We start from the raw sequence: 105782 nt of genomic DNA, 5'->3' as shown, positions 1-105782 counted from the left end.
CACCACCTGCCGGAACAGCACCCATAACTCGTCCGGCACCAACCGCTCAACCAGATCCGTCATGCACGGTTCAACGAACGATCACGCCATAAGAAACGACGTCTAAGGACCGGCTCTGGACGGGGCGGTGACGAGCCGTGAGACTGGCGGGGTCCGGCACCCGGTGCCCCGGCTCTTCAGGACGGTGACCCATGGATGAGGAAGTCCCCCGCGTCGAACTCACCCCCACGGCCGCGGAGCTGGTGCGACGGCTGCACGCCGAGCACGGTCCGCTGATGTTCCACCAGTCCGGCGGCTGCTGCGACGGCAGCGCGCCCATGTGCTACCCGGACGGCGAGTTCCGCACCGGCGACTCGGACGTGCTGCTGGCGGAGCTGGCGGTGGACGGGGTGGCCGAGCCGGTCACCTTCTGGATGTCCCGGAGTCAGTACCAGGCGTGGAGCCACACCCGGTTGATCGTGGACGTCGTCCCCGGACGGGGTAGCGGCTTCTCACTGGAGGCACCCGAGGGGGTGCGTTTTCTCACTCGTTCTCGCGTAGTCGAGGCCTAGTCGGCCCGGCGGTCGCCGCGCTCTGGTCCACTGCCCCGTAGAACCCGTACGGAACCTCTACGGAACCCGAACGGGAAAACCCGTGCGGCAGGGACAGTTGACGAGACATCAGGGGGCACGGTGACCAGACGTCGCAGGCGTTCGGCAGCGGGCAGAGTGGTTCTCACGGTGGTCACGGCTTTCGGTGTGCTGGCCGGTGCGGCCCTGGCGGGGGCGGCACCGGCCGGCGCCGTCGCGGCCGGCAAGCGGATCGCACCGGGCGTCACCTACCGGCAGTTCGACGTCGAAGCGGGCGCGGGCAAGGCTCACGCCCATCTGCTCACGGTCGACCTCGCCAATCCACACGTCCGCGTGGGCCTGTTGTACCCGGGCGTGGTGGCGGCCCGGGCCACGGTCTCCCGGCTGGCGGACTCGGCCGGGGCGGTCGCGGGGGTCAACGGTGACTTCTTCAACATCACCGAGACCCAGCACCCGGGCGTGGAGGCCACCGGCGCGAGCGTCGGACCGGCGATCGCGGACGGGCAGGTGCTCAAGGCCGCGGTGCCGACCGGGCAGCGGTTCGGACCCGCGCTGCCGCCGGGGACGAACACCCGGGACGTCTTCGGCGTGGGCACCGACCGGCGGGCCCGGCTGGACCGCCTCTCCCTCGTCGGCAGCGTCGTCACCCCGGAGGGCACCTTCCCGCTGAAGGGCCTCAACCAGTACGCGCTCGCCGAGAACTCCGTCGGCGCCTTCACCTCGCGCTGGGGCAGTGCCTCCCGGATGCGTGCGGTGTGCGGCAGCGACACCCAGCGGTCGGCGCCGTGCAGCGGCGACACCTACGAGGTGCGCATCGTGGGCGGCCGGGTGGTCTCCGCCTCCGACACCCCGGGCAGCGGCACGATCCCGGCGGACGCCACGGTCCTCGTGGGCCGCGAGGAGGGCGCCCAGCGGCTGCGCAAGCTCTCGGTGGGGGACGCGGTGACCGTGCAGCACAGCATGGTGGCGGCCTCGTCCGGGGTGCCGTACGCGTTCGCGATCGGGGGCTTCCCCGTCCTGCGGGGCGGCGAGGCGCTGTCCGGCCTGGACGACGTCACCTCGGCGGTGCGTACGGTCGTGGGCTTCAAGGGCGGCGGACACCAGCTGCTGATCCTGGCGCTGGACGGTGCCACCGAGTACCGGTCCGGGATGACGGTCGCGGAGGAGGCCGACACCATGCGCTCGTTGGGCGCCTCCGACGCGTTCAACCTCGACGGCGGCGGTTCGACGGAGTTGGTCACCCGTGACGACGGCGCGAGCGCCGTGACGGTCCGCAACCATCCGAGCAGTGGCGCCGAACGGCCCGTCGCGAACGGGATCGGCGTCTTCTCGGCCCCCTGATTCAGGGCCGCAGGCTGCTCACCAGCTCGGCGGTCGTGGTGAGCCCACTGCTGATGGTGGGCGCCATGCTCGTGCCGGCCAGGAAGAAGCCGAGCAGCATGCAGACCAGGGCGTGGGACATCTTCAAGGCGCCGTTGCGCACGAAGATCACGGCAATGATCAGTAGCAGCAGCACCACAGAGATGGAAATGGCCATCGCGAACCTCCTCCGCCACGCCCCTTGAGCGGCGTTCGGCCGCAAGTGTGGCGTAGCGGAGGGTTTGTTCGGGTGGCTGACGTGTCCCCCAAACGTGTGGTGTCACGCGGTGGTGCGGGCGCCGGAGATGACGACGGTGACCGGTCCGAGGTGGACGCGGCCGTGGGCGTACCGAAGGGAACATGCGTGCACCCGCCACACAAGGGAGGGCACCACGCGGGGAGTTGGCGCGCTGTCCACATGCGCGGTGCCCGTGCGCGGTGCCCGTGCGCGGAAGAGCCCGCCCCGGGTGGGGCGGGCTTCCCGCGGAAGTGCCTCAGGGGGCCTGCAGGTCGATCAGTCCGGCCAGCGCCTCGCGGTGCGCACCGGCCGTCCCGTAGGCGATCGAGTCGGCCTTGGCCCGCTTGAGGTACAGATGGATCGGATGCTCCCAGGTCATGCCGAGCCCGCCGTGCAGTTGCAGCGCCTCCTCGGCGGCGTGGACGGCGACGGGGGCGGCGTACGCCTGCGCGACGGCGACCGCGATCTCCGTGTCCTCGCCGGAGGCGAGCGCGTCCGCGGCGGCGCGGGCCGCGGCGCGGAGGTTGACGACCTCCAGCCAGAGCTGGGCGAGTCGGTGCTTGAGCGCCTGGAAGCCGCCGACCGGCCGGTTGAACTGCTTGCGCTCCTTCAGATAGCGGACCGTCTCGGTCAGGGCCCAGTCGGCCACGCCGAGTTGCTCGGAGGCGAGCAGTCCGGCGCCCGCCCTCAGGGCCCGTCGTACGGCGGGTTCCGCGTCGCCGACACGGCGGCCGGGAACGCCGTCCAGCCGTACCGTCGCCAGCGGCCGGGTCAGGTCCAGGGAGACCTGCGGGGTGAGCGTCACCGCGGCGGCCGGGACGGCGTACAGGCCGCCGTCGTCGGCCGGGACGAGCAGGACGTCGGCGACGCCCGCGTCGGCGATGCCGGTCAACTCGCCGCGCAGGGTGCCGTTCTCCAGCCGTACGGTCTTCCACACGGCATCCGGGGCCGTGTGCAGCCCGACGGCGAGGGCGCCGATGGTCCGGCCGGAGGCCAGCTGTCCCAGCAGTTCCTCGTCACCGGAGGCCAGCAGGGCCTCGGTGGCCACGACCGCGCTGGTGAGGTAGGGCACGGGTGCGACCGCTCGGCCCAGCTCCTCCAGGACCACGGCGACTTCGCGGGCCGACGCGCCCTGGCCGCCCTGCGCCTCGGGGACCAGCAGGCCGGCGAGGCCCATGCCGTCGGCGAGTGCCTTCCAGGCCGCGAGGTCGTGCGGGGTGTCGGACTCGGTGCGGGCGATGACGCCGGGCGCGTCGCAGTGGTCGGCGAGCAGGTCCCGTACGGCGGCCCGCAGCGCCTCTTCCTCCTCCGAGTACAGCAGGTCGGTCATCGGGCCAGGTCCTTCCATGCGACGTCCTTGTCGGTGCGCGGCTCGGCGGGCAGGCCGAGGACCCGCTCGGCGACGATGTTCAGCAGGACCTCGCTGGTCCCGCCCTCGATACTGTTGCCCTTGGAGCGCAGATAGCGGTAGCCGGCGTCGCGGCCGGTGAAGTCGACCAGTTCGGGGCGGCGCATGGTCCAGTCGTCGTACACCAGGCCCTCCTCGCCGCGGAGTTCCACTTCCAGGCCGCTGATCTCCTGGTTGAGGCGGGCGAAGGCGAGCTTCATGCCGGAGCCCTCGTAGCCGGGCTGACCGGCGACGAGCTGCTGGCGCAGGCGTTCGGCGGTGAGGCGGGAGACCTCGGCCTCGACCCACAGCTTCAGCAGGCGCTGGTGCAGCTCGTGGGTGCGCAGTTCTGGGCGTTCGCGCCAGGTCTTCGCGATCGGGCCGATCATGCCGCCCTCGCGGGGCAGGGCCATGCCGCCGATGGAGACGCGCTCGTTCATCAGCGTCGTCTGGGCGACCCGCCAGCCGTCGCCGACCGCGCCGAGGCGACGGGAGTCGGGGATGCGGACGTCGGTGAGGAAGACCTCGTTGAACTCGGCCTCGCCGGTGATCTGGCGCAGCGGCCGGACCTCGACGCCCGGGTCGGTCATGTCGCAGACGAAGTAGGTGATGCCTGCGTGCTTGGGCACGTCCGGAGCGGTGCGGGCGATGAGGATGGCCCAGCGGGCGACGTGGGCGCTGGACGTCCAGACCTTCTGCCCGTTGACGACCCAGTCCTCGCCCTCACGGACGGCCCGGGTGCCCAGCGCGGCGAGGTCGGAGCCCGCGCCGGGCTCGCTGAACAGCTGGCACCAGACTTCTTCGCCGGTCCACAGGGGCCGCAGGAAGCGCTGCTTCTGCTCGTCCGTGCCGTACTTGAGGATCGTCGGCGCGGCCATGCCGAGGCCGATCCCGATGCGCCGGGGGTCGTTGTCGGGGGCCCCGGCGGCCTCCAGCTCGGCGTCGACGACGGCCTGCAGGGAGCGCGGGGCGCCCAGACCGCCGAGGCCCTGCGGGTAGTGGACCCAGGCGAGGCCCGCGTCGAAGCGGGCGCCCAGGAAGTCCAGGCGGTCGGTGTCCGCGGGGGGATGCTCGGCCAGCAACTCCCGGGTGCGGCGGCGCAGTTCTTCGGCGTCGGTCATGCTGCTTCCTCCCTCACCACGGCGATCCGGCCGGTCGACCGGCCGTCCGCCACCTTCTGCACGGCCACGGCGGCCTCGCTCAGCGGCACCCGCTCGCTCACCAGCGGCTTGATCGCGCCCCGGGCGGCCAGCTCGGTGAGCTGCTCGTGGCACTGCAGGATCAGCTTCGGGTTCTTGGTGTTGTACAGGCCCCAGTGCAGGCCCTGGATCGAGTAGTTCTTCACCAGCGCGTGGTTGAGGGCGGGGCTCGGGATGGTGCCGCTGGCGAAGCCGACCACGACGATCCGGCCCTCGAAGGCGACGAGCTTGGCGGACTGGGCGTAGGCCTCCCCGCCGACGGGGTCGTAGATCACGTCGGCACCGCGGCCGCCGGTGGCCTCCTTCACGGCCGCGATCACGTCCTCGGCGCGGCGGTCGACGACCACGTCACAGCCCAGCTCGCGGGCCACGGCGGCCTTGTCCGCGCCGCCGACCACGCCGATGACGGTCGCGCCGGCCGCCTTGCCGAGCTGGACGGCGGCGCTGCCGACACCGCCGGCGGCGGCGTGCACGAGCAGGGTCTCCCCGGCCTCCAGGCGGGCCCGGCGGTGCAGGCCGAACCAGCCCGTCTGGTAGCCGATGTGCAGCGCGGCGGCCTCGGCGTCGTCCAGCGACTCGGGCGCGGGAAGCAGGGCGCGGGCGTCGGCGAGGGCGTACTCGGCGAAGCCGCCGTGGGGCAGCGCGGGGTTGGCGATCACGCGACGGCCGTCCTCGGTCTCGCCGCAGATCTCGACGCCGGGCGTGAACGGCAGCGGCGGACGCACCTGGTACTGGCCGCGGCACAGCAGCGCGTCCGGGAAGTTGACGTTGGCCGCGCGTACGCGCAGCAGCACCTGACCGTCACCGGGTGTGGGCCGCTCCACCTCGGCCAGGCGCATCACCTCGCTCGGCTCGCCGTTCTCGTGCACTTGCCATGCCTGCATGCGGGGCCTCCACGGGACTGCTTCGTCTGACCGGGTCCGACTGCATACTAAGCGGTCGCTTGCCATTCAGGGAACAGCCGGCCGGACTCCGGCACGCGTTGGGTGGATCACTTCCCGGACGCCGGCCGCGCCCGTACGTGCATCCTCTCTCCCTGGGGCCCGAACAGGCTGAGGAACTCCACCGGCCCCTCGCCCGTCGAGCCGAACCAGTGCGGCACGCGCGTGTCGAACTCGGCGGCCTCCCCCGCCGACAGCACCACGTCGTGCTCGCCCAGGACCAGCCGCAGCCGGCCCGAGAGCACGTACAGCCACTCGTAGCCCTCATGGGTGCGCGGATCCGGCTCCTGCCGGCGCTGCGGCTCCAGCACCTTGAAGGCCTGCAGGCCACCGGGCTGGCGGGTCAGCGGCCAGTGGGTGCGGCCGCCCCGCGTGATCGGCTTGGACCGCACCCGCGGGTCCCCCACCGGCGGCGCGCCGACCAGGTCGTCCAGCGGCACCTGGTGCGCCTGGGCGATCGGCAGCAGCAGTTCGAGGCTGGGTCTGCGCAGGCCGGACTCCAGCCGGGAGAGGGTGCTCACGGAGATGCCGGTGACCTCGGACAGCGCGGCCAGGGTCACCTCCCGCTCCTTGCGCATCCGCCGCAGCCTCGGACCCACCCCGGCGAGAACGTCGTCGGTACTCATGGCGGCATTGCAGTTTCGGCAAACCCCTTTGTCAATGCCGCAGCCGCGGGACGGGGGGCGCAGGTAGCCGCCGGACGAAAGGGGGCGAAGGTGGCCACACCGCCGGCACCGGGATCGGGGACACGGGCCGGGCCGGCACAGACTCCACGGCACAGCCGACAGACCCCCGGACGAGACAGGGCGAACGTCGCCACACCACAGGCACCCGGATCGGGGACACGGGCCGGGCCGGCACAGACTCCACGGCACAGCCGACAGACCGCCGGACGAGACAGGGCGAACGTCGCCACACCACAGGAACCGGGCCCGGGGGCACGCGCCGGGCCGGCGCGGGCTTCACGACGCAGGCCGCCGGGCGGTGCGGGGCCGGCAGCCGGTGGCGGGACCGCGGGGCGAGGTGCCGCCGTTTCCGGGGCCGGCCGTGCGGCTCACCGGCCGTACCGCCACGACGAGGCCCCCGACCCGCCGACCGGCGAGCTCGCGGCCCGCCGCCGAGTGCGCACCGGGCGCTGATGGGAACCGGCCCCCGCCCCGCGGGTACCCCCGCCGCGAGGAGACACGGTCCACGACCACGACCGCGAGGAGCCGCGCGAGCGGCCTCAGCGGATTCGCCACCGACGACGCGCCTCGCCGGGCGCACGAACCGCCACGGGGCGTGCGGACCGGTGTCGCCGTACCGGGTGTGTTCCGGCGCCCCGCGTAGCACGATGACTGCATGCTGCTGATCCGGCTCGCCCAGGTGTCCCAGGAGGTCGCCGCGACGGCGGCCCGGTCCCGCAAGACGGCGCTGCTCGCCGAGTTGTTCCGGGAGGCGGAGGCGGACGACGTGCCGATCGTCATCCCGTACCTGGCCGGACGGCTGCCCCAGGGCCGGCTCGGCGTGGGCTGGAAGGTGCTGAGCCGCCCGGTGCCGCCGGCCGCCGGGCCCACCCTCACGGTCCGCGAGGTCGACGTGCTGCTCAGCGAGCTGGGCAAGGTGTCGGGGCCGGGCTCACAGGCGGAGCGGACCCGCCTCGTCGGCGAGCTGATGGGCGCCGCCACCGAGGAGGAACAGCGTTTCCTGCTCGGTCTGCTCACCGGCGAGGTACGGCAGGGCGCGCTGGACGCGGTGGCGGTGGAGGGCCTCGCCCGGGCGACCGGTGCCGCCGCGGCGGACGTACGACGGGCGGTGATGCTCGCCGGTTCGCTGCAGACGGTCGCCCAGGCCCTGCTCGCCGAGGGGCCCGGGGCGCTGGACCGGTTCCGGCTCACCGTCGGCCGGCCCGTCCTGCCGATGCTGGCGCACAGCGCGTCCTCGGTCGCCGAGGCGGTGGAGAAGCTGGGCGCCTGCGCGGTGGAGGAGAAGCTGGACGGCATCCGGGTGCAGGTCCACCGGGACGGCGACACGGTCCGCGTGCACACCCGCACCCTGGACGACATCACCGACCGGCTGCCCGAAGTGACCTCCGCGGCCCGGGAGTTGCGGGGCGAGCGGTTCATCCTGGACGGCGAGGTGATCTCCTTCGACGCGGCCGGCCGGCCCCGGTCCTTCCAGGAGACCGCGGGCCGGGTCGGCTCCCGGACGGACGTGGCGAAGGCGGCCGGAGAGGTCCCGGTCTCCCCCGTCTTCTTCGACGCCCTCTCGGTCGACGGCACCGACCTGCTGGACCTCCCGTTCGCCGAGCGGCACGCGCAGCTGGCCCGGCTGGTGCCCGAGCCGATGCGGGTGCGCCGCACGGTCGCCTCCGGCCCGGCGGACATCGCGGAGGCGGAACGGTTCCTCGCCGACACCCTGGCCCGCGGTCACGAGGGCGTGGTGGTCAAGGCGCTCGACGCGCCCTACAGCGCGGGCCGGCGCGGAGCCGCCTGGCTGAAGGTCAAACCCGTCCACACCCTCGATCTGGTGGTGCTGGCCGCCGAGTGGGGCCACGGCCGGCGCACGGGCAAGCTCTCCAACCTCCATCTGGGCGCCCGCTCCCCCGACGGCGGCTTCGCCATGCTCGGCAAGACCTTCAAGGGCATGACCGACGCGATGCTCGCCTGGCAGACCGAGCGGCTCCAGGAGCTGGCGGTCGAGGACAACGGCTGGGTGGTGCGGGTCCGCCCCGAACTCGTCGTGGAGATCGCCTACGACGGTCTCCAGCGCTCCTCCCGCTACCCGGCCGGCGTCACCCTCCGCTTCGCCCGCGTGGTCCGCTACCGCGAGGACAAGCGCCCCGAGGAGGCCGATACGGTGCAGGCCCTGCTGGCGGCCCACCCGGAGGTCACACCGTGACGGTGCGTGCGACGAGGCGCAGCGCGGGACTGCTGTTGTTCCGGCACACCGGTGCGGGAATCGAGGTCCTGCTGGGGCACATGGGTGGTCCCTTCTGGGCGAAGAAGGAAGCGGGGGCGTGGACCGTCCCCAAGGGTGAGTACGAACCCGACGAGCCCGCGTGGGAGGCCGCCCGGCGGGAGTTCCGGGAGGAGCTGGGGCTGGCGCCGCCCGACGGGGCGGCCGTACCGCTGGGCGAGGTCGCGCAGAAGAACGGCAAGATCGTCACCGCGTGGGCCGTCGAGGCGGACCCGGACCTCACCGGCTTCCGCCCCGGCAGCTTCACCATGGAGTGGCCGCCGAGGTCCGGCCGGATGCGGGAGTTCCCGGAATTGGACCGCGTGGCGTGGTTCGGCCTGGACCGCGCCCGTGAGCTGGTCATCGCGGCGCAGACCGCGTTTCTCGACCGGCTGGCGGAGCACTCGGGCTGAAGGGGGCCTTTCGCGTTGCGCCGCGCCCTGCCGCGCGCGAAGGTCGAAGCAAGCCCGCTCCCAGGGAGGTCAGCCATGCCCATCGCGACGGTGAACCCGGCGAACGGCGAGACGCTCAAGACGTACGAGCCCATGGGCGAGGAGGAGCTGGAACGCCGGCTCCAGCTCGCCGAGGCCACGTTCCGCACCTACCGGACGACCACGTTCGCCGACCGCGCTCGCTTGCTGAACAAGGCCGCCGACCTGCTGGACGAGGACCAGCAGGAGATCGCCCGGGTCATGACCACCGAGATGGGCAAGCCGATCAAGCAGGCACGGGCGGAGGCCGCGAAGTGCGCCAAGGCCATGCGCTGGTACGCCGAACGCGCCGAGGGACTGCTGGCCGACGAGGAACCCGCCGAGTCGGACGTGCGCGATGCGGGCGCCTCCCGGGTCCGGGTGCGCTACCGCCCGTTGGGTCCCGTGCTCGCGGTGATGCCGTGGAACTTCCCGCTGTGGCAGGTGATCCGGTTCGCCGCGCCCGCGCTGATGGCGGGCAACGTGGGCCTGCTCAAGCACGCCTCCAACGTCCCCCAGACGGCCCTGTACCTGGAGGACCTGTTCCACCGGGCGGGCTTCACGGAGGGCTGTTTCCAGACGCTGCTGATCGGATCGGCGGCGGTGGACGACATCCTGCGCGACGAACGGGTGAAGGCGGCGACGCTGACCGGCAGCGAGCCCGCGGGCCGGGCGGTCGCCTCCACCGCCGGCGAGATGATCAAGAAGACGGTGCTGGAGCTGGGCGGCAGCGACCCGTACGTGGTGATGCCCTCGGCCGACCTGGACCGGGCGGCCGAGGTGGCGGTGACCGCGCGCGTGCAGAACAACGGGCAGTCCTGTATCGCAGCCAAGCGGTTCATCGTGCAGAGCGACGTCTACGACGCCTTCGCCGAGAAGTTCGTCGCGGGCATGCGGGCGCTCAAGGTCGGTGACCCGCTGGAGGAGGACACCGAGGTCGGGCCGCTCTCCAGCGAGCAGGGGCGCACCGACCTGGAAGAGCTGGTCGACGACGCGAAGCGCAGCGGCGCCGAGGTGCTGTGCGGCGCCGAGCGGCCGGACGGACCGGGCTGGTACTACCCGCCGACCGTGCTGGCCGGAATCACCCGGGAGATGCGCATCCACCGGGAGGAGGCGTTCGGGCCGGTGGCCACGCTCTACCGGGCGGCCGATGTGGACGAGGCGCTGCTCATCGCCAACGACTCACCGTTCGGGCTGAGTTCCAACGTGTGGACGCGGGACGAGAGCGAGGTGGAGCGGTTCAGCCGCGACCTGGAGGCCGGGTCCGTGTTCGTCAACGGGATGACCGCCTCCCATCCGGCGTTCCCGTTCGGCGGGCTCAAGCGGTCCGGGTACGGGCGTGAGCTGTCCGGGCACGGAATCCGCGAGTTCTGCAACATCACCACGGTTTGGCAGGGTGCGTGAGCGCTGCGCGGCTAGCATCCGGTTTGTGAACGGCGAAGTGACTCTGCCTCTGATCGTGGACGACCGTGGGGCCCTGCAGGTGGCTGCGGCCGACGTGAGTAAGCTGCTGCGGACCGTGGGCGCTCGGTGGCTGCATCTGGTCGATGGCGGGGAGCCGGGGCTGGACGAGGACACGGTGGCTGCCTTGACCATCGAGCTGGCCAAGCTCGCGGATCGCATCGACGTGGCGTGTATCGCGCACAGCAGCGGGGCGCCTTAGACCGCTGTGCCGAGCGTTGCCCAGAACATGCTCTCGTACTGCTGCAGCAGGCTTCCGTACGTGTGTGCCAGGTCCGGGTTCAGGTCACCGGTGTCCAGCGCCGCCTGGACCGCCGCCGTCGCCTGTTCGTCCAGGTCCGGAGCCGGCTCGGCGAAGAAGTCGAAGAAGGCGCGGGCCTCGTCCGGGAAGCCGTAGTGGGTGCGCAGGCCGGAGGCGATGCGGGCGCAGTAGCTGCCCCAGGCCGAGAAGTTGGCCGTGAGGGCCAGGACGACGTCCCCCGGGGAGGCGTTGAGGGCCAGCCAGGAGACGTAGGCGGGGTAGGCCTGGCAGCCGGCGAGGGGGACGTACCCCGCGGCGCGTTCCGCCGTCACGCCGCAGGCGCCGGCGAAGGCCGCGAGGTGACCGGCCGCCAGTTCCTCGCCCGTCGCCAGGGTGGTGAAGAAGACCGCGGAGGCCGGGTCGGCGCGCTGTGCGAGGTGCTGGAAGGCGCGACGGTCGGCCGGGATCACCTCCCGCTGCTCCAGGGCCAGTGCGGCCAGAGCCGCCGGGGAGGCCTCGCCGCGTTCGATCAGCGGTACCAGTGGATTGGCCGCCGGGTCGGGGGCCAGGGTTCGGATGGCCGTCCCCAGCAGCTGCCGCGCGGTAACAGCGGTCATGGATTTTCCCCTCGTCCGGCGGTGGAATTCGCCCTTCGAGCCTGACACGGGGTCCCCGATTCGGAGTAACCCAACGCGAGATAGTCGTCCTCCTGGGTGACGGTGGGTGTAGCACCCACAGAGGTGAACCACCTTCTGGCCGGTGGGCGGCGAAGGCCCTCCGGAAATCGGAAAGCAGGGACGGTTCATGGCGACTTTGTGCAGACCCTCGGTGTCGGTCCCGGAGCACGTGATCACGATGGAGGAGACGCTGGAGCTGGCGCGCTCCCGCCACGCGGACCACCCTCAACTGCCACTCGCGCTGCGCCTCATCGAGAACACGGGCGTCAAGACCCGGCACATCGTGCAGCCCATCGAGGAAACGCTGAAGCACCCGGGCTTCGAGGAGCGCAACAAGCTCTACGAGGCCGAGGCCAAGGCCCGGGTCCCCGCGGTGATCCAGCGGGCGCTGGACGACGCGGAGCTGCTCACCAGCGACATCGACGTGATCATCTACGTCTCCTGCACGGGCTTCATGATGCCCTCGCTCACGGCGTGGCTGATCAACGAGATGGACTTCGACTCCACCACCCGGCAGCTCCCCATGGCCCAGCTGGGCTGCGCGGCCGGCGGTGCGGCGATCAACCGGGCGCACGACTTCTGCTCGGCCTACCCGAACGCCAACGCGCTCATCGTGGCCTGCGAGTTCTGCTCGCTGTGCTACCAGCCCACCGACCTCGGCGTCGGCTCGCTGCTCTCCAACGGTCTGTTCGGCGACGGCATCGCCGCGGCCGTGGTCCGCGGGAACGGCGGCACGGGCGTCCGTCTGGAACGCAACGGCTCCTACCTGATCCCGAAGACGGAGGACTGGATCGCGTACGACGTCCGGGCCACCGGCTTCCACTTCCTGCTGGACAAGCGGGTGCCCACGACCATGGAGCCACTCGCCCCGGCGCTGAAGGACCTGGCAGGGCTGCACGGCTGGGACGCGTCCGACCTGGACTTCTACATCATCCACGCGGGCGGGCCCCGGATACTCGACGACCTCAGCAAGTTCCTGGAGGTCGAGCCGCACGCCTTCCGGTTCAGCCGGGCCACGCTGACCGAGTACGGCAACATCGCCAGCGCCGTCGTCCTGGACGCGCTGCGCCGGCTCTTCGACGAGGGCGGCGCCGAGGACCGGGCGCGCGGTCTGCTCGCCGGGTTCGGTCCCGGCATCACCGCCGAGATGACGGTGGGCCGCTGGGTCAACGCGGGCGGAGACGCGCGATGACCGCGCAGACCACGCTCACCGGGACACCGCCCCCCGTACGGCAGTGGCCGGCGCTCGACCTGAGCGGCGCGGACTTCGACCCGGTGCTGACCGAGCTGATGCGCGAGGGACCGGTCACCCGCGTGCAGCTGCCCAACGGCGAGGGCTGGGCCTGGCTGGTGACCCGGTACGACGACGTGCGCATGGTGGCCAACGACCCGCGCTTCAGCCGTGAGGCGGTCATGAACCAGCAGGTCACCCGGCTCGCCCCGCACTTCATCCCGGACCGCGGCGCGGTCGGCTTCCTCGACCCGCCCGACCACACCCGGCTGCGCCGCGCGGTGGCCGCCGCGTTCACCGCGAAGGGCGTGGAACGGGTGCGGGACAAGGCACGCGCCGTACTGGACGAGCTGGTCGACGAGCTGCTGCAGGACGGGCCGCCCGCCGATCTCACCACCGCGGTCCTCAGCCCGTTCCCGATCGCGGTGATCTGCGAGCTGATGGGCGTCCCACCCGGCGACCGGCACACGCTGCACACCGGGACCCAGCTCATCCTGTCCTCCTCGAACGGCAAGGAGGTCAGCGAGAGGGCCAAGCGGGAGATGAGCGCCTACTTCTCCGGTCTCATCGCTCTGCGCGAGAACAGCACGGCCGAGGACGTCACCTCGCTGCTCGGCGCCGCGGTGGGCCGGGGCGAGGTCACCCTGGAGGAGGCCGTCGGTCTCGCCGTCCTCCTCCAGATCGGCGGCGAGGCGGTGACCAACAACAGCGGGCAGATGTTCTACCTGCTGCTGACCCGCCGCGACCTGATCGAACGGCTGCGCGACGAGCCGGAGATCCGGCCTCGGGCCATCGACGAACTGCTGCGCTACATCCCGCACCGCAACGCCGTCGGTCTGTCCCGGATCGCGCTGGAGGACGTGGAGATCAGAGGGCACCGCATCCGCGCGGGCGACCCGGTCTACATCTCCTACCTGGCCGCCAACCGCGACCCGGACGTCTTCCCGGACCCGGAGACCATCGACTTCTCCCGCAGCCCGAACCCGCATGTGTCCTTCGGTTTCGGCCCGCACTACTGCCCGGGCGGCCAGCTCGCCCGGCTGGAGTCGGAGCTGCTGGTCGACACCCTGCTGGACCGGGTTCCGGGCCTGAAGCTGGCGGTACCGCCGGAGCAGGTGCCCTTCAGGAAGGGCGCGCTGATCCGGGGTCCCGAGGCCCTGCCGGTGACCTGGTGAGCCACCGATGACGCAGACCGAGGGACTGCTCGTGCCGCCGGGCCACGGCCGGGTCGTGGCGACACCGGCCCAGCGTGTGACGTTCAAGGTCACCGGCACCCACTCGCGGATCGCCTCCACCTTCGAGGTGGAGGTCCCGCCGGGCTTCGACGTGGGCGCCCATGTGCACACGCGCAGCGAGGAGTTGTTCTACGTCCTCGAAGGCGAGCTGGACGTGCTCGCCTTCGAGCCGCGCATCCGCACACCCGACAACTGGCAGAAGTGGGAGTCGAGTTCGGGCGGCCGGGTGGTCCGGGCGACGCCCGGCACGGTCATCGTCGTACCTCCGGGATGTCCGCACGCGTTCGCGAACCCCATGGACACGCCGGCGAAGATGTTCTTCCAGGCGTCTCCGCCCCCGGATCACGAACGCTACTTCGAGGAGCTGCTGGAGATCCTGGGCACCGGCGGCCCGCCGGACCATGAGGCCATCGAGGCGCTGAGGGCGAAGTACGACATCGAGCAACTCACGCCTCTCAGACACCGGTGAGTGTCCCTACCGGATCGGCATCCCGGCCAGGGTCCGCGCGATGACGAGCCGCTGGATCTCGCTCGTCCCCTCGAAGATCGTGTAGATCGCGCTGTCCCGGTGCATCCGCTCGACCGGGTACTCACGGGTGTACCCGTTGCCGCCCAGGATCTGGATCGCCTGCGCGGTCACCTTCTTCGCCGTCTCACTCGCGAACAGCTTCGACATCGACCCCTCGGCGGCGGTGAACGGCTTGCCGTTGACCGCCATCCAGGACGCCCGCCACACGAGCAGCCGGGCCGCGTCGATCTGCGTCCGCATGTCCGCGAGCTGGAAGGCCACCCCCTGGTTGTCGATGATCGGCCGCCCGAACTGCTCCCGGGTCCTGGCGTAGTCGAGGGCGACCTCGTACGCGGCCCGGGCGGTGCCGACCGCCATCGCGCCGACGGCGGGGCGGGACGCCTCGAACGTGGCCATCGCCGCGTTCTTCACCCGGTCGCCTCCGGCCGCCTTCGCCTTCTCGCGGGCCCGCGCGAGCCGCTCGTCCAGCTTCTCCTTGCCGCCGAGCAGGCAGGAGCCGGGGACGCGGACGTTGTCGAGGACGACCTCGGCGGTGTGCGAGGCGCGGATGCCGTGCTTCTTGAACTTCTGGCCCTGGGACAGGCCCGGCGTGCCCGGCGGGACGATGAAGGAGGCGTGCCCCTTGGAGCCCACTTCCGGATCGACGCTCGCGACGACGACGTGGACGTTGGCGATGCCGCCGTTGGTCGCCCAGGTCTTCGTGCCGTTGATCACCCACTCGTCCTTGGCCTCGTCGTACACGGCGCGCGTGCGCAGGGAGGCGACGTCCGAGCCGGCGTCGGGCTCGGAGGAGCAGAACGCGGCGACCTTGACATCGTTCTGGTCGCCGTACATCTGCGGGATCCAGGTGCCGATCTGTTCCTCGGTTCCGTTGGCGAGAACGCCCACGGCGGCGAGACCGGTGCCCACAATGGAGAGGGCGATGCCCGCATCGCCCCAGAAGAGCTCCTCCATGGCCATCGGGATACCGAGGCCGGTGGGGTCGAAGTACTGCTGCGCGTAGAAGTCGAGGGAGTAGATGCCGACCTTCGCGGCCTCCTGGATGACCGGCCAGGGAGTCTCCTCGCGCTCGTCCCACTCGGCGGCCGCGGGGCGGATCACGTCGGCGGCGAAGCCATGGAGCCAGTCCCGGACTTCCTTCTGTTCGTCGTTCAGCTCCATGGTGAACTCGGCCATGTCCCCTCCAGCGGCGGCAATGCGATGTTACTAGCGGTAACCCGAGTCTGTTACCGACGGGTAGGAAAAGTCAACCTGCGAGGACGTCCCGGCATCCCGTTCGATGTCAGGGGCACAGTCAGTGTTAGTTTGCGCAGGCGTCACCGAATCAGCACGGGTGGGGAGAGCACATGGACACCACACAGCGGACCGATCAGCAGCGGTCCGCCGACCGCCGCCGGCGCGAGCTGCTGGAGGCCGCCGACCGGGTGGTGCTGCGCGACGGCCCGCAGGCGTCGATGAACGCGATCGCGGCGGAGGCGGGAATCACGAAGCCGATCCTTTATCGCCACTTCGGCGACAAGGGCGGCCTTTACGCGGCTTTGGCCAAGCGGCACACGGACGCGCTGCTCGACTCACTGCGGGCGGCGCTGGACGCTCCGGCCGACCGGCGCGAGCGGGTCGAGTCCACGCTGGACACGTACCTCGCGGCGATCGAGGCCAGGCCTCAGGTCTACCGGTTCCTGATGCATCCCGCGGAGGGCAGCGCCGGGGGCGACCAGGGCTTCGACGTCGGCAAGCACAGCGCTCCGCTGCTTCGGCGGATGGGCGAGGAGCTGGCCCAGGTCATCGAGGAGCGGGTGGACCTGGGGCCGGGGAGTCAGCAGCTCGCCCGGGTGTGGGGGCACGGGATCGTCGGGATGATGCACGCGGCGGGCGACTGGTGGCTGGGGGAACGGCCTTGCTCCCGGGCCGAGTTGGTGCGGTCTCTCGCCGATCTGTTGTGGGGGCGGCTTGCGGCCGCGGGGGACAGGATGGGCGGCCCGGGGTTCTGACGGCCGCCGCTCGACTGCGGGCGCGTGGGAGCTGGTCGCGCCCACCCGGCGGAGCCGCATGTCGATACGGCTCCGCGGCCCTTCAGGCGGGACCACTCGCCCGGCGCCATGGAGCCCGCTTGATCTGCCTGGCCAGTCTCCGCTTCCGCCAGCCCGCAAGGTGGTCCGCGTACACCCGGCCCTCCAGGTGGTCGCACTCGTGCTGCAGGCACCTGGCGAAGAAGCCCGTGCCGTGCACGGTGACCGGCTCTCCGGTCACCGTGAATCCCTCGACCACCGCGTGGTCGAACCGTTCCGTGCCCGCCTCCAGCCCCGGCAGGGACAGACAGCCCTCGGGCCCCCGCAGGACCAACCCGTCCGTCTCCACCAGACGCGGATTCACGACATGTCCGAGATGACGGACATCGTCGTCGTCTGGGCAGTCGAACACGAACACCCGCAGTCCCACTCCGATCTGGTTCGCCGCCAGCCCCACCCCCTGGGCCGCGTACATCGTGGCGAACAAGTCCTCCACGAGCACCGCCAGATCGGGGCCGAAGTCGGTGACTTCCCGGCATTGCTCGCGCAGCGGTGCGTCGCCGAGCAGGGAAAGAGGCCGGACTCGCCCGTGGGCGCCCGGGATCGTGCCGTGTCGCATAGCGGCAAGGGTACGGTTCCTTCAGCTCATGCCCGCCGCACAGGTGTGGGCCGGGATTCGGGTGTGCGAATGGATCTCGATAGGCTTCAGGTCCACACCACGTTGCCGGATGGCCCCAGGCGCGGCGCGTACGCAAGGAGGATCGAGAACTGATGGCAGGCAACTCGGACCCGCTCTCGCCGCGGGCCAAGCTGGCCGTGACCGCGGGTAAGGCGGTCGCTGCGGCATCACGCGCAGCGGGGCGCGGCAGCGGGTCGGTGATCGGTGGCCGGGTCGCGCTGAAGCTCGACCCCGATCTGCTCGCACGGCTCGCCCAGAACCTGGACGTCGTCCTGGTCTCCGCCACCAACGGCAAGACGACGACCACCCGGCTGATCGCGGAGGCGCTGCGCGCCGCGGGTCCGGTCGTGTCCAACGCGCTCGGCGCCAACATGCCGGCCGGTATCACCTCCGCGCTCGCGGGCGGCTCGGACGCGAAGTTCGGTGTCATCGAGGTCGACGAGAAGTACCTGGCCGGCGTGGCGCGGGACACGGATCCCAAGTGCATCGCCCTGCTCAACCTCTCCCGCGACCAGCTCGACCGGGCCGCCGAGACCCGGATGCTCGCCGAGAACTGGCGTGAGGGTCTGGCCGGGACCAAGGCCTTCGTGGTCGCCAACTGTGACGACCCGCTGGTGGTGTGGGCCGCGTCCTCCTCGCCGAACGTGGTCTGGGTCGCGGCCGGGCAGATGTGGCAGGAGGACGCCTGGTCCTGCCCGTCGTGCGGTGGCGTGATGCAGCGCCCGGGCGACGACTGGTTCTGCGGCGAGTGCGGGTTCCGGCGGCCCACGCCGACCTGGGCGCTGTCCGGGGACCATGTACTGGACCCGCACGGGTCCGCCTGGCCGATCCACCTGCAGCTGCCGGGCCGCGCCAACAAGGCGAACGCGGCCAGCTCCGCGGCCGTCGCGGCCGTGTTCGGCGTGCCGCCCCAGGTCGCCCTGGAGCGGATGTACCAGGTGCAGGCCGTGGCCGGTCGCTACGACGTCGTCCAGTTCCAGAACCGTGATCTGCGGCTGCTGCTGGCGAAGAACCCGGCCGGCTGGCTGGAGACGTTCTCGCTGATCGACCCGCCGCCCGCGCCGGTGATCCTGTCCGTGAACGCCCGTGGGGCCGACGGCACCGACACCTCCTGGCTGTGGGACGTCGACTACACCCGGCTGACCGGCCACCCGATCTTCGTCATCGGCGACCGGAAGCTGGACCTCGCTGTCCGCCTGGAGGTCGCGAACCAGCACTTCCAGGTCTGCGAGGACCTCGACCAGGCCGTGCAGATGTGCCCGCCGGGCCGTGTCGAGGTCATCGCGAACTACACCGCGTTCCAGGACCTGCGCCGTCGCGTCGGCAACTGATCTTCGAAGGGCGATCACCTCATGAGCGACAACCAACTGCGGCTGGTGTGGATCTACCCGGACCTGCTGAGCACCTACGGCGACCAGGGCAACGCCCTCGTCGTGGAGCGCCGGGCGCGGCAGCGCGGCCTGGACGTGGCGCGGCTCGACGTGCGCAGCGACCAGCCGATCCCGACCTCCGGCGACATCTACCTGATCGGTGGCGGCGAGGACCGTCCCCAGCGGCTCGCCGCCGAGCGGCTGCGCCGCGACGGGCATCTGCAGCGTGCGGTGCAGAACGGCGCGATCGTCTTCTCCGTGTGCGCCGGCTACCAGATCCTCGGCCACGAGTTCGTGAACGACCTCGGCCAGCGCGAACCGGGCCTCGGCCTGCTCGACGTGGTCTCGGTGCGCGGCGAGGGCGAGCGCTGCGTCGGTGACGTGCTCGCCGACGTCGACCCGCAGCTCGGGCTGCCGCAGCTGACCGGTTTCGAGAACCACCAGGGCGTCACCCACGTCGGCCCGACCGCCCGCCCCTTCGCCCACGTGAAGGTCGGCAACGGCAACGGCACCGGGGACGGCACGGAGGGCGCGTACAACGGGACCGTCTTCGGTACCTACATGCACGGGCCGGTCCTCGCCCGCAACCCGCAGATCGCGGACCTGCTGCTGAAGCTGGCGCTCGACGTCAACGCGCTGCCGCCGGTCGACGACCGCTGGTACGAGGCGCTCCGCAACGAGCGCATCTCGGCCGCCCAGCAGCCCGCGTAAGCGTCGCTCCAGCGACACTTCAGCGCATCCCGGCAGGCTCGTAGTGGGCCCGCCTGACAGGCCGTCCGCTCACATGTGCGGGCGCGTCCAGCAGGCGGACGCCCGCTACGGAGCCACCCCCTCACGCCGGTAGGGTGGCCGGGAATCCGCCGGACAACGTGGTCCGGTTACCCGGCCCACGTTGAGAAGGTATTCGGGCTATGCGCATTGGTGTCCTCACGTCCGGCGGCGACTGCCCCGGCCTGAACGCCGTCATCCGGTCCGTCGTGCACCGTGCCGTCGCCGACCACGGCGACGAGGTCATCGGTTTCCGGGACGGCTGGAAGGGCCTCCTGGAGTGCGACTATCTCAAGCTCGACCTCGACGCCGTCGGCGGCATCCTGGCCCGCGGCGGCACCATCCTCGGCTCCTCCCGGGTCCGCCCGGAGCACCTGCGCGACGGCGTGGAGCGGGCCAAGGGCCATGTCCAGGAGCTCGGCCTGGACGCGATCATCCCGATCGGCGGTGAGGGCACGCTGAAGGCGGCCCGGCTGCTGTCGGACAACGGGCTGCCGATCGTGGGTGTGCCCAAGACCATCGACAACGACATCGCCGTCACGGACGTCACCTTCGGCTTCGACACGGCCGTCACCGTGGCGACCGAGGCGCTGGACCGGCTGAAGACCACCGCCGAGTCGCACCAGCGGGTGCTGATCGTGGAGGTCATGGGCCGGCACACCGGGTGGATCGCGCTGCACTCCGGCATGGCGGCCGGCGCCCACGCCATCGTCGTCCCGGAACGTCCCTTCGACATCGACGAGTTGACGGCGCGGGTCGGTGAGCGATTCGACGCGGGCAAGCGGTTCGCGATCGTGGTCGCGGCCGAAGGGGCCAAGCCGAAGGCCGGCACGATGGACTTCGACGAGGGCGGCAAGGACATCTACGGCCACGAACGCTTCGCCGGCATCGCCCGGCAGCTCTCCGTCGAGCTGGAGCACCGGCTCGGCAAGGAGGCGCGGCCGGTCATCCTCGGGCATGTCCAGCGGGGCGGCACGCCGACCGCCTACGACCGGGTGCTGGCGACCCGCTTCGGGTGGCACGCGGTGGAGGCCGTGCACCGCGGTGAGTTCGGGAGGATGACGGCGCTGCGCGGGACCGACATCGTGATGGTGTCGCTGGCGGAGGCCGTGGAGACCCTGAAGACCGTTCCCGTGGAGCGCTACGACGAGGCGGAGTGCGTTCTGTAGTTCACCCCAGAACAACCCGCCCCCGGTCACGACCGTGACCGGGGGCGGTTCTACTCTTGGGGCGGACAACTCGCACAACCCCCACGAATCAGGAGCCGCCGGATGGACCACAGCGGGCACGGCATGATGATGGATCTGCCGCCGTTCACGCTGGGACGGGGGCTCCAGTGGTCGGCGGACCCCTTCTTCCTCGTCGCCTGCCTGCTCGGGCTGGGTCTGTACGGGTGGGGCGTCGTACGGCTGCGGCGGCGCGGGGACGCGTGGCCCGTCGGCCGCACGGTCGCGTACGTCGTCGGTGTGCTCACGATCGCCCTGGTCATGTGCACCCGGCTGAACGACTACGGCATGGTCATGTTCAGCGTGCACATGGTGCAGCACATGGTCATCAGCATGCTGTCGCCGATCCTGATCCTGCTCGGCGCGCCGGTCACGCTGGCGCTGCGCGCGCTGCCCGCCGCCGGCCGGGGCCGCAGGGGTCCGCGCGAGCTGCTGCTGGCGCTGCTGCACAGCCGGTACATGCGGGTCATCACCCACCCGGTGTTCACCATCCCGCTGTTCATCGCGAGCCTGTACGCGCTGTACTTCTCGCCGCTGTTCGACCTCCTGATGGGGTCCAGGGCCGGGCACATCGCGATGATGCTGCACTTCCTCGCCGTGGGCGTGGTGTTCTTCTGGCCGATCATCGGCGTCGATCCGGGTCCGCACCGGCCCGGGCATCTGATGCGGATGCTGGAGCTGTTCGCCGGCATGCCGTTCCACGCCTTCTTCGGCATCGCCCTGATGATGGCGTCCACGCCGATGGTGGACACCTTCCGGCACCCGTCGGCCTCGCTCGGCATCGACGCGCTGTCCGACCAGAACGCCGCCGGCGGGATCGCCTGGGCGTTCAGCGAGATCCCGTCCGTGCTGGTGCTGATCGCGCTGCTGTTCCAGTGGTACGGCTCCGAGCAGCGGCAGGCCAAGCGCAAGGACCGGGCGGCGGACCGGGACGGCGACAAGGAGCTGGAGGCGTACAACGCCTACCTGGCCTCCCTGAACGCGCGCGAGGGCTGACGCGGAGCCATCCCCTCCGGGCGGGAATCAGGGCACCATGGTCATGGACGGACCAAGAGGAGGGTGTCGCGATGCCCGGTTCCACGAACGGTTCCACCAAGGCGATGGGGGTTCTCACGGTCGGCGGGCTCGTCGTCGTGACCGCCTACACGGTCGTGCTCGGCGGCAACGGCTGGCTGTGGTTCGGCTGGGTGGTGCTGGGTCTGCTGACGCTCGCCATGGTCGTCACCCAGTCGTGAGGTCCGCTGCCGAGCGGGGCTGACTACAGTGCCCGCATGACCAGCAGGACGCCCTCCTTCGACGACCTCGACCGCAAGATCATCACCGCGCTGATGGCGAACTCCCGGACCAGCTTCGCCGAGATCGGCGCGGGTATCGGGCTGTCCGCGACGGCGGTCAAGCGGCGGGTGGACCGGCTGCGCGAGACCGGCGTGATCACCGGGTTCACGGCGACGGTGAAGCCCTCGGCCCTCGGCTGGCGCACGGAGGCGTACGTCGAGGTGTACTGCGAGGGCGCGGCCCCGCCCCGGCGCCTGGCGGAGGTCGTCCGCAACCATCCGGAGATCGCGGCGGCGATGACGGTCACCGGCGGCGCCGACGCGCTGCTGCATGTGCGGGCGCGGGACGTGGAGCACTTCGAGGAGGTGCTGGAGCGGATCCGCGTCGAGCCGTTCATCCGGAAGACGATCAGCGTGATGGTGCTGTCCCATCTCCTCCCGGAAAGCCCGGAAGCGGGAGCGACCCATGCGGCGCCGGAATGACCTGAGGTATGCGCAGGAGTAGTGCGCGTACACGGCGAAGAACGCAGTGATGCTGCGCATCTACGCAGCTTTTTTTGCTTGTCGGGCGTCTGTTTCCCTTTCTACCGTGGTCACACCCCCAGTGACACAATGCAAAGCGGAGGGAACCGTCTGTGTCCGAAAGCCGTGTACAGCGCCCCCGGCGCTTTCTCGTCTGTGAACCCAGACATTTCGCCGTGCAGTACGCGATCAATCCGTGGATGCAGCCCGACCGGCCCGTCGACGTGGACCTCGCCCAGGAGCAGTGGCAGACGCTGATCCGCGCCTACCGTGCGCACGGGCACAGCGTCGAGTCGGTCGAGCCGGTGCCCGGACTGCCCGACATGGTCTTCGCCGCCAACGCGGCGTGCGTGGTCGGCGGCCGGGTCTTCGGCTCCCTGTTCCACGCACCGGAGCGGCGCCCCGAGTCGCTGCACTACGACACCTGGTTCAAGGCGGCGGGCTACGACGTGTACCGCCCCGAGTCGGTGACCGAGGGCGAGGGCGACCTGGTGTGGACGGGCCGGTACGTGCTCGCCGGCACCGGATTCCGCACCACGCGCGAGGCGCACCGCGAGGCGCAGGAGTTCCTCGGCCACCCGGTGATCGGCCTGACCCTGGTGGACCCGTACTTCTACCACCTGGACACGGCGCTGTTCGTCCTCGACGAGAACAACATCTGCTACTACCCCGAGGCTTTCTCGGCGGGCAGCCGCGAGGTGCTGCGCCGCCTGTACCCGGACGCGGTGCTCGCCACCCGGGAGGACGCGATGGCGTTCGGCCTGAACTCCGTGTCCGACGGCCGCAACGTCTTCATCGCACCCCGGGCCGAGGCACTCGCCGGCCGTCTCGCCCGCCACGGTTACGTCCCCGTCCCCGTCGACCTGTCCGAGTTCCACAAGGCAGGCGGCGGCATCAAGTGCTGCACCCAGGAGATCCGCTGATGACCGCGTCCTTCGATGCACCCGCGCGCACCCGTACGTCCGCCGACCTGATCCGTGCCGAGGAGCCCGTCCTCGCGCACAACTACCACCCGCTGCCCGTGGTGGTGGCCCGGGCCGAGGGCACCTGGGTGGAGGACGTCGAGGGCAACCGCTACCTCGACATGCTCGCCGGCTACTCGGCGCTCAACTTCGGCCACCGGCACCCGGCGCTGGTCGAGGCCGCGCACCGCCAGCTCGACCAGCTGACGCTGACCTCCCGGGCCTTCCACAACGACCGGCTCGCGGAGTTCGCGGAGCGGCTGTCCCAGCTGACCGGCCTGGACATGGTGCTGCCGATGAACACCGGTGCCGAGGCGGTGGAGAGCGGCATCAAGGTGGCCCGCAAGTGGGCGTACGACGTCAAGGGCGTCCCGGCCGACCGGGCGACGGTCGTGGTCGCGGCGGACAACTTCCACGGCCGTACGACGACCATCGTCAGCTTCTCCACCGACGAGACGGCCCGCGCCGGCTTCGGGCCGTTCACACCCGGCTTCCGGATCGTGCCGTACAACGACCTGGCCGCGCTGGAGGAGGCCGTCGACGAGACGACGGCGGCGGTGCTCATCGAGCCCGTCCAGGGCGAGGCGGGCGTGATCATCCCGGACGACGGCTATCTGGCCGGGGTGCGCGAACTGACCCGCCGCAGGGGCTGCCTGTTCATCGCGGACGAGATCCAGTCGGGCCTCGGCCGCACGGGCCGCACCCTCGCCGTCGAGCACGAGGACGTCGTCCCGGACATGCTGCTGCTCGGCAAGGCGCTCGGCGGCGGGATCGTACCGGTGTCGGCGGTGGTGGCCCGGCGCGAGGTGCTGGGGGTGCTGCACCCGGGCGAGCACGGCTCGACGTTCGGCGGCAACCCGCTCGCCGCCGCGGTCGGCACCGCCGTGGTCGAGCTGCTGGAGACCGGCGAGTTCCAGCGGCGGGCCGCCGAGCTGGGCGTGATCCTGCGGGACGGCCTGACCGAGCTGGTCGGCGAGGGCGTGGTCGGCTTCCGGGCGCGCGGGCTGTGGGCGGGCGTCGACGTCGACCCGGCGATCGGCACCGGCCGGGAGGTCAGCGAGCGTCTGATGCGGGAAGGAATCCTGGTGAAGGACACCCACGGTTCCACGATCCGGCTGGCGCCCCCGCTGACCATCACGGCGGAGGAACTGCGTTCCGCGCTGGCGGCGCTGAGGAAGGTACTGGGTTCCTGACCCCGGTGGGGGCGGAGTGGCCCGCACGCCGCCCCCACCCGCTCCCCGTCCCCCACCCGATGGCCGAAGGGTGAGGATGGGGACCTGAGGTGGTAGACCACTCTCAGCGACAGAGAGGTCGGCCGTGGGCACTCACGAGGAGCGGGACGTCGCCCGGCACCGGTTCGACGTGGCCGATGCCGCGCCCCTGCTGCTCGACGCACGGGGCGTGGTGACGAGCTGGACGCCGGACGCCCAGCGGCTGCTGGCGTACGCGGCCCCCGAGGTGGTGGGCACCCGGGCGACCGGTCTGCTGTCCACCGAGGACGCCGCGCGGGTGCCCGAGCTGGCCGAACGGTGTGTCAGGGACGGCGGCTGGGCGGGGCTGCTGACCGCACGGCGCAAGGACGGCCGGCCGGTCCGGGTGATGGTGCGGATCACCCCGGCGGTGGAACCCGGCGGTGCCCCGCACTGGCTGGTCCTCCTCTCCGACATGTCCGGGGCGCGTGGCTGGGACATGAGCCGTGCGGTACTGGAGCAGATGGTGACCGACTCGCCCGTCGGCATCGCGATCGTGGACACCGAACTGCGGTGCGTCTGGTCGAACGCGGCCCTGGAGCGGTACGGCGGCGGCTCCGCGCGGGAGCGGCTGGGGCGCCGGCTGGCGGAGATCCAGCCGGGCATCGACTCGGCGGGCATCGAGGCGCAGATGCGGCGGGTGCTGGAGACCGGCCGGCCGGTGGTCGGGTACGAGCATGTGGGCGAGGTGCGGTCCGCGCCGCACCGGGAGACGGCGCACATGATGTCGTTCACCCGCCTCGACGACGACCGGGGCCACCCGATGGGCGTGTACTACACCGTCGTCGACATCAGCGAGCGGTACCGCGCCCGGCAGCGGCTGGCCCTGCTCGACCGGGCCGGGGAGCAGATCGGCCGCACCCTGGACATCGTGCGGACCGCGCAGGAACTGGCCGACGTGGCCGTGCGGCACTTCGCCGACTTCGTCAGCGTGGATCTGCTGGAGTCCGTGCTACGGGGCGCGGAGCCCGAGCCGGGGCCACTGGGTGACACGGACCGGGTGCCGTTGCGGCGGGCCGGGCACCAGTCGGTGAACCCGGGGGTCCCGGAGGCCGTCGCCCGGATCGGCGAGGTGGCCACCTACCTCGCCGGGTCGCCCCCGGTCCGCTGCCTGAGCACGGGCCGGTCCTGGCGCGAGGAACGGCTCGACCCGCTGGCCAAGGAGTGGGCCAAGGACATCCTGGGCGGCCGGGCGGCCACCTTCCTGGAGCTGGGCCTGCACAGCGTGATGATCGTGCCGATCCGCGCGCGGGGCATCACGATGGGCGTCACCACCTTTTTCCGGCGCCGCCGCCAGGAGCCGTTCGACGAGGACGACCTGAGCCTCGCCGAGGACCTGGTGTCCCGGGCGGCGGTCTGCGTGGACAACGCCCGCCGCTACACCCGCGAGCGGGACGCGGCGCTGGTCCTGCAGCGCCGCCTGCTGCCGCACCGGCTGCCCGAGCAGGACGCGGTGGAGGTGGCCGCCTGCTACCGGCCGGCCGACGAGCTGACCGGACTGGGCGGCGACTGGTACGACCTCATCCCCCTGTCCGGGGCGCGCGTGGCCCTGGTCGTGGGAGAGGTGCCGGGACACGGGATCGACGCCGCTGCGGCCATGGGCGGACTGCGCACCGCCGTACGCACGCTCGCGGCGCTCGACCTGCCGCCGGAGGAGGTCCTCGCGCACCTCGACGACCTTGTGGCGCGGACGGCGCGGGAGGAAGGGGTGCCGCCCTCGGAGCCCGCCGGGATCCGGACGGCCGGTCCGGGATGCGTGTACGTCGTCTACGACCCCGTCGACGGGCGGTGCACGATGGCCGCCGCGGGCCATCCCGCGCCCGCCGTCGTCCGGCCCGACGGCACCGTCGGCTTCGTCGACCTCCCGCAGGGCTCGCCGCTCGGGGTGGACGGACCGCCCTTCGAAGCGGTCGAGCTGGCGCTGGCGGAGGGCAGCACGCTGGTCCTGCACACCGACGGGCTGCTGGCCCACGGGGGCGACGGGACCTGCGACGTGACCGGCGACGCCGACCGCGAACGGCTGCGACGCGCCCTGGAGCGGGCCGCCCCCTCGCTCGACCAGCACTGCCGGACCGTGGTGGACGCCCTGGTCCCGGACCGGCCGCACGACGACGTGGCCCTGCTGATGGCCCGCACCAGGCTGCTGGGCGCCGACCGGGTCGCCGACTGGGACCTGCCCGCCGACCCGGCCGTGGTCGCCGACGCCCGCAAGGAGGCCGACCGGCAGCTGGCCGAGTGGGGTCTGGAGGAACTGGCGTTCACCACGGAGCTGGTGGTGAGCGAGCTGGTCACCAACGCCATCCGGCACGCGGAGGGCCCCATCCGGCTCCGGCTGATCCGGGACCGCGCCCTGATCTGTGAGGTCTCCGACGGCGGCGCCACCGCACCCCATCTGCGCCATCCGCGCACCACGGACGAGGGCGGCCGTGGACTGCTGCTGGTCTCCCAGTTCGCCCAGGGATGGGGAACCCGTTTCGTGCCCGGCGGAAAGGTCATCTGGGCCGAGCAGTCCCTGACGGATCCGCCGTGCTGACGTGCACGGCGCACGCGTACGGCGTATGGCGGAGGACATGGGCGTGGCAGCGGTGGACGGACGGTGGCCGTGATCCGGATGACTCCGGCGCGTCGGGCATGCGCAACCTCGCCGCCTCGCTGAAGCGGGTCGCAGCCACCGGCGAGCGCGACGCCATGACCCTGCAGCGGTACGACGTCGAGAACGCCGAGCGGCCCGGGGAGTGGGAGGAGCGCTGCCGGAGGCCGAGTTGTACACCCGCGCCCGTGAACTGCGGGAGCTGAACGAACGGCTGCGCCGGGCCCACGCCCGCGAGCGCGAGGTCGCCCTCGTCCTGCAGGAGGCGATGCTCCCGGCCCGCACGCAGGTCGGCCACCGCCACACCGCCGTGCGCTACCGGCCCGCGGTCGGGCCGCCGCGGTACCGGCCGAGGCCCTGAACGTCCTCGGCCGGTGCGCGCACGTCGTGGACGGCGCCGAATCGGCCACGGTCGTCACGACCTTCACCGGCTTCGACCGCCGCACGATCCCCTACAGCAGTGCGGGACGCCTGCCGCCCGTCCTGGTCCGCTCCGACGGCCTGGTCGAGCGCCGCGGCGAGGACATCGACCGGGTCATCGTGCGGGTGTGACGGGACGCGGTCCCGGGCCGCAGGGCTCAGCTCTTGCCGAGGAGCCTGCCCATCTCCTTGATCTCGGCGTTCTGGGTGGTGACGATGGCGTCCGCCATCGCCTTGGCTGGCCCGTAGGCGCCCTTGTCCTTCTCCGTGCCGGCCATCTCGACGGCGCCCCGGTGGTGCTCGACCATCAGGGACAGGAACTTCTTGTCGAAGTCCGCGCCCTCGGCCTTCTTCAGCTCGGTCATGTCGCTGTCACTCATCATCCCGGATGATCCAGACATTCCAGACATTCCTGAGTGCCCCGAGTGGTCCATGCCGGGCATGGGGACCTGCTCGCCCCAGGACGTGAGCCAGCCGGTCATGGTGCGGATCTCGGGGTCCTGTGCCTTTTCGATGCGGGCGGCGAGGTCCTTCACCCGCGCCGAGGAGGCCCGGCCGGGGGCGAGCCGCGCCATCTCCAGGGCCTGCTGGTGGTGCGGGATCATGCCCTGCGCGAAGGCGACGTCCTGGGCGTTGTGAGCCCTCGCGGCGGCCGGCGCGCTCGGGGAGGCCGACGGGCCGTGAGCGGCGTGGCCGTCGCCGTCACCGCCGCCGCAGGCGGCGAGGACGAGGGCGGCGGTGACGGCCAGGGCGGCCAGGGCGGCACGGCGCGTCGAAGTACGGGTGGTCATGCGGGAACTCCTGTGGTTCTCAAGGGATTCGGGGCACGGGTGAGCACGACCGCGAGCGCTGCGCCGACAGGCGCGGCCGCGGCCGGCGGGGCCCTCTAGATCCGCAGGAGTTGGAGTTCGGCCAGGGAGGGTGGGGCGCGGGCGCCATCCGGTGCCGTGGCCGCGCGGGAACGCGGGCAGTGGACCGGTGCGGGAGCCGTCACGGGGTCGAGGGCGAGGGCGGGCGGCTGGGGGCCGCCGTTCACCGCGCCCGAGGCGCAGGTGGGGTCCGCGTGGTGCGGATGGTCGCCCCCGCAGTGGCCGTCGCCGCCCGGGCAGTCGTCCTGCGCCACGACGGAGACGGCGCCGGTGAAGTGTGCGGACCGGGCGGGCTCCGCCCTTCCCATGCCTCCGCCGGGCGCCAGGGCGTGCATGCCCAACAGCCCCGCCAGCACCGCGAGCACGAGCAGCCCACGCCACCGCCGCTCGGGCGGGCGCGGGACGTGCGCTGTGGTGCCGGTCATCGGGGACATCGTACGGGGACCGGTACGAACGCCCGCGCGGGGCGCGCCGCTCACGCCCGCCGGGGGCACGGGTACCGGTCCGGATGGGTAGGCCCGACGGTGGCCCAGGGGCGGGCGACGCGGTTCAGGCGGGAGCTGTGGCGACGCGGGCGGCATGAGCATGGCCGGTTGCGGTTACAGATGACCTCAGGCGCACACGGGGTGGCCTGGACGAGTGAGGGGCGAGCCGTGTTCTACCACCTGCTCAAGTACGTGCTGCTGGGCCCCCTGCTGAGACTCGTCTTCCGGCCGCGGATCGAGGGCCTGGAGAACGTGCCGGCGTCGGGTCCCGCGATCGTCGCCGGGAACCACCTGTCCTTCTCGGACCACTTCCTGATGCCGGCGATGCTCAAGCGCCGGATCACCTTCCTCGCCAAGGCGGAGTACTTCACCGGCCCCGGGCTCAAGGGCCGGCTCACCGCCTTCTTCTTCCGCAGTGCCGGACAGATCCCGGTGGACCGCTCGGGCAAGGAGGCGGGACAGGCGGCGATCCGCGAGGGTCTCGGGGTGCTGGGCAGGGGCGAGCTGCTCGGGATCTACCCGGAGGGCACCCGTTCGCACGACGGCAGGCTCTACAAGGGCAAGGTCGGCGTCGCCGTGATGGCGCTGAGGGCCGGGGTTCCGGTGGTGCCGTGCGCGATGATCGGCACGTTCGAGGCCCAGCCGCCCGGGAAGGTCATCCCGAACGTCCACCCCGTCACCATCCGCTTCGGCAAGCCCCTCGACTTCTCCCGCTACGCCGGCATGGAACGGGAGAAGGCCGTTCTGCGGGCGGTCACCGACGAGATCATGTACGCGATCCTGACCTTGTCCGGGCAGGAGTACGTCGACGAGTACGCGGCGGTCGTCAAGGCGGCCCACGCGGCCGAGAAGAAGGGGCGCAGGTTCCCGCGGCCACCGCTGGGCTGATCTCTGCCGTCGGCAGAAGGCACTCGGCCGGGGACTGCCGCGTGCCTAGGCTCGCCGTATGAAGAGGGCTGTGGTGATCGGGGCGAGCGGGCAGATCGGACGTCCGACGGTGACGGCGCTGGCGCGGGACGGCTGGCAGGTGACGGCCGCCTCACGGGGCGGCGGCCGGGACGCGGCGTGGGACGAGGGGGTGCGGGCGGTCCGGCTGGACCGCGCCGACGACGCGGCCCTGGCCGCGGTGGTCGGCGACGGCTGCGAGCTGCTGGTCGACATCGTCGCCTATGACGCCGCGCACGCACGGCAGTTGACCTCCCTGGCGGGCCGGATCGGCTCGGCCGTCGTGGTCTCCAGCGTGTCGGTCTACGACGACGGCGCGGGCCGGAACTTCGACACGCTGCACGAGCCGGGCGGCTTTCCCGCCTACCCCGTGCCGGTCCCGGAGACGCAGCCGACGGTGACACCGGGCGAGTCGTCGTACAGCACCCGCAAGGTCGCCCTGGAGCATGAACTCCTCGCAGCCGCACAGGCGTTACCGGTCACGGTGTTGCGGCCGGCCGCGGTGCACGGCCCGCGCAGCCCGCTTCCCCGTGAGCTGTACTTCGTGAAACGCAATCTGGACGGCCGGCGCCGTCGGGTGCTCTCCTACCGGGGCGTGAGCCGCTACCACCCCTCGGGCACGCGGAACATCGCCGAGCTGGTGCGGCTGGCGGCGGCCCGGCCCGGCACCCGGGTGCTCAACGCCTGTGACGGCGAGGCGCCCACGGTCGCCGAGATCGGCGCGGCGGTCGACGCGGCGATGGGCGTGGAGACGCGGACGACGCTCGTCGACGGTCTGCCCGAGGGGTGCGTCGGACAGACGCCGTGGTCGATCCCGGGCCGGGTCGTGTTCGACATGTCCGCCGCCGCACGGGAGTTGGGCTACCGGCCGGTGGTGTCGTACGCCGACAGCCTGCCGGAGACGGTCGGGTGGCTGACCGGTGTGCTGGCCGGGCGGGACTGGCGGGAGTGCTTCCCGCTGCTCGCCCGGGCGTATCCGCGGCTGTTCGACTACGCGGCGGAGGACGCCTGGTTCGCGGCATGAGCGAGGGGCGGCCGGTGCGTCCGGCCGCCCCTCGTCAGCGTGGGACCGCTGTCACGGCTTGGGCGTGGCGTGCGGGGTGCAGGTCACGTCCGCGGCATCCAGCTTGCCGTCGAGCAGGTAGGCATCGACGCGCTGGTTGATGCAGGGGTTGACCAGGCCGGTCACACCGTGGGACCCCGCGTCCTTCTCGGTGATCAGACGGGAGCCCGTGAAGCGCTTGTGCAGTTCGACGGCACCCTCGTACGGGGTGGCCGCGTCCCTCGTGGACTGCACGATCAGCACCTGCGGCAGGCCCTTGTGGGTCTTCACCTGGACCGGGGTCCGCTGCTTGGCCGGCCAGGTCGCGCAGGGCAGGTTCATCCAGGCGTTGGCCCAGGTCATGAACGGGTTGTCCTGGTTGAGCCGGGTGTTGTCCCGGTCCCACTTCCGCCAGCTGGTGGGCCACTTGGCATCGGCGCACTCGACGGCCGTGTAGACCGCGTTGCCGTTCTCGGCGCTGATGTTGCCGGCCGTGTCCGACAGGTCGGGGGCGGCGGCGTCGACCAGTGCCTTGGTGTCACCGGCGACGTACTTGCTGAACGCCGTGGCGACCGGCACCCACGAGGAGTCGTAGTACGGCGCGTTCTGGAAGAAGGAGATCAGCTCGGCCGGGCCGACGACCCCGCCGAGGGGGTTCTTCTTGGCCGTGGCGCGCAGCTGCAGCCACTGGGCCTGGACGGCGGCGCGGGTGGTGCCGAGGTGGAAGGCGGCGTCGTTCGCGGCGACCCAGTCCTCCCAGTCCTTCCAGCGGCCCTCGAAGGCGACGTCCTGGTCCAGGTTGGCCTGGTACCAGATGTTCTCGCGCGAGGGGTTGACCACGCTGTCCACGATCATGCGGCGCAGGTGGCCCGGGAAGAGGGTGCCGTACACGGCGCCGAGGTAGGTGCCGTAGGAGACGCCGAGGTAGTTGAGCTTCTTCTCGCCCAGGGCGGCGCGGATGACGTCCAGGTCGCGGGCGGTGTTCGGCGTGGTCATGTGCGGCAGCATCGCGCCGCTGCGCTCGGCGCAGCCTTCGGCGTACTCGCGGGCCAGCTTGCGCTGCGCGGTCTTGTCCGCCTCGGTGTCCGGCACCGGGTCCATCTTGGGCGCCTTGACGAACTCCTGCGGGTCGACACAGGAGATGGGGGCGGAGTGGCCGACGCCGCGCGGGTCGAAGCCCACGAAGTCGTAGGCCTTGGCGACGTTGGCCCAGACCGGGTTCTTGTTGGTGATCCGGGTCGGGAAGCGCAGCCCGGAGGCTCCGGGGCCGCCCGGGTTGTAGACGAGCGAGCCCTGGCGCTCACCCGGGGTGCCCGTGTTGCCGATGCGGTCGACGGCGAGCTTGATCTGCTTGCCGTACGGGTGGGCGTAGTCGACGGGCACCGTGACCCAGCCGCACTGGATGGGCTTGGCCAGTCCCCAGTCGGCCGGGCAGTCCTGCCAGTCGATGCCGGCCTTGGCGGCGCGGGCGGCGGCTGTCTCGGCGCCCTTGGCCTCCCGGTCCAGGTCCGGCCGTCCGGCGGCACCGGCCGCGGGCGCCGAGACGACACCGGCGATCAAGGTGGCGGTGACGAGTGCTCCGGCTGAACCGAGTGCCAGCAGACGGCTCTTCGGTCTGGTCTCCCTCACGTGGGGCCCCTCCCCCTGCATCTGCATTGCTGCGAGTGGTCAGGGGATCCTCTCGGCTGTGAGCCGCCTGAGAACAGAGGGTGTTGGTCTTCTTTACCAATCCGATAACCGGACGATCTTGTCCCGTTGAGCGGATGGGCCCGTCGTGGCCGCTCGCGCCCGCGCGGCAGAGCCGCATGTCAGCGCGGGCCCGCACCGCTCACGGGGCAGTTCGTGTGAGCCCTGCCAGTGACTCGTCCAGGAGCCGCCGGAGTTGGAGCGCGTCCGGTGCCACAGCACTGACCAGGACCGCCGGGCCCGCCAGTGGTATCAGGGCGGCGCACTCCCCCAGCACCCGCGCCTCGGCCGGATGATCGGCGAACTCGGGGCGCACCACCACGAGTTGGCCCACGGCACGGCATCCCGCCAGTACCGCCGGGCCGTCCCAGCCGCCCGGGGCGCCGGGGCCGTAGGACAGCTCCTGGTCCAGTACCGTGCGGCCCGCGACCCGGACGGTCAGCCTGCTGGTCAGACGCCCGGGCTCCTCCCCGGCCCGGCCGAGCACCTGCTCCTCGCGCAGTACCAGCCGGGCGCCGGCGGCGAGCTCGGCCCGTGTGGTGACGTACAGGTCGCTGCCGTGGGCCGAGATCAACTGCTCGGGCAGCCAGTGCAGTTCGGCGTCGTCGGCCACGTCGAGCCGGACGTCGTAGCGGGCCTCGCCATGGGCCTGGCCCGGCAGGGCGAGGGTGGCGGCGGCCGAGCCGACGTGCAGCCGGGCGCCCCGCTCCACCCGGGCGGTGAGCGCGAAGCGGTCGCCGCCGAGCGGGCCGCTCATCGCACCGACCACCATGACCCGCGTTTCCGCGCCGCTCGACCGGATGCGACGCAGGGCCAGCGGGCCCTCGCCGTCCAGCACGGGCAGCGCGGTGCCGCCGCGGCCGTCGGCGCGTGCGACGATCCGCGCGTCCGCCCGGACCCCGGTGGTGGTCATGCCGACCACGCGACGAGCCGCTCGCGCAGCCAGGCGGCCACGTCGGCCACACCGGTCTCGCCGCGCAACGACTGGAAGACCACCGGCAGTCCGGCGCGCTGTGTCCTGGCGTCAGCGGCCATCCGGGCGAGGTCGGAGCCGACGTACGGGGCGAGGTCGGTCTTGTTGACGACGAGCAGGTCGGCCGTGGTGACGCCGGGGCCGCCCTTGCGCGGGATGTCGTCGCCGCCGGCCACGTCGATCACGAAGATCTGCGCGTCCACCAGGCCCTTGGAGAAGGTGGCGGTGAGGTTGTCCCCACCGGACTCGACGAGGATCAGGTCCAGCGGGCCGACCGCGTCCTCCAGGTCCTCCACGGCTTCGAGGTTGGCGGAGATGTCGTCGCGGATCGCGGTGTGCGGGCAGGCGCCCGTCTCCACGGCCGTGATCCGCTCGGGCGGCAGCACGGCCTCCCGGAGCAGGAACTCGGCGTCCTCACGGGTGTAGATGTCGTTGGTGACGACGGCCAGCGACAGTTCGTCGCGCAGGGCCCGGCAGAGCGCGGCGACGGTGGCGGTCTTCCCGGACCCGACGGGCCCGCCGAGTCCGATGCGCAGGGCACGGCGCGAACCGTCGCGCCGGTGCGCGTCCGCGCTGACGGCGGTGGGGCCGTCGTGGGTGTGGTCGAGGTGCATGTACGGCTCCGTTGTCTGACGTGTGGGGGGTGGGGTCCGGCGGGGGGCTCAGGAGGCGAAGAGGCGTACCGGCCAGGCGGCGTGCCACTCCGCGGCCACCTCCAGCAGGGGGCCGGACGCCGCGGGCAGCGCGTCGACACCCTCGTCGAGCGCTCTGCGGGCCGCCGCGACGGCGCGGTCCGCCACGCGGTCCAGCTCCGGCGCCAGCCGGGCCAGGACACCCGTGGCGTCGAAGGGGTCCAGACTGAGCAGGCGCACGGTGGCCGTCGCCGGGCCGCTCACGCTCTCGTAGGCCGCGCAGTACGCCGCGTCCTCGGGAGCGAGGCCGGCCGACCGCGCCGCCACGCCGAGCACCACGGGCTGGTGCGCGCCTTTGGGGAACTGCACGCCCAGCGCGTCGAGTTCGGGCGACGGCCAGGCCGCCCGGGCCGCCCGCAGCAGCTGCCGGCCGAGGCGCCGGGCGGCGCTCCGCAGGGCGGGAGAGGGCGTACGGGCGTCCGCGGCCGCGTCCAGCTGCCGTGGGTCGACCCCGAGTACGGCCGCGGCGGCCAGCGCGCCGGCGACCAGCCCGGCGGTGTGCAGCCGGCCCCGGCAGAAGTCCTCCAGGCCGGCCGCGGAGGTGATCCGGCCCGCCTTGACGGCGGCCTCCGCCCCGCCGGAGTGCGCGTGCCCTCCGGCAGGGAAGCGGCCGTCGGCCAGGACGAGGAGTGCTGCCCTGGACATCAGAAGAGGAAGTAACGCTGGGCCATGGGCAGTTCGGCCGCCGGAGCCGCCTCGACCAGGTCGCCGTCGATGTGCACGGCGAAGCTGTCGGGGTCGATCCGGACATCGGGCCGGGCGTCGTTCTCGCGCATGTCGGCCTTGGTGACCGCACGCGTGGACTCGATCGCCGCGAACCGCTTGCCGAGCCCCAGCCGTTCCGGCAGCCCGTCCTCGATCGCGAGCGCCGCGACGAAGTTGACGGAGTTGGCGGCCGGTGCGCGGCCGATCGCGCCGTACATCGGGCGCGGCAGGATCGGCTGCGGGGTGGGGATGGAGGCGTTGGCGTCGCCCATCTGCGCATAGGCGATCTGACCGCCCTTCACCACGAGGAGCGGCTTGACCCCGAAGAACGCGGGCTCCCACAGCACCAGGTCGGCGAGCTTGCCGGTCTCGACGGAGCCGATCTCGGCGGCGAGGCCCTGGGCGAGCGCCGGGTTGATCGTGTACTTGGCGACATAGCGCCGTACCCGGTGGTTGTCCGCGCGGCCGTCGCCCGGCAGTGCGCCGCGCCTGCGCTTCATGACGTGGGCGGTCTGCCAGGTGCGCAGGATCACCTCGCCGACGCGGCCCATGGCCTGGGAGTCGGAGGAGATGATCGAGATCGCGCCGAGGTCGTGCAGTACGTCCTCCGCGCCGATGGTGGACGGCCGGATCCGCGACTCGGCGAAGGCCAGGTCCTCGGGGACGGCCGGGTTGAGGTGGTGGCACACCATCAGCATGTCGAGGTGTTCCTCGGCGGTGTTGACGGTGTACGGCCGGGTCGGGTTGGTGGAGCTGGGCAGCACGTTGGGCTGCGAGACCACGGTCATGATGTCCGGCGCGTGCCCGCCGCCGGCACCCTCGGTGTGGTACGAGTGGATGCCCCGGCCCGCGATCGCGGCGAGGGTGTCGCCGACGAAGCCCGCCTCGTTCAGCGTGTCCGTGTGGATGGCCACCTGGATGCCCGTGCGGTCGGCGACGGTCAGCGCCGCGTCGATGACGGCCGGGGTCGAGCCCCAGTCCTCGTGCAGCTTCAGACCGACGGCGCCGCCGCGGATCTGGGAGAGCATCGCCTCGTGCGAGACGGTGTTGCCCTTGCCGAGGAAGCCGACGTTGACCGGGTAGGCCTCCATCGCCTCCAGCATCCGGGCGAGGTGCCAGGGGCCGGGTGTGACGGTGGTGGCCTTGGAGCCCTCGGCGGGACCGGTGCCGCCGCCGACCAGGGTGGTGATGCCGGAGGCCAGCGCCTCGTCGGCGACCTGGGGGCAGATGAAGTGGACATGCGCGTCGATGGCGCCGGCGGTGAGGATCCGCCCGTTGCCCGCGATGATCTCGGTCTCGGGTCCGATGACCAGGTCCGGATGGACGCCGTCCATGGTGTCCGGGTTGCCGGCCTTGCCGAGGGCGGTGATCCGGCCGTCGCGGATGCCGACGTCGGCCTTGACGACACCCCAGTGGTCGACGACGACGGCACCGGTGATGACGGTGTCGGGGGTGCCCTCGGCGCGGGTGGCGCGGGACTGGCCCATGGACTCGCGGATGACCTTGCCGCCGCCGAACACCGCCTCGTCACCTGAGGTGCCGGGGCCGCCGGAGCGGTCCTCCTCGATCTCGATGAGCAGGTCGGTGTCGGCGAGCCGGATGCGGTCACCGGTGGTGGGACCGAACAGGTCGGCGTAGGCACCGCGCTGGATCTCAGGCATCGAGGGCACCTCCGGTCTCGCCGCGCAGCCCCGGCACGATCCGCGCGCCCGCGAGGGGCACGAGTTCGACGTCGGCGGGGATGCCGGGCTCGAAGCGCACGGCGGTGCCGGCGGCGACGTTCAGCCGCTTGCCGCGGGCCGCGGCGCGGTCGAACCGCAGGCCGGGGTTGGCCTCGGCGAAGTGGTAGTGGGAGCCGACCTGGACCGGCCGGTCGGCGGCGTTGAGAACGGTCAGACGGGTGACCTCGCGGCCGGCGTTGAAGTGGACGGGTTCGTCGGCGAACAGGATCTCTCCGGGAATCATCGCGGCCCCCGTCAGATGATCGGCTCGTGAACGGTGACGAGCTTGGTGCCGTCCGGGAAGGTGGCCTCCACCTGCACGTCGTGGATCATCTCCGGGACGCCGTCCATCACGTCGTCCCGGCTGAGCAGCTTGCGGCCGGAGGACATCAGCTCGGCGACCGTACGGCCGTCACGCGCACCCTCAAGGATGTGCGACGTGATGAGGGCGACCGCTTCCGGGTGGTTGAGCCTGAGGCCGCGGGCCCGGCGCTTCTCGGCGACGTCCGCCGCCACGTGGATGAGCAGGCGCTCTTGTTCGTGCGGTGTCAGTTGCACGTCCCACCTCACAGTCCTCGCTCCGGACCGTGCGGGGTCCGGTTGCCGCAGCCACCACGACGGGGACAGGTGTAACACACAGACAATTCCCCGGATCGTCCTCAATCCGGGCAGAAAAACCCCTGGTGGCGTGGATCGGCAGGCTAGTTCGCCGGAGTTTCGGCGACGTTAACCAGACCTTGATCCACTCATGACCGGGCGATGGGGCGTCCGATACCCGCACAGGTCAGACACGTACCCGCACAGGTCAGGACACGCCGGGTCCGCGGTGCTCGGCGGCGATCCCGAACCGCTGCTGGTCGCGCGTGGCGGAGCCCCCCTCCCGCACCGCCGAGACCGAGCTGATCACCTGCTCCCCGGCCGGCTCGTCGAGCGCGTCCAGCCGCTCCAGGTCAGCGGCCGAGACCAGCGCGACCAGCGGCTTGCCGTGCCGTGTCACGACGACGCGCTCACCGCCGTACACCACCCGGTTGATCAGGTCGGCGAGCTCAGCCCTGGCTTGCGTCACCGGAATCTCGTAGGCCATACCCCCATCATAACGTCACGTACGTCCTGTACATTTTTTACAGAAGCCGAGCCTGCCGGAGGCCGTGCGATGAGGAGGGGTATGCCCATGTCCCGAGCGTTCGCCCGCTATGTCCTGCCCGAGTTCACCGAGCGCACCAGCAGCGGTGCGCGCACCCTCGACCCCTACGGCAAGCTCTTCGAGGACCGGATCGTCTTCCTGGGGACCGCGCTCGACGACGCGGCCGCGAACGATGTGATGGCGCAGTTCATGTACCTGGAACACGCGGCCCCGGACCGGGACATCACCCTGTACGTCAACTCCCCGGGCGGTTCGTTCAGCGCGCTGACGGCGGTCTACGACACGATGGGCTACGTCAGTTGCGACGTGGCCACCTACTGCCTGGGTCAGGCCGCGTCCCACGCGGCGCTGCTGGTCGCGGCCGGCGCACCGGGCAAGCGGTTCGCGCTGCCCGGCGCGCGCATGGTGATCGGGCAGCCCCGGCTCCCCGAGCCGGTGCAGGGCCAGCCCAGCGACCTGCTGATCCAGGCCGACGAGTTGGCCCGCATGCGCGCGCTGACGGAGGAGATGCTCGTGCGGCACACCGGGCGCACGGCGGAGCAGGTGCACGGTGACCTGGAACGGGACGTGGTCCTGGACGCCTCCGCCGCGCTGTCCTACGGTCTGGTGGACGGCATCGTGCCCGGCCGGCGGAGCACGCCCGGCGCACCGGACGCGAGGTGAGCCGCCGATGCTGCCGGAACTTCCGCCGCTGCCCGCACTGACACGCGCCGAAGGGGATCTGATCGACCGTTACCTGGAGGCGGCCGACCTGCTGGGGAGGATCAATCCGGCGCGGGACGGAGACACCTATGGCGGACTGCGCGCGGCCCAGGCCCTGGTGCGCAAGGCCGCAGAGCTGCGTGACGCCCTCGCGTTGATGCACCAGCGGGGCGAGACGGAGCTGCACGGGGACACGTTGGCACGGGCCTTGCGGGTGCTGGACGGTGCGCGTCGCACCGCTCGCGTCGCGCTCCCGTCCGACGGCGTCGGCTGATCCGGACGCCCGACCAGCAGCACGAACCCGACTGTCGACACGCGCCGTTCGGGACGGGCCCGAAACGGCCCGAACGGCGTACCCCCGACCGGTGTATATCCAGATCGTTCTACGGACCTTCCGACTTGCGCACCGCACGGGTCCGTGGTGCGGAAGAAGAGGCTTCGTCCCAGGTCGGGGGCTACGACCGGGATGTGACGATGCCTCGAACGCAGCCGTGTCCACTCGAACGGGTGAGTGGTGAGTAACGCCACAAATCCCCGATTCCGTTGGGATTTTCAGACAGCTGTGAGTGAAGATCCCTGTCTGACGACAAGCCCCCGCCACAACGGCGGGGCGATCCGGGCGGACGCCGAGTCCTGCCGCCGCCCGGGTGACCGGTCGACAGGAGTGGATCGGCAGGAGTGGAGGACCCAAGCAAGACGGGTCGCCGGAACGGATGTTCGTCTGTACGTCACAGACGGCCGGAGGTTCCGAGCAGCCCTTGGGGTGAAGCCGCATCGCGGCCGGGCAACTTCGCCAGCCCGAATCCGACAGGTCATCCTTCACAGGCGGCTGACGAAGGGTTGCGCATGACTGCGCTGAATCGTGTCCCGTCGCTCATGGCCCGGGCCGGCACGGCCTCGGCCCTCACCCTTGCCGCCGTCGGCGGCTCGATCGCGGTGCCCGGTCTCGCCACCGACGCCTCGGCCGCGACTCTCGCGACAAAAGCACTGCAGGTCGCGGCCTCCAAGAAGGGGGCCCCGTACCAGTGGGGGGCCACGGGGCCGCACCGCTTCGACTGCTCGGGGCTGACGCTCTATTCGTTCAAGAAGGCGGGCAAGAGCCTGCCGCGTACCGCAGCCCAGCAGTACAACAAGACGCACCACATCTCGGCCGGCGGCCGCAAGGCCGGTGACCTGGTCTTCTTCCACTCGGGTTCCAGCGTCTACCACGTCGGCATCTACGCCGGCCACGGGAAGATCTGGCACGCGCCGAGGACCGGGGACGTGGTGAGGCTCCAGAAGATCTGGACCAAGAGCGTCTGGTACGGCAGGGTGAACTGACCCGTCGTCAGGACAGGAGCGGCTCCAGCAGCAGGGCCGCTCCCAGCACCGCCAGCGCCACCCCGGTGCCCGCCTGGAGCCCACGGGCGGCCCGGGGCCGGCGCAGCCACCCGCCCAGCCGGTCCACCAGCAGCGCGACCGCCTGGAACCACACCAGCGCCAGCGCACACACGATCAGTGCGAGCAGCAGCGTCCGGGGCAGCGCGGGGCTCCCCGCGGGCACGAACTGCGGCAGGAGACTGAGGAAGGTCAACGAGGCCTTCGGGTTGAGGACGTTGGTGACGAAGCCCTGCCGGAGCGGATGCCCGGCCCCGGCCGCGGCCTCCTCGGACGTTCGGGCGGGCCGTCGCAGCTCCCACAGGCTGCGCACCCCCAGCTGCAGCACGTAGGCGCCGCCCAGCAGCTGCAGCGCACCGAACAGCGCGGGCACGGCGACCAGGACGGCCGCGACCCCGGCCACCGCCAAGGTGGTGTGCACCAGGAGTCCGCCCGCGATGCCGAGCCCGCACACCGCGCCGGCCCGGCGTGAGACGAGGGCGTTGCGTACGACCACGGTGAAGTCGGCGCCGGGGATGGCGACGAGTCCGGCGGCGATCCCGGTGAAGGCGATGAGCTGTCCGTCCATGCGGCCAGCCTGCCTCGCGTGAGCCTTCAGCAGGTATTTCGAATCCCTGCGGGGAGCCATAAGCATTGCTTTAGTCTGGTTGCATGTACGACCCCACTCGGCTGGCGGCGCTCGTGGCCGTGGCGGAGGCCGGCTCGATCACCCGGGCGGCCGACCGGCTCGGCTACACACCGCCCGCCCTCTCCCAGCAGCTGGCCAAGCTGGAGCGGGAGGCGGGCACGGTCCTGCTGGTCCGCCACCACCGCGGGGCCCGGCTGACCGAGGCGGGCGAGCTGCTGGTGGCCCGCGCCCGGCGGGTGCTGGACGAACTCCAGCAGGCCCGGCACGAACTGGCGCGGCTGACCGGACTCACCGGCGGGGCGCTGCGGCTCGGCACCTTCCCGACCGCCGGGGTGCATCTGCTGCCGCCGGCGCTGAGCGCGTTCCGCCGGGCGCATCCGGACGTGACGCTGTCGGTCGCGGACTACGACCCCCCGGCCGGGGTCACGGCGGTGGCGGCCGGCGAGGTGGACCTGGCGCTGACCCACACCTACCACCCGGCCGAGCCCGTTCCCGTGCCGTCGTCGGTGCGGCTGGAGCCGGTCCTGGTGGAGGAACTGGTCCTGGTGACCGCGCCAGGCCACGCGCTGAGCAGCACCTCCTCGCGGCTGCCACTGGCCGAGCTGGCCGGACAGCCACTGATCAGCATGGCGCCGCAGCATGCGGCCCGACGGCAGATCGAGGCCCTGCTGTCCGCCGCGGGCGCCACACCGGCGCTGCTGGTGCCGACGCCCGGGTACGCCGTGGTGTGCGCCCTTGTCAGCGCGGGGATCGGTGTGGCGGTGGTCCCGGAGATGGTGGCCCGCACGGCGGCCACGCCGGTCGGGGTACGGCCCCTGGAGGCGGGCCGCCTGCACCGCACGATCTCGGTGGCCCACCGCGCGGACGAGACGTCGCCGGCCGCGGACGCCTTCCGGGCGCTGCTCCGGGGCGCGTTCGGCCGAGCGGGCCGCTCCGCGGGGGCCTGAGCCGGGGGATGAGCGTCGCGGCCAGGACACGAGGCCCGACGCGACCGCGTGCGGGAAGCCGCTGCCGGACGGCGGCTGAAAGCCTGTGACGTCCGAACGCCGGCACCGAGCTTCGTGGGCAGGCGGCCCTTCCCCCACCGCCGGCGTCACGGCGCGCGGTACCGGGCCTGACGGTCCGTGAGGGCCCCTGCGCCCAGGCATGGGCGGACCGGAGCGCGTACGGCGCCGAGCAGGCCGCTGGACGGGCCTGGAGTGCCGGGACACACCGTCCGGCCCCGCTGCGAGAGCACTTCCGCCGGGCGGACCAGACGTCGACGAGCGTCCCGGCTGTGTCACCTCACCGCCGAAGGGGCCTCGGAGCCGACCGCTCCACACGCTCAGCCCACCCCGGCCCGTCATCGCGAGCCCCACCGCCCCAAGCCCCTCCCCACCCGCTCCGACCCGCCGCCACTCCCACCGCCCCGAGCCCCTCACCGCCCGGCCCATCACCCCTCGGCCCCGTCAACCACCCGCCCCGCCATCCAGCCCGCTTCCGGCGACAACGCACGGCAGCGCCCGCCGTTCCAGGCCCCTCGCCACCGGCGCGTCAGCCGCCGGTCTCGCCACCAGACCGCAGCCGCCCGCTCCCTCGCACCACCCGGTCACTGTCACCGGCCCCGCCGCCGGAGCCCCGTCGCCCGGGTCCGCCCCACACCGCTCCACACCGCCCCACAGCGAAAGGGGACCGCACCAGCCCCGCCCCCGCCCGGAGGGCTACGGCTCCTGCGGGCCCCCTGCCCCGACCGGCTCGGCCGGGAGGGTCCAGGGCAGTTCGATGGAGACCGTCTTGCCGCCCTCGCGCGTGGGGCGGACGCGGAGCCTGCCGCCGCACTCGGCGGTGAGCCAGCGGATGATGACCATGCCTCGGCCGTTGTCCTGCTGAACCGCCGCGGGCAGTCTCTTCGGGAATCGGGGATGGCTGTCCGTGACGCCGATGCGCAGATGTTCGTCACGGTCCAGCGCGATGTCGACCGTGAAGGTGGGTGACTGGCCGAAGGTGTGCTGTACGGCGTTCGTGGCGAGTTCGGAGACGATGAGCCGCACGGTGTCGGCCACGTCGGTGTTCGCCGGCAGGCCCCACTCCTCAAGCGTGCCCACGACATAGGAGCGGGCGGCGGACACCGAGGCGGGATCGCTCGGCAGAGTGACGGATGCTTCCAGATGGTCTGCCATGGCGACGTCGTCCTTTTTCCCACGGGACCGCAGTCCGACACGGAGCGGATGGTTCGAGTACGGTCCCGGACTGGTGCTTGCTCGTCAGACTGCCATCACCGGGCCGGTCACGGGGAGCGATCCACCAAGATATGCATATATCTGTCGCCCGAAGCGGTGAACTCTGCGACGCGAGACCGTATTTGGGCGGCCCGGAAGGAGTAAGGAGGAGCCCATGCAGAACGGGCCGGCAGTCCGCCGTCGCAAATTGGGCGCCGAACTGCGCACGCTACGGACCGGCGCCGGGTTCACGAGCGGTGAGGCCGCCCGGCTGGTCGGCTGGCACCAGTCGAAGGTGAGCCGTATCGAGACCGGTGCCAGCGGCGTGAAACCAGCCGATGTGCGGTTACTCCTGGACGCCTACGAGGTCCAGGACGAACAGCTGCGCGAGTTGCTGCTGATGCTGGCGGGCTCCGAGGGCGCCGGAGACCGGTACCGCTGGTGGCACGCCTACCGCGGGGTGCTGCCGTCCACGTACCGCGACTTCATCAGCCTGGAGTCGCAGGCGAGCGCGATGCGCACGCTGGAGACCACGGTCGTACCCGGTCTGCTGCAGACCCCCGAGTACGCCCGCGCGGTCACCCGGGCTGCCGTGAAGGGCCTCGACGAGGAACGCCTGGACGCGCTGGTGGAGGTGCGGCTGGCCAGGCAGGACGTGCTCCGCGCCGACCCGCCGCTGACCCTGTGCGCGGTGCTGGACGAGGCGGTGCTGCGCCGCGAGGTGGGCGGCCCCGAGGTGATGAACCGGCAGCTGGAGCGGCTCACGGAGGCGGCCCGGCTGCCCCAGGTGAGGCTGCAGGTGCTGCCCTTCGGCTCGGGAGCGCATGTCGGCCTCACCGGGCCTTTCGTTATCTTCTCATTTCCGAGCACTTCTGATCTGGACGTGGTTGTTCTCGACCAGTTGACGAGTAGCCTCTACCTGGAGCGGAAAGAAGACCTCATGGCCTACTCGGAGGCCTTCGACACCCTTCGGATGCACGCTCTTTCGCCCGAGGACACGTTGGATTACATCGCCGGGATAGGTGACGGCGCGTAAGGAGGCACCATGTCAGCACTGCCTCGGAACGTCCCTGCCAGTACCGACCTGCACGACGTGTGCTGGCTGCGCAGCAGCTACAGCACGGGAGCCAACAACTGCGTGGAGACGGCCCGGCCGCGATCCGGCCCCTGGGCCGGACGGCTCGCCGTACGCGACTCCAAGCGTCCGGCCGGACCCGCACTCCTCTTCACCGCCGAGAGCTGGAGCGGGTTCCTCACCGCCCTCTGACCGAAGACGACCACGCGCGCAGCACGGCCGTGTCACGCCGACTCATGGTCGCGTTTCGCCGATCACACGTACAGCGCGTTCGATCTCGGCCCCGGACAGGTCCGCGCGGGCGGTCAGCCGCAGCCGTGAGATGCCGTCGGGCACGGAGGGAGGACGGAAGCAGCCCACGGCCAGCCCTGCCGTACGGCAGTCCGCCGCCCAGCGCACGGCCTGTTCCGGGGACGGAGCCCGCACGGAGACCACCGCGGCGTCCGGACGTACCGCTTCCAGACCCGCGGCGGTCAGCCGTGCGTGCAGTTCCGCGGCCACCTCACGGGCGCGCGCCGCCCGCTGCGGTTCGCGGACGAGCAGCCGCAGGGCCGCGAGCGCGGCGCCGGCCGCGGCGGGGGCCAGGCCCGTGTCGAAGATGAAGGTCCGCGCCGCGTTGACCAGGTGGTCGATGACGCGCGCCGGGCCGAGCACCACTCCGCCCTGACTGCCCAGCGACTTGGACAGGGTGGCCGTGACCACCACGTCCGCGGCGCCGGCCAGCCCCGCCGCCTGCGGCGCGCCCCGGCCGCCGTCGCCCAGCACCCCGAGCCCGTGCGCGTCGTCCACGACCAGTCCCGCGCCGTGCTCCCGGCACGCCTCGGCCAGCTCGGCCAGCGGCGCCCGGTCACCGTCGACCGAGAACACCGTGTCGGAGACGACGATCGCCGGTCCCTGATGACCGGCCAGGGCCTTGCGCACCGCCTCCGGGTCGGCGTGCCCGACGACCTGCCTCTCGCCGCGGGCGAGCCGGCAGCCGTCGATGAGCGAGGCGTGGTTGCCCGCGTCGGAGACGATCAGCGAGCCGTGCGGGCCGAGTGCCGTGACCGCGGCCAGGTTCGCGGCGTATCCGGAGGAGAAGACCAGCGCGGCCTCGAAGCCGCAGAACGCGGCCAGCTCGCGCTCCAGCTCGGTGTGCAACTCGGTGGTGCCGGTGACCAGCCGGGAGCCGGTCGAGCCGCCGCCCCAGACCCGGGCGGCCCCCGCCGCTCCCTCCGTGACCTCCGGGTGGTGGGCGAGGCCCAGGTAGTCGTTGCTCGCCAGATCCAGCAGCGGCGAGTCGGCCGGTCGCGGGCGCAGGGTCCGTACCAGTCCGGCGCGGCGACGCGCCTCCGCCTGCTCCTCGATCCAGCCGAACGCCATGGCTCCTCCGATGATTTTGTAGGTAGCGGACAGACACTAGCGGCACGACCAGCCGCCCAGGGTGTGGCAATACCCACACGGTGATCCGTCTCCGTTGTGCAAACTCTCCTTGGCCCAGGGCGGCCCCGTAGGACAGGATCGGACCTCATGGACCTGCTGAACACGCTGGTGGACAAGGGGCTTCGGCGCGAGCTGCCGACCCGCGAGGAAGCACTCGCCGTACTGGCCACCTCTGACGACGACCTGCTCGATGTGGTGGCCGCGGCCGGCAAGGTGCGCCGGCACTGGTTCGGCCGCCGCGTGAAACTGAACTACCTCGTCAACCTCAAGTCCGGCTTGTGCCCGGAGGACTGCTCCTACTGCTCCCAGCGGCTCGGCTCCAAGGCCGACATCCTGAAGTACACCTGGCTCAAGCCCGACGAGGCCTCCCAGGCCGCCGCCGCGGGACTGGCCGGAGGCGCCAAGCGGGTGTGTCTGGTGGCCAGCGGACGCGGCCCGACGGACCGGGACGTCGACCGGGTCTCGGAGACCATCAAGGCGATCAAGGAGCAGAACGAGGCCGTCGAGGTGTGCGCGTGCCTCGGTCTGCTCTCCGACGGCCAGGCCGAGCGGCTGCGCGAGGCGGGCGCGGACGCGTACAACCACAACCTCAACACCTCGGAGTCCACGTACGGGGACATCACCACCACCCACACGTACGCCGACCGGGTGGACACGGTGAACAAGGCGCACGCGGCCGGCCTGTCCGCCTGCTCCGGGCTGATCGCGGGCATGGGCGAGAGCGACGAGGACCTGGTCGACGTGGTCTTCTCGCTGCGCGACCTGGACCCGGACTCGGTGCCGGTGAACTTCCTCATCCCCTTCGAGGGCACCCCGCTGGCCAAGGAGTGGAACCTCACCCCGCAGCGCTGCCTGCGGATCCTCGCGATGGTCCGGTTCGTCTGCCCGGACGTGGAGGTCCGCATCGCGGGCGGCCGCGAGGTCCACCTGCGCACGATGCAGCCGCTCGCGCTGCACCTCGCCAACTCGATCTTCCTCGGCGACTACCTGACCAGCGAGGGCCAGGCCGGCAAGGCCGACCTGGAGATGGTCGCGGACGCCGGGTTCGAGGTGGAGGGCGCCGGTGAGGTGACGCTGCCGGAGCACCGGGTCGAGGCCGCGGGCGGCTGCGGCTCGCGCGGGAGCGCCGGAGGCGGCTCCGTCTGCGGCTCGCACGAGGGCTGCGGCTCGCACGAGGGCGCGGACGCGTGCGGTACGGCGGCTGCCACGTGCGGCACGGCCGGTACGGCGAGCGCGCCGGCCGCGCAGGAGGCGCGCACCGACCTCGTGGCGGTCCGCCGCCGGGGTGCCGGAACGGACCTCGCGCCCAATGCCTGACCTGCCCGGCCTGAGCGTGCCCGAACTGCTGGAACTGGACCGCCGGCATGTGTGGCACCCGTACGGCCCGATGCCCGGCCGTGCCGAGCCGCTGGTCGTGGAGTCGGCGAGCGGGGTCCGGCTCCGGCTCGCCGACGGCTCGGGCGAGCTGGTGGACGGCATGTCCTCCTGGTGGTCGGCGATCCACGGCTACAACCACCCGGTCCTCAACGAGGCGGCGCACGCGCAGCTCGGGCGGATGAGCCATGTGATGTTCGGCGGGCTCACGCACGAGCCCGCCGTGCGGCTCGCGAAGCATCTTGTCGACATGTCGCCAGCGGGCCTGGAGCACGTCTTCCTGGCCGACTCCGGTTCGGTGTCGGTCGAGGTCGCGGTGAAGATGTGCCTGCAGTACTGGCGCTCACTCGGACGGCCCCGCAAGCAGCGGATGCTGACCTGGCGGGGCGGCTACCACGGCGACACGTGGAACCCGATGTCGGTCTGCGACCCCCAGGGCGGCATGCACGCGCTGTGGTCCGGCGTGCTGCCCCGCCAGGTCTTCGCGGACGCGCCGCCGGCGGAGTACGAGGAGTCGTACGCCGACCAGCTGCGCGAACTGATCGCCCGCCACGCGGACGAGCTGGCCGCGGTGATCGTGGAGCCGGTCGTGCAGGGCGCGGGCGGGATGCGCTTCCACTCCCCCGCGTATCTGCGGGTGCTGCGCGAGGCGTGCGACGCGCACGACGTGCTGCTGGTGTTCGACGAGATCGCCACCGGCTTCGGCCGCACCGGCGCGCTGTTCGCGGCGGAGCACGCGGGCGTCACCCCGGATGTGATGTGCGTGGGCAAGGCACTGACCGGCGGCTATCTGACGCTGGCCGCCACGCTGTGCACCGCGCGGATCGCCGACGGCATCTCGCGCGGCGAGGTGCCGGTGCTCGCGCACGGGCCGACGTTCATGGGCAACCCGCTGGCGGCGGCCGTCGCCTGCGCTTCCATCGAGCTGCTGCTCGGGCAGGACTGGCGGGCGGAGGTCAAGCGGATCGAGACGGGCCTGTGGGACGGGCTGTCGCCGGCCCGCGAACTGCCTGGCGTACGGGACGTCCGCGTCCTCGGGGCCATCGGCGTCGTCCAGCTGGACCACGAGGTGGACATGGCCGCGGCCACCGCGGCCGCCGTGCGGGAGGGCGTGTGGCTGCGCCCGTTCCGCGACCTGATCTACACGATGCCGCCGTACGTCTGCACGGACGAGGACGTGACACGGATCGCGCGAGCGGTGTGCGCCGCGGCGCGGGAGGGATGACATGCCGGTACTGGTGATCACGGGCACGGGCACGGAGGTCGGCAAGACCGTCACCACCGCAGCCGTCGCCGCCGCGGCGCTCGCGGCGGGGCGCTCGGTGGCCGTGCTGAAGGCGGCCCAGACGGGGGTACGGCCGGACGAACGCGGGGACGCCGACGAGGTCGTGCGGCTCGCGGGTGCGGTGACGGCCACCGAACTGGCCCGCTATCCGGAGCCGCTGGCGCCCGGTACGGCGGCCCGGCGGGCCGGCATGGCCCCCGTGCACCCGCACGAGGTGGCCGACCGGGCGGCCAAGCTGGCCGCCGAGCACGACCTGGTGCTGGTCGAGGGGGCGGGCGGGCTGCTCGTCCGGTTCGACGCGGCCGGCGGCACCCTGGCCGACGCGGCCGGGCTGCTGGACGCACCGGTGCTGGTCGTCGCCCAGGCCGGTCTGGGGACGCTCAACACGACGGAGCTGACGGCACTGGAGCTGCGGCGCCGGGGGCTGGAGTTGGCGGGCATCGTGATCGGCAGCTGGCCCGGCTCCCCCGACCTCGCCACCCGCTGCAACGTCACCGACCTGCCGGAGGTGGCGGGCGCGCCCCTCCTCGGGGCGGTTCCCTGCGGGGCGGGAGCACTCCCCCCGGCGGACTTCCGCGCGGCGGCGCCGGCTTGGCTGGCCCCCCGCCTGGACGGCACCTGGGACGCGGAGGCGTTCCGAACCCGCGAGGCGCCGTAACCGACGAAGCCGGTGACGAACCGTCCCCGAAGGCCCGCCCCGGCCGCCCAGCCGGCCGGCGGGCCCCTCCCACCGGGGCACTCCGTCGGCGGCTCTCCGGCCGGGAAAGACCGACGGCGGGCCGCCCAACCGACCGAGCCCTGCCAGCCTGCCAAGCCCGGTGACGAGCCGACTCCCCCAGCCGACCGAGCCACGCCGGAGGCCCGTCGGCCGGCTGGGAGGCCGACGGGGGCCCCAGCCAACCAAGCCCGACGGCAAGCCGACCCCCAGCCCGCCAACCCCCACAGAAGGCCCTGGCCTCCAGCTCGCCAACACCGACCACAGACCACCCTCCAGCCCGCCGAGACCGACGGCGCCCCACGCTCCAGCCGAGGGAGGTCGACGGCGGGCCGCCCAGCCGACCTGGCCCAACGGTGGGCCGCCGCCCCCCGGCTGACCGAGCCCGGTGGCAAGCCGCCCCCCAGCTGACCGAGCCCGGTGGCAAGCCCCCCCCCGGCTGACCGAGCCCGGTGGCAAGCCGCCCCCCAGCTGGCCGAGCCGGTGGCAAGCCGCCCCCCCCCCAGCCGGCCGAGCCGCGCGGGCAGTTCGCCCTCCCGCGGACGGGAGCTGTGGCGGGTCCGCCCTCCAGCCGACCGAGTCGGGTGGTGGGTGGGCGGGGCGGGGTCCAGGGGCGGAGCCCCTGGCGGGGTGCGGGGCAGAGCCCCGCTGTGCGCGGCCCACCCTCCGCGAAGCCCCTGGCGGTCCTGAGGTGCGGCAGCCCTCCGCGAAGCCCCCGGCGGTCGTTGAGGGGCCGCAGCCCTCCGCAAAGCCCCCGGGCGGTCCCTAAGGGGCCGCAGCCCTCCGCGGAGCCCCCTGGTCGTTCTGAGGGTGCGGCAGCGCTTCGCGGGGGACACTCCTCCTAGGCCGTCCGTCCCGGGAGGTTCGCCATGCGGCTGCTGTCCTCCGGCTCCGACAAGGTGACGCGGAGCCCCGTGCACCATCCGCTGTTCGCCCGCTGCTACGCCCGGTACAGCGTGAGCGCCGAGACCCGGCTGGGCATGGCCGGCGTGCGCGAGCGCCTGCTCGCTGGACTGTCCGGGCGGGTGATCGAGATCGGCGCGGGCAACGGGCTGAACTTCTCGCACTATCCGGGCACCGTCGCGGAGGTCGTGGCGATCGAACCGGAGCCCCTGCTCAGGAAGTTGGCACTCGAATCGGCCCTGCGGGCCCAGGTGCCGGTCGACGTGGTGCCGGGCGCCGCGGAGGCGCTGCCGGTCAAGAGCGAGGCCTTCGACGCGGCCGTGCTGTCCCTGGTGCTGTGCAGCGTGCGGGACGTGCGACGGGCGCTGAGCGAGGTACGGCGGGTGCTCAGGCCGGGCGGCCAGGTGCGGTTCTTCGAGCACGGGCAAGGCGGCGGCCCCCTCATGACACTGACCCAGCGCACGCTGGACCGGACCCTGTGGCCCCCGCTGACCGGCGGATGTCACGTGGCCCGCCAGCCGGTGACCGCGCTGCGCGAGGCGGGGTTCACCCTCGGCCCGCACCGCCGGGTGCTGATGCCCGAGAAGGGTCCGCCGCTGCCGTCCTCGTACTGCGCGCTGGGCGTCGCCTGGCGTCCGGACGAGCCGGCCGCGCGCTGATCACAGGCTCCAGCGCCGCAGCTCCCGCGCGATCTCGTCCACGTCGGCCGTGCCCTGCTTCACCAGCCGGGCGAGGTCGCGCACCTGCTCGGGTGTGGTGACCACCTTCACGCCGCTGGCGACCAGATAGGCGTAGGCGACCGCCGAGGCGAACAGTGCGTTGGAGCGCTCCAGTGCCGGCAGGTGGATCAGCAGCTGGAGCAGGGAGGCGGCGCGGGCGTACGGGGTGTCGTAGACCGGCACGCCGAATATCTCGGCCCGGTGCCGGGCGACGGCGGCGACCAGCGCGCCCCAGTCCGTGACCTGCGGGTCCCCGGGCGTCTTCTGCTCGGCGAGCATGAGGAGCCAGGCGAGGTCGATGCTGAGCTCGTTCAAGGGATCAGCGGCCGTCCCCGGCGCCGGTGCCGCGGGTCTCGGTGAACTCCTCGGCGAACACGGACTCGTACTGCTTCATGAAGTCGGCGGCGGCCTCGACGAACGTACGGCCGGGTTCCCCGGTGTCCTGTCTGACCAGCTCTTCGATATAGCGGTTGACGCTGATGCCGCGGGCCAGGGCGCGTTCGCGGGCCGCGCGGGCGGTGCCCTCGTCCACGCGCACGTTCAGCTGGGTCTTCGCCATGCTTCGACGCTAGCGCCGAGGTGCTAGCAAGGCAAGGGGGTGCGTAAGCGCTGCGCCGGGACGGCATGTCCCTTACGCTCGCCCGGAACGGGCGTTTCAAGCGACCGGGAGGCGGTCTTGTCCACACCAGCTGCGCAGCACGCCCCGGGCCGCGCGCCGAACGGCGGAGTCGCGGCCCGCGCCCACGGGCTGACCAAGACCTACGGTTCCGGCGAGACGGCCGTCATCGCCCTGGACTCGGTGGACGTCGACATCGCGCGCGGCCGTTTCACCGCCGTGATGGGGCCCTCGGGCTCCGGGAAGTCCACGCTGATGCACTGTCTGGCGGGGCTCGACACGGTGTCCGCCGGTCAGGTGTGGCTGGGCGACACCGAGATCACCGGATTGCGGGAACGGGAGCTGACCCGTCTCAGGCGGGACCGGGTCGGGTTCATGTTCCAGTCGTTCAACCTCATCCCGACGCTGACGGCCGCGGAGAACATCACCCTGCCGATGGACATCGCGGGCCGCAAGCCCGACCAGCCGTGGCTGGACCAGGTCATCGACACCCTGGGGCTGCGCGGGCGTCTGACGCACCGGCCCGCCCAGCTCTCCGGCGGCCAGCAGCAACGCGTCGCCTGTGCCCGGGCACTGGCCTCCCGGCCGGAACTGATCTTCGCCGACGAGCCGACCGGGAACCTGGACTCGCGGGCCGGCCTGGAGGTGCTGGGCTTCCTGCGCGGCGCGGTGGACGATCTCGGGCAGACGGTCGTCATGGTCACGCACGACCCGGGCGCCGCCGCCCACTCCGACCTCGTGCTGTTCCTCGCCGACGGGCGGATCGTGGACGAGATGGCCCGGCCGACGGCCGAGGCGGTGCTGGAACGCATGCGCGTCTTCCCTGGTGGGAGCCCGCAGGCCGCCGGCCCCGACATGGTCCGGGCCCGATCCGGCGGCGACGCCGTCGCCCGGGAGGACTGACCCGGTGCTCAAGGCGACCCTGAGGAGTTTCCTCGCGCACAAGGGGCGGCTCGCGCTGTCCGCGCTGGCCGTGATCCTGTCCGTGGCGTTCGTCGCGGGCAGCCTGATCTTCTCCGACACCGTCACGCGCACCTTCGACCGGCTGTTCGCCTCCACCGCCGCCGATGTCACGGTCCAGCCGAAGCAGGATCTGAGGTCGGCCCGGCTCAGCGGTTCGGTGCAGACCCTGCCCGCCGCACTGCGGGACCGCGTGGCGCGGGTCGACGGGGTCACGGCGGCCCGTGCCGAGGTGTCGGTGGAGAACGCCGTCGTGGTCGACGCCCACAACAAGTCCGTCGGCCCGACCACCGGCGCCCCGACGATCGCGATGGCCTGGTACGTCACACACCGCAGCCCGGTGAAGCTGACCTCCGGCCGTGCGCCGCACGGTGCGGGTGAGGTGCTGCTGGACGCCGACACGGCCGGCAAGAGGCACGTACGGATCGGCGACACGCTGACCGTGCAGGCGCAGCCGGGCACGGTCCGGGCGCGGGTGGTCGGCATCGCCACGTTCACCACCACCAACCCCGGGGCGGCCCTGGTCTTCCTGGACCCCGCGGTCGCGGGCCGCGAACTGCTCGGGTCGGCGGCCAGGGCGACCAGCATCTCGGTGGACGCCGCGCCTGGAGTGACCGACGCGCAGCTCAAGAAGCGTGTCGGCCAGACGCTCGGGGCCGGCACCTACGACGTGAAGACCGCCGGCGAACAGGCCAAGTCGGCGGCGGCCAGCCTCGGCACCTTCCTGGACGTGATCAAGTACGTGATGCTGGGCTTCGCCGGTGTCGCGCTGCTCGTGGGCGTGTTCCTCATCGTCAACACCTTCTCCATGCTGATCGCCCAGCGCACGCGCGAGCTCGGCCTGCTGCGGGCACTCGGCGCGGACCGCAGGCAGGTGCGGCGCTCGGTGCTGACGGAGGCGCTGCTGCTCGGGCTGGTCGGTTCGACACTCGGCCTCCTGGCCGGTGTCGGGCTGGCGCTGGGGCTGATCCGGCTGATGAGCGCGTTCGGGATGAACCTGAAGGCCACGGAGATGGTCATCGGCTGGGGCACACCCGTCGCGGCGTACGTCGTCGGTCTCGGTGTCACCTTCGTGGCCGCCTATCTGCCCGCGCGGCGCGCGGCGGCCGTCTCCCCGATGGCGGCGCTCGCCGACGCCGAGGTCGCCGGTGTGGGCAAGCCGTTGAAGGCGCGGGCGATCGCCGGTGCGGTGGTCGGGGCGGCCGGGGCTGCGGCGCTGGCCGGGTGCGCGGCGGCCACGAAGACCGCGCAGGCGGCCTCGCTGCTGGGGCTAGGCGTGGTGTTGACGCTGATCGCGACCGTGGTGGGCGGCCCGCTGCTGGTACGGCCGGTCATCCGGGTCCTGGGCGCGGCCTTCCCCGCTCTGTTCGGCCCGGTCGGCCGGATGAGCCAGCGCAACGCGCTGCGCAATCCGCGCCGTACGGGCGCCACGGCCGCCGCGCTCATGGTGGGCCTGGCGCTGGTCGGCGGGATGTCGGTGGCGAGCGCCTCGATGTCGGCCTCGTTCGACCGGCAGATCGACAAGAACCTCGGCGCCGACTTCATCGTCCAGAACAGCAACTTCGCCCCCTTCACCGAAGAGGTGCGGCACAGCGTGGCCCGCACGCGCGGCGTCGGGCTGGTCGTACCGCAGCGGCTCACCCCGGTCGCCGTACGCGTGCCGGAAGGGGGCGAGGTCCGCACGTCCGCCGTCGCGTACGGGCCCGGACTGGACGACGTTGTGCACCTCACCTACGCGCGGGGCACCTCGCGGGCCGCGCTGGCGCCCGGGCACCTCGCCATGAATGCCGACTTCGCCCGGGACCACGGCGTGCGCGTCGGCAGCGTCCTCCCGGTCGAGTTCCCGGGCGGACGGCACGCGGAGCTGACCGTCGGGGCGCTCACCGACCAGGAGACGGCGCAGGGCTTCGGCGCCCAGGGAGGCCTGTACTTCGGCCTCGCCACCCTCGGCAAGTACACGCCGGGCGCCCAGGACTCGGCTCTCTACGTCAACGCGGCCGCCGGAACGAAGCCGCAGGATCTGCGGCCCCGCCTGGAACGGGCGCTCAAGCCGTTCCCGCAGGTGCAGGTGCGCAATCAGAGCGACTACAAGCAGCTGGTCCACAACCAGATCGCCGTCCTGCTCTACCTGGTGTACGCGCTGCTCGGCCTCGCGATCGTCATCGCCGTGCTCGGTGTGGTCAACACCCTCGCCCTGTCGGTGGTGGAGCGCACCCGCGAGATCGGGCTGCTGCGCGCGATCGGGCTGGGGCGACGGCAGCTGCGCCGGATGATCCGGCTGGAATCGGTGGTGATCGCGGTGTTCGGCGCGGTCCTCGGGCTGGCGCTGGGGCTGGTGTGGGGTGTGTGCATGCAGCAGGTGCTGGCCCTGCGGGGGCTGACGGCGCTGGCGTTCCCCTGGCCGACGATCGTCGCCGTCGTGATCGGTGCGGCGGTGGTGGGCGTGGTCGCGGCTCTGCTGCCGGCGCTGCGGGCGTCTCGGATGAACATACTGGCGGCGATCGCCCACGAGTGAGGGCGCCTGCCGAGCGCGGGGCGGACATGATGGAATCGCAGGTCCAGGCTCAAGTCACCTGCTGACGAGGAGAGTTCATGTCACGCCCGTTCCGCTTCGGGGTCAATCTGCTCACGCCCGCACCCGCCGCCGAGTGGCGCGCCAAGTGCCGGCGGGCCGAGAAGCTGGGGTACGACGTGATCCTCGTGCCGGATCACCTGGGGATGACCGCCCCGTTCCCGGCACTGGTCGCGGCGGCGGAGGCGACCGAGCGGCCCCGGCTGGGCACGTTCGTGCTCAACGCGGGCTTCTGGAATCCGGCGCTGCTGGCCCGCGAGGTGGCGACCACGGACGCGCTCACCGGTGGGCGCCTCGAACTCGGCCTGGGCACCGGGTACGTGCCGGCCGAGCACGAGACGGCCGGGCTGCCGTACGGCTCGCCGGGCGAGCGGGTGGACCACCTGCGCCGTACGGTCGCCGAACTGGGCCGGCTGCTCGGCTCACCGGAACACCAGCCTCGGCCCGCCCAGTCCCGGGTCCCGCTGCTGATCGGCGCCAACGGCGACCGGATGCTGCGGCTGACCGCCGAGCACGCGGACATCGCGGCCTTCACCGGAGCCCGGCCGGGAAGGACTCCGGGAGATCTGGAGCCGCTCACCGCCGATGAGCTGGACGAGCGGGTGGCGCGCTACCGGCACCTGGCGGCGGACCGCGCGGAACCGGCGGAGCTGAACCTGCTCCTCCAGCTCGTCGCGGTCACCGACGATCCCGAGCCCGTGCTGAAGCCGCTGCTGGAGCGGCAGTCGCAGCTGACCGTGGACGACGCGCTGGCCCTGCCCATCGTGCTGGCCGGCCCGCTGGAGGACGTCGTCGCACGGGTGCGGGCCCAGCGCGAGCGGTTCGGATTCTCGTACCTGACGGTCCTGGAGCCGTACATGGAGGCCTTCGCGCCGGTGATGGAGCGACTGCGCGAGGAGTCCGCATGATGAAAACCCGCACGCGGGGCACCCACGCCGTGCTCCGATGATCACATGACCAACCTGCGTATACGCCCGGCGGCGCACGCCGACCTCGACATCGTTCTCGCCTTCTGGAAGACAGCGGCCGAGGGCACCAGCATCAGCGACGACCGGGAGGGGGTGGAGCGGCTGGTCGCCCGCGACCCGGGGGCGCTGATCCTGGCCGAGAGCGACGACGAGCTGGTGGGCACGGTGATCGCGGGCTTCGACGGCTGGCGCTGCCATCTGTACCGGCTCGCGGTGTGCCCGCAGCGGCGCCGGCAGGGCATCGGTTCGGCGCTGCTGGCCGCCGCCGAGGACCGGTTCGTACGGCTCGGCGGGCGGCGCGCGGACGCGATGGTGCTGGTGCGCAACGAGCAGGCGCACCATGCGTGGAGCGCGGCGGGGTACGGCCCGCAGGAGCACTGGCGGCGCTGGGTGAAGCCGCTCACCGAGTGAGCCGCCGAGCACTCTTTGCTCATCCTTTACCATTGAGGGAGCACTCGGCCCTCTATGAAAGGTTGTGAGCGTCCGCCCATGGGCGAGCCTCCCGGTACGCGCCACCGCGCGACCCGACCTGCCCTGTCCGATCATGGGACGGGGGTGACCCGATGACCGAAGTGCTCCTCCTCCTGGTGGCGATCCTGCTGTCGCTCGCCTGTGGTGCCTTCGTGGCGGCGGAGTTCTCGCTGACCACGGTGGAGCGCGGCGAGCTGGAACGGGCCGCCCAGCGTGGCGAACGCGGCGCCCCCGGCGCCCTGAAGGCCGTACGGAACCTCACCTTCCAGCTCTCCGGCGCCCAGCTCGGCATCACCGTGACCAACCTGGTGGTCGGCATGCTCGCCGAGCCGTCCATCGCCAAGCTGCTCGCCGGTCCGTTCCGGGCGATGGGGCTGTCGGGCGGCACGGCCGCTTCGGCCGCCCTGGTGCTCGGTACGGCCCTGTCGACGGTGTTCCTGATGGTCGTCGGCGAGCTGGTGCCGAAGAACTGGGCGATCTCCTCGCCGCTGGCCGTGGCCAAGCGGGTGGGCAATCCGCAGCGCTGGTTCAGCGCCGCCTTCCGGCCCTTCATCACGCATCTGAACAACACGGCCAACCGCTTCGTCCGCAGGCTCGGCATCGAACCCGCCGAGGAGCTGGCCTCCGCACGCGGACCGCAGGAGCTGGCGGCGCTCGCCCGGCACTCCGCCAAGGAGGGCGCGCTGGAGCCCGACACCGCCGAGCTGTTCGTGCGCACGCTGAACCTGGCCGACCTCACGGCGGAGAACGTGATGACCCCGCGCGTCCAGGTCGTCGCCCTGGACACCCAGGCGACCTGCGAGGACGTGGCCAACGCGACCCGGGCCACCGGGCTGAGCCGCTTCCCGGTCTACCGGGGCACCCTCGACTCGGTCGTCGGGACCGCCCACATCAAGGATGTGCTGGCCGTCCCCGCCGACGAGCGCCGCCACCGCACGGTCGCCCAGGTGATGCGCCAGCCGCTGCTCGTGCCCGAGTCCCTGACCGTCGACCGCCTGCTGGACCGGCTGGGCGGCAGGCACACCATGGCCGTCGTCATCGACGAGTACGGCGGCACGGCCGGCGTGGCGACCCTGGAGGACATCGTCGAGGAGGTCGTCGGCGAGGTACGGGACGAGCACGACCCGCACGAGACACCCGACCTGGCCCCCGCGGGGGCGGACGGGGACGGCCGGGCCCTGTACTCGGCCGACGGTGCCACCCGGGTCGACCAGCTCGCGCGCGTGGGCCTGCGGGCGCCCGAGGGGCCGTACGAGACGCTGGCCGGCCTGGTCGCGACCCTGCTGGGCCGGATACCGGTGACCGGTGACACGGTCGCGGTCGCGGGCTGGCGGCTGGACGTGGTGGACGCCTCGGGCCACCGGGCGGCGCGGGTGCTGCTGCACGCGCCACTGGACGACGAACGGACCGACGAGACCACGGGGGAGGCGCGATGACCGCCGTACAGCTGCTGATCGGCCTGGCGACCCTGGTCGTCAACGCCTTCTTCGTCGGCGCGGAGTTCGCACTGATCTCCGTGCGCCGCTCGCAGGTCGAGCCGCTCGCGCAGGAGGGCGACCGGCGGGCGAGGAGCGTGCTGTGGGGCCTGGAGCACGTCTCGGCGCTGCTGGCCGCCGCGCAGCTCGGTATCACGCTGTGCACGCTGGTCCTGGGCGTGGTCGCCGAGCCGGCGATCGCGCATCTGCTGGAGCCGGTGTTCCACGCGGTCGGCGTGCCCGTGAACGCGGGCCACGCCGTGTCGTTCGTGATCGCGCTGGCCCTCGCGACCTATCTGCACATGCTGCTGGGCGAGATGGTCCCGAAGAACATCGCGCTCGCGGAACCGGTGCGCAGCGCGCTGCTGCTCGGCCCCCCGCTGGTCGCGCTGTCCCGGGCACTGCGCCCGGTGATCTTCACGGTGAACGCGTTCGCGAACGGGCTGCTGAAGCTGCTCAGGGTGGATGCCAAGGGCGAGGTCGCGGCGACCTTCACGGACACGGAACTCGCCGAGATCGTCAAGGACGCCAGCCAGGCCGGCCTGATCGACGACCGGGCGCAGGAGCGGCTGCACGACGCCCTGGAGCTGGGCAGCCGGCCCGTGCGGGACGTCGTGGTGCCACTGGAGCGGGTGGTGTACGCACGCGTGGGTGTCACTCCGGAGGAGCTGGAGGGGCTGTCGGCCCAGTCGGGCTTCTCCCGGTTCCCCGTGGTCGACGCGGGCCGGCGGATCGTGGGCTACCTGCACGTCAAGGACGCGCTGGACGCCTCGCCGCGGGACGTGCCGTTCCGGCTGCGGGACATGCGGCCCATCGCGCGGGTGCGGGAGAAGACCCCGCTGGACGACGTGCTCACGGCGATGCGCGGCAGCCGTACGCATCTGGCGGCGGTGCTCGGCGACGACGGCCGGCTGGCCGGCCTGGTGACCATGGAGGACGTGCTGCGGCAGCTGTTCGGGCAGCCCGCCCCGAGCTGATCGCGCGGGTGGTGCGACGGCGCCCGACCCGGGGCCCGGACCCGGGTCCCGTGGGGAACGCAGGGCGACCGACCGACGGGTATGGCGCCGGGATACCATCGCTGACGCCATGCAGACGAATCCCACACCTCCCCCGTACCGCAGCCTGGTCGCGGTCGGCGACTCCTTCACCGAGGGCATGTCGGACCTGCTGCCCGACGGCTCCTACCGGGGCTGGGCCGACCTGCTCGCCGGGCGGATGGCCGCCCGCACGCCGGACTTCCGGTACGCCAACCTGGCCGTGCGCGGAAAGCTGATCCGGCAGATCGTCGACGAGCAGGTGGACACGGCGGCGGCCATGAACGCCGATGTGATCACCCTGGTCGGCGGGCTGAACGACACCCTGCGCCCCAAGTGCGACATGGGCCGCGTGAAAGACCTGCTGACCGAGGCCGTGGAGCGGCTGGCACCGTCCTGCGGGCAGCTGGTGCTGATGCGCAGCCCCGGCCGCCAGGGCCCGGTGCTGGAGCGGTTCCGGCCGCGCATGGAGGAGCTGTTCGCCTGCGTGGACCAGCTGGCCGGCAAGCACGGCGCGCTCGTCGTCGACCTGTACGGGGCGCCCTCCCTCAGCGACCCCCGGCTGTGGGACGTGGACCGGCTGCACCTGACGGCCGAGGGGCACCGCCGGGTCGCCGAGGCGGTGTGGCAGACGCTCGGGTACGAGCCTGAGGACACCGAGTGGCAGGTGCCGATACCGGCGAGCCTCCCGCCGGGCTGGGTGACGCGCCGGGTGGCGGACGCGCGCTTCGCCCGGCAGCACCTGCTGCCGTGGATAGGCCGGCGCCTGACCGGCCGCTCCTCGGGGGACGGCCGCCCGGCGAAGCGGCCGGAGCTGCTGCCGTACGAGGGCCCGGCATAGCCTCACGGGCTCGGCCGTCGTCCGTCCGCGGCGCGTCGCAGCCGGCCGCGCCCACGCGGCGGAGCCACCCGTCGAATACGGCCCCACGCCCCATCGGGGCACTTTCGTAGGTTCCGCCGAACGGGGGCGTGGCGCTGGCCTGCACAAACCGCCAGTAGACTCTGGACACGTGACTTCTGCGCCCGCCAAGCCCCGCATCCCGAACGTCCTCGCCGGACGCTACGCCTCCGCCGAGCTCGCCACGCTCTGGTCCCCCGAGCAGAAGGTGAAGCTGGAGCGGCAGCTCTGGCTCGCCGTGCTGCGGGCCCAGAAGGACCTCGGCATCGAGGTCCCGGACGAGGCGATCGCCGACTACGAGCGTGTCCTCGACACCGTCGACCTGGCCTCGATCGCCGAGCGCGAGAAGGTCACCCGGCACGATGTGAAGGCGCGGATCGAGGAGTTCAACGACCTCGCCGGGCACGAGCACGTGCACAAGGGCATGACCTCCCGCGACCTCACCGAGAACGTCGAGCAGCTGCAGATCCGGCTGTCGCTGGAGCTGATCCGCGACCGCGCGGTCGCCGTACTCGCGCGTCTCGGCAAGCTCTCGGGCGAGTACGCGGAGCTGGTCATGGCCGGCCGCTCGCACAACGTGGCCGCGCAGGCCACCACCCTCGGCAAGCGTTTCGCGACCGCCGCCGACGAGCTGCTGGTCGCCTACGGCCGCGTCGAGGAGCTGCTCGGCCGCTACCCCCTGCGCGGCATCAAGGGCCCGGTCGGCACCGCGCAGGACATGCTGGACCTGCTCGGCGGCGACGCGGCCAAGCTCGCCGAGCTGGAGAACCGGATCGCCCGGCACCTGGGCTTCGCGCAGGCGTTCACCTCGGTCGGCCAGGTCTACCCGCGCTCGCTGGACTACGAGGTCGTCACCGCGCTGGTGCAGCTGGCGGCGGCGCCGTCCTCGCTGGCCAGGACGATCCGGCTGATGGCCGGGCACGAGCTGGTCACCGAGGGCTTCAAGCCGGGCCAGGTCGGCTCCTCCGCGATGCCGCACAAGATGAACACCCGCTCCTGCGAGCGCGTCAACGGCCTCATGGTCATCCTGCGCGGCTACGCCTCGATGACCGGCGAACTGGCGGGCGACCAGTGGAACGAGGGCGATGTGTCCTGCTCGGTGGTGCGCCGGGTCGCGCTGCCGGACGCGTTCTTCGCGCTGGACGGTCTGCTGGAGACCTTCCTGACCGTCCTCGACGAGTTCGGCGCCTTCCCGGCCGTCATCGCCCGTGAGCTGGACCGCTACCTGCCGTTCCTCGCCACCACCAAGGTGCTGATGGGCGCGGTGCGGTCCGGGGTCGGCCGTGAGGTCGCGCACGAGGCGATCAAGGAGAACGCCGTGTCCACCGCGCTCGCGATGCGCGAGCAGGGCGCCGAGCGCAACGACCTGCTGGACAAGCTCGCCGCCGACGGCCGGCTGCCGCTGGACCGCGAGCAGCTCGCGGCGCTGATGGCCGACAAGCTGTCCTTCACCGGTGCCGCCGCCGACCAGGTCGGTGTCGTCGTCGGCCGTATCGAGGAGATCGTCAAGCAGCACCCGGAGGCGGCCGGTTACACCCCCGGAGCGATCCTCTGACCCGCACGCCACGCTCTCCCCGCTTCACGCAGGCGGACCTGGAGGTCGCCCGCGACCGTCTCGTGCCGGACGTCGTCGCGGACGGCCTCCGCGTGCTCTTCTGCGGGATCAACCCGGGGCTCATGACGGCGGCGACCGGTCACCACTTCGCCCGCCCCGGCAACCGCTTCTGGCCGGTGCTGCACCTGTCCGGCTTCACGCCGAGGCTGCTGAAGCCGGCCGAGCAGCGGGAGCTGCTGGGGTACGGGCTGGGCATCACGAACGTCGTGGCGCGGGCGACCGCGCGGGCCGACGAGCTGACCGCCGAGGAGTACGTCGAGGGCGGGCGGCTGCTGACCGAGAAGGTGATCCGGCTGCGGCCGAGGTGGCTGGCGGTGGTCGGGGTGACCGCGTACCGGGCCGCCTTCGGTGACCGCACGGCCCGGGTGGGACCGCAGGAGCGGGCCGTCGGGGACACCCGGGTGTGGGTGCTGCCCAATCCGAGCGGACTGAACGCGCACTGGACGGCGGCGGCGATGGCGGAGGAGTTCGCCCGGCTGCGGGAGGCGGCGGGCGCGGCGGATCAGGGCGGGTCGGTCTCGGTCACTATGCCGAGGAGCTGAAACGGAAGCTCCTGGCGCCCGTGGGACACGCCGAGGCAGACCCAGCGGTCCGGCACGGGCGCCTGCCACAGGTGGACGTCCGGCACGTGCTCGCTCAGCTCGGCCCAGGGCTCCTCGATGTCCTCGCCCTCCATGGTCCGGACGAGGACGCTGCGCAGGCTGAAGCGCTGCGGTGGCCCCCACCGGCCGGTGAGCAGCTCGGTGAGGCCGTCGCGGTCGGCCTCGAACTGAGCCGCCGTCTCCTCCCGTGCCGTGCCGTCGTCCTCCCAGTAGTCACCGCTCCTGTGTAAGGCCGCTATGTGATAGCCGGGCCCGCTCTCGCCGTGTTCCGTCCTGCCGTGCTCCGCGGGGAACTCCCGGGCACACAGCACGTCGATGACGGCCAGGCACTTCGCGATGTCCATGTGATCCAGTAAAGCGGGCCCCACTGACAATTGGTGTGCCGTCAGGCGTCCCTGCGCCGCAGGCTCCACGCGCCCGCGAGCAGCGCGGCCACCGACCACAGCGCGGTCACCGCGAGCCCGGTCCACGGGCCGAGGGCGCCGTCCCAGGTGCTGTGCAGGGCGACTTGGCCGGCCCGGTCGGGCAAGAAGTCGGCGACACCTCCGGACAGGTCGCCGATGACGAAGGACACGATCAGCAGGAACGGGATCAGCACGGACAGGGTCGCGACCCCGCTGCGCAGCACGGCCGCGAGTCCGGCCGCGAACAGCGCCATCAGCGTCAGCTGCAGTGCGCAGCCGACCGCGCCGCGCAGGCCCTCGCCCCAGGCCGGGCCGGAGGCGCCGAGGACCGACTTGCCGACGAGCAGGGTGGCCAGCCCGGTGAGGAGACCGACGGCCAGCACGGGCAGGGCGATGGCGGCGGCCTTGGCGGCGAACCACCGCAGGCGGTCGGGCGCCGCCGACAGCGTCAGCCGCAGGGCGCCGCCGCGGAACTCGGCCGAGACGGCCGTCGTACCGAAGGCGATCGCGGCGATCTGGCCGAGGCTGACGCCGAAGAACACCGAGTACAGCGGGTCCGAGCCGTCGGCGTCGGCGACCGCGAGCGCCGAGAACGCGGTCGTGACCAGGAGGACGGCGGCGAGGCTGCCGAGGAGCGAGCGGAGGGTACGGATCTTGATCCACTCCGCGTGCAGAACGGGTGTGAACTCCATGGTCAGGCCTCCTGGGGCGGTGCGGTGAACTCGGCCTCGGCCGCGGTCAGATCGAGATAGGCCTCCTCCAAGGTGGCCTCGCGCGCGGTGAGCTCCAGTACGGGCAGGCCCGCGCCGGACATGAGCCGGCCGATGTCGTCCACGCGCGTGTGCCACACCGTCCGGGATCCGTCCGGGTCCGGGGAGGCGTCGAGGCCGTGGCGGGCGAGCAGGTCGTCCAGTGCCGAGGGCTCGCTGGTGCGGATCCTGACGTGCGGCCGTACGCGCGCGTGGATGAACTCCTGTACCGGTGTGTCGGCCAGCAGCCGCCCCCGCCCCAGGATCACGAGGTGGTCGGCGAAGGCGGCGGTCTCGCCCATCAGATGGCTGGAGACCAGGACGGTACGGCCCTCCCGGGCGAGCCGGCGCAGCAGCGTGCGGATCCAGACGATGCCCTCGGGGTCGAGGCCGTTGGCGGGTTCGTCGAGCAGGACGACCTCGGGGTCCCCGAGGAGGGCGGCGGCGATGCCGAGCCGCTGGCGCATGCCGAGGGAGTACGTCCGTACCCGGCGCCGCGCCACCTGGGCCAGACCGGTCTCCTCCAGGACGGTGTCGACCCGGCGGTCCGGGATGCGGTTGCTCGCGGCGAGGGCCCGCAGGTGGTCGCGGGCGGTACGGGAGCCGTGCGCGGCCCGGGCGTCGAGCAACGCGCCCACCCGGCGCAGCGGTTCGCGCAGGGCCGCGTAGGGGTGGCCGCCGATGGTGGCGGTGCCCGAGGTGGGCCGGTCGAGGCCGAGGACGAGGCGCATGGTGGTGGACTTGCCGGCGCCGTTGGGGCCGAGGAAGCCGGTGACGCGGCCGGGGCGCACGCTGAAGGTGAGCTGGTCCACGGCCCGCCGTCCGCCGTACTCCTTGCTGAGGTCGCGTACGTCGATGCTGGTCATGGCAACAGCCTTGCCGTCCGACGGTGTCGGGACCTCCCCCGCCGGTGGGGATCGCCTCCCCCGTGCGGGGGAGGCCCGTTGTCGGTGCCGCCTGCGACGATGGCGTCATGGCCCGCATGATCCGTTTCCTGCGCCCGCTCCTGCGCGGGACGACGTACACGCGCCTGCTGCATCTGTGGGTGCCGATGCTGGTGGTCAGCGTCTGGCTCTTCATCGGCCCGTCGGTCCCCTGGGTGCCCGCGCTGGTACTCGTCCCGCTCGCACTCGTACCCGCGGTCCGCAGGGGCGAGGGCGTGCAGGCGCGTCTGCTGCTCACGCCCGGCGAGGCGGATCCGGGTATATCCGAGGCGCCGTCGGCGACCTGGCGGGACCGGCTGCGGACCCTGCTGTGGCTGGAGCTGCGGATGTTCCTCGGCGCGGCGGCCATGTTCGCCACGGTGTGGCTGCCCGCCGCCGGCTTCGAACTGGCACGGTGCGCCTGGGGGTTGGCGCCGTCCGGGGTGCCGGTGCTGGACCGGCTGCCGCCGCACCGCGCCTGGGCCCTGCTGACGCCGCTCCCGCTGCTCGCCCTGTACGGCGTGGTCGTCGGACTCGGCGAGCTGGTCACCGCCTGCGCGCGCCGGCTGCTGGGCCCCTCCGCGGCCGAGCGGCTGGCCGCGCTGGAGGAGCGCACCGAGCAGCTGCTGGAACGCACCCGGATCGCGCGGGAGTTGCACGACTCGATCGGGCACGCCCTGACGGTGGCGGTGGTGCAGGCCGGCGCGGCGCGGGCGGCGGGCGATCCGGAGTTCACCGACCGCGCGCTGGACGCCATCGAGGAGACCGGGCGAGCGGCCCTGGAGGATCTGGAGCGGGTGCTGGGCGTGCTGCGGGAGGCCGAGCGGCCGGTGAGCGCCCGGCCCACGCTGGCCGAGGCGGGCCGGCTCCTGGAGTCGGCGCGGGCCTCCGGCGCGAAGGTCGACGCCGAGGTGACGGGTCCGGTCGCGGCCGTGCCCGGACCGGTGTCCCGCGAGGGCTACCGGATCCTGCAGGAGGCGCTCACCAACGCGCTGCGGCACGCGGGAGCGGTGCCCGTGCGGGTGCGGGTGCGGGTCGCGGTCGGCGACGGCACGCTCGCCCTGGAGGTCCGCAATCCCCTGCCGGGCGCGATACCCGGCGCCGGACGGGGCAGCGGCCTGCGCGGCATACGGGAGCGGGCCGCGCTGCTCGGGGGCAGCGCCCGGACCGGCCCGGACGAGGGCGACTGGCAGGTGCGCGCGGAGCTGCCGATCACCTGACCTAGGCTGGCCGGATGCCGGTCACCGTACTTCTCGTCGACGACGAACCCCTGGTCCGCGCGGGTCTGCGGGCCGTGCTGGAGGCGCAGCCCGACATCGAGGTGGTGGGCGAGGCCGCCGACGGGGCCGCGGTCGTCCCGCTGGTGCGGCAGCTGCGGCCGGACGTCGTCGCCATGGACGTCCGCATGCCGTTGCTGGACGGCATCGAGGCCACGCGCGTGGTGCTGCGTACGGTGGCCGAGCCGCCGAAGATCCTCGTGGTGACGACGTTCGAGGACGACGAGTACGTGTACGAGGCCCTGCGCGCGGGCGCCGCCGGGTTCCTGCTGAAGCGGGCCCGCCCGGCCGAGATCGTGCACGCCGTACGGCTGGTCGCGGAAGGCGGGTCGTTGCTGTTCCCGGCTTCGGTACGGCGCCTCGCCGCCCGGTACGGCGCCGGCGACCGGCCGGCGCGTGCCACGCTGGAGCGGGCTCGGCTGACGGAGCGGGAGGCGGAGGTGCTGCGGCTCATGACGCGGGGGCTGTCGAACGCGGAGATCGCCGCACGGCTGGTCGTGGGCGGGGAGACGGTCAAGACGCATGTGAGCGCCGTGCTGGCCAAGCTCGGCGCGCGCGACCGCACCCAGGCGGTGATCACGGCCTACGAGTCGGGTTTCGTCGAGCCGCGCTGAGAGCGGCGGTGCCGCTGCTGATGCGGAACCCGGCACTCGCCGGGGTGCGCCGGGCCGAGTACGATCCGGCCAACACGCGCGCGAGCTGGAAGGACGGACGGTGGGGCAGCTGACCGGCGGCGATCCCTCGCTGCTGCGAAGGATCAATTCCGCGGTGGTGCTGCACGCGCTGCGTGCCACGGACTGCGCGACGCTCACCGAGATCACCCGGGTCACCGGACTGTCCCGGCCGACGGTGGAAGGTGTCGTCGAAGGGCTCATCGAGGGCGGGCTCGTCGTGGAGAAGGCCGCCGACGAGGGCATCGCGCGCCGACAGGGGCGGCCCGCGCGCCGGTTCCGGTTCCGGGCCGAGGCGGGGCACCTGCTGGGCCTGGAGATCGGGCCGCACCGGGTCGCCGCACTGCTGTCCGACCTGGACGGCCGGGTGCTGGGCGCGCAGGCCAAGGAGGTCGACGAGACGGCCACGGCGGACGAGCGGCTCGAACGGCTGCGCGGCACGGTCGCCGAGCTGCTGCGGCGGGCCGGGGTGGCACGCGACTCGCTGCGGGCCGTGGGCGTGGGCACGCCGGGGATCGTGGAGGCCGACGGCACGGTACGCCTGGGCACGGCGCTGCCGCAGTGGACGGGCCTGCGGCTGGGCGAGCGGCTGGGCCGTTCCTTCACGTGCCCGGTGCTGGTGGAGAACGACGCCAACGCGGCCGTCGTCGCCGAGCACTGGAAGGGCGCGGCGGCCGAGTCGGACGACGTGGTGTTCGTGCTGGCCGGGCTGAGCCCGGGCGCGGGTTCGCTGATCGGCGGTCGGCTGCACCGCGGCTACGGCGGTGCGGCCGGGGAGATCGGCGCGCTGCATCTGCTGGGCCGGGAGGCGCCTCCGGAGACGCTGCTGTCCACCACGGACGAGCCGCTGAACCCGCTGGACGAGCAGGCGGTCGCCGAGGTGTTCGCGCTGGCCCGTGAGGGCGACCAGCGGGCGCGGGCGGCCGTGGAACGGTTCATCCAGCGGCTCGTGCACGACGTGGCCGCGCTGGTGCTGGCGCTCGATCCGCAGCTGGTCGTGATCGGCGGCTGGGCGGCCGGCCTCGACGGCGTCCTGGAACCGCTGCGCCGCGAACTGGCCCGCTACTGCCTGCGGCCGCCTCAGGTGGCGTTGTCCCTGCTGGGTGAGGCGGCCGTGGCGACGGGGGCACTGCGCCTGGCTCTGGACCACGTCGAGGACCAGCTGTTCGCCGTCGACGGCACGGTGACGCGGCGCTGAGCCTGCGCCGTGCCACTGCGGCTCCGCGCTCCTGGGCGTCGCGGCGGCCCCTCGGGGGCCCGGAGCCCTGTGAGACCGGCGCCTGTCGTGGGAGGTCGCCGCACCGGCACAGCACCATCGGGGCCGGAAGCGCCCCCGCGACGAAGCCGGATGTCCGCACCCCTGAGCGCGTCAGCCCCCGCCCGGTGATGTCCAGACACCCGGAGACACGGCAGACCGGCGCCTGCCGGGCAAGGTCGTCGCACCGGCGTGGCGCCGTGAGGCCGGGAGCCCCTGCGGGGCCGAGCCGTGTGTGGCACGGTCTCGCGCCCCTGGGGCGTCAGGCCCGCCCGTCGATTCGGAGGTACCCGGACGTCAGGAAGCCTGGCGCTCCGGGTCGTGGTGTATCTCGACGTCCGGTGAGTCGCCGAAGGTCAGCCGGCAGGTGTCGGCGCGGTAGGTCGCCACGGAGAGGGCGGCGGTGCGGCCCGCGGCGTAGAAGCGGGTGGTGACGACGAGGACGGGTGAGCCGGGGAGCCGGTCGAGTTCCTTGGCGTCGTCCGCGCGGGCGGAGCCCAGTTCGACGGCGCGGTCCTGGCCGTCGAGCGTCAGGTGCTGGAGTTCACGCAGCACCGCACGCGCGCGTGCCGGGCCCGAGGGGGCGTCGATCGCGGTGAGGTCGGGCACCGAGGCCGCCGGGACGTAGAGGAGTTCGGCGGCGACCGGCTGGCCGTGGGACATCCGGGAGCGGCGCACGGTGTGGACGAGTTCGTCCGCGCCGGTCTCCAGGGCGGTGGCGACGGCGGCGGGCGGCACCGCCTGGTCGCAGTCGACGGGCTGCCAGGCGTCCGAGGCGGCGCCCGGCCAGGTGTGCCGCTCGGTGCCGACGGCCACGCCCACGCGCGGGGGCGCGACGGTCGTGCCGACGCCGCGGCGGCGCTGCAGCCGGCCTTCCAGCTCCAGCTGTTCGAGGGCCTGGCGGAGCGTCGCGCGGGCCACGCCGAAGCGGGCGGCGAGGTCGCGCTCGTTGGGCAGGATCTCGCCGACCGAGAACTCCGAGTCCAGTGCCTCGCTGAGCACGGTCTTGAGATGCCAGTACTTCGGTTCCGGCACCGATTCCAGCTGCGTGGTCCCCACCCTGTCCTCCGCAAGAGCCGTGGTCCGGCGGTTTTTAGCGCCCTTGTTTATTAAAGGTTGTTGCACTTCTCTGCGACCATAGGGCGGCCTTCACCCTTGGTCAAGACCAATCCTCGATCCCTTGGGCACCGCTCAGCCGCCGTGCCGCGGAGCGTTCATGAGGCGTTCGCACGCGCCGGTGTGTGTGACATCGCGGCAAAGCCCCCGTCGCAGGACGGGGGCTCGCGGGGCGTGCGGGGTTCAGCTGTCGGCGAGGTGCCGCAGCTTGTCGGGGTTGCGGACGACGTACACGGTCGTGACGCGGCCGTCGGCGATGTCCAGCTGGACGAGGCTTTCGGGCTTGCCGCCGGACAGGAGCAGCAGCGCGGGGCCGCCGTTGGTCTCCAGGAAGCGGTAGGAGGGGTCCACCCAGGGCTGCTGCGCGACACCGAGGAGGAAACGGCCCACCTTGTCGGCGGTCCGCAGGATCCTGAGCGGCGCCTTGGCCTTGCCGCCGCTGTCGCCGACCAGCCGCACGTCCGGGGCGAGCAGCGTCATGAGCCCGTCCAGGTCACCGCCCGCCGCGGCGGCGAGGAACCGTTCGGTCAGCTCGCGTCGCTGGACGGGGTCGACCTCGTAGCGCGGCCGCCGTTCGTCGACGTGCCGGCGCGCCCGCCCGGCGAGTTGCCGTACCGCCGGCTCGGCGCGGTCGAGCAGGGCGGCGATCTCGGCGTACGGGTAGCCGAAGGCCTCCCTGAGCACGAAGACGGCCCGCTCCAGCGGGGACAGCGACTCCAGGACGACCAGCACGGCGAGGGAGACGCTGTCGGAGAGCACGGCGTGGTCCGCCGCGTCCGGGACGGCGTCGCCGAACTCGGTGAGGTACGGCTCCGGCAGCCACGGCCCGACGTACGCCTCGCCGCGTGCCTGCACCTGGCGCAGCCGGTCGATCGCCAGGCGGGTGGTGACGCGCACCAGGTAGGCACGGGGCTCGCGGACCGCCGCGCGGTCGGCGCGGGACCAGCGCAGCCAGGCGTCCTGGACCACGTCCTCGGCGTCGGCCACCCGGCCGAGCATGCGGTAGGCGACCCCCGTGAGCAGGGGGCGGTGTGCTTCGAAGAGGTCGGTCGCGGTGTCGGCGGTCACCGCTCCATCCCATCCGACACGCGCGGGGCGTGTCCACCCGGAATCGGCCCGTCCGGCAGCGGCGCGGATCACAATGACCGCGGACCGCCGGGGGCCGGCGGCCGGTGACCTGGAGGTGGCCGATGCGGTACGCGGTGCTGGGCACGGGCGAGGTGGGGCGCACGCTGGGCGGCAGGCTGGTGGAGCTGGGACACGAGGTGACCCTCGGCTCGCGCGTCAAGGACAACCCGGTGGCGCTGGAGTGGGCCACGGCCGCGGCGGAGCGGGCCCGCGCGGGCACCTTCGCGGAGGCGGCGGCCGCGGCCGAGGTGGTCATCAACGCGGTGGGCGGCCGGGTGGCGCTCGACGCCTTGCGGGCGGCCGGCGCGGAGCACCTCGACGGCAAGGTCGTGGTGGATGTCTCCAACCCCCTGGCCTTCGAGGACGGCCAGGCGCGTCTGGACCCGGTGGAGTCGGACAGCGTCGGCGAGCAGATCCAGCGGGCCTTCCCGCGCACACGCGTGGTGAAGACGCTGAACACGGTCAACTGTCAGGTGATGGTGGATCCGGGGCGGGTTCCGGGCGCGCACCACCTGTTCGTGTGCGGTGAGGACGCCCGGGCCAAGCAGCAGGTGACGGACCTGCTCGTGGAGTTCGGGTGGCCGGCGGAGCGGGTGCTGGACCTGGGCGGGATCCAGGCCGCGCGGGCGACGGAGATGTACCTGCCGCTGTGGCTGACCATGATGCGGCAGTTCGGGACCGCGGACTTCAACATCGAGGTGCGCCGGGCCGGTTGACCACCGCGGGAGCCCGGCACGCTCCCCTCGGGGGCTACCGGCCGGTAGTAATTGCTGACAAGCTGTCTACGGCGTCCGTCAGCACCCAGACGAGGAGCACCCCATGTCCGCCACCGTCTCCTTCAAGGTCCCCACCCCGCATGGCCCGAAGGACGTGGCCGTGTCCTACGCGCGCGTGGGACGCGGTGAACCGCTCGTCCTGCTGCACGGCATCGGCCATCACCGCCAGGCCTGGGACCCGGTCGTGGACATCCTCGCCACCGAGCGCGACGTGATCGCTGTCGACCTGCCGGGCTTCGGCGCGTCCCCGGGCCTGCCGGACGGCCTCGCCTACGACCTGCCGACCACCAACTCCGTGCTCGGCGCCCTGTTCGAGACGCTGGAGCTGGACCGTCCGCACATCGCCGGCAACTCGCTGGGCGGCCTGCTCGCCCTGGAGCTGGGCCGGGAGAAGCGGGTGCGCTCCGTCACGGCCCTGTCCCCGGCCGGGTTCTGGACGCAGGCCGAGCGGCGGTACGCCTTCGCGGTCCTGCTCGCGATGCGCGGCATCGCCCAACGGCTCCCGCTGCCGCTGGTGGAGCGGCTCTCGCACAGCGCGGCCGGCCGTACCGCGCTGACGAGCACCATCTACGCCCGCCCCGCGCGCCGCGCCCCGGAGGCCGTGGTCGCCGAGACGCTCGCGCTGGTGGGCGCCACCGGGTTCGACGCGACGCTGCGGGCGGGCAGCGCGGTGCAGTTCACCGACGCGCTGCCCGGCCTGCCGGTCACGGTGGCCTGGGGCACCCAGGACCGGCTCCTCGTCCGCCGGCAGGGCGTGCGGGCCAAGCAGCTGATCCCGCACGCCCGGCTGGTGCGGCTGCCGGGCTGCGGGCACTGTCCGATGAACGACGACCCGGCGCTGGTCGCGCGGGTCATCCTGGACGGCAGCCGCTGAACGGGCCGACGGACGCCCGGGCAGCCGCCCGGCGCGCCTCCGGAACCGGGCCGGGACCGGCTGACGGTGGCCGGGCTGCGCCGAAGGCGCCGGGAGCGGCCATCGGCGCCGAGCCCCCGAAGAGGCCGAGGGCCGGGTACGCCCCCTGTGCGCGCGTGCCCGCGGAGGGCGACGCACCTCCCGCCGGCCCGGATCCGACCCTGGGCCCGAACCGAGCCCGGATCCGCCCCAGACCCGAACCCGGACCCGAATCCGACCCCACACCCGAACCCGGACCCAGATCCGCCCCAGACCCGAACCCGGACCCGCCGCACGCCGCGCACCGCGCCCTCGCAGCCCGGCTCCCGCTCGTACGCGCGTGCGAGCGGATCCGATACGGCGGCCGTCCGTGGGTCGCGTACCGCGCAGCCGGCTGACGGACCGTCCGGGGCCGCGGCTCAGTGGTCGGCGACACCGCCCCAAGGCCCGTTGTTCACTTGGGGTTTCCGCGCGCGCCGCAGCGTCCCCGTAGGTGTGGCTCTGCACACCGGCCGGATCCCGTCCTTGGAGGCGCAGCCATGTCAGACCGTCCGTTCCCCGGCCGCCGCAGCGTCCTGCGCGGCTCCCTCGCCGCGTCGGCGGCACTCACCCTGCCGGCCGGCCTCGGCGCGGCCCCGGCGTTCGCCCGCTCCGGGCGGCCCCGGGCCGGCTGGGGCGTGCAGGCCGGCGACGTGACCACCGACTCCGGGCTGGTGTGGGTGCGTTCTGACCGGCCGGCCCGGATGATCGTGGAGACCTCGGCCACCGAGTCGTTCCGCAACCCGCGCAGATGGCACGGCCCTCTGCTGGGCTCGGGCACGGACTTCACCGGCACCACGCGGCTGCGCGGCCTGCCGTCGGGCGAGCAGATCCACTACCGCGTGCTGCTCGCCGACCCGGACGACCCGCGCCGCACGGGCGAGCCGGTGACCGGCACCTTCCGTACCGCGCCCGCGAAGCGGCGCCAGGGCGTGCGCTTCGTGTGGTCCGGTGACCTGGCCGGACAGGGCTGGGGCATCAACGAGTCGATAGGCGGTTACCGGATCTTCGACGCCATGGCGAAGGCCGACCCGGACTTCTTCCTGTGCAGCGGCGACAACATCTACGCCGACGGTCCGATCGCGGCCACCGCCACCCTGCCCGACGGCAGCGTCTACCGGAGCCTCACCACCGAGGAGAAGTCGCACGTCGCGATCAGCCTGGACGACTACCGGGGCAACTTCCGCTACAACCTGCTGGACCCGGCGCTGCGCCGGTTCAACGCCCAGGTGCCGAACATCATCCAGTGGGACGACCACGAGGTCCGCAACAACTGGTACCCGGGCGAGGTCATCGGCACCGGCACCCCCTACCCGGCGGGCACGCGGCTCGACGATCTGGCGCTGCGCTCGCGACAGGCGTTCTCGGAGTACTTCCCTGTCTCCACGATCAGCGGCCGCCCCGACGGCCGGATCTACCGCGCCGTCCACCACGGCCCGCTGCTGGACGTGTTCGTGCTCGACATGCGGACGTACCGCAACGCCAACTCGCCCGACGACCAGACCACGGACCCGGTCGGCATCCTCGGCCGCGAGCAGCTGGAGTGGCTCAAGCGGGAGCTGGCGAAGTCCCGCGCGGTGTGGAAGGTGATCGCCAACGACATGCCGCTCGGCCTGGTCGTGCCCGACCCGGTCGAGGGCAAGCCGGACTTCGAGGCGGTCGCTCAGGGCGACCCGGGCGCTCCGCTCGGCCGCGAACTGCAGATCGCCGAGCTGCTGCGCTTCATCAAGCACCGGCGGATCACCGGCACGGTGTGGCTGACGGCCGACGTGCACCACACCTCGGCCCAGCACTACGACCCGTCGCGGGCCGCGTTCAAGGACTTCGAGCCGTTCTGGGAGTTCGTCTCCGGCCCGCTCAACGCCGGCGCCTTCCCGGCCAACGCGCTGGACGGCACCTTCGGCCCGGACCGGGTGTTCGTCAAGGCGCCCACCGCCTCGAACGTCTCTCCGGCCGAGGGGTACCAGTTCTTCGGCGAGGTCGACATCGACGGTGACAGCGGCGAACTGACGGTCCGGCTGCGCGAGTACGACGGCACCGTGCTGTTCACGCGGACGCTCCAGCCGGGCCGGGTGGGGCAGTAGCGCGGGCGGTTCCTGTGCCAGGGCGGGGCGACCCGGCCATAGGAAGCGCAACAAAAGGGACGGAGCATGCTTTACCCATCGGTCACAAACCGTTCGTGATCACGCAACACCCTTCCTTCACAGTGGCTGCATGACTGCAGACATGTCGAATGTGACCAGGGCGAAGCACGGACGCCCCGTACACCACTGGCGGCGGGACCTCGTCGAGCTCGCCGCCCTGTTCACCGCCGTCGCCGTGGCCGACGCGGTGGCGAACCTGATCGGGCACGGTCCCGACGGTCCCACGCTGCTGGTGATCTCGGCGCTCGTGCTGGCCGCGACGGCGGGCTTCCACACGTGGTGGGCACGGCGCCACGGGCACGCACCGCCGACCGGCGATACCGGCGCCCGGCCGGCCCCCGAGGCCCGGCCGGCCGGGCCCGCCGACCGGGAGGGCACCTCCGCGCACGACGTGACGGGTACCCGTGCGCTGTGGCGGATGCGGACGACGGTGAAGGACGAGCCGGGCTCGCTCGCGGCGCTGTGCACGGCGCTGGCCGAGCGGCACGTGGACATCCTGAGCCTCCAGGCGCACCCGCTCGCCGAGGGCACCGTGGACGAGTTCCTGCTGCGGGCGCCGGACGCGCTGGCGGCGGCGGAGATCACCCGAGCGGTCTCGCTGGCCGGCGGCGCGTCCACCTGGATCGAGCGGGCCGACGCCCATGACCTGGTCGACGCCCCCACCCGGGTACTCGGCCTGGCCGCGCGCACCGCGCTGGACGCCGCCGAACTGCCGCTGGCGTTGCGCCAGTTGCTGGGGCGGTGCACGATCCGCTCGCTGCCCGGGACACCGGTCGGCGGCGGCCGGGGGCCGGAGCCGGTGCCGGCCGAGGGCGTGCTGGAGGACACCGTGATGCGGCTGCCGGCTCCGGAGGGCGGGGTGCTCACCGTCGAGCGGCCGTATCTGCCGTTCACACCGACCGAGTTCGCGCGCGTCCGGGCGCTGGTGGAGCTGGACAGCCGGCTGGGTCCGCGGATCCCGCGCGGCAAGGACGTGCTGACGCTGCCCGAGGGCAACGACATCACCGTCCGCCGGGTCGACACCTCGGACCTGGCCGCCGCGAAGGCGATGCACGAGCGGTGCTCGCCGCGCACCCTCGGCATGCGCTACCACGGCCCGGTCGGCGACGCGGACCGCTATCTGACCCACCTGCTCAGCCCCCGCTTCGGCCGCACGCTGGCCGCGCAGACCACCTCCGGCCGGATCGTCGGCCTCGGACACCTGCTGTGGGACGGCGACGAGACCGAGGTCGCGCTGCTGATCGAGGACGACTGGCAGCAGCGCGGTATCGGCGGCGAGCTGCTGGACCGGCTGGTGGCGATGGCCGTGGAGGCCGGCTGCGAGAGCGTGTACGCGGTGACGCAGGCGTCCAACACCGGCATGGTCACCGCGATGCGCGGCCTCGGGCTGCCCCTGGACTACCAGATCGAGGAGGGCACACTGGTCATCACGGCCCGCCTGAACGCCACACCGGTCGCGCGGCGCTCGCCGTACGAGACCGTGGTGGGCCGCGCCGGCGACCCGGCCAAGCGCGACTGACACACGGCCGGCCGCGGCCGGCGTACCCCCGCGGGCACCGGCCCGGCCGCCCTACCGAGGCCGGTACCCGGAGGCCGGGTCGGCCGGCCGCCGAAGCCGCCCCACCGCGGCCCCGCCGCGCCTGGACCCGGCCACGACGGTGGCGCCCCGGCTACGCCGAACCCCGCCGAACCCACCACCGGCCGCTACGGCCACCGGCGGCCGCCGCTCAGCCCACCGCCTCCCGCAGGGGTACCGGCATCCGGACAGGCTCCCCCAACGCCTGGTCGAGGTCCGCCCACAGGTCGTCCACGTCCTCCAGTCCCACCGACAGCCGCAGCAGCCGGTCGCTGACGCCCGCGCCGCGCCGGTCGTCGGCGTCGACGATGCGGTGGCTGATGGAGGCGGGGTGCTGGATGAGCGTGTCGACGCTGCCGAGGCTCACCGCCGGGGTGACGAGCCGGACCCGGGAGATCACCTCGTGCGGGTCGTCGTGCACCTCGAAGGCGATCATCGCGCCGCCCAGCCGGGGGTAGCGGACGCGGGCCACGCGCGGATCGGCGGCGAGGCGACGGGCCAGTTCGGCGGCGTTCGCGGAGGCGGCACGCACACGGACCGGGAGCGTGGACAGACCCCTCAGCAGCAGGTAGCCGGCCAGCGGATGCAGCACTCCACCCGTGGCGAACCGTATCTGCCGCAGCCGGCCCGCGAACTCCTCGTCGCAGGCCACCACGCCGGCCAGCACATCGCCGTGGCCGCCGAGGTACTTGGTGGCGCTGTGCAGCACCAGCCGGGCGCCGTGCTCGGCCGGACGTTGCAGCACGGGCGTGGCGAAGGTGTTGTCGGCGAGCAGCGGGACCGAGCCGCAGGCGTGGGCGATGGCCCGCAGGTCGAGTTCGGCGAGGGTCGGGTTGGCCGGGGACTCGACCATCACCAGACCTGTGTCCGGGCGGAGCGCCTCGGTGATGCCGGCCGGGTCGGTCCAGGTGACCTCCGTACCGAGCAGCCCGGCGGTCAGCAGATGGTCGCTGCAGCCGTACAGCGGTCGTACGGCGACCACGTGGCGCAGCCCCATGGCGGACCGCGCGAGCAGGACCGCGCTGAGCGCCGCCATGCCGCTGGCGAAGGCGACCGCGGACTCGGTGCCCTCCAGCCGGGCCAGCGCGGTCTCGAAGCGGGCGACCGTCGGGTTGCCGAGCCGGCCGTAGACCGGCGGTCCGACCGGGTCGGCGCCGTCCGTGGCGAAGGCGTCGATACGGGCGGCCTCGCCGCGGCTGTCGTAGGAGGGGTAGGTGGTGGACAGGTCGATCGGCGGGGTGTGCAGGCCCTGGCGGGGAAGATCGTCGCGGCCGGCGTGCACGGCCTCGGTGGCAAGGGCTCTGGATGCGGTGCGTACGCCGTCGTAGGCACCGGTGCTCGCTGTGTCCATGGGCGGAAGGGTGAACATCGAACGGTTCACTGAAATCGAACACCGTGCTACGTTCGGCCAATGGCCGAATCTGTCGTACTGGATCCGGTGGACCTCCATCTGCTGCGACTGCTGCAGAACGACGCCCGGACCACCTACCGTGATCTGGCCGCGCAGGTGGGCGTGGCACCGTCGACCTGCCTGGACCGGGTGACCCGGCTGCGCCGCTCGGGCGTGATCCTCGGTCATCAGCTGCGACTCGATCCGGCCAAACTCGGACGCGGGCTCCAGGCGCTGCTGTCGGTACAGGTACGGCCGCACCGGCGGGAGCTGGTGGGTCCGTTCGTGGAGCGGATCCGGGCGCTGCCGGAGGCGCGGTCGGTGTTCCATCTGACCGGGCCGGACGACTATCTGGTGCATGTGGCCGTCGCGGACCCGGCGGATCTGCAGCGGCTGGTGCTGGACGAGTTCACGGCACGGCGCGAGGTGGCCCGGGTGGAGACCCGGTTGATCTTCCAGCAGTGGGAGTGCGGACCGCTGCTGCCTCCCGGCCACGCCCAGAGCTGAATCCCCGGAACGTGGGTGACGCGGTGATCCTCCGCGTACAAGGATGGGCCGCATGTCTGAGACCAAGAGCCCGCTGCCCCGTGAGGTGGCCGACGCGTACGTGGACGACCTGATCGCGCTCGACCCGGTGACCGGTACCTACCTCGGTGTGACGGAGAGTTCGCGCCGGCTGCCCGACTACTCGCCCGCGGGCATGGCGGCCCTCGCGGAGCTGGCCCGGGCCACCCTCGCGAAGCTGGACGAAGCGGAGCGGCAGCCCGGTGCGGACAGCGATGCGGAGCGGCGCTGCGGACGGCTGCTGCGGGAGCGGCTGACCGCCGGACTCGCCGTGTTCGAGGCGGACGAGCACCTGCGCGCGGTCGGCAACATGAGCACGCCGGGCCACTCGGTGCGGGACATCTTCACGATCACCCCGGCACAGACGGAGGAGGACTGGGCGGCGATCGCCGAGCGACTGCGCGCGGTGCCGGGCACGCTCGCGGGATACCGCGAGTCGCTGCAACTGGGTCTGGACCGCAAGCTGTACGCCGCCCCCCGGCCGACCGCGACGTACATCGAACAGCTCACCGAGTGGACGGACACCGACGGCAAGGGCCGCGGCTGGTACGAGGACTTCGCCGCCGCGGGTCCCGAGGCACTGCGCGCCGAGCTGGACGAGGCGGCCGGCGCGGCGACCGGCGCGCTGGTGGAGCTGCGGGACTGGTTGCGGGACGTGTACGCGCCGGCGATCGAGGGTGCTCCGAACACGGTGGGCCGCGAGCGGTACGCACGCTGGTCCCGCTACTTCAACGGCACCGATCTCGATCTGGACGAGGCGTACGCGTACGGCTGGTCGGAGTTCCACCGGATCCTCGGCGAGATGCAGCAGGAGGCCGAGAAGATCCTGCCCGGCGCCGGGACGCCGTGGGTGGCGCTCGCGCACCTCGACGAGCACGGCCGGCACATCGACGGCGTGGACGAGGTCCGGGAGTGGCTGCAGGGCCTGATGGACCGGGCCATCGAGAACCTGGACGGCACGCACTTCGAACTCGCCGAGCGGGTGCGGAAGGTGGAGTCGTGCATCGCCCCGCCCGGCGGTGCGGCGGCCCCCTACTACACGGCTCCGTCGGAGGACTTCTCGCGGCCCGGCCGCACCTGGCTGCCCACGATGGGACAGACCCGCTTCCCGGTCTACGACCTGGTGTCGACCTGGTACCACGAGGGCGTGCCCGGCCACCACCTGCAGCTCGCCCAGTGGGCGCACGTCGCGGAGAACCTGTCCCGCTACCAGGCGACGATCGGCGGGGTCAGCGCCAACGCCGAGGGCTGGGCGCTGTACGCGGAACGGCTGATGGACGAGCTGGGCTACCTCACGGACCCCGAGGAGCGGCTCGGCTACCTGGACGCGCAGATGATGCGGGCGGCCCGGGTGATCGTGGACATCGGCATGCATCTGGAGCTGGAGATCCCCGCCGACTCGCCGTTCCACCCCGGTGAGCGGTGGACGCCCGAGCTGGCGCAGGAGTTCTTCGGCGCGCACAGCAGCCGGCCGGCGGACTTCGTGGAGAGCGAGCTGACCCGGTATCTCACGATCCCGGGCCAGGCGATCGGCTACAAGCTCGGTGAGCGGGCGTGGCTGCTGGGCCGGGAGAAGGCGCGGGAGCGGCACGGCGAGGCGTTCGACCTGAAGGCCTGGCACATGGCGGCGTTGTCGCAGGGTTCGCTGGGGCTGGACGACCTGGTGGACGAGCTGTCCCGGCTCTGACCGCCCCGCGTCGACCTCCGAAGCGGCCGACCTCCCCGATGCCCCAGCCGCCCTCACCGGCTCCGGCCCCCCGGCCGACCCAGGCCGCCCCGGGGCCATCGGGGAGCCCGCGGCCTCGCCCCGCCGCACCTCGCAACCCGCAGACCACCCGCCCACGGCACGCCTTCACCGCCATGGGCAGCCGTCCCGCAGGGCGGGACGGGTGGGCACGGCCGACAGCGCCGGGCCCTGCCTCGCGCCGGGCGTGCGGGCCGTGCCGGCGCCGCCGTACCCGTTCGGCCGTCCGGCCGTCCCCGGTGGCGCAGGTGACCGGGTGGCGGCTAGCTGGTGCCGGAGGCGATGTGGAGGAGGCGGGCCGGCATGGAGCAGCACGGGCAGCAGGTGCTGGAGACACCCCGGGCCGCCGGCCTGGCGGGAGTGGTGTTCGCACTGCTGCTCGCGGCGGCGATCGTCCTCGTACGGCTGGGCATCCCCGAAGGCGCCGCCGCGGCCGGCACCCCGGGATTCACGGACTCCGCTCAGCGGAAGGCGCTGCGGACGGCCCTCACGCTCGTGCCGTTCGCCGGCATCTTCTTCCTGTGGTTCGTCGGCGCGGTGCGGGCGCACGTCGGCGCCGTCGAGGACAAGTTCCTCGCCACCGTCTTCCTCGGCAGCGGGCTCGTCTACACCGCGACGATGTTCGGCTCCGCCGCGGCCGCTGCGGCCGTCCTCTCCGTCGGACACCCCACCGGCACCGCCCCGCAGCTGCCCACCTGGGACTTCGGCCGTCATCTCGCGTACACGCTGATGGCGTACGCCACGCGGATGGCGGCCGTCTTCGTCTGCTCCATGTCGGTGATCGGCCGCCGGCTGGGGGCCCTGCCCCGCTGGCTCTCGGCCCTGGGCTTCCTGACCGCTCTCACGCTGCTCTTCGTCGCGTCCAGCGTGCGCTGGGCGGAGCTGGTCTTCCCCGCGTGGTCACTGGTGCTCAGCGTGTACATCATCCTGGCGCGCGGTCGCGCCGGGACCCGCACCGCGGAACACCCCTGAACGGCCGGTTCCCGGTGGCGGGCGCGCCACGCACGGACGGCAGCCCGAATGGGGTTTCCCGACGGGCGATGTCGCGCCACCCCGCTCATGCTGGCAGACGGGACATGACCGCCGTCCGGGAATGCCGCGCCCCACGGCCGGCGCCACCGGACCTGGCCACCGGAAGGGCGGAGCGTCGATGAGGCTCGTCGTCGATCTCAACAAATGCCAAGGGTACGCCCAGTGCGCGTTCCTCGCTCCCGATGTCTTCGCCATGCACGGTGAGGAGTCACTCGTCTACAACCCGCACGCGCCCGAGGAGCAGCGGGAGCGGCTGGCCCGCGCCGTCGCCGCCTGCCCGGTGCAGGCGATCACGGCGGACGGGCTGGACGACTCAAGAGACGGCGGGGAGGCGTCAGATGCCCGCTGACCACGTCGACTGGCTCAGGCGCGAAGGCCGTATCGTCATCGTCGGCGCCTCGCTGGCGGGTCTGCGGGCCGCCGAGACGTTGCGCGCCGAGGGCTTCACCGGCGAACTGACCCTGATCGGTGACGAGCCGTACGAGCCGTACGACCGGCCGCCGCTGTCCAAGTCCGTCCTGCTGGGCATGGCGTCCCCGCGCCACACCGAGCTGCCGCATCGCCGGGAGATCGACGCCAAGTGGCGGCTCGGTGTCCCGGCGACGGGCCTGGACCTGACGGCCAAGCGGGTCCGGCTGGCCGACGGGGACGAGGTGGAGTACGACCGGCTGCTCATCGCGACCGGCGTCCGCGCCCGGCCCTGGCCCAAGGAGGACGAGGCCCGGCTGGACGGCGTCTGCCTGCTGCGGACCCGGGACGACGCCGCCGACCTGTACCAGCGGCTGAAGGCAGGGCCGCGCCGGGTGTTCATCATCGGCGCGGGTTTCGCCGGTTCCGAGGTCGCGTCGGCCTGCCGGGAGATGGGCCTGCCCGTCACCGTGGCGGAGCGTGCCGGTGCGCCGCTGGTGGGCGCCCTCGGCGGGGTGATCGGTGCGGTCGCGGCCGACCTGCAGACCGAGAACGGAGTGGATCTGCGCACCCGCGTCACGGTGACGGGGCTGGAGGGCGACTCGGCCGGCCGGGTGCGGGCGGTGCATCTGTCCGACGAGAGCTCCGTCGAGGCGGATGTCGTGGTCGTGTCGCTGGGGTCGGTGCGCAACACCGACTGGCTGACCGGATCGGGGCTGGGCGCGGGACCGCGGGGCATCGCCTGTGATGCCGGCTGTCGCGCCTTCGACTTCCGGGGCATCGTCACCGACGACGTCTTCGTCGCGGGTGACGTGGCACGCTCCCCGCACGCGCTGTTCGGCTACCAGTTCCTCTCGCTGGAGCACTGGGGCAACGCCGTCTCCCAGGCGCAGACGGCGGCGCACAACATGATCTGCCACGGCGCCGACCGGCGCCCGCACCTGTGGATGCCCGCCTTCTGGTCGTCGATGTTCGGCGTGAACATCAAGTCCGTCGGCGTGCCGCCCATGGGCGACCAGATCATGATCACGCAGGGTTCTCTGGCCGAGCGCCGGTTCGTCGGCGTCTACGGCCACCAGGGTCGGATGGTGGCCGCCGTGACCTTCGACAACACCCGGTGGCTGGAGTTCTACCAGCGGCAGATCGAGCGGGGCGCGCCGTTCCCGGTGGAGTTCCCGACGGTGGACCGGCGTCCCGAGGGCCGGCAGCCGGTGGACGCCGACTTCCCCGACCCGTCCCTGCCGACCCACGGCCCCATGGTGACCCTCAGCGGCTACTCGCCGGCCGACCAGCAGCTGCTCTTCCACCCCGCCCGCCACTGACCGCCGCCCAGGCCGACGTCTCAAGGACCCGTCATGCCGCACGCCTCGATGTTGCGCCAGATCACCGACTTCGCGAACCGCGCCAACCCGTATCCGATCTACGAGGAACTCCGCAGGACACCGGTGCTCCACGAGGAGGACGGCCCCTACGTCATCAGCTCGTACTACGACATCGAGGCCCTGCTCCACGACCCGCGGATCAGCTCCGACGCCGCCAACCAGACCGCCGCCGGTGACGACGAGCTCTCCCAGTCGGAGGGAACGGGTCTGCCCCCGAGCTTCATCCGGCTCGACCCGCCGGAGCACGACCGGCTGCGCAGGATCGCCAACAGCTCCTTCGGACCACCGCACCGGCCTCGCCGGATCGAGAGCATGCGGGGCGAGCTGGGTGAGATCGTCACCGGGCTCATCGACGGCCTCGGGGACACGCGGCAGATCGACCTGGTCGACCAGTTCGCGTATCCCTTCCCGGTCACGGTGATCTGCCGGCTGCTCGGCGTGCCGCGCGAGGACGAGCCCCGCTTCCGTGCCTGGGTCGACCCGATCGTCGCCGGTCTGGACCCGGACACCCGGACGAGCGCCGAGTCCGAGCGGGTCGCGCAGGAAGCACGGTTGCAGCTCGGCCTGTACCTCAACGGACTGGTGGAGCAGCGCGCCAGGGAACCACGCGACGACATGCTGTCCGACCTGGTGAACAGCAGGGGCCCCGACGGCGCCATGACGACGATGGAGGTGCTCAGCACGGCGGTGCTGCTCCTCATCGCGGGCCACGAGACGACCGTCAACCTCATCACCAACGGCATGCTCACGTTGCTGCGCCACCCGGAGATCCTGGAGCGGCTGCGCAACGACCCAGGGCTGTCGGTGCGGATCGTGGAGGAGCTGCTGCGCTACGAACCCCCCGTTCAGATCGTGCCGCAGCGCACCTGTATCACCGACATCGAGCTGCGCGGGATCACCATCCCCAAGGGCTCACGCATCTGGCTGATGCTGGCCGCGGGCAACCGCGACCCCGAACGGTTCAAGGACCCCGAGCGGTTCGACCCGGACCGCGAGGACATCCAGCACCTCGGCTTCGGCAGCGGCATCCACAGCTGCTTCGGAGCTCCGCTGGCCCGGCTGGAGACCCAGATCGCCCTGGCCGAACTGGCCCGGCGGCTGGAGAATCCGCGGCTGGTCGAGGACCCGCCGCCGTACCGCCAGAACGCGGTGCTCCGCGGCCCACGGCACCTGAACATCGCCTTCGACAACCTGCGTTGACCGTCGTGGCCGGTCCGGTCAGTGGCCGAGCCGTCTGAGCTGCACCAGGCCGACCCAGGTCTCCGGCCCGGGCTGGACGTACGCGGCGCGCACCGCGTACGAGCCCGGTGCCAGGTCGATCCGCAGGTGTTCCTGGCCCGCCGCGCTGCCGCCGGGCCAGGCCGAGTCGAACAGCAGCACCGGGCCGGGCACCCGCCAGTGCACCTCGCTCCCCCACGCCGCCGTGTCGAGCGCGGCGGGGACTTCGGCGAGCAGCTCCTCCTCGGAGTTCGCGGCGGACCAGCGTACGAAAGTGGCGTGGTCCGGCAGGAAGGACGTGGCGGCGGGCTCGTCACCGAACACCAGGGCCGCGCTGTCGCCGACCGGGAGCAGGCCCACGTATCCGTCGACCTCGCACGCCCGGTCGTAGTCCGTGTCGAGTTCCTCGCTGTCGGCGCCCGCCCAGAACGGCAGCACCGTCTCCGGTACGGCTATCAGCGGGCCGCCGCCCGATTCGACCCACTCCAGCGCGCCTGGTTCCGCGTATCGAGCCATGGGCAGAGAACCTACACGGTGTCGATCAGCAGCCGCACTCGCCTTCGACGGGCGCGGTCAGCGAGTCGGCGGCGCGCTGTTCGCGCCCCTGCCAGGTCTCGTAGGCGAGGCCCTCGCGCGCCCAGTACTCGAACCCGCCGAGCATCTCCTTGACCCGGTAGCCGAGTTCGGCGAGGGCGAGAGCGGCGCGGGTGGCGCCGTTGCAGCCGGGGCCCCAGCAGTACGTCACCACCGGCACGGACTTGTCCAGGAGCCGCTCGGCCTGCTCGGGGACGAGCGCGGTGGGCAGGTGGATCGCGCCGGGGACGTGGCCCTGGTCCCAGGACTGGGCGGAGCGGGAGTCCACGACGACGAAGCCGGGATCGCCGCCGGTCGCGAGCGCGGCGGCCACGTCGGAGACGTCGGCGTGGAAGGCCAGGCTCGCCCGGAAGTAGGCGGCGGCCTCGGCGGGCGCGGCGGGGGCGACACGGAGGACGGGGTTCTCGTGCGTCTTGGTGATCATGACGGGAAATCTATGGCCCGCGCACCGCTTCCTGAAGGGATGATCCACGGTCCTCCCCTTGATGTGCCGGGGATTCCCCTGCTATCCATCCGGGATGACCGCGTATTCCCCGGACGCCACCGACTGGCGCATTCTTGAGGTCCTCCAGCGGGAGGGACGGGCCAGCTACGCCGAGCTGGCGCGCGCCGTCTCCATGTCGCCGAGCGCCGTCACCGAACGGGTCCGGCGGCTGGAGGAGGCGGGCGTGATCCAGGGGTACGCCGCGGTCGTCGACCCCGAACGGCTGGGACTGCCGATCCTGGCGTTCGTACGGCTGCGCTACCCGAACGGCAACTACAAGCCGTTCCACGACCTGGTGGCCGCGACGCCCGAGATCCTGGAGGCCCACCATGTGACGGGCGACGACTGCTTCGTCATCAAGGTCGCCGCACGGTCCATGGCCCACCTGGAGCAGACCTCCGGCAAGATCGGCGCGCTGGGCTCGGTGACCACCAGCGTCGTCTACTCCTCACCCCTGCCCCGGCGCGCGTTGGGCCACTGACGTCATCGTGACCGTGATCGGCTCCCGGCTCCCGGCTCCCGGCTCCCGGCTCCCGGCTCCCGCTCAAGCGGATCAGGTGATGCGGTGTCCCCCGTCCACGTGCAGCACGGTCCCGGTGATGAATCCGTTGTGCATCACCGACGAGAACGCCTGGGCTATGTCGTCGGGGGTGCCGACGCGTCGGGCCGGGAGTTGCTCGGCCAGCTTGGCGAAAGCGGCCTGTTTGTCCATGGCGAGTTGGTTCCAGATGGGGGTGTCCACCCAGCCGGGGGAGATCACGTTGACCCGCACGGGTGCCAGTTCGATCGCCAGCCCGCAGGCCAGCGACGCGAGCGCGCCGTTGGCGGCGGCCATGATCGTGTTCGACCCGTTCGGGCGGTAGGCGTTGATGCCCGAGGTGTAGGTGATCGAGCCGGTGACCCGCCCGCCCGCGTGCTTGCCGACCAGCCAGGCACCGAGCAGTTTGGTGTCGACGACGGACCGTGCGGTCGCGGTGGCGACGTCGGCGGTCCGGCCGTACACGCCGGTCGCGTCCGCCGCGGTGACCGCCACGTGGTCCACTCGCTCCACCTGGGCGAACAGTTCCGCTATGTCCTCCTCACTACCCATATCGGCCGTGCAGGTGCTGATCTTCCCGCGCTCGGGCCCTTCCAGGTGCGCCCGGGCTGTCGCGAGCCGGTCGGCGGATCGGCCGACGATGGTCACATCCATGCCTTCGGCGAGCAGGGTCCGGGCCAGGGCGAGGCCCATACCGGAGCCGCCACCGATGATGATCGCGTTGGTCATGGTTCGAGGCTGCACCGCCGGACCGGTGCCGGGGGAGGCCGCGTGGTTCCTGGGTGTGCCACGGCCACCCAGGAGCGGTTCGACCAGTGGCAGACTCTCAGCCGTGAACGCGATGGCCAGGTTTCTTCGGATCCGACGCGGGCAGATAGGCCCGGCCGATGTCGGGTTGTCCACCGGGCCGGGTACCCGGCGCACACCCGGGCTGCGCCGCGAGGAGCTGGCCGCGCTGGCCGGCGTGAGCGTGGACTACTACATCCGGATCGAGCAGGGGCGGGAGACCGCGCCCAGTGACGCGGTACTGGGCGCGCTGGCCCGGGCCCTGCGCCTCAGCGCTGACGAGCACGTCCACCTGCTCGGCCTCGCCGACCGGGTCGCCGGACGGACACCGCGCCACCGGCCCGCCGATCCGCGCCCGGCCAGCCCTGGCCTTCGGCTGCTGCTGGAGTCGGTCCGGCCCAGCCCGGCGTACGTGCTCGACGAGGTCAACGACGTGCTGGCAGCCAATCCTGAGGGCCTTGCGTTGATGCCTGGGCTCAGCGACTGGCCGCCCGGCCGGCGCAACACGATCCGGTACACGTTCGTGCACGCGGCCGCACGGACCCTGTTCGCCGACTGGGACCGGGTGGCCCGCAACTGTGTCGCTCACCTGCACACCGCCGAACTGAGCGCACCAGAGCGCACCGCCGCGCTGGTCGGCGAACTGTCCTCGGCCAGCGGCGAGTTCGCCGCTCTGTGGCGCCGGCACGAGGTATGGGTCAAGCGCGCGGGCGAGACCGCGTTCCGACACCCCGCGGTCGGCCCGATCACGCTCGCCAACGAGGTGCTCACCCCCGCCGGAGACGGTCAGCGCATGCTGATCTACCAGGCCCCGCCCAGGACGGCCGAGCACGATGCCCTGGTCCTGCTGGCCATGACCGCCGAGGACGTACGCAACCCTTGAACTCACCGGTGGGCTCACCGGTTGGAGATGTGAATTGACGGGCAGCGCGGACCTGGCGGGGGTAACGACCGGGTCAGACGCCCCGCTGCCGGAGCGCCGACCCCGATCTGCCCTTGACGACCTCCAGCTGGGCGTGGACGCGGCGCCGCAGGTCGGGCACGTGGCTGACGATGCCGACGCTGCGGTCGCGTTCGCGCAGGGAGTCGAGGACGTCGAGGACCTCGTCGAGGGTCTGGTCGTCGAGGCTGCCGAAGCCCTCGTCGATGAAGAGGGTGTCGAGCCGGACGCCTCCGGCCTCGTCGGTGACGACGTCCGCCAGGCCGAGGGCGAGGGCGAGGGAGGCGAAGAAGGTCTCGCCGCCGGACAGGGTGGCGGTGTCGCGTTCGCGGCCCGTCCAGGCGTCGACCACGTGCAGCCCGAGTCCGCTGCGGCCGCGCCCGGTGCGGTCGTCGGAGTGGACGAGGGTGTAACGGCCGGACGACATGCGCTGGAGCCGGGCCGTCGCGGCGGCGGCGACCTGCTCCAGACGGGCCGCGAGCACGTACGACTCCAGGCGCATCCGGCGTTCGTTGTCGGCGGAGGTGCCCGCGGTGAGGGCGGCGAGGCGGGCGACCCGGTCGTACTCCTCGCGGAGCGGGGCGAGCCGGCGTACGGCCTCGGTGGCACGTGCGGAGAGGCGGTCCAGTTCGGTGCAGCAGCGAGCTGCCGCGTCCCGTGCGGACGCCGCCTCACGCAGCCGGCGTTCGGCCGTGGCCGCCGCGTGCTCGGCCGTGGCCGGCTCGGCGGGCGGCTGCTGGGCGGCGTGCGCGGTGTCGGCCTCCGCCAGCACCGCGCGCACGGCGGCCTCCTCCGTCTGCCAGGTGTCCAGGCGGTGCTGCAGCTCGCGGTGGGCCGCAGGGTCGAGGAGGGCGTCGGCCGCGGCCTGCGGGGTGTCGAAGCCGGCGCGGTAGGCGACGTCGGCGAGGCGCGCGTCGGCGTCCTTCAGGCGCTGGGCGGAGTCCTCGGCGGTGCGCGCGGCGTCGGCCGCCTCGGTGAGCAGCGTCACCTGCCGCTCCAGCTGTGCGGCGCGGGCGGCCACACTGCCGGACGTACCGCGCGCCTTGGTCAACTCCGCCTCCAACTGGGCCTGTTCGCGCTCCAGGGCGTCCCGGCGGGTGAGCCGGGAGGCGGCCCGTACGGCGGCCTGCTGGCGGTCGGTGAGGCGCTGCTCGCGCTCCTGCTCGGTGCGGCGCAGCTCCTCGTGGGCGGCGTGCAGCGCGGAGGCGTCGCGGCGGGCGCGGGCGTACTCCCGCTCCAGCTCGGCTGCCGCCTCTTCGAGTTGTGCGGTGGGTGTGTCCCCGGCCTCGGCGGTGGCGGCGGCCAGGGCCTCGCGGACGGCGCTGAGGCGCTGGTCGTCCTCGGTGTGCCGGGTCTCGGCCTGCTGCCAGGCCCGGTGGGCCCGGTCCTCGGTCTCACGGTCGACGTGTCCGGCGACCTTGCGCGCGGGGGCGGGGTGTTCGGTGGCTCCGCAGACGGCGCAGGGCTCGCCGTCGGTGAGGTGGGCGGCCAGCTCGGCGGCGATGCCGTTCAGGCGCTGTTCCTTGAGGTCGAGCCAGTGGGCGCGGGCGTCGAGGGCGCGCTGCCCGGAGGCGTCCGCGCGCTGCTGGGCCTCCTCCAGGTCCGCGGCCAGCCGGTCCCGGGTGCGGGCCGCGTCGAGGCGTCCGCGCATCGGGTCCCGCCGCACGGCGAGCTGTTCGGCGCGGGTGGCGGCCTCCTGCGCGGAGTCGACGCGGGACTGCAGCGCCGCGCGGGTGGTGTCCCACTCGGCGAGCCAGGTCTCGGCCTCGCGCAGCACGTCCTCGTCGGCGCGGTCCTGCCGGTCGAGCGCGGACCGCTCCTCGGCGAGCCCGGTGAGCCGCCGCTCGGCGCGCCGTGCCGCGTCCAGGCCGCCCAGCTCCTCGGCGGCGCGGCGGGCGGCCGAGGAGAGCCCGCCGACGCCCGCGTCGGTGTGGGAGTCGGGGAGCATGCCACGCGCGCGGGCCTCGGCCCGGGCCGCCCTGCGGTGCTCCTCCTCGGCGGCCTCGCGCAGCTCCAGCGCGGGCGCGACCGCCTCCGCCTTGCGGGCCCGCTCCATGCGCTGCCGGTCCTCGTGGTGGTCGCCGGCCCGCTCCTGGAGCCGCTCGGCACGCTGCCGGGCACCGGCGAACCGGCTCTGCAGCCGGGCGAGTTCGCGTACGTCTTCCAGGGCGCGCCGGGTGGCGGCGTGGGCGGACTCGGCGGCGGCGAGACGGCAGTGGGCGACGGTGAGGCGTTCGCGCGCGGTGACGCGGGCGACGGCGGCGGCTTCGAGCACGGCGTCGGCCAGGCCCGGGTCACCTGGCGCCAGCTCGGGCAGCTCCATGGCGTCGCCGGCCTCCTGCTGCATCCGGTGCGCGTCGGCGAGCAGCGCCGCGTCGCCCTCACGCACGCGTGCTTCGGTGGCGCGACGGCGTTCGGCGAGGCGCTTCTCCACGTCGGCGAACCGCTGGGTGTCGAAGAGGCGGCCGAGCAGCCGGCCGCGGGCCTCGGCGTCGGCGCGCAGGAAGCGGGCGAAGTCGCCCTGGGGCAGCAGCACGACCTGGCAGAACTGTTCGCGGCTCATGCCGAGGAGCTGCTCGAACTCGGCGCCGATCTCCTGGTGGGAGCGGCTCAGGTCCTTCCAGGCGCCGGCCGCGCCGTCGTACTCACGCAGCCAGGTCTGGGCCTTGTCGACGGTGGTGCCCTTGCCACGCAGCTTGGGCCGCTCCCACGGCGGCTGCCGGGTGACCTCCAGTCGGCGTCCGGCGACGGTGAGGTCGAGGCGGACCTCGGTGCGGGTGCGGGGCTCGGCGTGGTCGCTGCGCAGGTTCATCCCCTGGCCGCTGCCGCTCTGCCGGGCGCCGGGGACGGCGCCGTACAGGGCGTAGCAGACGGCGTCCAGGACGGAGGTCTTACCGGCGCCGGTGGGGCCGTGCAGCAGGAACAGTCCGGCGGCGGACAGGGCGTCGAAGTCGACGCTCTGCGAGCCGCCGAAGGGCCCGAAGGCGGTGATGTCGAGCCGGTGCAGCCTCACCGCGCCACCTCCCGTACGGAGTGGTCGGCGCGCACGGCGTCGAAGGCCTCCCGCAGCACGGCCGCCTCCCGCTCGTCGGGGCCGGCGCCGCGCACATGGGCGACGAAGTCCTGGGCGATCTGCTCGTCGCTGCGGCCCGCGAGGCGCCGGGCGTAGGACACCTGGGGATCGTCCGGGGCGCGCTCGGGGGCGAAGACCAGGCTGAGGGTGTGCGGGAAGCGCTCGGTGAGCCGGGCCATGGGGTCGGCGGGGCGGACCACGTCGGTGAGGGTGGCCTCGACCCAGGCGTCCTCGTGGCGGCCCAGCTCCGGATCGGCCAGGAGGTCTTCCAAGGCGCCCTTGATGCGGGCCAGCGGGCGCGGCACCGGGCAGTCGACGCGCTCGGCGGTGACCGAGCCGTCGGCGCCGAGGTCGACGAGCCACATGCTCTTGCGGTGGTCGGCCTCGGAGAAGGAGTAGGCGAGCGGGGAGCCGGAGTAGCGCACGCGCTCGGTGATGGTCTGGCAGCCGTGCAGGTGGCCGAGCGCCACGTAGTCGACGCCGTCGAAGACCCCGGCCGGTACGGCGGCGACCCCGCCGACGGTGATGTCCCGCTCGCTGTCGCTGGCCCGGCCGCCGGTGACGAAGGCGTGGGCGAGGACGACCGAGCGGGTGCCGGGTGCGCGCGTGGCGAGGTCGGCGCGGACGCGGTCCATGGCGGCGGCCAGTACGGCCTCGTGGCCGGCCTTCTCCACCCCGAACTCGTCCTTCACCAGGGCCGGTTCGAGGTACGGCAGACCGTAGAAGGCGACGTCGCCGTGGGTGTCGGCCAGCACGACGGGGGTGCCGGCGGCGGACGGCTCGGTCCGCAGGTGGATGCCGGCGCGGTCGATGAGGCCGGCGCCGACGCCGAGCCGGCGGGCGGAGTCGTGGTTGCCGGAGATCATCACCGTGGGCACGCCGAGGCCGGCGAGGCGGTGCAGGGCGTCGTCGAAGAGCTCGACCGCGGCGAGCGGGGGCACCGCGCGGTCGTACACGTCGCCGGACACGACCACCGCGTCCACCTCACGCTCGCGCGCGGTGGTGACGAGGTGGCCGATGAAGTCGGCCTGGGCCCCGAGCATGGCCACCCGGTGGAAGGCCCGGCCGAGATGCCAGTCGGACGTGTGCAGCAATCTCATGAAATCGCCCTGAACTGCACATTTACCCCTACTGCGCCTCAAAAACCAGCACGAACCAGCACAGGCTCGCCATCAACGCTCGCCACGCTAACGCATGTGGCCCCCTGATCCACCCCTCACCTCAGATCACCCAGAACCCGTTCCTGGTGGACGCCGCCCGCGAGGCACGGCGACTGCGACGCCGGTCCAGCACCATGGGGCTGCACGGCACGGTCGGCGGTCACGCCGAAGCGGGCGTGGCGGCCGGCAGACCGGTCCGCCGGGTCCGGCCCTCGGCGAGGACCGGACCCGGCGGGCGCGCACCACGCCAGAGGACTACGGCAGCGGCGGGTAGGCGTTCTGCATCAGCTGCTGGAACTGGGCGGAGAACCAGTGCCCGGCCAACGGCGCGTTCGGCAGGGCGCCGCTGGGGTTGTTGCCGTTGCGGGCGTTACCACCGTACGTGGGGTCGCACATCCGGTCGAAGCCCTTGCCCTCGTCGTTGGGGATGGCGGTGCTGGCGCCGTCGGACTGTCCCGGCGGCTTGACCCAGACGTAGGCGTCGACACCGGCGGCCGGGGCCGCGGTGGGCCGCTGCCCGAGTCCGGCGCCGCTCTGGTTGCACCAGTTGCCGACGTGGACGCGCCGGTCGATGCGGCCGCCGTTGACGTAGGCGTCGACGGAGGTCAGCGGGCCGGGGCCGGTGGGCCGGGCGGTTCCGCCCCAGCCGTCGCGGGAGGTGTCGATCAGCATGCCGAGGCCGGAGTCGAACCCGGCCGCGATCAGCTTGTCCCGCAGACCGAGCGCATACGACTGCTCGTCGACGTACTGGTTCCAGTCGACCCACTTCGACTGGCGCACGGTCTGCCCGTTCACGGTGTCCGTGACCTTGACGTTCGGCTCCGTGACGGGGCCGTAGTTGGCGGTGTTGACGATGAACCCGGCCACGTCGTTCACGCTCGCACCGTTGGAAGTGGCGGCCTTGGCGAACTCCTGCACGGACGGGCCGAGGTTGGTGTCCCAGCCGAGCCAGCCGTGGTGGCCCGCGTCGAGGTAGTTGTAGACGTTCGGGATGGCGCCGAGCTTGTCCAGGGCGTACGAGACACCCCTCTCGTAGTTGCCGTTGCTCTTCATGGTCACGCAGGCGTCGGTGGTCGTGTCGGTGCCGCCCGCGTTGGTGACCAGGTTGGGCAGCGAATCAGGCTCGATGACCGTGGCGATGCGCAGGCCCGCGTACTTGGGGTCGGCGAGGATCGTGGCGATGGGGTCGATGTACTGGCTCTTGTACTTGTCGAGGTCGTTCGGCCCGAGTTCACCGTTGGAGGCGAGGGCGGCGCAGTCGCGTCCTGGCAGGTCGTAGATGACGAGTTGGATGACGAGGTCGCCGGAGCCCTTCTGCTTGAGTGCCTCGTCCAGGTGAGCGCGCAGGCCCATGCCTCCGTTGACGCCGTCGATCGCGGCGATCCGGTCGAGCCAGACGGCGGTGGACTGATGGGCGATACGGCTGCCACCGGGTTCGGCGGCGGCCTTGGCCGACCACTCGGGGTCCACATACCCCTTGGCCCCGGCGTAGGGGTTGTCGACCCGGTTGCCGGTGCCCCCGCCCCCGCCTCCGCCGCCGGTGCCGCCACCACTGGAGCCACTGCCGTCGTCGACGTTGCAGGTGACCCCGTCGAGGGTGAAGGCGGCGGGTAAGGCATTGGTGCCGGTGTAGGTGCCGTTGAAGCCGAAGCTGACCGAACCGCCGCTCGCCAGCGTGCTGTTGTAGCTCTCGTTGGCCGCGGTGACAGCGGCGCCGCTCTGGGTGATCTTCGCGTTCCAGCCGCTGGTGACCTGCTGGTTGCCGGCGTACGACCACTTCAGCGACCAACTCGACTTGGCAGCGGCGTTGTTGGTGATCGTCACGGCGGCGGTGAAGCCGGTGTCCCACTGGTTCTGCACCTTGTAGTCCACGGAGCAGGGGATCGAGGAGGCGGCGGCGCCCGCCGGCGCCGCGAGAAGCGCCGCCCCGGAGGATCCGGCGAGCACCGACAGTGCGGCGAACAGTGACAGGTGAGTACGTCTCATGAGCGTGGATTCCTTCCCCTTGAGGGGTGATGACGGAGTGCGGGTGGCGGCCAGGTGATCGCACGGGCCGGCGCCGAGGGAGTGGGGTGCCGTCGTGGGCGGAGGTCAGAAACCCCCGCCGGATCGGATCGTCACGGAGTCCCGGACGCCCCTGGCGATGGCCGGTGGCGAGGAATGCGGGGATGTCGCATGAGCGAGCCCTTGCATCCGGGCGCGCCGTGACAGACGCGTCGACTGATGGAAGCGCTCCCACTGGTGCGAGGGACCGTATCGCCAACTCACCCAACTGCACAGGGGTGTTGCCTCACTTTTTTTATGCGGAACGGTTCTGATGATTCAACTTCTCAACACCTTGACCTCGCTCGCGCGCATCCCCACTATGGGAGCGCTCCCATCTGTTCAAGCCTTGACCGCCCTCGAGTCACCCCTGCCTCGGAGGAACAAGCACCACGGCTCCCCACACCCCACACGGAGGATCCGCATGCACCGGTCAGCTCCCCAGGCCCGGAGAGCGCACGCGTTGCTCAGTGCGCTGCTCACCGCCCTCGTCACGGTCGCGGCGCTGCTCACCGCCGCTTCGACATCGCACGCCGACACCACGGTCTGCGAGCAGTTCGGCTCCACCACGATCGGCGGACGCTACGTCGTACAGAACAACCGCTGGAACACGAGTGAGCCCCAGTGTGTCTCCGCCACGGACAACGGCTTCCGGGTCGTCCAGGCGGACGGTTCGGTGCCGACCACTGGCGCCCCGAAGTCCTACCCGTCCGTGTTCAACGGCTGCCACTACACCAATTGCTCCCCCGGGACGAGCCTCCCGGCCGGCCTCGGCTCCATCGCCGCAGCACCCACGAGCATCTCCTACACCTACGTGAGCGGAGCCGTCTACGACGCCGCCTACGACATCTGGCTCGACCCCACGCCCCGCACCGACGGTGTGAACCGCACCGAGATCATGATCTGGTTCAACCGTGTGGGGGCCGTGCAGCCCGTGGGCTCGCAGGTGGGTTCCGCCACCGTGGCCGGCCGCCCGTGGCAGCTGTGGTCCGGTAACAACGGCTCCAACGACGTCCTGACCTTCGTCGCGCCGTCGGCGATCGACAGCTGGAACTTCGACGTGATGGACTTCGCCCGGCAGGCCGTAGCCCGCGGGCTCGCCCAGGACAACTGGTATCTGACGAGCGTTCAGGCAGGCTTCGAGCCCTGGCAGAACGGCGCGGGACTCGCCGTCACCTCCTTCTCCTCGACCGTCGACCTCGGCAGCGGCACACCCAGCGGGCCCACGGCGTGCAAGGTGGCCTACAGCACGAACACATGGCAGGGCGGCTTCACCGCGGACATCACGCTGACCAACACGGGTTCCTCCGCGGTCGACGGCTGGCATCTGGCGTTCACCCTGCCTGCGGGGCAGCGGATCACCAGCACATGGAACGCCGGCATCTCCCCCTCGTCGGGAGCCGTGACAGCCGACAGCCTCGCCTACAACGCGTCCCTCTCCCCCGGCGCCCAGGTCTCCTTCGGGTTCCAGGCCACCTACAACGGCAGCTTCGCCAAGCCGACGGCCTTCAGCCTGAACGACCACGCCTGCAGCACGGCTTGACCTGTGCGGAGCAGGCTGCTGGTGTCCCGCCGAGTCCATCGGTGACGCCACCGCCACCGGGCTCCGGACGGATGATGTCAGCCGTCCGGAGCCACCGCACGGCCGGTCCGCGGGGAGACCATGCCCGCACACAGGCCGCGGCCCGCCAGGCCCTGCGCGATGCGTGGGATCGCGGCGCGTGTGTTGGCGGCCCAGTCGTGCATGAGGATGATCTGGCCGTTGGTGAGCCGCGCCGCTGCCTGCGCGATCGCATCGGTGCTCGCGCCGTTCCAGTCCTGCGAGTCGACGTCCCACAGGATCTCGGTCAGACCGTACGTGGCCTCGACGCTCCTCACCGTGGCGTCGGTCTCGCCGTACGGGGGACGGAACAGCCGGGGTGTGCCACCGCCCGCGTCGCCGATGGCCTGCTGGGTCCGGGAGATCTCGGAGTCGATCTGCGCCTGGCCGAGTCGGGGCAGGTGGGGGTGGGTGTAGCTGTGGTTGCCGACCCACATGCCGGCGGTGACCTGCGCCCGCACCAGGGACGGGTTGGCGGCGGCATACTGCCCCTCGTTGAACATCGTGGCCCGCAGTCCGTTCTGCCGGAGCACGTCGAGCAGCGCCGGCGTGCCGGCGGACGGGCCGTCGTCGAAGGTCAGCCCGACGTAACCGGTGCAGGCGGCGGCACGGGCCGAGGCGCCGGGGGCGACGGCGAGGGTGCACGCGCCCACCGTCGCGACGACGGCCAGCTTGGCCATGAGGGAGCGCGACGAGTGATGTGGTCGCATGCTTCCCGGTCGGATTCTCATGCGGATGCTCCTTCAGCCTGAGGCGGCGGGGAGGGGAGGGGGCCTGCCTGCCCGACGGGACGGCCAGGCAGGCCCGACTGACTCAGCTCACCGTGATGTGGGAGCTGCCGCTGCTCTGGTAGCCCTCGGTCGCCAGGATCATGTAGTACTTGAAGCTGCCCAGGCGCATCCCGGCGCGGCCCCATGCGTCGAAGTGGTTCCCGGTGGTGATGGATCCGCCCGTGCGCTTGGACTGTCGGACGCTCCAGTACTGGTCGAAGGTGCGGTTGCCCTCGACGGACGGGGCGTTGTACCGCGTCGTGCGGTACATGTCGTAAGTGCCGCCGTCACTGGTGACGGTGCCCTGGTAGGCGCCGGTGGGCCGGTACGTGCCCCAGTTGTCGACGATGTAGTACTCGACGAGTGGGTTCGTCGTCCAGCCGTAGAGCGACAGATAGGCGTTGCCGGAGGGGTTGAAGGAGCCCCAGTAGTTCACGGTCCGCCGGGAGCCGTTGGCCCAGCCCTTGCCGGCCACGAAGTTCCCCGTGTTCCGCCACGAGGTGCTGTAACCGCCACCGGAGGACAGGGTCATGGAGACGGTCCCGGGGGCGTCGGTCCAGAACGAGTAGTAGTAGCCGCTGTCGGTGCCGGTCTGGTTGGTCGTGATGGTCGTGTCCGCGTACGCGGTGCCCGGCAGCGCCAGCGTGGCCGCGCCGACCGCCAGGGCGCTTGCCGTGCCGATGAAGGTGCGGCGGTTCATGGGGGGTACAGGGGGTTTGTCGCGCATGTTCATGCGCCTCCTCTTGGTGGGGCCTGCGAGAGGCTGCACAGCCATTGAGGTGCCTGTCGACGTCGATAGGTTGATGCCGGGCCTGTGGACTGTCAACTCTTTCGACGAAGAGTTCGAAACTCTTGAGTTCTGATGATGTTGCCCCCAACGGCAACTTCCCTGGTCACAGAGCCATTTGGGGCAGGCCACAACAGATTCAGCTCAGCGGGTCGCGACGCAGGCACCATGACGAAGTGTCAGCCGCAAGGAGTGTCCGAAACTCTTTCGAAGGAGGGCGCCGCCGTGCTCTGCCGCACGACCAGACTCGTCGTCAGTTCGAGCCGGGTCGCCACCGGCTCCTGTGACCGCAGCCGCAGCAGCATCCGGGTCGCGCCCTCGGCCATCTCCCGCAGCGGCTGGTGGACCGTCGTGAGGGCGGGGCTCGACCACTGGGCCAGGGGTACGTCGTCGTAGCCGACCACGGACAGATCATGCGGGACGCGCAGGTCCCGCAGCCGGGCGGCCTCCAGGACGCCGAGGGCCTGGAGGTCGCTCCCCGCGAAGATCGCAGTCGGCGGATCGTCCAGATCGAGCAGCTCGGCCGCACGCTCGCGCCCGCCCTCGACGTGGAAGTCGCCGTACCGCACGAGCTCGGGATCCGCCACCAGACCCGCCATACTGAGCGCCGAACGGTAGCCGTCGAGGCGAGCCAGCGAGCAGAGCATGTCCTTCGGACCCGTGATGATGCCGATGCGACGGTGACCGAGCTGGACCAGATGCCTGGTGGCGGCCAGGCCCCCGTTCCAGTTGGCGGAGCCCACCGAGGGCACGTCAGGGTCGGGGTCGCCGGCCGGGTCGATGACGACGAACGGGATGGAGCGCGAGCGCAGCCGCCGCTTCACCTCCGCGGGCAGCGCCGAGAAGACCAGCACCACACCGCGCGGACTGCGCTGCAGCACGCCCTCGATCCACTCGGGCCCCGGCGCCCGGCGGGTGCCGCTCTCGGTGAGCACCACGCTGGCGCCGTTTGCCTTGGCGACCTTCTCCACCCCACGGATCAGCTCCAGTGCCCAGATGCTCTCCAGTTCGTGGAAGACGATCTCGATGAGAGGCGCCTCGCGGGCAGCCCGGGTGGTACGGCGGTACGCGTTGTCGTCCAGGACGCGCTCCACTTTGGCGCGGGTCGGCGCGGCCACGTCCTGTCGCCCGTTGAGCACCTTCGAAACTGTCGAAATGGAGACCCCCGCCAGCTGGGCCACCTGCGCCAGGGTGATGCGACCAACGCGCTCGTCCTCTCGCATGCCCAGGAGCATAAGGCACGGTCAACTGCCCACACGGGGTGATGCGTGGATCGTTCGAAAGGTTTCGACGCGTGGCTCGGGTGCCTTTGCGGCCGGCCGACATCACCTCGCGGCGTCCGCATCCCAGAGCCACAGCGGCCGAGGGTCACCGCAGAGCCTCACGGATCGCGTCGTACGCGGGCTTGTGTGCGAGGTTCTCGTCCCAGGGCAGGGCCGCGCCCTCGCCCGGGAAGACCGCGGGGATCCACGAGTGCCTGTCGGAGTAGCCCCACAGGGTGATGCCGACGCAGCGCTTCACGGCGAGGCAGGCGTCGGTCACCTTGCTGTACCAGTCGGCCTGTTGGGCCAGTTTGGCCGCGTCGGACGGTAGGATCATGCGGATGTCCAGCTCGGTGATCGCGACGTCGACGCCGAGTTCGGCGAAGCGCTGGATGTTCTGCTCCATCCGGTCCGGGAATCCGTACTGCAGCGCCAGATGCGCCTGCATGCCGAACCCGTCGATCGGGACGTGGTCGGCCTTGAGCCGCTTGATCAGCGTGTAGTAGGCGTCGGACTTGGGGCCCACGGCTTCGACGTTGTAGTCGTTCAGATAGAGCTTGACCTTGGGGTCGGCGGCGTGGGCCCAGCGCAGCGCGTCGGCGATGTAGGACGGGCCGATCGTCCTGTAGAAGATGTTCTCCCGGTAGGTGCCGTCCTCGTTCATGATCTCGTTGGCGACGTCCCAGGCGAAGACCTTGCCCTTGTAGTGCTTGACGACGTGCGTGATGTGGTTCTTGAGGATGGAGCGCAGTTCGTCCTTGGTCCAGGTGCCGGACGTGAGCCAGTCCGGCAGCTGCTGGTGCCACAGGAGGTTGTGACCGCGCACCTTCAGGCCCTTGGCCTTCGCGTAGTTCACGATCTCGTCCCCCGCGGTGAAGTCGAAGACGCCACGCTGCGGTTCGGTGGCGTACCACTTCATGCCGTTGCCAGGGGTGGTGGCGTCGAACTCCTTGCCGAGCAGGTCGGCGTACGGGGTGTCGGCGAGTTCCGGGTTGTCGACGGCGGCCCCGAAGTAACGGCCGGTGCGTTCGGCGAGTTGGCCGAGGGTGGGGTCGGCGGTGTGCCGGTGGGTGCCCGCGTGGGCGGTCGGGGCGACGGCGAGCCCCGCCAGAAGGGCTGCCGCGGCGGCGAGCGTGGCGGTTCGGACACGAGTGGAGCGCATCATGGGTCTCCTCAACTAGGTCGCGGGTACCGGTGGTTGACCTTTGGATTGAGCCGACGCGGCTACTTGACACGCATCTCGCAGCGCCACCGCCGCTGGTGCCCGACCTCGCGGACCGGGCCCGTCAGGGTGAGCGGCACGGTGTGGTGGGCGTGTGCGCTGGAGGTGCCGAGGCGCAGTTCGAGGGCGCCGGGTTCGACGACGCGGCGGCCGTCGGCTCCGGTGTACGCGGCCAGGTCCGCCGGGAAGGTGGCGTGGACCTCGGCGGACGCACCCGCGTCGAGCGGCACCCGGGCGTAGCCGACGAGCCGGACATCGGGCTGGGCGACGGTGGCGAGCGGGTCGTGGAGGTAGAGCTGGACGATCTCGGTGCCCGGCCGGTCGCCGGTGTTACGGACGGTGAGGCGGATCGAGGTCACGCCGTCGGTGGGGAGTTCGGGGCTCTCGCACTGGGGGGCCTCCCAGGCGAAGGTGGTGTACGACAGGCCGTGACCGAACGGGTAGAGGGGGGTCGGGTCGACCGTGCTGGGAAAGCCGTTCCGGGCGAGCGGCGGCGCGAGGTACGGGGCGGGCTGACCGCCAGGGCTGCGCGGCACCGCGATCGGCAGTCGCCCCGACGGCTCCACACGCCCGGAGAGGACGCCGGCCACGGCCGGACCGCCCTCCTGCCCGGGGAAGAACGCCTGGACGACGGCCGCGGCGCGAGCGGCCCAGCGGCCCAGCGCGTAGGGCCGCCCACTGAGGACGACGACGACGATCGGAGCGCCGGACGCCGTGATCTCGTCCAGCAGTTCCCCTTGCCCGTAGGGCAGTTCCAGATCCTCTGCGTCGCAGCCCTCGCCCGACGAGCCGCCTCCGAACAGACCGGAGCGGTCCCCGACCACGGCGAGCACCACATCCGCGCCGGCCGGCTCGTCGACGAACTCGGCGCCCGGGAACTCCGCGCGCAGCGCCTGGTTCAGCGTCAACACATCGATGCCGACGGGGAGTTCGGGGTGGTGCACACCCACGTGCCTCGGGAAGGTGTAGCAGCCCATCATGGCGGCCTCCTCGTCGGCGAGCGGCCCGACGACGGAGATCCGCAGCCCGTCTCTCAGCGGCAGCGTTCCGGCGTCGTTGGCGAGCAGCACGACCGACTCCTCGGCGACCCTCCTCGCCAGCTCCCGCATGTGCGGCGGGTTCAGGTCGACGGGCACACCCCCGGTGCCGGGCTCCCCGTCGGTGTCGAGCAGCCCCAGTTCGCACTTCTGGGTCAGGACGCGCAGCGCGGCCCGGTCGAGCAGATCCTCGGGGAGCGGGTCCGTCAGGCTGAAGCAGCGGGCGGCGGGCAGCTCCACGTCGACACCCGCGGCCAGGGCGAGCCGCGCCGCGCCGGGCTCCCCGTCCGCGACCCGGTGCGCCTCTTCGAGGAGCGAGACACCGTAGTAGTCCGAGACCACGGTGCCACTGAACTCCCATTGTTCGCGAAGGATTCGAGTGAGCAGCATCTGGTGAGCATGGGCGGGCAGGCCGTCGATGTCGTTGTAGGAGGGCATCACGGAGCGGGCGCCGCCGTCGCGGATCGCCATCTCGAACGGCGGCAGGATGACGTCCGCGAGTTCGCGCGGCCCGATCGACGCGGGCGCGTGGTTGCGGGCGGCCCGGGAGGCCGAGTACGCGGCGAAGTGCTTGAGCGTCGCAATGATGCCGGCGGTCTCCAGGCCGCGGACGTACGCGGAACCGATCGTGCCGACGAGATAGGGGTCCTCGCCGATGGTCTCCTCGGTGCGGCCCCAGCGTGGATCCCGTACCACGTCCAGGACCGGGGCGAGGCCCTGGTGGATGCCGACCGCGCGCATCGATGTGCCGATCGCCTGGGCCATGTCCGTGATCAGCGCGGGGTCGAAGGTGGCGCCCCAGGCGAGCGGGGTCGGGAAGACGGTGGCCTGCCAGGCGGTGAAGCCGGTCAGGCACTCCTCGTGGGCGAGCGCGGGCAGCTCGAACCGGTTGCCCGCGCGGATGGTGCGCTGCAGTTCGGCGAGGCGGGCGGCGCCTTCTGCCGGATCCACGGGAGCGGTGCCGAAAGGGCGGGTCAGCTGGCCGACCCCGTACGGGAGCAGTGTGTCCAGGGCGGCGCTGCGGTTGGCGTACGTGGTCTGGCCGGGGGCGACCTCTGCGCCCGCTGTTTCGTCCGCGGAGCTGCCGAGCCAGACACTGGACAGCTGAGCGGTCTTCTCCTCGCGGGTCATCCGGGCGAGCAGGTCCGCCGCCCGGGCTTGCGCGGACAGGGTGGTGTCCTGCCATGGCTGAACCATGGTACTCCTCACGTACGTTGTGGAAGAGGGGCGTTGATGGCCGGCGGCGGTGTCAGCCCTTGGTCGCGCCCAGTGTGATGCCGCCGATCAGCTGCCGTTCGGCCACCGCGTAGAAGGCCAGCGCCGGTGCCATGGACAGGATCAGGTAGGCGAAGATGCGGGCGGTGTCGCTGGAGTACTGGCCCTGGAACTGCTGGACGCCGACCGGGATCGTCCACCAGGTGGGTTCGCTGAAGACGAGCAGGGGGAGCAGGAAGTTGTTCCAGCTGGTCACCACGGCGAGGACGGAGACGGTGCCGAGCGCGGGCCGCGCCATCGGCAGCAGGACCCGCCAGAAGAAGCCGAACGCGGAGCAGCCGTCGAGCGTGGCTGCCTCCTCCAGTTCGCCGGGGATCTCCCGGAAGAAGTTGCGCAGGATGACCACGGTCATGGGCAGCCCGAACGCCGCCTGCGGGAGGATCACGCCCCACGGGTTGTCGAGCAGTCCGAACGTGCGCAGGAGCACGAACAGCGGCAGGATCGCCACCGCGAACGGGAACATCAGGCCGACCGTGAAGAGGGTGAAGAGCACCTCCCGTCCCCGGAAGGCGAACCGGGCGAGCGCGAACGCGGCGAGCGCAGCGGCACCCACCGTCAGCACGGTGGTCGCGACGGCGATCAGGGTCGACGAGCCGAGCATGCGCCAGAACGCGCTGTCCTTGAGGATGTCGGAGTAGTTCTTCGTCACCCACGGGGACGGCAGGCCGAACGAGTTGCCGGAGAGCTGGTCGGTGGACTTGAAGCCGGAAATGAGCGCGTACAGCAGCGGCGTCACCATGACGACGCCGATCAGCCACACCGTCACGTACAGGGGCAGGGACGTGAAGCTGCGTCGCCGTGCACCCGGAGCCGGGGCCGTCATCGGGATCCTCGCATGTTCGTGAGGGCGCCTTCGGTGTCGCGGCGCAGCACATAGCGCTGGTAGAAGAGCGCGAAGACGAGGCTGATGAGGAACATGACGATCGAGATCGCGCTGGCGTACCCCATCTGGTAGCGCTTGAAGCCGAACTGGAACATCGTGACCGCCATGGTCTCGGAGTGGTGGTCGGGTCCGCCCTGCGTCACCACCCACACCAGGTCGAAGAGCTGGATCGCGCCGATCACGGACAGGAAGATGCTCATCCGGATCGTCGGTCCGAGCAGGGGCAGGGTGATGTGGCGGAAACGCTGCCAGGCGTTCGCCCCGTCGAGGCGGGCGGCTTCCGTCAGTTCGGCGGGAATGCCCTGGAGCCCCGCCAGGAGCAGCATCATGTGGAATCCGAAGTACTTCCAGGTCATGACCAGGAAGAGGGTCGCCAGGACGGTGTTCTGGCCGGCGAACCAGAGGCCGCCGGCGCCGTCGAGGCCGACGGCGCCGAGCGCCTTGTCGGCGAGCCCGCTGTCCGGCGCGAAGATCATGGAGAACAGCACGCCGGTGATGACTTCGGACAGGACGTACGGGGCGAAGAACAGCATCCGGTAGACGGCGCGGCCGCGCAGTTCCTGGTTGAGGAGCACGGCCATGGCGAGCGCGAACGGGAGTTGCAGGCCGAGCGAGAGCCCCACCAGGAGCAGGCCGCGCCACAGGTCGCCGAGGAACACCGGGTCCTGGAACAGGCGGGTGAAGTTGTCCACACCCACGAAGTCCGAAGGTGAGCCGAAACCACCCCAGTTGAACAAGGAGACGTATCCCGCGTACAGGATCGGGACCGCCACGAACACAAGGAACAGAGCGAGCCCGGGGACGGTGAACAGGAAGGCGGTCAGCCAGTCGCGCACCCGGCGGGCCACCGGCCGCCGGTTCCTCACCCGACCGGTCGCCGACCCCTCTCGCAGAGTGGGTCCCGCGTCCTCGATCTGGGTCGACGTCATCGTCATCTACTGGCTCTTCGCGACCTGTGTGATGGAACGGGCCACCTCTTGCGGGGACTTGGAGCCCGCGATGAGCGCGGCCACCGAGTCGTTGACCTCCTGGCCGACGGCCGGTGGGAAGGCCTGGTCGAGGTAGAGCTGGAAGGCCGTGGCGGCGTTCAGCAGGTCGGAGACCGCCTTGAGGTTGGGATCGGTGAGGGCGTCCCGGGCCTTCGTGTTCACCGGGATCATCCCGCCTTCCCTGACGAGCCTGCTGTCGCTCTCGGGGCCGACGAACCACTTCAGGAAGTCGAGGGCCTCCTGGGGCCCGCCCTTGCGCAGCGCGTAGCCGCCGCCACCGCCGAAGACGTCGGTGGACTTGCCCTTGCCGCCGTCGACCGCCGGGAAGGGGAAGAAGCCGAGGTCGGAGCCGATGCCCTTGCCCTCCGACTTCTGCGTATTGGGCGCCCACTGGCCCATCAGTTCCATGGCCGCCTTGGCGTTGCCCATGGTGGCTGCCTCACCGGTCGGCCCCGGGTACGCGGCGCCCAGGAAACCCTTCTGGAACGGCTGCAGGTCCACGAGTTCCTTGAGGTGCTCGCCCGCCTTGACGAAGTCGTCGCCGCTGAAGTCCTTCGCGTCCGCGGCCTTCTGCATGCCGTCGACCCCGGCGATACGGATCGCCAGATACGCCCAGTAGTACATGCCGGGCCACTTCTCCTTGCCGGCGAGGGCGATCGGCGTGATGCCGGCGGCCTTGAGCTTCTTGACGGCGTCGAGGAATTCGGCCCAGGTCGTGGGCGGGACGGCGATCTCGGCCTGCTTGAAGAGCGCCTTGTTGTACCAGAAGCCGACGGCTCCGATGTCCACCGGAACGGCGTAGGTCCTGCCGTCGAACTCGTACGCCTTGCGCGAGGCGGGCACCAGTTCGCCGATCCAGTCCTTGACCTGGTCGGTGATGTCCTCGGTGAGACCTGCGTCGACCTGCTGCTTGAGGACGCCACCGCCCCAGGTGTTGTACAGGTCGGGCAGCTTTCCCGTACCGACGAGGGCTGTCATCTTCGACTTGAAGGCGTCGTTCTCCAGTGGCACGAGCTTGATCTTGACCTTGGGATGGGCCTTCTCGTACGCCTTGGCCTGCTGGGGCCACAAGTGCTTGCTGGGCTCCGTGGTCTGGATGTGCCACCACTCGACAACGGTCCTGCCCTGGCTGTCCTTGCCGCCGGAGTCGGAGCTCCCGCACGACGTGAGCACGGCGGTGCCCAGACCCGCGACGGAGACCACTCCGAGGAAGCGGCGACGGGAGAGAGAAGAAGGGGCAGTGTCTGGCATGGCACACCTTCCGGAAGGGATCCGTAAATTATCGGCGAGGTGGCCACGGAAATTACGGGCATGCGTCGGGGGTGTCAACGGCCTTGACAAAAAGGGCCGTTGACACCCCCCGGAGTATTACCTTCCGTTACGCTTGGCGCGGCGCTGCCGTACTGGCCCTGACCACGAGTTCCGTCGCCAGTTCGACCCGTGCAGAGGCGGGGGCGACCGAGCGTGCGAGATCGAGGACCGAACGTGCCGCCAACTTCCCCATGTCGGCGAGAGGTTGGCGCACGGTCGTCAGCGGCGGCGCCGACCAGCGCACCTCCGGCAGGTCGTCGAAGCCGACGATGCTCATGTCCTCGGGCACCCTGAGGCCACGCCGCCGCAGTGCCTCGATCGCGCCGAGCGCCATCTGGTCACTGGCCGCGAAGATCGCGGTCGGCGGGTCGGCCAGGTCGAGCAGGCTGCCGGCTCCCGTGAAGCCGGACTCGTGGTAAAAGTCGCCGGGCACGACGAGTTCGTCGGCGGCCGGCACGCCCGCGACGTCGAGCGCGGCCCGGTAGCCGTCGAGCCGGGCCCGGGAGCACAGCAGCCGCGGCGGGCCCTCGATGAACCCGATGCGCCGGTGACCGAGGCGCAGCAGATACTCGGTGGCCGCCATGCCGCCCGCCCAGTTGGTGGCGCCGACGGTCGGCGCCTCGGTGGCGGGCGATCCGGCCGGGTCGATCACCACCAACGGAACGCCCAGACGCCGCAGTTCGTCGTGCAGGCCCGGCTCCAGGACCGAGGTCACCAGGATCACGCCGTCCGAGGCACGGGCCCGCAGATTGGTCATCCACTGGCGCGCGGCGCCCGCCCGGTCGTGGATCGCGGAGACGACGGTGCCGACTCCCGCCTCGTGGGCGACCTCCTCCACGCCCCGGATGATCTCCACCGCCCACGGGCTGTCCAGATCGTTGAAGACCAGGTCGAGCAGGGCCGCCCGGTCGCCCGTGGGCCTGCGACGGTAGCCGTGCCGGTGCAGCAGGTCCTCGACCCGGGCCCGGGTGGCGGGCGAGACGTCGGAGCGCCCGTTGACGACCCGCGAGACGGTCGGCACCGAGACGCCGGCCTCCCGCGCGATCTCGGTGATCGTCACCTTGGCCGGCCCGTCCGGGCTCCGCGTGGCTGTCTTGCGCTGAGCGCCTTCCCCGGCCACATTCCCCTCCTCCGTCGACATGTGCTCCCGAAAGGTCTACGCCCTCCTTCCGGAAACCGTAGGACATGCCGTCGACCGGTCGCCGGTCAAGCCCTCCGCCCGTACGGCAGGCGGCGCATCGGGGTGCGCGGCGGATGCCGGGGGCTCGCGCCGGAAGATGTCGAAGTCATGCGGTTCGTCGAGCGGCGGCCGGTGTCACTCCGTTTCGCTCCGGGGCAGGCCGAAGGCGGTCTCCAGCCCTGCCATGGAGGTCGGAACGCAGCGGCATCGGTCCGGGGAGGTGCAGGCTGTTCGGCATGCCAGCCAACTCCCGTACGTGCGCGCCCCATTGACAGGGTCCGGGAGCGGCCGTAGGTTGCGGTACTGTTTCCGGAATATTCTCGGAACTTCTCGGTCCTCGTTACCGATACCGCCTTTCCCGGCTGCGCACTGCCCGTGAGAAGTTGGCACGGCCCGCTCTCCCGGGCCCACGGCGTTTCGCGGACAACGGCGCAAGTCGACCAGGAAGTTGGCGCGGGCCGGATTCCAGGAGCTATTGACGCTGCTCTTTGGTTCCCTATCATCCAAGTTGCTCGATATTTCAACCCAGGTTCGAAATATCGAACCCAGAACACAAGAAGCCACTCTGCCCGCACGGCAGAGCACCGCCGAGTCGCACCACCGCAACCACCGAACCGCAAGGGGCGTGCCGCGCGGTGTCAATGACATGTACACATCAATGCGACTCGCGTCGACAGTCCGGGCAGTCCCCGACGGGGCCGACCGGAGCCGCTCACCCAAGGATGACGAGGTCCCCATGCCCGGACGAGTTTTGACCCGCAGACATCTGCCCGCGGTGTTCGCCGCCACAGTCGCGGCCCTGCTCCTGCTGGCGGCGACGCTCGTCGCCAACCCGGCTCAGGCCGCCACCGGCGGCGCCATACGCGGTGTGGGTTCCGGCCGGTGTCTCGATGTACCGAACGCCAGCCAGACCGACGGCACCCACCCGCAGATCTGGGACTGCTCGGGCGGCACCAACCAGCAGTGGACATGGACGGACAGCAACCAGCTGACCGTGTACGGCAACAAGTGCCTGGATGTTCCGGGCCACGCCACCGCGGCCGGTACCCAGGTGCAGATCTGGACTTGCAGCGGCGGTGCGAACCAGCAGTGGCGGGTGAATTCCGACGGCACCATCGTCGGCGTGGAATCCGGGCTGTGCCTGGACGTCACCGGCGCCGGTACGGCCAACGGCACGGCGGTGGAGCTCTGGACGTGCAACGGCGGCAGCAACCAGAAATGGACAGGCCTGTCCGCGACGCCGGGCGGCGGCACCTGCTCTCTGCCGTCGACGTACCGGTGGACGTCGACGGGTGCGCTGGCGCAGCCGGCGAACGGGTGGGTCTCACTGAAGGACTTCACCGACGTGGTGTACAACGGCAAGCACCTGGTCTACGCGTCGAACGTGTCGGGATCGTCGTACGGCTCGATGATGTTCAAGCCCTTCACGAACTGGTCCGACATGGCGTCGGCCGGCCAGACCGGGACGAGCCAGTCCGCGGTGGCGCCCACGCTGTTCTACTTCGCGCCCAAGAACATCTGGGTCCTGGCGTCCCAGTGGGGCGCGTCGCCCTTCGTCTACCGCACGTCCAGCGACCCCACCGACCCCAACGGCTGGTCCGCGCCGCAGCCGCTGTTCACCGGCAGCATCGCCGGCGCCGCCCCGATCGACCAGACCCTGATCGCCGACGACCAGAACATGTACCTGTTCTTCGCCGGTGACAACGGCAAGATCTACCGGGCGAGCATGCCGATCGGGAACTTCC

The 105782-nt window shown here is 72.1% G+C and carries 101 protein-coding genes, 1 pseudogene and 1 riboswitch; of the genes and pseudogenes, 58 read left to right on the top strand and 44 right to left on the bottom strand.

The window, feature by feature from the left end:
* Window positions 1-191 precede the first annotated feature (191 nt).
* Both IE244_RS36795 and IE244_RS36790 read left to right on the top strand, forming a co-directional pair.
* Window positions 192-551: a DUF779 domain-containing protein gene (locus IE244_RS36795; RefSeq protein ID WP_191877932.1), complete on the top strand. Its 360-nt coding sequence runs from the start codon at window positions 192-194 to the stop codon at window positions 549-551.
* Window positions 552-719: 168 nt separating this feature from the next.
* Window positions 720-1910 carry a phosphodiester glycosidase family protein gene (locus tag IE244_RS36790; protein WP_229854651.1) on the top strand — a complete coding sequence of 397 codons (1191 nt, stop codon included), beginning with the start codon at window positions 720-722 and terminating at the stop codon, window positions 1908-1910.
* Between the two features lies 1 nt (window position 1911).
* On the opposite strand, the gene IE244_RS36785 is transcribed toward IE244_RS36790, so the two are convergent.
* The 5 genes from IE244_RS36785 to IE244_RS36765 all read right to left on the bottom strand — a co-directional run bounded on the left by IE244_RS36785 (window position 1912) and on the right by IE244_RS36765 (window position 6319).
* Window positions 1912-2106 carry a hypothetical protein gene (locus IE244_RS36785; protein WP_031160206.1) on the bottom strand — a complete coding sequence of 65 codons (195 nt, stop codon included), beginning with the start codon at window positions 2104-2106 and terminating at the stop codon, window positions 1912-1914.
* A gap of 316 nt (window positions 2107-2422) precedes the next feature.
* On the bottom strand, window positions 2423-3496 hold the full coding sequence (locus tag IE244_RS36780; RefSeq protein ID WP_191877930.1) for an acyl-CoA dehydrogenase family protein: 1074 nt from the start codon (window positions 3494-3496) through the stop codon (window positions 2423-2425).
* Window positions 3493-4674, bottom strand: a complete 1182-nt coding sequence (locus IE244_RS36775) for an acyl-CoA dehydrogenase family protein (protein ID WP_191877929.1) — start codon at window positions 4672-4674, stop codon at window positions 3493-3495. Before IE244_RS36775 ends, IE244_RS36780 begins: the two co-directional genes overlap by 4 nt.
* The gene (locus IE244_RS36770) at window positions 4671-5636 is read right to left on the bottom strand and encodes an NADPH:quinone oxidoreductase family protein (protein ID WP_191877928.1); all 966 of its coding nucleotides are present in this window, start codon (window positions 5634-5636) and stop codon (window positions 4671-4673) included. Before IE244_RS36770 ends, IE244_RS36775 begins: the two co-directional genes overlap by 4 nt.
* Before the next feature lie 107 nt (window positions 5637-5743).
* Window positions 5744-6319, bottom strand: a complete 576-nt coding sequence (locus tag IE244_RS36765) for a helix-turn-helix domain-containing protein (protein WP_191877927.1) — start codon at window positions 6317-6319, stop codon at window positions 5744-5746.
* Between the two features lie 715 nt (window positions 6320-7034).
* On the opposite strand from IE244_RS36765, the gene IE244_RS36760 reads away from it, so the two are divergent.
* The 4 genes from IE244_RS36760 to IE244_RS36745 all read left to right on the top strand — a co-directional run bounded on the left by IE244_RS36760 (window position 7035) and on the right by IE244_RS36745 (window position 10763).
* Window positions 7035-8573, top strand: coding sequence for an ATP-dependent DNA ligase (locus IE244_RS36760; protein ID WP_191877926.1), 1539 nt, complete (start codon window positions 7035-7037; stop codon window positions 8571-8573).
* Window positions 8570-9043 (top strand): NUDIX hydrolase, encoded by a 474-nt coding sequence (locus tag IE244_RS36755; RefSeq protein ID WP_191877925.1) that lies wholly within the window; start codon window positions 8570-8572, stop codon window positions 9041-9043. The genes IE244_RS36760 and IE244_RS36755 overlap by 4 nt, the downstream gene beginning before the upstream one ends.
* A 75-nt stretch (window positions 9044-9118) precedes the next feature.
* Window positions 9119-10504, top strand: a complete 1386-nt coding sequence (locus IE244_RS36750) for an NADP-dependent succinic semialdehyde dehydrogenase (RefSeq protein ID WP_191877924.1) — start codon at window positions 9119-9121, stop codon at window positions 10502-10504.
* 25 nt (window positions 10505-10529) lie between these two features.
* On the top strand, window positions 10530-10763 hold the full coding sequence (locus IE244_RS36745; protein WP_031160188.1) for a DUF6213 family protein: 234 nt from the start codon (window positions 10530-10532) through the stop codon (window positions 10761-10763).
* Here the strand turns inward: IE244_RS36745 and IE244_RS36740 are convergent.
* On the bottom strand, window positions 10760-11419 hold the full coding sequence (locus IE244_RS36740; protein ID WP_191877923.1) for a transcriptional regulator: 660 nt from the start codon (window positions 11417-11419) through the stop codon (window positions 10760-10762). The genes IE244_RS36745 and IE244_RS36740 overlap by 4 nt on opposite strands.
* A gap of 187 nt (window positions 11420-11606) precedes the next feature.
* Between IE244_RS36740 and IE244_RS36735 the strand changes: the two genes are divergently transcribed.
* The 3 genes from IE244_RS36735 to IE244_RS36725 are packed head-to-tail and all read left to right on the top strand — an operon-like array spanning window position 11607 to window position 14414.
* Window positions 11607-12671 (top strand): type III polyketide synthase, encoded by a 1065-nt coding sequence (locus tag IE244_RS36735; protein WP_191877922.1) that lies wholly within the window; start codon window positions 11607-11609, stop codon window positions 12669-12671.
* Entirely contained in the window at window positions 12668-13885 is a 1218-nt protein-coding gene (locus IE244_RS36730; protein ID WP_191877921.1) for a cytochrome P450, read from the top strand. The genes IE244_RS36735 and IE244_RS36730 overlap by 4 nt, the downstream gene beginning before the upstream one ends.
* Window positions 13886-13892: 7 nt before the next feature.
* Window positions 13893-14414, top strand: coding sequence for a cupin domain-containing protein (locus IE244_RS36725; protein ID WP_191877920.1), 522 nt, complete (start codon window positions 13893-13895; stop codon window positions 14412-14414).
* Between the two features lie 6 nt (window positions 14415-14420).
* On the opposite strand, the gene IE244_RS36720 is transcribed toward IE244_RS36725, so the two are convergent.
* Entirely contained in the window at window positions 14421-15650 is a 1230-nt protein-coding gene (locus IE244_RS36720; RefSeq protein ID WP_191877919.1) for an acyl-CoA dehydrogenase family protein, read from the bottom strand.
* A 170-nt stretch (window positions 15651-15820) separates the two neighbouring features.
* Between IE244_RS36720 and IE244_RS36715 the strand changes: the two genes are divergently transcribed.
* On the top strand, window positions 15821-16465 hold the full coding sequence (locus IE244_RS36715) for a TetR/AcrR family transcriptional regulator (protein WP_191877918.1): 645 nt from the start codon (window positions 15821-15823) through the stop codon (window positions 16463-16465).
* An 82-nt stretch (window positions 16466-16547) separates the two neighbouring features.
* On the opposite strand, the gene def is transcribed toward IE244_RS36715, so the two are convergent.
* On the bottom strand, window positions 16548-17102 hold the full coding sequence (def, locus tag IE244_RS36710) for a peptide deformylase (protein WP_191877917.1): 555 nt from the start codon (window positions 17100-17102) through the stop codon (window positions 16548-16550).
* 152 nt (window positions 17103-17254) lie between these two features.
* On the opposite strand from def, the gene IE244_RS36705 reads away from it, so the two are divergent.
* The 10 genes and pseudogenes from IE244_RS36705 to IE244_RS36660 all read left to right on the top strand — a co-directional run.
* Window positions 17255-18493, top strand: a complete 1239-nt coding sequence (locus tag IE244_RS36705) for a MurT ligase domain-containing protein (RefSeq protein WP_031160170.1) — start codon at window positions 17255-17257, stop codon at window positions 18491-18493.
* A gap of 21 nt (window positions 18494-18514) precedes the next feature.
* Window positions 18515-19243 (top strand): type 1 glutamine amidotransferase, encoded by a 729-nt coding sequence (locus tag IE244_RS36700; protein WP_191877916.1) that lies wholly within the window; start codon window positions 18515-18517, stop codon window positions 19241-19243.
* A 200-nt stretch (window positions 19244-19443) separates the two neighbouring features.
* Entirely contained in the window at window positions 19444-20469 is a 1026-nt protein-coding gene (locus tag IE244_RS36695) for a 6-phosphofructokinase (protein WP_031160165.1), read from the top strand.
* Between the two features lie 102 nt (window positions 20470-20571).
* On the top strand, window positions 20572-21522 hold the full coding sequence (locus tag IE244_RS36690) for a cytochrome c oxidase assembly protein (protein ID WP_191877915.1): 951 nt from the start codon (window positions 20572-20574) through the stop codon (window positions 21520-21522).
* Between the two features lie 71 nt (window positions 21523-21593).
* A complete protein-coding gene (locus IE244_RS36685; protein ID WP_031160160.1) occupies window positions 21594-21761 on the top strand; it encodes a hypothetical protein in 168 nt (55 codons plus the stop codon).
* 36 nt (window positions 21762-21797) lie between these two features.
* Window positions 21798-22283, top strand: coding sequence for an Lrp/AsnC family transcriptional regulator (locus IE244_RS36680; RefSeq protein ID WP_191877914.1), 486 nt, complete (start codon window positions 21798-21800; stop codon window positions 22281-22283).
* Between the two features lie 152 nt (window positions 22284-22435).
* A complete protein-coding gene (gene ddaH / locus IE244_RS36675; RefSeq protein ID WP_191877913.1) occupies window positions 22436-23245 on the top strand; it encodes a dimethylargininase in 810 nt (269 codons plus the stop codon).
* On the top strand, window positions 23245-24477 hold the full coding sequence (gene rocD, locus IE244_RS36670) for an ornithine--oxo-acid transaminase (RefSeq protein ID WP_229854649.1): 1233 nt from the start codon (window positions 23245-23247) through the stop codon (window positions 24475-24477). Before ddaH ends, rocD begins: the two co-directional genes overlap by 1 nt.
* Window positions 24478-24601: 124 nt before the next feature.
* Window positions 24602-27067, top strand: a complete 2466-nt coding sequence (locus tag IE244_RS36665; RefSeq protein ID WP_191877912.1) for a SpoIIE family protein phosphatase — start codon at window positions 24602-24604, stop codon at window positions 27065-27067.
* 71 nt (window positions 27068-27138) lie between these two features.
* A pseudogene (locus IE244_RS36660) lies at window positions 27139-27634 on the top strand (protein phosphatase); the annotation flags it as partial.
* Window positions 27635-27702: 68 nt separating this feature from the next.
* Here the strand turns inward: IE244_RS36660 and IE244_RS36655 are convergent.
* Together IE244_RS36655 and IE244_RS36650 are read right to left on the bottom strand one after the other, a co-directional pair.
* The gene (locus IE244_RS36655; RefSeq protein WP_191877911.1) at window positions 27703-28335 is read right to left on the bottom strand and encodes a DUF305 domain-containing protein; all 633 of its coding nucleotides are present in this window, start codon (window positions 28333-28335) and stop codon (window positions 27703-27705) included.
* 95 nt (window positions 28336-28430) lie between these two features.
* Complete coding sequence (locus IE244_RS36650) at window positions 28431-28838, bottom strand: DUF6153 family protein (protein WP_191877910.1); 408 nt, start codon at window positions 28836-28838, stop codon at window positions 28431-28433.
* A 228-nt stretch (window positions 28839-29066) separates the two neighbouring features.
* Between IE244_RS36650 and IE244_RS36645 the strand changes: the two genes are divergently transcribed.
* Entirely contained in the window at window positions 29067-29786 is a 720-nt protein-coding gene (locus IE244_RS36645) for a lysophospholipid acyltransferase family protein (RefSeq protein ID WP_191877909.1), read from the top strand.
* A 58-nt stretch (window positions 29787-29844) separates the two neighbouring features.
* Window positions 29845-30867, top strand: a complete 1023-nt coding sequence (locus IE244_RS36640) for an NAD-dependent epimerase/dehydratase family protein (protein WP_229854647.1) — start codon at window positions 29845-29847, stop codon at window positions 30865-30867.
* 51 nt (window positions 30868-30918) lie between these two features.
* On the opposite strand, the gene IE244_RS36635 is transcribed toward IE244_RS36640, so the two are convergent.
* The 8 genes from IE244_RS36635 to IE244_RS36600 all read right to left on the bottom strand — a co-directional run bounded on the left by IE244_RS36635 (window position 30919) and on the right by IE244_RS36600 (window position 37746).
* Window positions 30919-32535 carry an alpha/beta hydrolase gene (locus tag IE244_RS36635; protein ID WP_373305818.1) on the bottom strand — a complete coding sequence of 539 codons (1617 nt, stop codon included), beginning with the start codon at window positions 32533-32535 and terminating at the stop codon, window positions 30919-30921.
* Between the two features lie 178 nt (window positions 32536-32713).
* Entirely contained in the window at window positions 32714-33484 is a 771-nt protein-coding gene (locus IE244_RS36630; RefSeq protein WP_191877907.1) for an urease accessory protein UreD, read from the bottom strand.
* Complete coding sequence (ureG, locus tag IE244_RS36625) at window positions 33481-34158, bottom strand: urease accessory protein UreG (RefSeq protein WP_191877906.1); 678 nt, start codon at window positions 34156-34158, stop codon at window positions 33481-33483. The genes IE244_RS36630 and ureG overlap by 4 nt, the downstream gene beginning before the upstream one ends.
* 48 nt (window positions 34159-34206) lie before the next feature.
* Window positions 34207-34881: an urease accessory protein UreF gene (locus IE244_RS36620; RefSeq protein WP_191877905.1), complete on the bottom strand. Its 675-nt coding sequence runs from the start codon at window positions 34879-34881 to the stop codon at window positions 34207-34209.
* Complete coding sequence (locus IE244_RS36615; RefSeq protein ID WP_191877904.1) at window positions 34881-36602, bottom strand: urease subunit alpha; 1722 nt, start codon at window positions 36600-36602, stop codon at window positions 34881-34883. Before IE244_RS36615 ends, IE244_RS36620 begins: the two co-directional genes overlap by 1 nt.
* On the bottom strand, window positions 36595-36906 hold the full coding sequence (locus IE244_RS36610) for an urease subunit beta (protein ID WP_191877903.1): 312 nt from the start codon (window positions 36904-36906) through the stop codon (window positions 36595-36597). The genes IE244_RS36615 and IE244_RS36610 overlap by 8 nt, the downstream gene beginning before the upstream one ends.
* 11 nt (window positions 36907-36917) lie before the next feature.
* Window positions 36918-37220 (bottom strand): urease subunit gamma, encoded by a 303-nt coding sequence (locus IE244_RS36605; protein ID WP_031160134.1) that lies wholly within the window; start codon window positions 37218-37220, stop codon window positions 36918-36920.
* 247 nt (window positions 37221-37467) lie between these two features.
* Complete coding sequence (locus IE244_RS36600; RefSeq protein WP_191877902.1) at window positions 37468-37746, bottom strand: type II toxin-antitoxin system Phd/YefM family antitoxin; 279 nt, start codon at window positions 37744-37746, stop codon at window positions 37468-37470.
* Window positions 37747-37833: 87 nt separating this feature from the next.
* On the opposite strand from IE244_RS36600, the gene IE244_RS36595 reads away from it, so the two are divergent.
* The 3 genes from IE244_RS36595 to IE244_RS36585 all read left to right on the top strand — a co-directional run bounded on the left by IE244_RS36595 (window position 37834) and on the right by IE244_RS36585 (window position 39828).
* Complete coding sequence (locus IE244_RS36595) at window positions 37834-38469, top strand: ATP-dependent Clp protease proteolytic subunit (RefSeq protein ID WP_191877901.1); 636 nt, start codon at window positions 37834-37836, stop codon at window positions 38467-38469.
* A 7-nt stretch (window positions 38470-38476) separates the two neighbouring features.
* Entirely contained in the window at window positions 38477-38782 is a 306-nt protein-coding gene (locus tag IE244_RS36590) for a hypothetical protein (RefSeq protein ID WP_191877900.1), read from the top strand.
* Window positions 38783-39200: 418 nt separating this feature from the next.
* Window positions 39201-39351: riboswitch (cyclic di-AMP (ydaO/yuaA leader) on the top strand.
* A 3-nt stretch (window positions 39352-39354) separates the two neighbouring features.
* The gene (locus IE244_RS36585; protein WP_191877899.1) at window positions 39355-39828 is read left to right on the top strand and encodes a C40 family peptidase; all 474 of its coding nucleotides are present in this window, start codon (window positions 39355-39357) and stop codon (window positions 39826-39828) included.
* A 7-nt stretch (window positions 39829-39835) separates the two neighbouring features.
* Here the strand turns inward: IE244_RS36585 and IE244_RS36580 are convergent, their stop codons facing one another.
* The gene (locus IE244_RS36580) at window positions 39836-40453 is read right to left on the bottom strand and encodes a LysE family translocator (RefSeq protein WP_191877898.1); all 618 of its coding nucleotides are present in this window, start codon (window positions 40451-40453) and stop codon (window positions 39836-39838) included.
* 83 nt (window positions 40454-40536) lie between these two features.
* Here IE244_RS36580 and IE244_RS36575 point away from each other — a divergent pair, with 83 nt between their 5' ends.
* On the top strand, window positions 40537-41460 hold the full coding sequence (locus IE244_RS36575) for a LysR family transcriptional regulator (protein WP_191877897.1): 924 nt from the start codon (window positions 40537-40539) through the stop codon (window positions 41458-41460).
* A 753-nt stretch (window positions 41461-42213) separates the two neighbouring features.
* Here IE244_RS36575 and IE244_RS36570 read toward each other — a convergent pair.
* Entirely contained in the window at window positions 42214-42672 is a 459-nt protein-coding gene (locus tag IE244_RS36570; protein WP_191877896.1) for an ATP-binding protein, read from the bottom strand.
* A 214-nt stretch (window positions 42673-42886) separates the two neighbouring features.
* On the opposite strand from IE244_RS36570, the gene IE244_RS36565 reads away from it, so the two are divergent.
* Complete coding sequence (locus IE244_RS36565; protein ID WP_191877895.1) at window positions 42887-43747, top strand: helix-turn-helix domain-containing protein; 861 nt, start codon at window positions 42887-42889, stop codon at window positions 43745-43747.
* A gap of 9 nt (window positions 43748-43756) precedes the next feature.
* Window positions 43757-43978, top strand: a complete 222-nt coding sequence (locus IE244_RS36560) for a DUF397 domain-containing protein (protein WP_031173478.1) — start codon at window positions 43757-43759, stop codon at window positions 43976-43978.
* Between the two features lie 42 nt (window positions 43979-44020).
* Here the strand turns inward: IE244_RS36560 and IE244_RS36555 are convergent, their stop codons facing one another.
* Entirely contained in the window at window positions 44021-45148 is a 1128-nt protein-coding gene (locus IE244_RS36555) for an 8-amino-7-oxononanoate synthase (protein WP_191877894.1), read from the bottom strand.
* Between the two features lie 147 nt (window positions 45149-45295).
* On the opposite strand from IE244_RS36555, the gene bioB reads away from it, so the two are divergent.
* From bioB to IE244_RS36535, 4 genes are all read left to right on the top strand, one after another.
* A complete protein-coding gene (bioB, locus tag IE244_RS36550; RefSeq protein ID WP_191877893.1) occupies window positions 45296-46525 on the top strand; it encodes a biotin synthase BioB in 1230 nt (409 codons plus the stop codon).
* Window positions 46518-47807 (top strand): adenosylmethionine--8-amino-7-oxononanoate transaminase, encoded by a 1290-nt coding sequence (locus IE244_RS36545; RefSeq protein ID WP_191877892.1) that lies wholly within the window; start codon window positions 46518-46520, stop codon window positions 47805-47807. Before bioB ends, IE244_RS36545 begins: the two co-directional genes overlap by 8 nt.
* Window position 47808: 1 nt before the next feature.
* Complete coding sequence (gene bioD, locus IE244_RS36540) at window positions 47809-48525, top strand: dethiobiotin synthase (protein WP_191877891.1); 717 nt, start codon at window positions 47809-47811, stop codon at window positions 48523-48525.
* A 926-nt stretch (window positions 48526-49451) separates the two neighbouring features.
* Window positions 49452-50144 carry a class I SAM-dependent methyltransferase gene (locus IE244_RS36535; RefSeq protein WP_191877890.1) on the top strand — a complete coding sequence of 231 codons (693 nt, stop codon included), beginning with the start codon at window positions 49452-49454 and terminating at the stop codon, window positions 50142-50144.
* Here IE244_RS36535 and IE244_RS36530 read toward each other — a convergent pair whose 3' ends face one another.
* A complete protein-coding gene (locus tag IE244_RS36530; RefSeq protein ID WP_191877889.1) occupies window positions 50145-50519 on the bottom strand; it encodes a fic family toxin-antitoxin system, toxin component in 375 nt (124 codons plus the stop codon).
* A gap of 4 nt (window positions 50520-50523) precedes the next feature.
* On the bottom strand, window positions 50524-50763 hold the full coding sequence (locus tag IE244_RS36525) for a toxin-antitoxin system HicB family antitoxin (protein WP_191877888.1): 240 nt from the start codon (window positions 50761-50763) through the stop codon (window positions 50524-50526).
* Window positions 50764-50880: 117 nt separating this feature from the next.
* Here IE244_RS36525 and IE244_RS36520 point away from each other — a divergent pair, with 117 nt between their 5' ends.
* The 9 genes from IE244_RS36520 to mug all read left to right on the top strand — a co-directional run bounded on the left by IE244_RS36520 (window position 50881) and on the right by mug (window position 61355).
* The gene (locus IE244_RS36520) at window positions 50881-51723 is read left to right on the top strand and encodes an ABC transporter ATP-binding protein (RefSeq protein ID WP_191877887.1); all 843 of its coding nucleotides are present in this window, start codon (window positions 50881-50883) and stop codon (window positions 51721-51723) included.
* A 4-nt stretch (window positions 51724-51727) separates the two neighbouring features.
* Window positions 51728-54295, top strand: a complete 2568-nt coding sequence (locus IE244_RS36515) for an ABC transporter permease (RefSeq protein ID WP_191877886.1) — start codon at window positions 51728-51730, stop codon at window positions 54293-54295.
* 77 nt (window positions 54296-54372) lie between these two features.
* Entirely contained in the window at window positions 54373-55260 is an 888-nt protein-coding gene (locus IE244_RS36510) for an LLM class F420-dependent oxidoreductase (RefSeq protein WP_191877885.1), read from the top strand.
* A gap of 45 nt (window positions 55261-55305) precedes the next feature.
* Entirely contained in the window at window positions 55306-55731 is a 426-nt protein-coding gene (locus IE244_RS36505; protein WP_191877884.1) for a GNAT family N-acetyltransferase, read from the top strand.
* Between the two features lie 152 nt (window positions 55732-55883).
* A complete protein-coding gene (locus tag IE244_RS36500) occupies window positions 55884-57227 on the top strand; it encodes a hemolysin family protein (protein WP_191877883.1) in 1344 nt (447 codons plus the stop codon).
* On the top strand, window positions 57224-58243 hold the full coding sequence (locus IE244_RS36495) for a hemolysin family protein (RefSeq protein ID WP_191877882.1): 1020 nt from the start codon (window positions 57224-57226) through the stop codon (window positions 58241-58243). Before IE244_RS36500 ends, IE244_RS36495 begins: the two co-directional genes overlap by 4 nt.
* 109 nt (window positions 58244-58352) lie before the next feature.
* On the top strand, window positions 58353-59141 hold the full coding sequence (locus tag IE244_RS36490; protein WP_191877881.1) for an SGNH/GDSL hydrolase family protein: 789 nt from the start codon (window positions 58353-58355) through the stop codon (window positions 59139-59141).
* A 169-nt stretch (window positions 59142-59310) separates the two neighbouring features.
* Window positions 59311-60753: an adenylosuccinate lyase gene (gene purB / locus IE244_RS36485; RefSeq protein WP_191877880.1), complete on the top strand. Its 1443-nt coding sequence runs from the start codon at window positions 59311-59313 to the stop codon at window positions 60751-60753.
* Window positions 60754-60815: 62 nt separating this feature from the next.
* Window positions 60816-61355, top strand: a complete 540-nt coding sequence (gene mug / locus IE244_RS36480) for a G/U mismatch-specific DNA glycosylase (protein ID WP_191877879.1) — start codon at window positions 60816-60818, stop codon at window positions 61353-61355.
* Here mug and IE244_RS36475 read toward each other — a convergent pair.
* From IE244_RS36475 to IE244_RS36465, 3 genes are read right to left on the bottom strand one after another with little or no spacing between them, the layout of a single operon-like run.
* The gene (locus IE244_RS36475; protein WP_191877878.1) at window positions 61316-61759 is read right to left on the bottom strand and encodes a hypothetical protein; all 444 of its coding nucleotides are present in this window, start codon (window positions 61757-61759) and stop codon (window positions 61316-61318) included. The genes mug and IE244_RS36475 overlap by 40 nt on opposite strands.
* A 41-nt stretch (window positions 61760-61800) precedes the next feature.
* Window positions 61801-62511 (bottom strand): ABC transporter permease, encoded by a 711-nt coding sequence (locus IE244_RS36470; protein WP_191877877.1) that lies wholly within the window; start codon window positions 62509-62511, stop codon window positions 61801-61803.
* 2 nt (window positions 62512-62513) lie between these two features.
* On the bottom strand, window positions 62514-63434 hold the full coding sequence (locus IE244_RS36465) for an ABC transporter ATP-binding protein (protein WP_191877876.1): 921 nt from the start codon (window positions 63432-63434) through the stop codon (window positions 62514-62516).
* A gap of 116 nt (window positions 63435-63550) precedes the next feature.
* On the opposite strand from IE244_RS36465, the gene IE244_RS36460 reads away from it, so the two are divergent.
* The 3 genes from IE244_RS36460 (at window position 63551) to IE244_RS36450 (ending at window position 66637) form a co-directional block, all read left to right on the top strand.
* On the top strand, window positions 63551-64711 hold the full coding sequence (locus tag IE244_RS36460; RefSeq protein ID WP_191877935.1) for a sensor histidine kinase: 1161 nt from the start codon (window positions 63551-63553) through the stop codon (window positions 64709-64711).
* A gap of 14 nt (window positions 64712-64725) precedes the next feature.
* On the top strand, window positions 64726-65382 hold the full coding sequence (locus tag IE244_RS36455; protein ID WP_191877875.1) for a response regulator transcription factor: 657 nt from the start codon (window positions 64726-64728) through the stop codon (window positions 65380-65382).
* Window positions 65383-65482: 100 nt separating this feature from the next.
* The gene (locus IE244_RS36450; protein ID WP_191877874.1) at window positions 65483-66637 is read left to right on the top strand and encodes an ROK family transcriptional regulator; all 1155 of its coding nucleotides are present in this window, start codon (window positions 65483-65485) and stop codon (window positions 66635-66637) included.
* Window positions 66638-66991: 354 nt separating this feature from the next.
* Here the strand turns inward: IE244_RS36450 and IE244_RS36445 are convergent, their stop codons facing one another.
* Window positions 66992-67753, bottom strand: a complete 762-nt coding sequence (locus tag IE244_RS36445) for a GntR family transcriptional regulator (RefSeq protein WP_191877873.1) — start codon at window positions 67751-67753, stop codon at window positions 66992-66994.
* A 240-nt stretch (window positions 67754-67993) separates the two neighbouring features.
* A complete protein-coding gene (locus IE244_RS36440; protein ID WP_191877872.1) occupies window positions 67994-68878 on the bottom strand; it encodes an RNA polymerase sigma-70 factor in 885 nt (294 codons plus the stop codon).
* Window positions 68879-69000: 122 nt separating this feature from the next.
* Between IE244_RS36440 and IE244_RS36435 the strand changes: the two genes are divergently transcribed.
* The 4 genes from IE244_RS36435 to IE244_RS36420 all read left to right on the top strand — a co-directional run bounded on the left by IE244_RS36435 (window position 69001) and on the right by IE244_RS36420 (window position 74308).
* Entirely contained in the window at window positions 69001-69654 is a 654-nt protein-coding gene (locus tag IE244_RS36435) for an NADPH-dependent F420 reductase (protein ID WP_191877871.1), read from the top strand.
* Between the two features lie 103 nt (window positions 69655-69757).
* A complete protein-coding gene (locus IE244_RS36430) occupies window positions 69758-70588 on the top strand; it encodes an alpha/beta fold hydrolase (protein WP_191877870.1) in 831 nt (276 codons plus the stop codon).
* Window positions 70589-71145: 557 nt separating this feature from the next.
* Window positions 71146-72729 (top strand): alkaline phosphatase D family protein, encoded by a 1584-nt coding sequence (locus IE244_RS36425; RefSeq protein WP_191877869.1) that lies wholly within the window; start codon window positions 71146-71148, stop codon window positions 72727-72729.
* 130 nt (window positions 72730-72859) lie between these two features.
* Window positions 72860-74308, top strand: coding sequence for a GNAT family N-acetyltransferase (locus tag IE244_RS36420; protein WP_191877868.1), 1449 nt, complete (start codon window positions 72860-72862; stop codon window positions 74306-74308).
* A gap of 208 nt (window positions 74309-74516) precedes the next feature.
* On the opposite strand, the gene IE244_RS36415 is transcribed toward IE244_RS36420, so the two are convergent.
* Entirely contained in the window at window positions 74517-75716 is a 1200-nt protein-coding gene (locus IE244_RS36415; RefSeq protein ID WP_191877867.1) for a trans-sulfuration enzyme family protein, read from the bottom strand.
* A gap of 60 nt (window positions 75717-75776) precedes the next feature.
* Between IE244_RS36415 and IE244_RS36410 the strand changes: the two genes are divergently transcribed.
* The 6 genes from IE244_RS36410 to IE244_RS36385 all read left to right on the top strand — a co-directional run bounded on the left by IE244_RS36410 (window position 75777) and on the right by IE244_RS36385 (window position 82085).
* Window positions 75777-76262: an Lrp/AsnC family transcriptional regulator gene (locus IE244_RS36410; RefSeq protein ID WP_191877866.1), complete on the top strand. Its 486-nt coding sequence runs from the start codon at window positions 75777-75779 to the stop codon at window positions 76260-76262.
* A 52-nt stretch (window positions 76263-76314) separates the two neighbouring features.
* Complete coding sequence (locus IE244_RS36405) at window positions 76315-78006, top strand: DUF885 domain-containing protein (RefSeq protein WP_191877865.1); 1692 nt, start codon at window positions 76315-76317, stop codon at window positions 78004-78006.
* Window positions 78007-78366: 360 nt separating this feature from the next.
* Window positions 78367-79035 (top strand): hypothetical protein, encoded by a 669-nt coding sequence (locus IE244_RS36400; protein WP_191877864.1) that lies wholly within the window; start codon window positions 78367-78369, stop codon window positions 79033-79035.
* 178 nt (window positions 79036-79213) lie between these two features.
* Window positions 79214-79444, top strand: a complete 231-nt coding sequence (locus IE244_RS36395) for a ferredoxin (protein ID WP_191877863.1) — start codon at window positions 79214-79216, stop codon at window positions 79442-79444.
* Window positions 79434-80825, top strand: a complete 1392-nt coding sequence (locus IE244_RS36390; RefSeq protein WP_191877862.1) for an NAD(P)/FAD-dependent oxidoreductase — start codon at window positions 79434-79436, stop codon at window positions 80823-80825. Before IE244_RS36395 ends, IE244_RS36390 begins: the two co-directional genes overlap by 11 nt.
* 33 nt (window positions 80826-80858) lie before the next feature.
* Window positions 80859-82085, top strand: a complete 1227-nt coding sequence (locus IE244_RS36385) for a cytochrome P450 (protein ID WP_191877861.1) — start codon at window positions 80859-80861, stop codon at window positions 82083-82085.
* A gap of 18 nt (window positions 82086-82103) precedes the next feature.
* On the opposite strand, the gene IE244_RS36380 is transcribed toward IE244_RS36385, so the two are convergent.
* Together IE244_RS36380 and IE244_RS36375 are read right to left on the bottom strand one after the other, a co-directional pair.
* Entirely contained in the window at window positions 82104-82619 is a 516-nt protein-coding gene (locus tag IE244_RS36380) for an immunity 21 family protein (RefSeq protein WP_191877860.1), read from the bottom strand.
* Between the two features lie 25 nt (window positions 82620-82644).
* The gene (locus IE244_RS36375) at window positions 82645-83121 is read right to left on the bottom strand and encodes a rhodanese-like domain-containing protein (protein ID WP_191877859.1); all 477 of its coding nucleotides are present in this window, start codon (window positions 83119-83121) and stop codon (window positions 82645-82647) included.
* Between the two features lie 94 nt (window positions 83122-83215).
* Between IE244_RS36375 and IE244_RS36370 the strand changes: the two genes are divergently transcribed.
* Window positions 83216-83662 (top strand): Lrp/AsnC family transcriptional regulator, encoded by a 447-nt coding sequence (locus tag IE244_RS36370; protein ID WP_031173536.1) that lies wholly within the window; start codon window positions 83216-83218, stop codon window positions 83660-83662.
* A gap of 72 nt (window positions 83663-83734) precedes the next feature.
* Here the strand turns inward: IE244_RS36370 and IE244_RS36365 are convergent, their stop codons facing one another.
* Window positions 83735-84448: an SDR family oxidoreductase gene (locus tag IE244_RS36365; RefSeq protein WP_191877858.1), complete on the bottom strand. Its 714-nt coding sequence runs from the start codon at window positions 84446-84448 to the stop codon at window positions 83735-83737.
* A 166-nt stretch (window positions 84449-84614) separates the two neighbouring features.
* Here IE244_RS36365 and IE244_RS36360 point away from each other — a divergent pair, with 166 nt between their 5' ends.
* Window positions 84615-85388 (top strand): helix-turn-helix domain-containing protein, encoded by a 774-nt coding sequence (locus tag IE244_RS36360; RefSeq protein WP_373305814.1) that lies wholly within the window; start codon window positions 84615-84617, stop codon window positions 85386-85388.
* Window positions 85389-85461: 73 nt separating this feature from the next.
* On the opposite strand, the gene IE244_RS36355 is transcribed toward IE244_RS36360, so the two are convergent.
* The 3 genes from IE244_RS36355 to IE244_RS36345 form a co-directional block, all read right to left on the bottom strand.
* Window positions 85462-88458, bottom strand: coding sequence for an AAA family ATPase (locus IE244_RS36355; protein ID WP_191877857.1), 2997 nt, complete (start codon window positions 88456-88458; stop codon window positions 85462-85464).
* Window positions 88455-89618 carry an exonuclease SbcCD subunit D gene (locus IE244_RS36350; RefSeq protein ID WP_191877856.1) on the bottom strand — a complete coding sequence of 388 codons (1164 nt, stop codon included), beginning with the start codon at window positions 89616-89618 and terminating at the stop codon, window positions 88455-88457. The genes IE244_RS36355 and IE244_RS36350 overlap by 4 nt, the downstream gene beginning before the upstream one ends.
* A gap of 315 nt (window positions 89619-89933) precedes the next feature.
* A complete protein-coding gene (locus IE244_RS36345; protein WP_191877855.1) occupies window positions 89934-91664 on the bottom strand; it encodes a glycoside hydrolase family 6 protein in 1731 nt (576 codons plus the stop codon).
* 481 nt (window positions 91665-92145) lie between these two features.
* Here IE244_RS36345 and IE244_RS36340 point away from each other — a divergent pair, with 481 nt between their 5' ends.
* Window positions 92146-93264 carry a glycoside hydrolase family 12 protein gene (locus IE244_RS36340; RefSeq protein WP_191877854.1) on the top strand — a complete coding sequence of 373 codons (1119 nt, stop codon included), beginning with the start codon at window positions 92146-92148 and terminating at the stop codon, window positions 93262-93264.
* Between the two features lie 77 nt (window positions 93265-93341).
* Here the strand turns inward: IE244_RS36340 and IE244_RS36335 are convergent, their stop codons facing one another.
* The 9 genes from IE244_RS36335 to IE244_RS36295 form a co-directional block, all read right to left on the bottom strand.
* Window positions 93342-94031 carry a polysaccharide deacetylase family protein gene (locus tag IE244_RS36335; RefSeq protein WP_191877853.1) on the bottom strand — a complete coding sequence of 230 codons (690 nt, stop codon included), beginning with the start codon at window positions 94029-94031 and terminating at the stop codon, window positions 93342-93344.
* Between the two features lie 103 nt (window positions 94032-94134).
* On the bottom strand, window positions 94135-94791 hold the full coding sequence (gene xynA / locus IE244_RS36330; RefSeq protein ID WP_191877852.1) for an endo-1,4-beta-xylanase XynA: 657 nt from the start codon (window positions 94789-94791) through the stop codon (window positions 94135-94137).
* Window positions 94792-95057: 266 nt separating this feature from the next.
* Window positions 95058-96113 (bottom strand): LacI family DNA-binding transcriptional regulator, encoded by a 1056-nt coding sequence (locus tag IE244_RS36325; protein ID WP_191877851.1) that lies wholly within the window; start codon window positions 96111-96113, stop codon window positions 95058-95060.
* Between the two features lie 133 nt (window positions 96114-96246).
* A complete protein-coding gene (locus IE244_RS36320) occupies window positions 96247-97302 on the bottom strand; it encodes an endo-1,4-beta-xylanase (RefSeq protein ID WP_373305813.1) in 1056 nt (351 codons plus the stop codon).
* Between the two features lie 62 nt (window positions 97303-97364).
* Complete coding sequence (locus tag IE244_RS36315; RefSeq protein WP_191877849.1) at window positions 97365-99596, bottom strand: beta-glucosidase; 2232 nt, start codon at window positions 99594-99596, stop codon at window positions 97365-97367.
* 52 nt (window positions 99597-99648) lie between these two features.
* Window positions 99649-100413 carry a carbohydrate ABC transporter permease gene (locus tag IE244_RS36310; RefSeq protein ID WP_373305817.1) on the bottom strand — a complete coding sequence of 255 codons (765 nt, stop codon included), beginning with the start codon at window positions 100411-100413 and terminating at the stop codon, window positions 99649-99651.
* A gap of 80 nt (window positions 100414-100493) precedes the next feature.
* A complete protein-coding gene (locus IE244_RS36305; RefSeq protein ID WP_191877933.1) occupies window positions 100494-101486 on the bottom strand; it encodes a carbohydrate ABC transporter permease in 993 nt (330 codons plus the stop codon).
* 6 nt (window positions 101487-101492) lie between these two features.
* Window positions 101493-102797: an extracellular solute-binding protein gene (locus tag IE244_RS36300; RefSeq protein WP_191877847.1), complete on the bottom strand. Its 1305-nt coding sequence runs from the start codon at window positions 102795-102797 to the stop codon at window positions 101493-101495.
* Between the two features lie 127 nt (window positions 102798-102924).
* Window positions 102925-103977 carry a LacI family DNA-binding transcriptional regulator gene (locus IE244_RS36295; protein ID WP_229854646.1) on the bottom strand — a complete coding sequence of 351 codons (1053 nt, stop codon included), beginning with the start codon at window positions 103975-103977 and terminating at the stop codon, window positions 102925-102927.
* Window positions 103978-104773: 796 nt separating this feature from the next.
* Here IE244_RS36295 and IE244_RS36290 point away from each other — a divergent pair.
* Window positions 104774-105782, top strand: a 1009-nt coding sequence (locus IE244_RS36290; RefSeq protein WP_191877845.1) for a non-reducing end alpha-L-arabinofuranosidase family hydrolase, incomplete at its 3' end; no start/stop codon positions are given.

This window comes from Streptomyces filipinensis, assembly GCF_014649495.1.
Lineage (GTDB): Bacteria > Actinomycetota > Actinomycetes > Streptomycetales > Streptomycetaceae > Streptomyces > Streptomyces filipinensis.
Note: the sequence above shows the minus strand (reverse complement) of the source record. Positions and strands in the feature narration are given on the sequence as shown.

Coding starts and splice junctions, on each gene's coding strand:
- IE244_RS36795 (WP_191877932.1), top strand. CDS start 192: ATGGATGAGGAAGTCCCCCGCGTCGAACTCACCCCCACGGCCGCGGAG.
- IE244_RS36785 (WP_031160206.1), bottom strand. CDS start 2,106: ATGGCCATTTCCATCTCTGTGGTGCTGCTGCTACTGATCATTGCCGTG.
- IE244_RS36780 (WP_191877930.1), bottom strand. CDS start 3,496: ATGACCGACCTGCTGTACTCGGAGGAGGAAGAGGCGCTGCGGGCCGCC.
- IE244_RS36775 (WP_191877929.1), bottom strand. CDS start 4,674: ATGACCGACGCCGAAGAACTGCGCCGCCGCACCCGGGAGTTGCTGGCC.
- IE244_RS36770 (WP_191877928.1), bottom strand. CDS start 5,636: ATGCAGGCATGGCAAGTGCACGAGAACGGCGAGCCGAGCGAGGTGATG.
- IE244_RS36765 (WP_191877927.1), bottom strand. CDS start 6,319: ATGAGTACCGACGACGTTCTCGCCGGGGTGGGTCCGAGGCTGCGGCGG.
- IE244_RS36760 (WP_191877926.1), top strand. CDS start 7,035: ATGCTGCTGATCCGGCTCGCCCAGGTGTCCCAGGAGGTCGCCGCGACG.
- IE244_RS36750 (WP_191877924.1), top strand. CDS start 9,119: ATGCCCATCGCGACGGTGAACCCGGCGAACGGCGAGACGCTCAAGACG.
- IE244_RS36740 (WP_191877923.1), bottom strand. CDS start 11,419: ATGACCGCTGTTACCGCGCGGCAGCTGCTGGGGACGGCCATCCGAACC.
- IE244_RS36735 (WP_191877922.1), top strand. CDS start 11,607: ATGGCGACTTTGTGCAGACCCTCGGTGTCGGTCCCGGAGCACGTGATC.
- IE244_RS36730 (WP_191877921.1), top strand. CDS start 12,668: ATGACCGCGCAGACCACGCTCACCGGGACACCGCCCCCCGTACGGCAG.
- IE244_RS36725 (WP_191877920.1), top strand. CDS start 13,893: ATGACGCAGACCGAGGGACTGCTCGTGCCGCCGGGCCACGGCCGGGTC.
- IE244_RS36720 (WP_191877919.1), bottom strand. CDS start 15,650: ATGGCCGAGTTCACCATGGAGCTGAACGACGAACAGAAGGAAGTCCGG.
- IE244_RS36715 (WP_191877918.1), top strand. CDS start 15,821: ATGGACACCACACAGCGGACCGATCAGCAGCGGTCCGCCGACCGCCGC.
- def (WP_191877917.1), bottom strand. CDS start 17,102: ATGCGACACGGCACGATCCCGGGCGCCCACGGGCGAGTCCGGCCTCTT.
- IE244_RS36705 (WP_031160170.1), top strand. CDS start 17,255: ATGGCAGGCAACTCGGACCCGCTCTCGCCGCGGGCCAAGCTGGCCGTG.
- IE244_RS36700 (WP_191877916.1), top strand. CDS start 18,515: ATGAGCGACAACCAACTGCGGCTGGTGTGGATCTACCCGGACCTGCTG.
- IE244_RS36695 (WP_031160165.1), top strand. CDS start 19,444: ATGCGCATTGGTGTCCTCACGTCCGGCGGCGACTGCCCCGGCCTGAAC.
- IE244_RS36690 (WP_191877915.1), top strand. CDS start 20,572: ATGGACCACAGCGGGCACGGCATGATGATGGATCTGCCGCCGTTCACG.
- IE244_RS36685 (WP_031160160.1), top strand. CDS start 21,594: ATGCCCGGTTCCACGAACGGTTCCACCAAGGCGATGGGGGTTCTCACG.
- IE244_RS36680 (WP_191877914.1), top strand. CDS start 21,798: ATGACCAGCAGGACGCCCTCCTTCGACGACCTCGACCGCAAGATCATC.
- rocD (WP_229854649.1), top strand. CDS start 23,245: ATGACCGCGTCCTTCGATGCACCCGCGCGCACCCGTACGTCCGCCGAC.
- IE244_RS36655 (WP_191877911.1), bottom strand. CDS start 28,335: ATGACCACCCGTACTTCGACGCGCCGTGCCGCCCTGGCCGCCCTGGCC.
- IE244_RS36650 (WP_191877910.1), bottom strand. CDS start 28,838: ATGACCGGCACCACAGCGCACGTCCCGCGCCCGCCCGAGCGGCGGTGG.
- IE244_RS36640 (WP_229854647.1), top strand. CDS start 29,845: ATGAAGAGGGCTGTGGTGATCGGGGCGAGCGGGCAGATCGGACGTCCG.
- IE244_RS36635 (WP_373305818.1), bottom strand. CDS start 32,535: ATGCAGGGGGAGGGGCCCCACGTGAGGGAGACCAGACCGAAGAGCCGT.
- IE244_RS36630 (WP_191877907.1), bottom strand. CDS start 33,484: ATGACCACCACCGGGGTCCGGGCGGACGCGCGGATCGTCGCACGCGCC.
- ureG (WP_191877906.1), bottom strand. CDS start 34,158: ATGCACCTCGACCACACCCACGACGGCCCCACCGCCGTCAGCGCGGAC.
- IE244_RS36620 (WP_191877905.1), bottom strand. CDS start 34,881: ATGTCCAGGGCAGCACTCCTCGTCCTGGCCGACGGCCGCTTCCCTGCC.
- IE244_RS36615 (WP_191877904.1), bottom strand. CDS start 36,602: ATGCCTGAGATCCAGCGCGGTGCCTACGCCGACCTGTTCGGTCCCACC.
- IE244_RS36610 (WP_191877903.1), bottom strand. CDS start 36,906: ATGATTCCCGGAGAGATCCTGTTCGCCGACGAACCCGTCCACTTCAAC.
- IE244_RS36600 (WP_191877902.1), bottom strand. CDS start 37,746: ATGGCCTACGAGATTCCGGTGACGCAAGCCAGGGCTGAGCTCGCCGAC.
- IE244_RS36595 (WP_191877901.1), top strand. CDS start 37,834: ATGTCCCGAGCGTTCGCCCGCTATGTCCTGCCCGAGTTCACCGAGCGC.
- IE244_RS36590 (WP_191877900.1), top strand. CDS start 38,477: ATGCTGCCGGAACTTCCGCCGCTGCCCGCACTGACACGCGCCGAAGGG.
- IE244_RS36585 (WP_191877899.1), top strand. CDS start 39,355: ATGACTGCGCTGAATCGTGTCCCGTCGCTCATGGCCCGGGCCGGCACG.
- IE244_RS36580 (WP_191877898.1), bottom strand. CDS start 40,453: ATGGACGGACAGCTCATCGCCTTCACCGGGATCGCCGCCGGACTCGTC.
- IE244_RS36575 (WP_191877897.1), top strand. CDS start 40,537: ATGTACGACCCCACTCGGCTGGCGGCGCTCGTGGCCGTGGCGGAGGCC.
- IE244_RS36570 (WP_191877896.1), bottom strand. CDS start 42,672: ATGGCAGACCATCTGGAAGCATCCGTCACTCTGCCGAGCGATCCCGCC.
- IE244_RS36565 (WP_191877895.1), top strand. CDS start 42,887: ATGCAGAACGGGCCGGCAGTCCGCCGTCGCAAATTGGGCGCCGAACTG.
- IE244_RS36560 (WP_031173478.1), top strand. CDS start 43,757: ATGTCAGCACTGCCTCGGAACGTCCCTGCCAGTACCGACCTGCACGAC.
- IE244_RS36555 (WP_191877894.1), bottom strand. CDS start 45,148: ATGGCGTTCGGCTGGATCGAGGAGCAGGCGGAGGCGCGTCGCCGCGCC.
- bioB (WP_191877893.1), top strand. CDS start 45,296: ATGGACCTGCTGAACACGCTGGTGGACAAGGGGCTTCGGCGCGAGCTG.
- IE244_RS36545 (WP_191877892.1), top strand. CDS start 46,518: ATGCCTGACCTGCCCGGCCTGAGCGTGCCCGAACTGCTGGAACTGGAC.
- bioD (WP_191877891.1), top strand. CDS start 47,809: ATGCCGGTACTGGTGATCACGGGCACGGGCACGGAGGTCGGCAAGACC.
- IE244_RS36535 (WP_191877890.1), top strand. CDS start 49,452: ATGCGGCTGCTGTCCTCCGGCTCCGACAAGGTGACGCGGAGCCCCGTG.
- IE244_RS36525 (WP_191877888.1), bottom strand. CDS start 50,763: ATGGCGAAGACCCAGCTGAACGTGCGCGTGGACGAGGGCACCGCCCGC.
- IE244_RS36510 (WP_191877885.1), top strand. CDS start 54,373: ATGTCACGCCCGTTCCGCTTCGGGGTCAATCTGCTCACGCCCGCACCC.
- IE244_RS36505 (WP_191877884.1), top strand. CDS start 55,306: ATGACCAACCTGCGTATACGCCCGGCGGCGCACGCCGACCTCGACATC.
- IE244_RS36500 (WP_191877883.1), top strand. CDS start 55,884: ATGACCGAAGTGCTCCTCCTCCTGGTGGCGATCCTGCTGTCGCTCGCC.
- IE244_RS36495 (WP_191877882.1), top strand. CDS start 57,224: ATGACCGCCGTACAGCTGCTGATCGGCCTGGCGACCCTGGTCGTCAAC.
- IE244_RS36490 (WP_191877881.1), top strand. CDS start 58,353: ATGCAGACGAATCCCACACCTCCCCCGTACCGCAGCCTGGTCGCGGTC.
- IE244_RS36475 (WP_191877878.1), bottom strand. CDS start 61,759: ATGGACATCGCGAAGTGCCTGGCCGTCATCGACGTGCTGTGTGCCCGG.
- IE244_RS36470 (WP_191877877.1), bottom strand. CDS start 62,511: ATGGAGTTCACACCCGTTCTGCACGCGGAGTGGATCAAGATCCGTACC.
- IE244_RS36465 (WP_191877876.1), bottom strand. CDS start 63,434: ATGACCAGCATCGACGTACGCGACCTCAGCAAGGAGTACGGCGGACGG.
- IE244_RS36460 (WP_191877935.1), top strand. CDS start 63,551: ATGATCCGTTTCCTGCGCCCGCTCCTGCGCGGGACGACGTACACGCGC.
- IE244_RS36455 (WP_191877875.1), top strand. CDS start 64,726: ATGCCGGTCACCGTACTTCTCGTCGACGACGAACCCCTGGTCCGCGCG.
- IE244_RS36435 (WP_191877871.1), top strand. CDS start 69,001: ATGCGGTACGCGGTGCTGGGCACGGGCGAGGTGGGGCGCACGCTGGGC.
- IE244_RS36430 (WP_191877870.1), top strand. CDS start 69,758: ATGTCCGCCACCGTCTCCTTCAAGGTCCCCACCCCGCATGGCCCGAAG.
- IE244_RS36425 (WP_191877869.1), top strand. CDS start 71,146: ATGTCAGACCGTCCGTTCCCCGGCCGCCGCAGCGTCCTGCGCGGCTCC.
- IE244_RS36420 (WP_191877868.1), top strand. CDS start 72,860: ATGACTGCAGACATGTCGAATGTGACCAGGGCGAAGCACGGACGCCCC.
- IE244_RS36415 (WP_191877867.1), bottom strand. CDS start 75,716: ATGGACACAGCGAGCACCGGTGCCTACGACGGCGTACGCACCGCATCC.
- IE244_RS36410 (WP_191877866.1), top strand. CDS start 75,777: ATGGCCGAATCTGTCGTACTGGATCCGGTGGACCTCCATCTGCTGCGA.
- IE244_RS36405 (WP_191877865.1), top strand. CDS start 76,315: ATGTCTGAGACCAAGAGCCCGCTGCCCCGTGAGGTGGCCGACGCGTAC.
- IE244_RS36400 (WP_191877864.1), top strand. CDS start 78,367: ATGGAGCAGCACGGGCAGCAGGTGCTGGAGACACCCCGGGCCGCCGGC.
- IE244_RS36395 (WP_191877863.1), top strand. CDS start 79,214: ATGAGGCTCGTCGTCGATCTCAACAAATGCCAAGGGTACGCCCAGTGC.
- IE244_RS36390 (WP_191877862.1), top strand. CDS start 79,434: ATGCCCGCTGACCACGTCGACTGGCTCAGGCGCGAAGGCCGTATCGTC.
- IE244_RS36385 (WP_191877861.1), top strand. CDS start 80,859: ATGCCGCACGCCTCGATGTTGCGCCAGATCACCGACTTCGCGAACCGC.
- IE244_RS36380 (WP_191877860.1), bottom strand. CDS start 82,619: ATGGCTCGATACGCGGAACCAGGCGCGCTGGAGTGGGTCGAATCGGGC.
- IE244_RS36375 (WP_191877859.1), bottom strand. CDS start 83,121: ATGATCACCAAGACGCACGAGAACCCCGTCCTCCGTGTCGCCCCCGCC.
- IE244_RS36370 (WP_031173536.1), top strand. CDS start 83,216: ATGACCGCGTATTCCCCGGACGCCACCGACTGGCGCATTCTTGAGGTC.
- IE244_RS36365 (WP_191877858.1), bottom strand. CDS start 84,448: ATGACCAACGCGATCATCATCGGTGGCGGCTCCGGTATGGGCCTCGCC.
- IE244_RS36350 (WP_191877856.1), bottom strand. CDS start 89,618: ATGAGATTGCTGCACACGTCCGACTGGCATCTCGGCCGGGCCTTCCAC.
- IE244_RS36345 (WP_191877855.1), bottom strand. CDS start 91,664: ATGAGACGTACTCACCTGTCACTGTTCGCCGCACTGTCGGTGCTCGCC.
- IE244_RS36340 (WP_191877854.1), top strand. CDS start 92,146: ATGCACCGGTCAGCTCCCCAGGCCCGGAGAGCGCACGCGTTGCTCAGT.
- IE244_RS36335 (WP_191877853.1), bottom strand. CDS start 94,031: ATGCGACCACATCACTCGTCGCGCTCCCTCATGGCCAAGCTGGCCGTC.
- xynA (WP_191877852.1), bottom strand. CDS start 94,791: ATGAACCGCCGCACCTTCATCGGCACGGCAAGCGCCCTGGCGGTCGGC.
- IE244_RS36325 (WP_191877851.1), bottom strand. CDS start 96,113: ATGCTCCTGGGCATGCGAGAGGACGAGCGCGTTGGTCGCATCACCCTG.
- IE244_RS36320 (WP_373305813.1), bottom strand. CDS start 97,302: ATGCGCTCCACTCGTGTCCGAACCGCCACGCTCGCCGCCGCGGCAGCC.
- IE244_RS36315 (WP_191877849.1), bottom strand. CDS start 99,596: ATGGTTCAGCCATGGCAGGACACCACCCTGTCCGCGCAAGCCCGGGCG.
- IE244_RS36310 (WP_373305817.1), bottom strand. CDS start 100,413: ATGGTGACGCCGCTGCTGTACGCGCTCATTTCCGGCTTCAAGTCCACC.
- IE244_RS36305 (WP_191877933.1), bottom strand. CDS start 101,486: ATGACGTCGACCCAGATCGAGGACGCGGGACCCACTCTGCGAGAGGGG.
- IE244_RS36300 (WP_191877847.1), bottom strand. CDS start 102,797: ATGCCAGACACTGCCCCTTCTTCTCTCTCCCGTCGCCGCTTCCTCGGA.